This is a genomic window from Arthrobacter sp. YAF34 (genome assembly GCF_052113245.1).
Lineage (GTDB): Bacteria > Actinomycetota > Actinomycetes > Actinomycetales > Micrococcaceae > Arthrobacter.
Map to the genome: position 1 here is coordinate 55674 of NZ_JBFRCV010000001.1, position 115343 is coordinate 171016.

The window sequence follows — 115343 nt, forward strand, 5'->3', positions numbered from 1 at the left end:
GGGAGCGGTGTCCTTCCGTTTCCGCGACGGCAGCCAGGACAACGGCGTGCCCGTCGCCGAGGCCGTCCAGCGGATCGTCGACGCCGTCCGCAACCGGACCAGCTAGGCCTACGGAAGGGCAGCGCGTGCAGGAATCCACAGGGGCCGGGCCGGAGTATCCGGGCGACCACGCCGTGACGGACGACTTCGGCCTGGCCGGGGTCCCGGACGCTTTCCAGCGCCTGTGGACCCCGCACCGGATGGCGTACATCAAGGGAGGCCAGCACCAGTTCAAGGACCCCAACGACTGCCCGTTCTGCGCCGCGCCCGAACGGGGGGATGAGGACTCCCTGATCGTGTACCGGGGACGCACGAGTTATGTGGTGCTGAACCTCTTCCCGTACAACCCGGGCCACTTGCTGATTTGCCCCTACCGGCACATCCCCGACTACACGGATCTCACCGTCGAGGAAACCGCGGAATTCGCTGAACTGACCCAGACCGCCATGCGGGTTCTTCGGAAGGTCGCCAACCCCACCGGCTTCAACCTGGGGATGAACCAGGGTGTCACCGGCGGGGCGGGCATCGCCGGGCACCTGCACCAGCACGTCGTGCCGCGCTGGGGCGGCGACGGGAATTTCTTCCCCATCATTGCCCAGACCAAGGCGGTCACGCAGACCCTCGGCGAGGTCCGCCAGCAGGTGGCCGACGCCTGGCCGCAGGAGATGCCCGTGCAGCACGAGACCGACGGGGAGCCGGATGCTTAACAGGCACGCGCGCGGGTTTTTTACCGCCCTGTTGTCTCCGGTGGCCCGCTGGCTGCTGAGGATCGGCGTTTCCCCGGACGCCGTCACGGTTGTCGGCACGCTCGGCGTGGTGGTCGGCGCGCTCGTGTTCTACCCGCTCGGGCAGCTCTTCTGGGGGACCGTTTTCATCACGGCGTTCATCTTCTCCGACCTCATTGACGGCATCATGGCCCGGATGCAGCACCGCGGCGGACGGTGGGGCAACTTCCTTGACTCCACCCTGGACCGCGTGGCGGACGGCGCCCTGTTTGCCGGCGTCGCCGTCTGGTTCTTCACCGGAGGCGCCAATCCGCCGGTCGCCATCGCCGCCGTCGTCAGCCTGGTCCTGGGCATGGTTGTCTCCTATGCGCGGGCGAAGGCCGAAGCGCTCGGTTTTCATGCCAACGTCGGCATCGCCGAGCGCGCCGAGCGCCTTGTCTCCGTCCTGGTGGTCACGGGACTCACCGGCCTGGGCCTGCCCGCCGTGGTGCTGTTCGCGACGCTGTGCCTGCTCGCAGCCGCGAGCCTGGTGACAGTGATTCAGCGCATCGCGACCGTCCACCGGCAGTCACTGGCGGATCCGGACGGCAGCGCCTCCGAACGGGCCGCCTGAGGGTGCCTCGCGCCGCCCCGGCGGGTGCGTCGAATCGCCGCCGGCGGGCGGGATGCGGCTGCTGTCATCAGAATTCTGCCGTGCCCCGGCCGGGGGCTAGTATTAGCTTTACCGGCCAATGGATCCGGTAATCCGGTGTGTGCGAGACGCGGCATGAACGTGCCGTTCGCGCCCCGGCGAGGTCATCTATCTACCCATAGGGGTTTTTGTGTCTACACCTGATGTAAGCAGCGAAGCCGGCGCGTCCGCGAAGAACGTCACGGGCAGCAACCGCGTCAAGCGCGGCATGGCGGAGATGCTCAAGGGCGGCGTCATCATGGACGTCGTCAACGCCGAGCAGGCCCGCATCGCCGAAGACGCCGGTGCCGTGGCCGTGATGGCGCTGGAACGTGTTCCGGCCGATATCCGCGCCCAGGGCGGCGTGTCCCGTATGTCCGACCCCGACATGATCGACAAGATCATCGCGGCCGTGTCCGTACCCGTCATGGCCAAGGCCCGGATCGGCCACTTCGTCGAGGCGCAGGTCCTGCAGTCCCTCGGCGTCGACTACATCGACGAGTCGGAGGTCCTGACCCCGGCCGACTACACCAACCACATCGACAAGTGGAACTTCACCGTTCCCTTCGTCTGCGGTGCCACGAACCTCGGCGAGGCCCTGCGCCGCATCAACGAGGGCGCGGCGATGATCCGGTCCAAGGGTGAGGCCGGCACCGGCGACGTCTCCAACGCCACCACGCACATGCGCCAGATCCGCGCCGAGATCAAGAAGCTCGCCGGCATGCCCGAGGATGAGCTCTACGTCGCCGCCAAGGAACTGCAGGCCCCGTACGAACTGGTCAAGGAAGTTGCCGCCACCGGCAAGCTCCCCGTGGTGCTGTTCACCGCCGGCGGCATTGCCACCCCGGCCGACGCCGCCATGATGATGCAGCTCGGCGCGGACGGCGTGTTCGTCGGCTCCGGCATCTTCAAGTCCGGCAACCCGGCCCAGCGTGCCGCCGCCGTCGTGAAGGCCACCACCTTCTATGACGACCCGGACGAGATCGCCAAGGCCTCCCGCGGCCTGGGCGAGGCCATGGTCGGCATCAACGTCGACGAGATCCCGCAGCCGCACCGCCTCGCCGAGCGCGGCTGGTAGCGTTCGCGCCTTTGGGGGCCCCGGACGGCGCTGATCCTCTGCGTGCTATTCCCCGCGCCGTGTTGGCAGCTGAGAGGCTGCTCGGGGCGCGGGGCCCCTTTTACGCACGCTGCCGGATCACACCGCCCGTCGCCTTGCGCTCCTGATTGAACGAGTCCGGCCCGTCACCTCTCGAGGTGGCGGGCCGGCGTCGTTTGCGTTCTGAAGGGTTAGTCCAGGCCGCGGCGCTTGAGCAGCGGCTGGAGGTCCGCGTCGCGGCCGCGGAAGGCGCGGAACGACTCCAGCGGGTCCCTGCTGTTCCCCCGGGACAGCAACTGGGCCCGGAAGAAATCGCCGTTGGCGCGGCTGAGGCCGCCGTGTTCCTTGAACCATTCCACGGTGTCAGCGTCCAGGACCTCGCTCCAGATGTAGGAGTAGTACCCTGCGGCGTACCAGCCGCCCGCGAAAATGTGCTGGAAGTAGCCGGTCCGGTAGCGCGGCGGGATCAGGCTGTGGGCGATCCCGGCCGCGGCCAGGGCCTTCGCCTCGAATTCGACGGCGTCGTCCGGGAGGTCGGAGCCGTCCAGGACATGCCAGGCCAGGTCCAGCAGGGCCGCGCCGAGGTATTCGGTGGTGCCGAAGCCTTCGCCCCAGAGCTGCGCGGCGTTCAGCTTGTCCACGGTCTCCTGCGGGAGGGCCTCGCCGGTTGCGTGGTGCCGGGCATAGTTGGTCAGGACCTCGGGCCACATGATCCACATTTCGTTGACCTGCGACGGGTATTCCACGAAGTCCCGCGGCACGTTCGTACCGGAAAACCGCGGGTAGGTGACGGCGGAGAACAGGCCATGGAGGGCATGGCCGAACTCGTGGAACGTGGTGCGGAGTTCGTCCAGCGTCAGCAGGGTGGGCTCGCCGGATGGCGGCTTGGAGATGTTTAGGTTGTTGATCACCACCGGGCGGGTGTTCAGCAGCCCGGACTGCTCCACAAGAGCGTTCATCCAGGCGCCCCCGCGCTTCGTGTCGCGCGTGTAGTAGTCGCCCAGGAACAGGCCGAGGTCCGTGCCGTCGGAATTTTTTACCTCCCAGACGCGCACGTCCGGGTGGTAACCGGCGAGATCCGCGCGTTCATGGAAGGTGATGCCGTACAAAGCGTTCGCCGCGAAGAACACGCCGTCGTTCAGGACCCTGTCCAGCTCGAAATACGGGCGCAGGGCCTGCTCGTCCACGGCGTACCGCTCACGCTTGACCTGGGCCGAATAGTACGCCCAGTCCCAAGCCTCGAGGGGATGCCCGGCGGCCTCGCCCAGCGCCTCGGCCTCGGCATCGGCGTTGCGGACGGCGGCCGGGGCCAGCCGGCTCATCATGGCCTGAACGGCCTGGAAGTCCGGTGCCGTCTGCCGGTCCACGCTGAGCTCAGCAAAATTCGCGAACCCCAGGAGGGCCGCCTTCTCGGCGCGGAGCCGGACCATGTCCTTGACCAGGTCCAGCACGTCGAAGCGCCCGCCGTCGCTGCCGCGTCCGATTGAGGCCTCGTAGAGCCGCCGGCGAACATCCCGGTTCGACAGGACGGCCAGGGCGGGTTGGTTGCTGGGCTGGATCAGGGTGAGCAGGAATTTGCCCTCGTGCCCGGCGGACCGGGCTGCCTCGGCGGCGCTGGCGATGTCGTCGTCAGGCAGGCCGGCGAGGTCGGCGGCGTCGTCCAGCAGGAGGGCCGCGGACTTCATGCCCTCCTTGACGCGCTGGCCGAACTCGGTGCCGAGCCGGGCGAGCTCGGCGTTGACCTCTTTGAGGCGCGCCTGGCCGGCGTCGTCCAGCTGGATACCGGAGGCCCGGAACTCCTTGAGGTATTCCTCCACGAGCCGTGCGGACTCCGCGTCCAGGACCGTGGAGTCCAGGGCGGCGAAGCGTTCGTACAGCCCGCGGTTGAGGTAGACGGCGTCCTGGTGGGCGGAGAAGAGCGGGGAGAGCCGGGTCTCGAGCTCGCGGATGGCATCCGAGGCGTGCGCGGAGACCAGCGTGAAGAACGCGGCGGCCGCACGGTCCAGGAGCCGGCCGGAGCGTTCCATGGCCAGGGCGGTGTTCTCAAACGACGGCGCCTGCGGGTCGGCCACAATCGCCTGGATTTCGGCAAGGTGCTCAGCCAGGCCGGCCTGAACGGCGTCGGCGTAGTGCGCGTCTTCGATCTCCGCGAATGGCGGCAGGCCGTAGGGCAGGGTGCTGGGACTCAGGAGGGGATTGGTCATGGAGTGACTCTTCCACGCAGAACCTGGGTTCTCAATGACCGGCCCCGTGTGTTGTGATGAGGCCCACGTAGGATGGTGCCCAAGAAACCGCCGATGTCCAGGAACCTATGAGGGGAACATGTGGAGACGTTGAACGAACGACGCCGGGCGGTCGCCGTTCCCGGGGCCGTCCTGGCTGTGTTCGAGTTTGGCCCGGAGCCGGGCCCGGGCGTGCCCACCCTACTTCTGGTGCACGGCTACCCGGACGACCACCGCGTGTTCCTTCCGGCCATCCGCGAACTGGCGCGGACCCATCACGTGGTGGCCTATGACACACGGAACGCGGGCGCCTCGGCCGTCAACGACCCGGACGGGGACTATTCGCTGACGACCCTTGTGGACGATGCCTTCGCCGTGCTGGCCGGGACAGGCGCCGGGGCAGTGCATCTGGTGGGCCACGACTGGGGCTCGATCCAGGGCTGGGCTGCGGTGCAGGACCCCAGGGCGCGCGGCCGGATCAGCCGGTACACGAGTATTTCCGGGCCCGATCTGGGGCACTTCTCCCGCTGGGTCCGGGCACGTGCCCGGGACCCGCGGGCTTGGCCGGAGCTGGGCGGGCAGCTGCTGCGCAGCTGGTATATCGGGGCGTTCCTGGTCCCGGTCCTGCCCGAGGCCGCCTGGCGCCTGTTCCTCACCCGCCGGTACGAAAGAACGGCCAAGCGCGACGTCGGCAATGATCCGGTCCGCGGGCTCGCCCTGTACCGGACCAACTTCGGCGGCCGGCGGAAGCCGGCCGCCAGGGCCCGGGTGAACATTCCCGTGCATGTGGTGGTCCCGTTGAAGGATCCGTTCCTCTCGCCGGCCCTGGTGGAGGGGCTGGAGTCGTGGGTGGACGATGTGATCGTCACCAGGGTTGACAGCGGCCACTGGTGGCCGGCCACCCGGCCGGCCGACTTCGCGGCACTCCTGCGGCAGTCGGAGGAAACGCCGTAGGGCGGCGCCATGGCGGGGGCATCCGGGCGGGATCGGGCACCGCGGAGCGGGGTATTCCGCAATGGGATGGAATACGTGACGTGGGGCCGGGGCGCCAAGTCCCTGCTCTACGTCCAGGGCGGCCCGGGGAGTGTTGTGCCGCACGGGGTGCTGGGGGGACTGTTCCGGCGGGAGCTTGATCCCTATCTGGACGCCGGCTACGCCGTCTGGATTGTCACCCGCCGGCGGAATATGCCGGCGTCGCACACCAGCGAGGACATGGCCGACGACTACGCTCACATGATTGCGGAGGAGTTCGGCGGCCGAGTCGATCTGGTGCTGGCCAAGTCCTTCGGCGGGATGATCGGGCAGTGCCTGGCCGCACGCCATCCGGAATCCTTCGGGCGCATCGCCCTGGTGGCCACGGCAGCCGAGCTCAGCCCGTGGGGCAAGGATGTGGATCACCGAATGGCCGCCGCCGTCGCGGCCGGAGACCTAGGCGGCGCCGGGACCGCCCTGATGGAGTACGTCCTCGCGGGGCCGCGGACCCGCTGGCTGCGGGAACTGCTGGGACCCGTGGTCGGCAGGCGCGTGCTGGGCCGCCACGGCTGCCCGGCCGCGGATGTGCTCACAGAAGCCCGGGCCGGGGTGGCTTTGGACGCGCGGGCGGTGCTGCCGCTCATCCGTGGGCCCGTTTTGCTGCTCTGCGGCGGCCGGGACGCGTTTTTCCCTAGGAAGGTCGCGGAGGAGACAGCGGGACTGATTCCGGACTGCACCCTCATTGTCTATGAGCGGCGGGGCCACCTCCGGACGGGATCCAGCAGGCATGTCCCGCGTGATGTCCTGGCCTTTCTCCGGGCCCGATAATGGCATCTTCGAGCCTCCCGGGCCCGGGGAAGGGCTGGAAATCCGGGCGGTGCCCCGACGGTGACGAGGCGATGACGGCGCGGTGACTTGGCGAGTCCCGCAACCCCCGTCCATCCGCTGCCGGGCGACCCGCCGGCTTCCGGCTACCCGGCGTCGAGCCGGAGCGTCATGAAGACGCTGTGGGGGTCCGGCGCGTAGTCGGCAAACGGCGGGCAGGCCGCGAAGCCGTGCCGTTCGTACAGCCGCCGCGCGGGAGCGAAGAACTCCTGGCTCCCTGTCTCCAGGTACAGCCGCCGGTACCCTGTGGTCCGGGCCTCCGCCAGGAGGTGGCGGAGCAGCGCCGAGGCGACGCCCCGCCCGCGCGCCCATTCCGCGGTGCGCATTGACTTGATCTCGCCGTCGCCGGGGGACAGGCGTTTCAGCGCCGCGCAGCCCAACAGCCGGGAGTTCTCCCGGGCTGTCCAGAAGCCGACGTCGGGTCCGGCCAGCGCGGCAGGCTCCAGCGCGTGGACGCTTTCCGGCGGGGAGGTCGCGTACATGTCGGCCAGGTGTCCGGCCAGGAACTGCCGCACATCGTCCCGCTCAGGGGTGTCGCGCCCAATCAGGATCATGCCGCCGGGCGTGTCTGCCAACGGACTCAGCGCGGCCGCCGGGCGGCGTGTTCACGCGCCAGCACCGCGTACGAGTCGTCCGGAGTGCCCGGCGTAAAGCTGCCGTATTTGCGTTCGACGGCGGTGCGGATCAGGAAGTCGGCCAGCGCCGGGTTCTTGGGCAGCAGCGAGCCGTGCAGGTAGCTCGCCACGATGTTGCGGTAGCGGGCGCCCTCCTGGCCGTCGGCGCTGTTGTTGCCGGTGCCCTTCGCCGTGGTTCCGAGCGGCTCGACGCCGGGTCCGAGCGTGGTCTGCCCGCTGTGGTTCTCATAACCCAGGATGTCCCCGAACTCGGGGGAGGAGACGGTGACGTTGCCGATCAGGCGTTCGTCGGTGCCGTGGGTCTCCACATCCAGGACGCCGATGCCGGGAATGACCGAGCCGAGCCGGGTCTTGAAGAACTTCCCGAACAGCTGGTACAGACCGCAGATCACGAGCATCGGGGTCCCGTTTTCGGCCAGTTCCTTCAGCGTGGATTCGCGCGAGAGGAGGTCGTCCTGGATGACGAGCTGTCCGCTGTCCTGTCCGCCGCCGCCGACGATGAGGTCCACGTTGGCCGGGAAGGGGTCGCCGACGTTGTATTCGAGCAGCTCCGGCGTGTAGCCGTGCCAGCGCAGCCGCTGCGCGAGGACCAGGGCGTTGCCCCAGTCGCCGTAGATGTTCATGTCCCGCGGGTAGAGCTGCAGGACCCGGATGGTCCCCTTGCTGGGGGCGGCCGGCTCTTCGGGCGGGAGTTCGTGCCCGAAGGAGAGCTCGTGCGCGGGTTCCGGGGACTGGGGGGTCATGAGACCACCTCTACTGTGGTGATTTTGGATAGCTCGCGGCGGATGGCGAGCATGGCCGTGTAGGTGCAGAAGATCCGCTTCGGCTTGCCCTGGGCGCCGCGGATGAACGCTGCCAGTGCCGGCGCGATCTCCGTGTCGACGGCGCCGATGGCGACGTCGTCGTACTGCAGCCGCAACGCCATGTCGTAGGCGCGGGAGCCCGTGAGCTGGTCCACGCCGCCGTCGCGCAGGGTGTAGAATTCGACGTCCCACAGCCAGGACATGTCCCGTCCGTCGGCGTAGTTGTCGTTGATGGCGATCATCGTGGCGTAGCCGGCCGCCGGGAACGACTTCAGGCCGAGCCGGAACCCGCTGGGGTTCTTGACCAGCACCAGCTCCAGCGGCAGGCCGTCGACCACCAGGCTTTCGCCGCGGCCAAACGCCGGCGCCACCTTGGCCAGCGCCGCGAGCAGCCCGGCCTGGTCAGTGCCCGTGCCGCGGGCGGCCGAGATCGCCCGGGCCAGGGTCAGCGCGGCGGCGGCGTTGAAGATGTTGTAGACGCCGCGGAGCTTCATGGCCGTGGTGACCGTTCCGCCGTCGTACTCAAAATCCGCGTCGTCCACGCCCACGCGGCGCAGCACGACGTCGGCGTGCGGCTTGGCGGGGGCCGGCGGCACGGGGCTGCCCGGGGCGGCGCGCATTTCGTCGTCGTTGGGGAAGGTGCTCAGCAGGGAGTCGTCCAGTCCGAAGTAAAGCACCTCGGGCCCGTCGAGGGTCCCGGCGATCCGGGCGACGCGGGGGTCTTCGCGGTTCAGGACCACGGTCCCGGTGGTCTTGGACGCGATGTGCTGAAGCAGCTCGGCCGTCTTGTCGATCTCGCCGAAACGGTCCAGCTGGTCGCGGAGGACGTTGAGCAGGAGGCTGTACCTCGGCGGGACCTTGTTCACGAAGTGGACGGCATGGGCCTCGTCCAGTTCCAGGATTGCGACGTCGGCATCCAGCCGGCCCCGCCAGTCCACCTCGCCCAGGAGTGCCGCGGCCACGCCGCGGGTGAAGTTGCTGCCGGTGCGGTTTGTGAAGACCTTCAGCCCCTGGCTCTCCAGCAGCTCCACCACCATTTTCGTGGTGGTGGTCTTGCCGTTCGTGCCACTGACGACGGCGACCCCCAGCGGCAGGCTGGACAGTGTCCGCTGCATAAAACCGGGATCGATTTTTTCGACCACTAGCCCGGGAAGGGCCGAGCCTCCGCCCCTGAGCCGGGAGACCCGGCGGACGAGCTTGCCGAGCGGAACGCTGTAGTAAAGCATGCTCTGTAATATATCCCAGCGGAGGCATGGAACCGGGACAGCCGGGCCCGGCGCATGCATCCCGGGCCGGCGCGGCGCATTATGCTGTGGGGATGACCTCCCCCTCTCTTTCCCCTGTTTCCCGCGTGGGAACAGGTCTCCGGATCGGCGTCCTGGCGCTCCAAGGCGATTTCCGGGAGCATCTGCACGCTGTGGAATCCGCCGGCGCCGCCGGCGTCGGAATCCGCCGCCCCGCCGAACTTGACGGCCTGGACGGGCTCATCATCCCCGGCGGCGAATCGACCACGATCGACAAGCTGTCCCGGATCTTCGGGCTCCGCGAACCGCTGCGCGAACGCATCCAGGCGGGCCTGCCCGTCTACGGCTCCTGCGCCGGAATGATCCTGCTGGCGGACGAGATCGCGGACCCGGCGATGGACCTGGCCGGAAACCCGCAGCAGACCTTCGGCGGCCTGGACATCACCGTTCGCCGCAATGCCTTCGGCCGGCAGCGCGAGTCCTTCGAGACGGACCTCGACTTCGGGGGGCTGGACTTCAGCGCCGCCGGCGGTGTGGTGGCCCCGGTCCACGCCGTCTTCATCCGCGGTCCCTGGGTGGAGCGTGTGGGCGACGGCGTCGAGGTCCTCGCCCAGGTGGAACCGTCCAAGGCCGGTCACCCCGAGTCGCTGGACGGGACGGCTAGAATTGTTGCTGTGCGTTCCGGCCAGCTGCTGGCCACCTCCTTCCACCCGGAAGTAACGGGGGAGAAGCGCGTGCATGAACTGTTTATTCGAATGATCAGAGGAGAAGCGTAAAGCATGTCAGGCCACTCCAAATGGGCGACGACCAAGCACAAGAAGGCGATCCTCGATAGCCGGCGGGCCAAGTCCTTCGCCAAGCTGATCAAGAACATCGAAGTCGCCGCGCGCATGGGCGGCCCGGACCTCTCCGGCAACCCGAGCCTGGAACTCGCTGTCACCAAGGCCAAAAAGACCTCGGTGCCCGCTGACAACATCGACCGCGCCATCAAGCGCGGCGCCGGCCTCACCGGCGAGGTCGTTGACTACACCGAGATCATGTACGAGTGCCGCGGCCCGCAGGGTTCGGCGCTCCTGATCGAGTGCCTCACGGACAACAAGAACCGCGCCGCTTCCGAGGTCCGGCTCGCCATCTCCCGCAACGGCGGCACGATCGCGGACCCCGGGTCGGTCAGCTACCTCTTCAGCCGCAAGGGCGTCGTCTCGCTGCCGAAGAACGGCCTGAGTGAGGACGACGTGCTGATGGCCGTCCTGGACGCCGGCGCCGAGGAGGTCAAGGACAACGGGGACAGCTTCGAGATCCACTCCGAGCCCACCGACCTGCAGGCCATCCGTGACGCGCTCAAGGAAGCCGGGATCGAGTACGACACCGACGAGGCCGAGTTCGTGCCCTCGATGCAGGTGCCGCTGGACCTCGACGCCGCCAAGAAGTTCATGAAGCTCGTGGACGCCCTGGAAGAACTCGACGACGTCCAGAACGTTTACAGCAACGCGGACCTCAGCGACGAAGTGCAGGCCGCACTGGAAGCGGAGTGACCCTGTCACCTCGCCGGGACGTTGAGGCCCGGTCTTGACGGCCCCGCCGTGACGCTGCGCGTCCTGGGGGTTGATCCGGGCCTCACCCGTTGCGGCATCGGCGTCGTGGACGTCGAAAAGAACCGCCGAGCCACCATGGTGGCCTTCGGCGTCGTGGGAACTTCACCCGAGGAGAGCCTGGACCAGCGGCTTCTCGTCATTGCCACATCCATCGACGAGTGGCTGGACAAGTACGAGCCGCACGTCCTGGCCGTGGAACGGGTCTTTTCCCAACTCAACGTCAGCACCGTCATGGGGGTGGCGCAGGCTTCCGGGGTGGTCATTGCGGCCGCCGCGCGCCGCGGCATCCCGGTGGCGCTGCACACGCCGTCGGAGGTCAAAGCCGCCGTCACGGGAAGCGGTACCTCCAACAAGGATGCCGTCACCAAGCTGGTGACCAAGATCCTCCGGCTGGACGCGCCGCCGCGCCCCGCCGACGCCGCCGATGCCCTGGCCTTGGCCATCACCCACGCCTGGCGGTCAGGAAGCGGCACTTCCCCCAAGGAGGCAGTGACCACGGGGCCGGGCAGCCAGTCCCTTACCCCGGCCCAGCGGGCGTGGGCCGACGCGGAGGCAAAAGCGCGCCGTGCCCGCTGAATGTCGGCCCCGCTTGCTAACCTATTCGTAGATATGTTCGGATAGCCGGGTTGCTCGCATGTATACGCGCTGCACGTATAAACGCTGCTTGTACAAGCGCCGTCTGTATATGCGCCGCCTGTAAATCCGCTGTCTGTATGTTCGCCGTCGTATTTTTCGCTGTCATCCCAGGAGCCCGGCCTTGATCAGTTTTCTTCGCGGAACCGTTGCGCACGTTGGCCTGTCCTCGGCCGTGATCGACCTCAACGGCGCCGGCATGAGCGTCAACGCCACGCCGCAGACCCTCAGCGGGCTCCGTGTAGGGGACGAGGGGAAGCTGTTCACGTCCCTGATTGTGCGGGAGGACTCCCTGACCCTCTTCGGCTTCGCCAGCGATGACGAGCGGGAAGTGTTCGATGTCCTGCTCAGCGTCAGCGGCGTCGGTCCCCGGCTCGCGCTGGCCGTGCTGGCCGTCCACGAACCGGAAGCCATCCGGGTCGCCGCCCACTCCGGCGACGGCAAGGCCTTCACGAAGGTCCCAGGCATCGGGCCGAAGGTGGCCGGGCGGATCGTGCTGGAACTCGCCGGCAAGCTCGTACCGCACGGCACCGCCGGCGCGGCCGGTGCGGCCGCCCCCCTGGCTTCGGCGGAATCCGTGTGGAAGCCGCAGGTCATCGCGGCGATGACCAGCCTCGGCTGGTCCGAAAAGGATGCCGCCGCCAGCATCGACAAGTCCCTCGCCGATTCCCCCGACCTCGCCGCGAACGGCAATGTGGCGGAGATCCTCCGCGCGACGCTGCGCTGGCTGGGACAGGACGGCGCCCGCGCCGGAAACCGGGTAGGCGCGCGTGGCTGAGCCGTCGATCGTCTCCGGCGGCGAGGAGCCGGAGGAACGCGCCATCGAAGCCGCCCTGCGGCCGAAGAACCTGCACGACTTCGTGGGCCAGCACCGCGTCCGCAAGCAGCTGTCCCTCGTCCTGGAAGCCTCGCGCATGCGCGGCCGCAGCGCGGACCACGTGCTGCTCTCCGGGCCGCCCGGCCTGGGCAAGACCACGCTGTCCATGATCATCGCCGCCGAGATGAACGTCCCGTTGCGGATCAGCAGCGGCCCGGCCATCCAGCACGCGGGCGACCTCGCTGCGATCCTGTCCTCACTCTCCGAGGGTGAGGTTCTGTTCCTTGACGAGATCCACCGCATGTCCCGTCCGGCCGAGGAAATGCTGTACATGGCCATGGAGGATTTCCGCGTCGACATCGTCGTCGGCAAGGGGGCCGGCGCCACGGCCATCCCGCTGGAACTGCCGCCCTTCACCCTGGTCGGCGCCACCACGCGGGCCGGCCTGCTCCCTGGGCCCCTGCGTGACCGCTTCGGTTTCACCGGCCACCTTGAGTTCTACTCCGTCGAGGAGCTGGAACTGGTTTTGCGCCGTTCGGCCGGTCTGCTGGACCTCAAGGTCAACTCGGCAGGCTTCAGCGAGATCGCCGGACGGTCCCGGGGCACGCCACGCATCGCCAACCGGCTCCTGCGCCGGGTCCGGGACTGGGCGCTGGTGCACGGCCTCGAGCAGATCGACGCCCGGGCGGCGTCCGCGGCGCTGGACATGTACGAGGTGGACAAGCGTGGCCTGGACCGGCTGGACCGTGCCGTTCTGGAGGCCCTCATCACAAAGTTCGGCGGGGGACCGGTGGGCCTGTCCACACTTGCGATCGCCGTCGGCGAGGAAACAGAAACCGTGGAAACGGTCGCCGAGCCGTACCTCGTGCGGGAGGGACTGTTGGGCCGGACCCCGCGGGGCCGCATCGCCCTGGCGCCGGCCTGGACGCACCTGGGCTTCGCCGTTCCCGCCGGTGTGTTCGGCCAGGACCCGCTGGAACTGTTCCAGGCCGACGAGCTGGACGACAGTACGCTGAGCTAATCCGGCGGCGGACTCGGTGGCGAAACGGGTCCGGAGCCGGTCCGCAACCGCCGCTAACACTCTTCCTTCAGCTTTTCCCTTTAGACTGGTATGACGCTCGGCACGTTCGGGTTTGTTTCCGTGGGTGGAGAGCAGGTGGCCGCCGGCGGTTGGGGGATGGTCTCGCTGCCAGCTTGCTGTGCAGAGTCCTGCCCGCGCCGCCCGGAGCAAATGGACGTTGCTGAAAAACAGCTATGCAAGTACAGAACGGAACTTTCCCCTTGGATCCAATGACAATTCTCCTGTTCGTGATGCTTGGCGTGTTCGTCTTCATGATGTTCCGCCGCAACAAGAAAACGCAGCAGCAGCAGGCGCAGCTCCAGTCGAAGTTCGGCCCCGGCGTCGAGGTCATGACGAGCTTCGGGCTGTTCGGCCGGATCGTCAACATTGACGAAGCGGAGAACAAGGTCACGCTTGAGCTTTCCCCGGGCAACACGGCCACCGTGCACCGCCAGGCCGTCACCAAAATTGTGGAGCCCGTGGTTGCGGCCGAGGAGCCGACCGTTGTTCCCGACGACGCGTCCTCGCTCACCACGGAAAAGGTGACCGCCGAGAACACGGACAGCGCCGCCGCGCTCAACGACGCGCCCAGCGCTGAAACTCCCGAGGAAACCCTGCGCCGCCTCAACGACGAAGGCAAGAAAGACAGCTAGTCTGCCTAACTGAGCTATCCCGCGAAGCAACGGTTGCGGGCGTSCGCCGGCGGGGGTCCACTGCCCGCGCCGGCGGATCCGCCGTAAATAATAGAAAGATCGACAATGGCACGAACTGCCCCCAAAAAATCAGCCATCAGGATGCTGGTCTGGCTTGGCGTACTCATCGCCGCCATGACGGCTGTCCTGGCGGGCGGCACCCTTGCCGGCCAGGCAAGCTGGGCTCCCAAGCTCGCCCTGGACCTGGAAGGCGGCACCCAGATGATCCTGGCGCCCAAGGTTGAGGGCGGTTCGGGCATCACCGAAGACCAGCTCAACCAGGCCGTGGCGATCATTCGTCAGCGCGTGGACGGCTCCGGCGTCGCGGAAGCGGAAATCAGCACCCAGTCCGGCCGCAACGTCGTGGTCAGCCTCCCGGGAACTCCTGCCAAGGAAACCCGCGCACTGATCCAGGCTTCCGCCGACATGAACTTCCGGCCCGTGCTCCAGACCGGTGCCGGCGCAGCCGTCCCCGTAGCCTCCCGGACCCCGGAGGCCAAGCTGCCCAAGCCGACGGCCGCGCCCGCCAACAGCAGCGACCAGAACTGGATCACCCCCGCGATCTACAAGCAGTTCGAGGCACTCGACTGCGACCACCCGTCCCAGGACAAGCAGAAACGCTCGGACCCCACCAAACCCCTGGTGACCTGTGAACCGGCGTCGGCCAAGTCCCCGGCCATCAAGTACATCCTCGGCCCGGTGGAAGTGAAGGGCTCGAACATCAAGTCGTCCTCGTTCCAGCTGCAGCGCGGCGCCCAGGGCGCGGTGACCAATGAATGGGCCGTCAACATCCAGTTCGACGACGCCGGCACCGCCAAGTTCAAGGACGTCACCCAGCGGCTGTACCAGTTCTACTCCGCCGGCGGCGGACAAACCGGATCGGACCCGCGGGCCCAGTTCGCCATCGTCCTGGATGACCAGGTCATCTCCGCCCCGCGTTCCCTCGCTGTCATCACCGACGGCCGCCCGCAGATCACCGGCGGCTTTACCGAGGAATCCGCGAAGGCGCTCTCCGACCAGCTTCGTTTCGGCGCCCTGCCGATCAGTTTCGAAATCCAGAGCGAACAGCAAATCTCGGCAACGCTCGGCGGGGAACAGCTCCGTATGGGCATGCTCGCCGGCCTGATCGGCCTGCTCCTGGTCGTGGTGTACTCGCTGTTCCAGTACCGGGCCCTTGGCTTCGTGACAGTAGCGTCCCTGGTGATCGCCGGGGTACTGACGTTCCTGGCCATCGCCATCCTCGGCTGGACCGAAAACTACCGGTTGTCCCTCGCCGGGGTCGCGGGCCTGATCGTGGCCATCGGCCAGACGGCCGACTCGTTCATCGTCTACTTCGAACGCATCCGCGATGAGCTCCGCGAAGGCCGCGGCCTAATCTCGGCCGTGGAAAACGGCTGGAAGCGGGCCAAGCGCACCATCCTCGCATCCAAGGCGGTGAACCTCCTGGCCGCCGTGGTGCTGTTCTTCGTGGCCGTCGGCAACGTTCGCGGCTTCGCGTTCACGCTAGGCCTCACCGCAATCGCCGACCTCATCGTTGTGTTCATGTTCACCCACCCGACCCTGCAGCTGCTGGCCCGTACCAAGTTTTTCGGCGAAGGCCACCGGTTCTCGGGTCTGGACCCGAAGCGCCTGGGTGCCGTCCCGCTGTACCGCGGAGCGGGCCGAGTCCGTACCCCGGAAGACAAGCCCGTGGCAGTAGTGCGCGCCAAGAACACCGGCGCCGCCGCGGAGGCCGAGCGCCGCATGACGATCGCAGAACGCCGCCTCGCCGAAAAGCAGGAGCAGGCACAACAGGCGCAGCTCGCCGGTTCCTCCAAGAGCGCGTCCAAGGAGGGCAAGTAAATGGTCAACTTCTCAACGTTCGGCAACGAGCTGTACACGGGCAAGCGCTCGTACGACTTCGTCGGTTACCGGAAGATCTGGTTCCTGGTTGCCGGTATCGCCGTCGCCCTCTCCATCCTGATCCCGATCGCCAAGGGTGGCTTCAACCTCGGTATTGAGTTCCGCGGCGGCTCGGAGTTCACGGTCTCCAACGTCCACAGCACCGAGGCATCCCTCGGCGAGAAGGCCGTCCGGGACGTCGTGGCGGGTGCCGTGCCGCGCGTGGCCAACGTCGCCGGCACCACGATGCGGATCCAGACGGACAAGCTCACCGACGACGAAACGCTGCAGATCAAGGAAGGCCTCACGAAGGCCTACGGCGTGACGGACAACGAAGTGACCTCCACCTTCGTCGGCCCCACCTGGGGTGCCGACGTCACCAAGCAGGCCCTGCTGGGCCTCGCGATCTTTGTGGGGCTGGCCGCCGTGCTGATGGCGCTGTACTTCCGGACCTGGAAGATGTCGCTCTCGGCCCTCGTCGGGATGGCCGTCACGATGTTCATTACCGCCGGCGTCTACGGACTCAGTGACTTCGAAGTCACTCCGTCTGCCATCATCGGCTTCCTCACGGTGCTCAGCTACTCGCTGTACGACACCGTGGTGGTGTTCGACAAGATCCGGGAGAACACCTCGGAGATTCAGGCATCCACCCGGCGCACCTTCGCCGAAGAGGTCAACCTCGCGATCAACCAGACCCTGGTCCGGTCCATCAACACGATGGTGGTGGCCATTCTGCCGGTCGGGGCGATCCTCTTCATCGGTGCCGGTCTGCTCGGCGCCGGAACGTTGCGGGACCTGTCGCTGGCGCTGTTCGTGGGCATCCTCGTCGGCACCGCCGCGACGATCTTCATCGCGGCTCCCCTCTACGCCGCGTTGCGGCAGGGCGAACCCGAGCTGGCCAAACAGGCCAAGCGTGTGGTGCACCGGCGCGCCGAGGCGGCAGCCAAGTCCGCCTCGGCGGCCACGCCCGCCACGGCCTGATAAGACAACCGGCGGGCCGGAGAACGTCGTTTGCGGCGGCCTCCGGCCCGTCGTCGTATTCCGGCCGGTTATCGAAGTATCCTGCTGCGGGAATACACTTGAATAATTAACCGGTCGCGAGAGGTGCTCCATTGGAAGAACGTTCGACGCCGGTGCCGAAGGCACCAGCGGACAAGGGCCAAGGCCAGGGTTCTCAGACTGGCCTGGTGGCTCCCGGACGTCCCGATGTTTCCGTGCCGGTCGACAATTCCGGTGCCCGGCCGACATTCCCGGGCCGGCGTGAACGCACCCGCTCCCGCCTGGCCCGGCTGACGGGGCGGGGTGCCCCCGCGTACTCCCCGATCCTGGAGCCTTTGCTGCGCACCGTGCGGGCCAACAACCCCAAAGAGGACTTCGACCTCATCCAGCGCGCCTTCGTCGTGGCCGAGCGCTGCCACCGGGGACAGAAGCGCAAGAGCGGCGACCCGTACATCACGCACCCGGTGGCGGTAGCCACCATTCTCGCCGAACTCGGTCTCAGCGGCACCACACTGGCCGCGGCCCTGCTGCACGACACGGTCGAAGACACGTCCTACACACTGGCTGACCTGAAGGCCGAGTTCGGTCCGGAAGTGGCCATGCTGGTGGACGGCGTCACCAAGCTGGACAAGGTCAGCTTCGGTGAGGCTGCCCAGTCCGAGACCGTCCGCAAAATGGTCGTGGCCATGGCCAAGGACATCCGGGTCCTGATGATCAAACTCGCCGACCGGCTCCACAACGCCCGCACCTGGCGTTTCGTCTCCGCGGAGTCCTCCGCCCGCAAGGCCAGGGAGACCCTGGAAATCTTCGCGCCGCTGGCCCACCGGCTCGGCATGAACACCATCAAGTGGGAGCTGGAAGACCTTTCGTTCGCCGCCTTGTATCCCAAGGTGTACGAGGAAATCGTGCGGATGGTGGGGGACCGGACCCCGGAGCGCGAGAAGGACCTGGCCGTGATCCGCAACCAGATCACCGAGGACCTGCGCGCGGCGAAGATCAAGGCCACGATCACCGGTCGACCCAAGCACTATTACTCGATCTACCAGAAGATGATCGTCCGCGACAAGGACTTCGACGACATCAACGACCTCATGGGCGTCCGGGTCCTGGTCGACTCGGTCCGGGACTGTTACGCGGCGCTCGGTGCGATGCACTCACGCTGGAACCCCCTGCCCGGGCGGTTCAAGGACTACATCGCCATGCCCAAGTTCAACATGTACCAGTCCCTGCACACCACGGTGATCGGTCCCGGCGGCAAACCGGTGGAAATCCAGATCCGCACGCACGAGATGCACCGGCGGGCCGAATACGGTGTTGCCGCGCACTGGAAGTACAAGGACCAGCCGAACCGGACTGCCGCCGGCCCCGGAAGCCCGCGCGACGGCGACATGGGCTGGCTGCGTTCCCTGGTGGACTGGCAGCAGGAGACGTCTGACCCCGGCGAGTTCCTCGACTCCCTGCGCTTTGAGATCAACGCCCGCGAAGTGTTCGTCTTCACCCCCAAGGGTGAGGTCATGGCGCTCCCGGCCGGCTCCACCCCGGTGGACTTCGCCTATGCCGTGCACACCGAGGTGGGCCACCGGACCATCGGCGCCCGGGTCAACGGCAAGCTCGTTCCGCTCAACAGCGAACTGAACCACGGCGACTGGGTGGAGATCTTCACCTCCAAGGCCGAGGGCGCCGGCCCCAGCCAGGACTGGCAGCACTTCGTCAAGAGCGCACGGGCCCGGAACAAGATCCGGCAATGGTTCAGCAAGGAACGCCGCGAGGAAGCGATTGACCGCGGCAAGGACCTGCTTACCAAGGCGATGCGGAAGCAGAACCTCCCGCTGCAGCGGCTCATGACCCACGACGCGCTGGCCGCGATCGCGGAGGACTTCAAGTACGCCGACATCTCGGGCCTCTACGCCGGCGTGGGCGACGGTCACACCTCCGCGCAGTCCGTCATGGAACGCCTCGTGGAGAGCCTCGGCGGGAACGAACACCCGGACGATGAGCTCGCCGAGGTCTCCATCCCCACCCAGGTCAGCAAGGCCCGCTTCTCCGACTCCGGAGTTGTGGTCCGCGGCGTGGACGACGTCTGGGTAAAACTGGCCCGGTGCTGCACGCCTGTCCCGCCGGACCCGATCCTAGGCTTCGTCACCCGCGGCTCCGGCGTCTCCGTGCACCGGACCGACTGCACCAACGTCAGCGGCCTGATGGACCAGCCGGACAGGATCGTGGAAGTCGACTGGGCGCCCACGCAGTCCAGTGTCTTCCTGGTGGAAATCCAGGTCGAAGCGCTGGACCGCAAATCGCTGCTCTCCGACGTCACGCGGATTCTTTCGGAAAACCACGTCAACATCCTGGCGGCGAGCGTCCACACGTCCACGGACAGGGTGGCGATCTCCAAGTTCGCCTTCGAGATGGGCGACCCCAAGTACCTGAGCCACGTGCTCAGCGCAGTCCGCCGGATCGACGGCGTCTTCGACGTGTACCGCACTACCGGAAACCGCCGCCGCAGCTAGCGCTCCGCCGCGGCATCATCCGGCCGCGGCCTGATGGCGGCCAGCTTCGCCAGCGCCGCGCGCTTGTTGGGGAGGCGCGGGCTGGCGTCGACGGCCAGCCGGAGCAGCCGGAGCCGCACGCCGAGTTCGGGACGGTCCAACAGCGCCCGGAGGGCCGGCACAGCCCGTTCCGCCTCCACGTGGAGGGCGACGTCCAAGGCTGTCCGCAGCGGGCTGGACACCATCAGCCCTCCCATGCTGACGACGTCGAACGGGCCGAGCCGGACTTCGTGGAAGGTGCAGCCGCGCACGGACCTCAGGCTGGAAATGCGCCGGTTGGTGTCCACGAGCAACGCAAGCCGGTCAGGCTCCGCCGCGCAGCCGTAGATCCACGCCGCGGTCATGCGTCCCGCCACTACCCGCTGCCGGATCGCCGGTGCCACCGCCAGGGACGCGGCGCGGGCACGCAACTGCGGACTGGCAGGCACGCCGGGCGGCAGGTAGCCGCGCTGATACAGCTGCGTCAGCACGCCGTCGGCGGCCATCGCCTGCAGCTCCGGCCAGGAGAACAGTGCACCGGGGGAGTAGAGCTCGCAGTGTTCGCGCCCCGGACCCGGCGGCCCCGGCGCGCTGTGGACGGATCTGGGCTGGCCGGATCTGGGCCGGCCGGATCTGGGCTGGCCGGATCTGGGTTGACCGGAACCAGGCTGACCGGAACCGGCGGGGGCCGGAGCGGGCTGTGCCGGGGATACGGTGGGAGCGCGGGGCCTGACTGCCATTCAGCCATCGTTGCCGGTTCCCCGGACATAAAACAGGCCCCGTTCCGGTCATGTGGATAAACCGAAACGGGGCCCGACTGGCTTCCTGGTGCGCCGGCTGCCTAGGAGAGTTCGCTCGCCGACCGCTCGAGCTGCTCCAGCCACGCCTCGCGGGCCTCGAGGGCCTCCCGGGCTGCCGTGATCTTGCGCTCGTCGCCGGCCTTCTCCGCCTTGGCCAGGTCGTCCTTCAGCCCGGCGATGGCGGTTTCGAGCTGGGTCAGGGCGCTGTTGGTGCGTGCCTTGGTCTCCGGGTTGGAGCGCTTCCAGTTCTCGTCCTCGGCCTGGCGGACGGCGTCCTCCACCTTCCGCAGGCCGGCCTCGATGCGGCCCATGTCGGCCCGCGGAACCTTGCCGGCTTCTTCCCAGCGGTCGCGGATGGACTGCAGCGCTTTCTTGGCGGCGTTGAGGTCCTTGATCGGCAGGAGCGCGTTGGCCTCCACCAGCAGGGCTTCCTTCACCACGAGGTTGGCACCGTATTCCTGGTCGATCTCGTCGTTGGCGGCCTGCCGGTTGGTGAAGAACACATCCTGCGCGGCGCGGAAGCGGGCCCACAATGCGTCGTCGTCCTTGCGGCTGGCGCGGGGCGAGGCTTTCCACTCATCCATCAGGCGGCGGTACTCACCGGCGGCGAAACCCCAGTCGGTCGAGGACGAGAGCGCCTCGGCCTCGGTAATCAGCTTTTCCTTGGCGGCCTTGGCAGCCGAGTTGTTGCTGTCCAGCTGGGAGAAGTAGGCGCGGCGGTGACGGTCGAAGACCGTCCGGGCGGCACGGAACCGCTTCCACAGCGCGTCTTCGTTGCTGCGGCCGAGGCGGACGCCGCTCTTCTGCGCGGTCTTCCAGCTCTCAAACAGCTCGTTCATCCGTGCGCTGGAGGTCTTCCACTGGATTTGCGCAGGATCGTGGCCGGCGATTTCCTCGGCCTCGGCCACAATGGCCTCGCGGGCGGCCAGCTCGGCGGCGCGGACGGCATCGTGTTCAGCCTTCTCGGCCTTCTCGAGTTCGCCGATCTGTGTCACCAGTGCATCCAGCCGGGCCTCGGCGGAGAGGTAGTCGCCCACCATGTTCCGTTCGGCGAGCTGTTCGCGCAGGTGTGTCACGGTCTTCTGCATGTCAGTCGTGGGCGCCTTGGAGCTCACGCGCTGTTCCAGCAGGACGATCTGGGCCAGGACGTCCTCGAACTTGCGGGCGAAGTAGCCCAGTGCCTCGTCGGCGCTGACGCCGGGGTACTGGCCGACCGGATATTCCGTGCCGTCAACCGTCAGGAAGACATGGCCGTCACCTTCGACGCGGCCCCAGCGGGCCGCCTCGGCCAGGGAGGCTGCGGAGGAAACTGCCGCGGGGGCGGGAGCCGGTGCCGCTGAGGAGGACTTGGCCTTGGGCCGGGCAGCGAACGCTGCCGGGCTGGGCGCCGCACGCGGTGCCGGTGTCGGGACCGGCGACGGCGCGGGAGCGGCAGGAGCCTCGGCTTCGGCAGCGGGCTCCGCGGCTGTTTCCGCCGGGGTCTTGGCGGCCTCGGCTGCGGGCTGCTCTGCGGCGGGCTCCGCTGGGGCCTCGGCCTCGGCCTCTGCTGCGTCCTCGCCTGCCGTGTCCGGGACTGCCGGTGTCTCGCCGGCCGTGTCTACGGCAGCGCCTGCACCCTCGGCAGTGGTTGCCTCGGCTTCGGTTTCGTTGGCAGCTGCTGTTGCCAATGTTTCGTCGGATTTCTGACTGTCTGTCACCGCTAGAAGTCTTTCGCTTGGAGGGAAATACCGGGACCACGGCCCTGGGGGCTGCGGCTGGTTACTTCAGTGAGAACGAGTCTATCGTGACTGGTTCCGCCGGAGCGCCGTCGGTGGCGTTCGCGCCCGGCTTCAGCCCGGCGGCGGCAATCTTCTTCACCACATCGAGCCCCGTGGTGACCTTGCCCACCACGGTGTAGCCGCCGGCCGCGTCCGCCGGAATGACGGTGTCCTTGTACACAATGAAGAACTGGGTCCCGTTGCCGTTGGCATTGCCGCTGGTCCGGGCCACGGCGATAGTGCCGGCGGGGTACTTGTTGTCCGGCGGCGTGTTTTCCAGCGGACCCCAGGTGTAGGCCGGATCCCCGCTGCCGTTCCCGGTCTTGGACCCGCACTGCAGGACGCCAAAGTCCTTGGCCGTCGTCAGCCGATGGCAGCTAAGGCCCTTGTAGAAGTTCTGGTCGGCGAGGGACTTGAAGACGGCCGCGGCCTGCGGGGCCTTCGTGCCGTCCAGCTCCACGCCCAGCGTGCCGCGGTTCAGCGCCAGATTCCCGGTAAAGGTCTTGCCCCTGGCGGTGTCCGGCTTGGGGATGTTGGCGGCATTGGTGGCGGCGGCCGTCGGCGTGGCGGAGGCGGACGGACTGGTCAGCCCTTCCTGGGCGGCCGCGAACTCTTCCTCGGTCGGGTTCGACGAAAAAACGGTGAGTTGCAGGAGCAGGGCCAGGGCGATCGCCGCTGTTCCGGCGCTGATGGCCACAACGTTGTCCCGCTTGCGGCGCTTGTCCTGGTCCCGGCGCAGGCCGCGCCTGGCCTCCATCTGCTGGACGCGCCGCTTCGCCTCACGTGCGTTGCGTGAACTGGCCGCCAAAGGTCCTCCTGGTTGTAGGCTGCGTGCCCGCAACGGGGCGTTGGCGCCGTCGCGGTCACAGCAGCGAGCTGCCGGCAGCCCCGCCCGGCCGGCCCCGTTGGAAGAAGCAGGCGCCGAACGCATAAACTGACTGCCGCACACAGTTTATGCACGACTGGCCGGTCTGCCGCCTATCTTCGTGACGTTTCGACAGAGAATGCCGCGAGACGTCTGCGCCCGGAGATAGTGCAGACGCAGCGAGTTACCGCAGTAGTAACCAGAGGAGAAAATTTCACCATGGCACGCACAGCCTCCCTGTCAGGATTCCCCGAGTGGCTTCCCGAGGAGCGGCTGGTGGAACTCCATGTGCTGGACACGCTGCGCCGGACGTTCGAGCTCCATGGTTTCTCCTCGATCGAGACCCGCGCCGTGGAAACGGTGGGGCAGCTGCTGCGCAAGGGAGAAATCGACAAAGAGGTCTACGGCCTGAGCCGGCTCCAGGACGATGAGGGGGAGGCAACCGGCAAGGCAGACCCCCACGCCCTGGCCCTGCACTTCGACCTCACCGTGCCCTTCGCCCGCTACGTCGTGGAGAACGCCGGCTATCTGGCGTTCCCGTTCCGCCGCTACCAGATCCAGAAGGTCTGGCGCGGCGAACGTCCCCAGGAGGGACGGGCCCGCGAGTTCACCCAGGCGGACATCGATGTTGTCGGCGACGGCGAATTGCCGTTCCGCTATGACGTGGAAATCGCCCTCGTGATCGCCGAGGCGCTGAACGCCCTGCCCATCCCCGACTTCCTGCTGCGCATCAACAACCGCAAGCTGGCCGAGGGCTTCTACGCGGGCCTCGGGCTGACGGACACCGCGGGCGTTCTCCGCAGCATCGACAAGCTCGAAAAGGTCGGCCCCGCCAAGGTGGCCGAGCTGCTCAAGGAAGAACTCGGCGCCACCGACGAACAGGCGCAGGCCGCCCTCAAGCTCGCGAGCATCCGCACCAAAGACACGTCCTTCGTGGAACAGGTCCGGGCCCTGGGCGTCAGCAACGAACTGCTGGAGGAGGGCCTGAGCGAACTGGAGCAGGTCATTGCGGCCGCGATTCAGCGTGCGCCCGGCCGTGTGGTCGCGGACCTCAGCATCGCCCGGGGGCTCGACTACTACACCGGCACCGTGGTCGAAACCGTGCTGGTGGGCCACGAACAGCTGGGCTCGATCTGCTCCGGCGGACGCTACGACGCCCTGGCCAGCAAGGGCAACCGCAAGTTCCCCGGCGTCGGCCTCTCGATCGGCGTGACCCGCCTGGTGTCACGGATCCTGAGCCAGGACCTGGCCAAGGCCTCCCGCTCGGTTCCGACCGCCGTCCTGGTGACGCTCAACAACGACGACAGCTGGAGTGCGGCGCAGGACGTCGCGGCGCAGCTGCGCAGCCGCGGGATCGCGACGGAGGTGGCCGCCAAGGCCGAGAAGTTCGGCAAGCAGATCAAGTTCGCCGACCGGCGCGGCATTCCGTTTGTCTGGTTCACTGACGACGAGGGCAAGCACCAGGTCAAAGACATCCGCTCAGGCGAGCAGTACGACGCCGACCCGGCCACGTGGACACCCGCCGAGGAGGACCTGCACGTGCGGGTTACCGCCGCGGGCTAGTGCCGCCCGTTATTTCCCTTTGAACGGACTCTCTTGAACGGCCTGTCCGGCCGGGGGAGTCCTGCGCAGCTTCAGGACAAGGAACCGCCCGGCCACCCCGACGGCCAGCACTGCCGCCATGACCAGCATCGACGCCGGCGGCAGGGTCACGGCCAGGACCAGGCAGCCGAGGAAGCCCAGCACGTTCAGCCAGCGCGGCGCATGCCAGGGCCGGCCGGCCAGGGTGAAGGCCGCGGCGTTGGTCACGGCGTAGTAGATCAGCACCCCGAAGCTGGAGAATCCGACAACGGTCATCACGTTGGTGCTCAGCAGCAGGACCACGACGACGGCGGCGACCGCCAGTTCCGCGACGAACGGGACCGTGTGGGTGCCTCCCACCCGGGCCAGCGGGGAGGGCAGGTCGCGCTCCCGGGCCATCGCCAGGGTGGTCCTGCCCACACCGGTGATCAGGGCCAGCAGCGCGCCCAGGCACGCGGCCGCAGCCCCGGCCTGGACGAAGGGCACACCGGCGCTGAACTGTGAGACCGCCACCGCGTCCAGCAGCGGCGCCGTCGAACTCGCGAGCTGCTGAGGGGGCAGGTGCCACTGCAGCAGCAGGGCCAGGCCAAGGTAGACCACGAAGGCGCCGGCCAGCGCGGCCAAAATGGCCCGGGGGATGGTGCGGGTTGGGTCCTTGACTTCCTCGCCGAGGGTGGCGATCCGCGCGTAGCCGGCGAACGCGAAGAACATCAGCCCGGCCGCCGGAAGGACGCCCCAGCCGCCGCCGGCTGCGGTCGCAGGATAGGCCGGCGCCGCCGACACCGCCGGGGCGCCGTCCGGGTGCGGGCCCAGCAGGGACGCCACGGCAACGAAGACGAGCGTGGCCAGCACCACGGCCAGCAGGATCCGGGTCAGCAGCGCGGTGCGGGTAATGCCGAGCAGGTTGACGCCGGTGAGGACCACGACGGCGGCGACCGCCAGCGGCGTGGCGTAGGCCGGCGCCACGTAGTGCCCGAACGTGAGTGCCATCGCCGCGCACGACGCCGTCTTGCCCGTCACGAAGCCCCAGCCCGCCAGGAAACCGGGCCACTCGCCCAGCTGCCGGCGGCCATAGACATACGTCCCGCCGCTGGCGGGGTACCTGGCGGCCAGCTGCGCCGACGCGACGGCGTTGCAGTAAGCAATGACGCCGGCGACCACCACGGCGAGAGCCAGCAGGGGACCGGCCAGGGCGGCGGCGGGGGCAAAAACGACGAACACGCCGGCGCCAAGCATGGAACCGAGCCCGATTGCCGTCGAATCGACAACGCCGAGCCGGCGCTGCAGCCGCTGCTGGCCGGGCGGCTCGCCTGGGCGGGTTCCGTGCTGCCGACTTGCCATGGCGGGAGGGGCCTTTCCAACGGGTAAACTCGAACGGGATCGTTCCTGTAGCGATCCCATTGAACACCACTTTTGAACACGATTTTTTGTGAATACGACTCTTGTTTTCCGCTGAAAGGAATGCTGTGCTGCGCACACATGACCTCGGATCCCTTCGCTCCGAGCACATTGGACAAACCGTAACCCTCGCCGGCTGGGTCGGCCGGCGTCGTGACCACGGTGGTGTCGCATTCGTTGACCTGCGCGACGCGTCCGGCGTCGCCCAGGTGGTGGTCCGCGAGGAAGAGGTCTTCCACGGCCTGCGCAACGAGTACGTGCTGCAGATTGTCGGCACGGTGTCCCAGCGCCCCCAGGGCAACGAGAACCCGGCACTGCCCACCGGCGAGATTGAGGTCATGGCCGAGAAGGTCACCGTCCTCAACACCTCGGACCCGCTGCCGTTCCAGATCGACGAGCACGTTGAAGTGGGCGAGGAAGCCCGGCTGAAGCACCGCTACCTGGACCTGCGCCGCCCCGGCCCCGCCCGCAACATGCGCCTGCGCTCGGAGGCCAACCGGGTGGCCCGCGAGCTGCTCCACCAGGACGGCTACGTGGAGATCGAGACCCCCACGCTGACCCGTTCGACGCCGGAAGGCGCCCGCGACTTCGTGGTCCCGGCACGCCTGGCGCCGGGCTCCTGGTACGCGCTGCCGCAGTCCCCGCAGCTGTTCAAGCAGCTGCTGCAGGTCGGCGGCTTCGAAAAGTACTACCAGATCGCCCGCTGCTACCGCGATGAGGACTTCCGCGCCGACCGCCAGCCGGAATTCACGCAGCTGGACATCGAGGCCAGCTTCGTGGACCAGGACGACATCATCAGTCTCGGCGAGAACATCGTCAAGGCGCTGTGGAAGCTGATCGACGTCGAGATCCCGACGCCGATCCAGCGCATCACCTACCACGACGCCATGGCCCGCTACGGCTCGGACAAGCCGGACCTGCGCTTCGGACTCGAGCTCACCGAGCTGACCGAGTTCTTCAAGGACACCAACTTCGGCGTCTTCAAGGCTCCCTACGTCGGTGCCGTGGTCATGCCCGGCGGCGCCTCCCAGGCCCGCCGCGCCCTCGACGCCTGGCAGGAATGGGCCAAGCAGCGCGGCGCCAAGGGCCTGGCCTACGTCCTCTACAAGGAAGACGGCGAACTCGCCGGCCCCGTCGCCAAGAACCTCACCGACACCGAGCGCGCCGGCCTGGCCGACGCCGTCGGCGCCAAGCCCGGTGACTGCATCTTCTTCGCCGCCGGCGAGAAGACCCCGTCCCGTGCCCTCCTCGGCGCGGCCCGCGTGGAGATCGGCCACCGTACCGGCCTGATCAACCCCTCCGACTGGGCGTTCTGCTGGGTGGTTGACGCGCCGATGTTCGAGCCTGCCGCCGCAGCGGTCGCGTCCGGTGACGTCGCGGTCGGCGCCGGCAAATGGACCGCCGTGCACCACGCCTTCACCTCGCCCAAGCCCGAGTTCATGGACTCGTTCGACCAGGATCCCGAGTCGGCGCTGTCCTATGCCTACGACATCGTCTGCAACGGCAACGAAATCGGCGGCGGCTCGATCCGTATCCACGAGCGCGACGTCCAGGAGCGCGTTTTTGAGCTCATGGGCCTGGACAAGGCAGACGCCCAGACCAAGTTCGGATTCCTCCTGGAGGGCTTCAAGTTCGGCGCCCCTCCGCACGGCGGCATCGCCTTCGGCTGGGACCGGGTTGTCGCCCTGCTGGCCGGCGTGGAGTCCATCCGCGACGTCATCGCGTTCCCGAAGTCCGGCGGCGGCTACGACCCCCTGACCCAGGCCCCTGCCCCCATCACGGCGCAGCAGCGCAAGGAAGCCGGCGTCGATTTCAAGCCCGAGGCCAAGAAGCCTGAAGAGGGCAAGAACTAAGCTGGACGCATCAGCATGAGCAGCAGGGGCTTCCCGGGCAACCGGGGAGCCCCTGCTGCTGTCATGATCAGCCGCATTTTTTCCGGACGGAGAGAACCTCGATGGACCTGATCCCGCACCCCGCAACGGCCGTCGACGTAGATCACAAAGCCATCCCGGCGCTCGAGGCGCTGATGGATAGCGCGTGGCCCGCCGCCGACCGGGAGGAATCCGGCGGCTGGGTCCTGCGGGCCGCGGCCGGCGTGACCCAGCGCGCCAACTCGGTCTGGCCGCGGGATCCCGGCGAGGACCCGCACCGGCTGATCGCTTCGCTCCGGGAGGCGCGGCTTTGGTACCGGAAGCGCCGGCTTCCCGTGATCTTCCAGATCTTTGACGCCCCGCGCTGCGCTGCGCTCAGCGCGCTGCTCGATGCCGAAGGGTTCACCCGGCAGTCGGAAACCCTGGTCTTGGTCCATCAACCCGGGGCGGGGCCCGTCGCGGACTCCGGCGACCCGGACCCCGCCGTGGAAATCTCGGCCGAGCCGTCGGCGGAGTGGCTGGAGCTGTGGTGGAGCGTCGACGGCCGCGGAGGAGCGGCCGAGCTCGCCGTGGCCCGCGGCATCCTGGCAGGGTGCCCGGCCGCGTACGCGCTGATCCGGGACGACGACGGTGTGCCTGCCGCCGTCGCACGGCTCGCGTTGCCCGGCGCCGAGCACGGCGGCACCGGCTGGGGTGGCCTGTACTGCATGGCGACGCGGCAGGATGCCAGGCGGCGTGGCTACGGCGGCCGGATTGTCCGGGCGCTTCTCCGTGAGGGCGAGGCTCGGGGCGTGACGGGGTACTGGCTGCTGGTGCTGGCGTCCAACGCCGGGGCCCGTGAGCTGTACGCACGCGCCGGATTCCGCGAAGCTTGCCGGTACCTCTACCGTCAGGAACGGCCGAAGCGGCACCTGACCGGCTGTTGAAGGTTGTGGCCGTCGACAGAATGGCTCCGGCCCGGCACCTAGGAACTGGCGCCTGATGCGCGTCTCGGGACGCTTCCGGGACGGGCCCGGAGGCTACGGTGCTGGATCCGTCACGAGAATCCGCACCGAGCACAGCTCCGCGGCCGCCCTCTTGAGGACCGCGGCGCGCGGATCCGGGACGTCCAGGAACGCCAGCCGGGGCAGGCCGGCGTAGCGCTTCAGTACCGGCTCGGCGAGTACCTGATCGGCCAGCGTCCGGTCCCCGCCCGGCGCCAGGTATTCGATCCGGTGCTCTGCGAAGATCCTGCCGGCGTGCTCCGCGACCGCTTCCACCAGGGCATCGGCCTGGTTGGCCCGTCGCCGGGCGAAACGCTGCTGGGACCAGCCCCCGGCGGCCGTCCGTGACTGGACGTGGCGCGTGCCGGTCTTGGACGCGAGCACCGCGCCGCCGCGGACTACGGCCACCGAATAGCCGCCGCGGCGGACCAGCACTGCACCGACGGTCCGCGGCTGCCCGGCCAGGGCGGCCAGCCGCGACACCGCGTCGCTGCCGCGCCCGGGCCGGCCGTCGACGGGCCAGGGCGCCTGCAGCAGCGCCGTTGCACCGTCCGCGGCGCTCAGCTGCAATCCGGCGTTGAGCTCATCTTCCCGCAGGGCGCCATGGCTTGCGGCGAAGCGCTCCACCCACCCGGGCAGCCGGGCGCCGGAGACGAAGGCCACACGGGACTCGGGGCTGGGCATGGCGGGCTCTCCGTTGCGGGGGTGAGGGTGTCAGGGCGGACAGGAACTAGAAGTAGCCTATCTATGTGGATGATCTCTTTGGCGCAGGGCGGGACGATGCCGACGGAAGCGACGACGTCGGCGGAAACGGCGACGGCGGCGCCGACCACTCCGGCAGCGCCCGGTCCGCGGCCGGCGAGGCGTCGCCGCGGAGTCCGCTCGCCGTCCGGATGCGGCCGCGCACCCTGGATGACGTGGTGGGCCAGCAGCACCTGCTCGGCCAGGGCTCCCCGCTGCGGCAACTGGCCGCCGGCTCCGACGCGACCGGCCCGGCCGGGCCGAGTTCGGTGATCCTGTGGGGTCCCCCCGGCACCGGCAAGACCACCCTTGCCCACGTGATCGCCAAGGGTCCCGGCCGCAAGTTCGTCGAACTGTCCGCCATCACCGCCGGCGTCAAGGACGTCCGCCGGGTGATGGACCAGGCCCTGACCGCGCGGGATCTGTTCAAGACCACCACCGTCCTGTTCCTCGATGAGATCCACCGCTTCAACAAGGCCCAGCAGGACGCGCTGCTGCCCGGCGTCGAGAACCGCTGGGTGGTCCTCGTGGCGGCCACCACGGAAAACCCCTCGTTCTCCGTGGTGTCCCCGCTGCTGTCCCGCTCCCTGCTGCTGACGCTCAAGCCGCTGACCGACGCCGACGTCGAGGGCCTTCTCCAGCGGGCCGTCACGGATGTCCGCGGTCTGAACGGCAAAGCCGAGCTCAGCCCCGAAGCGCTGGCACACCTTGTCCGGCTCTCCGGCGGTGACGCCCGCCGTGCGCTGACGGCCCTCGAGGCGGCCGCCGGCGTCGCCTTCGGGGACGCGGACGACATTGACGCAACCGACACCGCCGCAGCCGACACCGCCGCAGCCGAGTCAGCCGCCGGCGCTGGAGCGCAGAAGCCCGTCATGATCCAGTTGCGGCACACGGAGCGGGCCCTGGATGTCGCGTCGGTCCGCTACGACCGGGCCGGGGATCAGCACTACGACGTCGCGAGTGCGTTCATCAAGTCGATCCGGGGCTCGGACGTCGACGCCGCGCTCCACTATTTGGCCCGCATGCTCGAGGCCGGGGAGGACCCGCGGTTCGTGGCCCGCCGGATCGTGATCTCCGCAGCCGAGGACGTCGGCATGGCGGACCCGACGGCGCTCCAGACCGCCGTCGCTGCGGCCCAAGCCGTCCAACTGATCGGCATGCCGGAAGGCCGGATCATCCTCGCCGAGGCTGTGGTGCACCTGGCCACCGCGCCGAAGTCCAACGCCGCGTATATGGGAATCAACCAGGCGATCGCCGACGTCCGGGCCGGGCTCGGGAACGGGATCCCGGCCCACCTGCGCGACGCCCACTACCCGGGCTCAAAACAGTTGGGTCATGGCCAGGGTTACAAATACGCCCACGACGCGCCGCACGCCGTCGCCACCCAGCAGTACCCGCCGGACGACCTCGTGGGCCGCAACTACTACGAACCCACTGCCAACGGCGCCGAACGCGACATCTCCACCCGGCTCGAGCGGCTCAGGAAAATCATCCGCGGCACGTGAGCTCCGCCTGATTTTCTGCCCCGATTGCCCCCGACCTGCGGCGGGTCCGCCGCGGTCCCATGGTGCCGGAACCTGCCGTTGACACGCGGGCCAAGAGGTCTAACGTGGAAAGAGAAACTTTGGCCAGCACGGATCTGCTGGCTGTTCGTGCGGCGCAGGGGACAGCGCGGCTCACCCCGCCGGCTCACGTACCCGGACCCCGCAACGGCAGCCGGCTTCGCTTCATCCCAGGTTCTCCAGCGCGAGCATCCCCGCCCCGTCCTCAGGTAGTGTCCCATGACCATCAATTGCGTTACCGCCATGGCAGTCAAGTCCTTCGATGTGCCGGACAGGAAACGGTGCCCGGACAAGGCTGAATTCGATCTGTGCACCGTGAACGACTACTCGGTCGCCAGACTGATCCTCGGCCCGGGCTGGCGGTGGTCTGCGGACACGAAACCGTACGAGCAGACCGACGTTTGCCTGCACCATCATTTGGGCTTTTGCGTTTCGGGTGCGATGGAAGTCGAGACATCCGAAGGGCTGCGCTCCATGATCCACGCCAATGACACCTACGCGATTCCGCCGGGCCACGACGAATGGGTCGTGGGCGAGGAGCCGTTCGTGGCCGTGGAATTCCTGGGCGCGGCGTCATTCGTGCGCAGGGCCGGCCGGGGCGTGCACGCACGCATCTGACGGGGCCGTCCGCCGGATCATGGTAGGCTAGTTCGTTGTCTGGCAAGGCACGGACGCACAATCCATTGAAACTTCTGATTCGATGAGGGTTGCCCTGTGCCCAGTAGCAAAAGGCAGCGGTTGGCCGATGCTCTCCATCGTGGAGGCCAGTAACACTGACACACCGCAGATATTGGAAGGACACAAGTGGCTAACAACACTCGTGCTCGCCGTACCGCACGCCTCTCGCGTGCACTCGGCATTGCTCTGACCCCCAAGGCCGCCAAGTACATGGAGCGCCGCCCGTACGGCCCCGGTGAGCATGGCCGTGCCCGCAAGAAGCAGGACTCCGACTACGCCGTACGTCTGCGCGAAAAGCAGCGTCTGCGCGCCCAGTACGGCATCCGCGAAGCCCAGATGACCCGTGCCTTCGAAGAAGCACGCCGCACCAAGGGCCTGACCGGTGAAAACCTGATCGAACTGCTCGAAATGCGTCTCGACGCCCTCGTGCTGCGTGCCGGCTTCGCCCGCACCATCGCCCAGGCCCGCCAGCTGGTTGTGCACCGCCACATCCTCGTTGACGGCATCCGCGTTGACCGCCCGTCTTTCCGCGTCGGTGAGGGCCAGCTGGTCCACGTTCACAGCCGCAGCGAGACCATGCCTCCGTTCCAGGTTGCAGCAGCCGGCGCTCACCGCGACGTCCTGCCGATGGTTCCGGCCTACCTGGACGTCAAGCTTGACGCCCTGCAGGCCCGCCTGGTGCGCCGCCCCAAGCGTTCCGAGATCCCCGTGACCTGCGAAGAGCAGCTCGTCGTGGAATTCTACGCACGCTAATCAAAGGCAACACCTCCAAAGAAGCCCGTGGCAAGCGCCGCGGGCTTCTTTGTATGTAAGGTACTTGGGGGAGTTCCCCGTAAGCAGGCTCTGCTTGCCGGATTCAACTACCGGCGAAAACCGTCGGAACCCGACGCAACGAGCAGGTATCACCTGCAGTTCAAGGAGATGAGTGTCTATGTCTGGTGGCGATATTGCCGGCCTGATCGCGGCTGGAGTGTTTGCACTGCTGGTCCTGCTGCTCGCCGTGCCGATCCTGAAGCTCGGGGGAGTGTTTGACGAAGTGCGGACCTCCATCCGCTCGATCAGCGACGGCGCCACGCCGCTCATGGACGAAGTGACGGCCACGGTGTCCACCACCAACGAGCAACTGAAGAAGGTCGACGGCATCGCCTCCAACGTCTCGGACGCCTCCGCCAACATTTCGGCACTGTCCTCGCTCATGGCCGCCACCATGGGCTCGCCGCTGATCAAGGTGGCTGCCTTCAGCTACGGCATACGATCCGCTTTCGCCGGCCGCAAAAAGCCCGCCACCGGCCGCCGCAGCCGCTAAGCCCTCCGGGAGAACCTGATCATGAACAGAATCATTTGGATGGGAATCGGCGTCGCAATCGGCGTCATCGCGTTCCGCAAGATCACCGACGCCCAGTCCGCCCTGGGTCCTGAGGGACTCAACCGGGCCGTGGGACGGCTCGCGGACGGCGTGTACGATTTCGCGGACGCCGTCCGGGAAGGCATGGGGGAGCGGGAAGCCGAACTCCGCGCGGCCCTCGGCATCGACACGACCATCGAGGCAGGTGCCGGCGGCATGCTGGCCCGCCGGGATGCAGTCCGGCGCTAGCCGGGAGAGAATTAGTAAGTACGGTGCCCTTCACGGGCGCCGGCATGTCGGCACCTCCCCACAAGAGTCCTGGAATGACAGGGCCGGAGCGGTGCCGGACCTCAGCTTGTTCCGCGCGGTACAGACGCGGGACCCACAACGCAGTGCATATTGAAGGGTAAGAAATCAGCTCATGAAGTCGCAGGAGATCACCAAGCGCTGGATCGACTTTTTCGTCAGCAAGGGACACACCGCCGTGCCCTCCGCCTCCCTGGTCTCCAGCGACCCCTCCCTGCTGTTTACAGTGGCCGGCATGGTCCCGTTCATCCCGTACCTCACCGCCCGTGAAGAGGCCCCTTACCTGCGGGCCACCAGCGTGCAGAAGTGCATCCGCACCGGTGACATCGAGGAAGTCGGCAAGACCGCCCGGCACGGCACCTTCTTCCAGATGTGCGGCAACTTCTCCTTCGGCGACTACTTCAAGGAAGACGCCATCAAGTTCGCGTGGGAGCTCCTCACCACGAGCGTGGACGACGGCGGCTACGGACTGGCGCCTGAGCGGCTCTGGGTCACCGTCTACGAAGAGGACGACGAAGCCAAAGAGCTGTGGTTGAAGAACACCGGGGTCCCCGCCGAACGCATCCAGAGGATGGGCAAGGCGGACAACTACTGGTCCACCGGCCAGCCCGGGCCGGCCGGGCCGTGCTCGGAGATCTACTATGACCGGGGTCCCGCCTACGGCATTGAGGGCGGCCCGCTCGCTGACGAGACCCGTTACATCGAGATCTGGAACCTCGTCTTCATGCAGTACCAGATCGACAACGTCCGGTCCAAGGTGGACTTCGACATCACCGGCGAGCTGCCCAAGAAGAACATCGACACGGGCCTCGGCATGGAACGGCTCGCGATGATCCTGCAGGGCGTCGAGAACATGTATGAGACCGACCAGGTGCGGCCCGTCATCGACAAGGCCGCCGCACTCTCGGGCAGGGAATACACCTCGGCCGAGACGCCCGAGGACCCGCACCACACCGATGATGTGCGCATGCGGGTCGTGGCTGACCACATCCGTTCGGCCCTGATGCTGATCGCCGACGGCGTCACCCCCTCCAACGAGGGCCGCGGCTACGTGCTGCGCCGCCTGATCCGCCGTGCCGTGCGCTCCATGCGCCTGCTCGGCGTCGAAAAAGCGTGCCTGCCGGACCTGCTGCCCGCCTCCCGGGACGCCATGAAGGGCGTCTACCCGATCGTGGAAACCGACTTCGAGCGCATCAGCCGGATCGCCTACGCCGAAGAGAAGGCCTTCCTGCGCACCATCGCCTCCGGCACCGCGCGGCTGGAGGACGCCGTCAAGGAATCCAAGTCCGCCGGCCAGCCGCTCTCCGGCACCGACGCCTTCGCCCTCCACGACACCTACGGCTTCCCGATCGACCTCACGCTGGAAATGGCCGAGGAGGCCGGGCTGAAAGTTGACGAGCCCGAGTTCCGCAAGCTCATGCTCGAACAGCGCCAGCGTGCCCAGGCCGATGCCAAGGGCAAGAAGGGCGCCCACGCCGACCTCAGCGCGTTCCAGGAGCTCCTGGCCCAGGGCGAGACCGTCTTCACCGGTTACACCGAGCTGCAGGGCGAGTCCAAGGTCCGCGGCATCCTGGCCGGGGGCCGGAAGGTCGCACAGGCCTCCACGGGCGAGGAAATCGAACTGGTCCTGGCCGAGACACCGTTCTACGCGGAGGCCGGCGGGCAGGCGGCCGATACCGGGCTCATCACCGGCGACGGCTTCGTCGTCGAGGTCCTGGACGTGCAGCGTCCCGTCAAGGGCCTGAGCGTGCACAAGGCGATTGTCCGCGAAGGCGAAATCGGTGCTGACTCCCTCGTCCAGGCCGCCGTCGACCGCGAACGCCGCCACGCGGCCGAACAGGCGCACACCGGCACGCACATCGTGCACGCGGCCCTGCACCAGATCCTCGGCCCGGAGGCCCTGCAGCGCGGCTCCTTCAACAAGGCCGGCTACCTGCGCTTCGACTTCGCCTGGGGCGAGGGCCTGAGCGCCGCCACCCGGTCCGAGATCGAGGAAGTCTCCAACATCGCCATCCGCAATAACTTCCGGGTGGAGACCAAACTCATGGGGCTCGCCGAGGCCAAGGCCCTCGGCGCCATGGCCCTGTTCGGCGAGAACTACGGCAACGAGGTACGGGTCGTGGAGATCGACGGCGCCTGGTCACGCGAGCTCTGCGGCGGCACCCACGTCGAAAACACCTCGCTGATCGGCAGCCTGTCCCTGCTGGGCGAACAGTCCGTGGGTTCGGGAAACCGCCGCGTCGAAGCCTTCGTGGGCATGGACGCCTTCCGGCACCTCGCCGCGGAGCGCGCCCTGGTCACCGAACTCACCGAAATGCTCAAGGTTCCCTCCGGGCTCCTCTCGGAACGGATCGCCAGCACGCTGACCAAGCTCAAGACCGCGGAAAAGGAGCTTGAGCGCCTGCGCAAGGCCCAGCTGACGGCTGCCGCCGCCCAGCTGGCGGGAACGGCCAAGGATGCCGCCGGCGTGAAAGTCATTGCCCACGACGCCGGCCAGGTCAGCGGCGCGGATGACCTGCGCAGCCTGGCCCTGGACCTGCGGACCCGGCTCGGCTCCGAGGCCGCCGCCGTCGCCGTCGCAGGCGTCAGCAACGACCGTCCTGTGATCCTGATCGCCACCAACGAAGCGGCACGGGCCGCCGGGGTGAAGGCCGGTGCACTGGTCCGCCTGGCGGCCGGTGTGCTCGGCGGCGGAGGCGGCGGCAAGGACGACGTTGCCCAGGGCGGCGGCACGGATGCCGCCAAGGTCGGTGCTGCCCTGAGCGCCGTCGTGGACGCCATTACCCGGCGATAAGCGGATCCTCCATGACTGAAGGTGCTGTATGACTGACGGTGCTGTGGCCGGCGTCTATCCCCGGGGTGTGAAGCTCGGGGTGGACGTCGGCACCGTCCGCGTGGGTGTTGCCCTCAGCGACCCCGACGGAATCCTGGCGACCCCGCTGCGCACGCTGCAGCGGAACGTGAAGAAAAACACTGATGTGCGTATCCTGGCCGCGTTGGCCGCCGAGCTGCACGCGGTAGAGATCTTCGTGGGCCTGCCGCGCACCATGAAGGGTGAAGAGCACGCCTCGGCGCGGATGGCTGCGGACTACGCCCTCCTGCTGGTCCGGTCGTTGCAGGACGCCGGAAGCGACGTGCCGGTGCGTCTGATTGACGAGCGGCTTAGCACAGTGACGGCACACCGCAACTTGCACGAAGCTGGCATGAGCAGCAGGAATCACCGTACAGTAGTTGATCAGGTTGCGGCGGCAGGTATTCTGCAGCATGCGATTGATATGCAAAAGGCCAGGGGAACGGAGGTCGGAAACCGCGTGTACGCGGAGTCTGCGCCGGGGCCGACCGGAGGCGGCGCACAGACCGGCCCGGCAGTACAGACGCACTCTTCAGAAGATGGAAGGCTACAGTGAGCCCGGTCAACAGTGACGACTCCTCCGGTGATGCCCTTAGTGGTGCCGGCCGACCGCTGACGCGCAAAGAGATCCGGGCCCGGGAAAAACTCCTGGCGACGCAGGGACACAGCGTGATCCCGCCGCAGGCATTCGAGACGGGACAGGATGTTCCGACGGCGGACCCCGCCCCCGCCCCGGCACCGGGGCCCGCTGGCAGCGACTTGCCGCAGGCCGCACCGGAACGCCCCGAAACGGCCCCCGAACTCCCCGAGGCTGCCCCGACTGTGCACGAGGACCCCGAGGAAACCGTGCAGGACGTCGCCGCCGCCGACGAGCCGGCCCGCGACGACTTCACCCAGATCATCCCTCGCCACGACGAGCCGGTCCACGACGAGCCGGTCCACCAGGAGCCGGTCCACGACGAGCCGGTCCACCAGGAGCCGGTCCATGATGACTTGGCCCATCAGGAGCCGGTCCACGATGACGCCGTCTACGCGGCGGCAGGCCATCACAGCTATGCAGCCGCTAACCGCGGGGCTGCGCACGGTGCCGCCCCGCACGAGGGCTACGCACTGCACTCCGATGCATTGCATGCTGATGCACTGCACCCCGATGCACTGCACCCCGATGACCAGGCCCACGAACTTTACGAGGACGCCGGGGACCACCACGTCCTGGCGCACCCGGAGGCCGAATACCACGACGAACCCAGCCACGAACTGATGGCCGGAGCCGTCCGCTATGACAAGGGTCCCTCCAAGAAGACCCGGCGCCGCCGCCGCTTCCTGGCCTTGGTGCTGACGCTGACCGTGTTCGTCGTAGCCGTCGCCGTGGGCGCACAGTTCCTCAAGCCCCTCCTGGGCGGGGACAAGCTGGCCGACTATCCGGGCCCGGGTACAGGGGATGTCACCATCACGGTGGAACCCGGAGCGGGACCGAAGTCCGTGGCCACCGAGCTGGAATCCAAGAAGGTGGTGGCCAACGCGGACACGTTCCTCAAGGAATTTGCCGCCTCCGGCGGAGACCTCAGCCCGGGCAGCTTCACGATGCGCCAGGAAATGAAGAACTCCGATGCGGTGGCCATCCTGCTGAACAAGGACAAGGCCAAGGTCATGTACTTTGCGCTCAGCGCCGGGCTCCGGATCAGCGAATCCCTGCAGGCAATTTCGGACGGCACCGGAATCTCGGCTTCCGATCTGAAGGCGCTCAGCGATAAGCCCGCTCAGTTCGGCCTCCCGGCCAAGGCCAAGAACCTTGAGGGCTACCTGGCCCCGGGGGAATACCGGTTCCCGCTAGGGTCTTCCGCCAAGGACATTCTGCAGAAGCTTGTCGGCACCACCCTGGGTGAACTCAAGGCCCAGGGCGTCAGCGACCCCGCGAAGCAATACGACATCGTCACGGTCGCCAGCATCGTCCAGGCAGAGGGCGGCCAGGCCGACTACGGCGATGTGGCCGGCGCGATTTACAACCGCCTCAAGCCCAACAACACCGAGACCAACGGGCTCATCCAGTCCGATGCCACGGTCACCTACGGCCTGGGCATCCACAGTTTCCACATCGACGACGCACAAAAGGCTGACAAGTCGAACCCGTACAACACATACGCCAACAAGGGCCTGCCCGCCGGACCCATCGGTTCGCCCGGCAAGACGGCCATCGATGCCGCCGCCAAGCCCAAGACCAACAGCTACCTCTACTGGGTCACCATCAACCTGGACACCAAGGAGACCAAGTTCTCCAAGACCTTGGCTGAACACCTCGGCTACGTGGAGCAGTACAACGCGTGGTGCGCGGCCAACCCCGGACGCTGCGTATGACGCTGCGGGCTGCCGTGCTCGGGCATCCCATCAGCCATTCGAAGTCGCCAGCGCTGCACCGCGCCGCCTACGCGCACTTGGGCGTGGACATCGCCTACTCCGCGGTCGACGTCACGGAGGCCGCACTGCCGGCATTCATGCAGCAGGTCCGGAACGAGGCGCGCACGGACGGGTCCTGGCGGGGGCTGTCGGTGACCATGCCGCTCAAGTCCGCCATGGTCGCTGAGGTGGACCAGGTCCGTGGGGTGGCCCGCGCGCTCGGGGTCGTCAACACGGTTGCTTTCGAATCCGACGGCAACACTGGTGACCACACCCGGCTGGTCGCGTACAACACGGACGTGGCCGGCATCGTCAACGCACTCCGGCACGCGGGAGCTGGCTCGGCGCCCACTGCGGCGGTCCTCGGCGGGGGCGGAACGGCGGCGGCCGCCGTCGCTGCCCTCAAGGAACTCGGTGCCGTGTCCGCGGACGTGTTCGTCCGCGATGTCAGCCGCGCCGCGGAGGCCCGCGCGGCCTCCGCGGCCGTGGGTTTGCCCGTCCGCGTGTTGCCCCTGGCCGGCGCGGCAGCCGCCGTCGCCGCGGCCGACGTCGTCATCTCCACGCTGCCGCCACGCGCGGCAGACGCCCTTGCCGGGGAACTTGCGAGCGAACTGGCGGTGATGCCTTCAATTGCAATGCCCCCGGATTTCCGCGCGCGAGGGCTGGAGACGCCAACTGTCTGCATCCCGGGCGTGCTCCTGGACGTCGCCTACGATCCCTGGCCCAGCCGGATCGCCGGCGTCTGGCAGGAAGCGGGCGGAACCGTGGTTCCGGGACTTGAAATGCTGCTCTACCAGGCGGTGGAGCAGGTGCGGCTCTTCACCGGACTCGGCGAGGCCCTGCCCGCCGAAGTCATAGATGTGATGTGTGACGCAGTCGGGGCGCCCCGACGGGTGTTCTAAGCTCCCGACATGGCAGGATGGAATGTATGTTGCGTTGGTTGACTGCCGGAGAATCCCATGGCCCGGCACTGGTCGGAATTATCGAAGGCGTGCCCGCCGGTGTGGAACTCACCAGCGACGACATCAGCGAGGCCCTGGCCCGCCGGCGGCTCGGGTATGGCCGCGGCGCCCGCATGAAGTTCGAGCAGGACGTGGTCACGATCCTCGGCGGCGTCCGCCACGGCCTGACCCAGGGCGGCCCCGTCGCCATCCAGGTCGGCAACACCGAGTGGCCGAAGTGGGAACAGATCATGTCCTCCGATCCCGTCGCCCCGGAAATCCTGGCCGACCAGGCCCGGAATGCCCCGCTCACCCGGCCCAGGCCCGGCCACGCCGATTTCACCGGCATGCAGAAATACGGCTTCGACGAGGCCCGCCCGGTCCTGGAGCGCGCCAGCGCCCGCGAGACGGCAACCCGGGTTGCCCTGGGCACGGTCGCCGCAGCGTTCCTCAAACAGCTTGGAATCGAACTCGTCTCGCACACCGTGTCCATCGCAAGTGTCGCCGTGCCGGAAGGCCGGCCCTTGCCGGTACCGGACAACGTCCTGGCCCTCGACGCCGATCCGCTGCGCTGCTTTGACCGCGAAACCTCGGACGCGATGGTGGCTGAGGTCGATGTGGCCCACAAGGAAGGCGAAACGCTCGGCGGGGTCGTCGAGGTGCTCGCCTACGGCCTCCCGCCGGGACTCGGCAGCTACGTCCACTGGGACCGGCGGCTCGACTCGCGCCTGGCCGCGGCCCTCATGGGCATCCAGGCCATCAAGGGCGTTGAGGTTGGCGACGGCTTCCTCACGGCTGCCCGCCGCGGCTCGGCCGCCCACGACGAAATCGTCAAGGATTCGAACGGCAAGATCATCCGCACGTCCAACCGCGCGGGCGGGATCGAGGGCGGCATGAGCATTGGCGATGTCCTGCGGGTCCGGGCCGCCATGAAGCCGATCGCCACGGTGCCGCGCGCCCTCAGGACCGTTGACGTCAGCACCGGGGAGGCCGCCAAGGCACACCACCAGCGCTCTGACGTCTGTGCGGTCCCGGCCGCCGGAGTGGTGGCCGAAGCCATGGTGGCCCTGGTGCTGGCCGAAGCGGTCACGGAAAAATTCGGCGGTGACTCCGTGCAGGAGACCGCACGCAACATCAAGGGTTACCTGGACAATATTCCGGCGTCCCTGGACTCGATCGGCCAGTAGTGCCGGCCGGGAACAACGAAGAGCCCTCCGCGGCGGCGACGCCCGCAGCAAGGCCCGCGACGGCGACGCCCGCGGCGGAGCCCGCCGTCATGCCCGCGGCAGTAGACCTCGGCCCCATCGTCCTGATCGGCCCGATGGCCGTGGGTAAATCGGCGATCGGCCAGCAGCTCGCGCAGCATCTGGGCTGCACTTTCGTGGACACCGACGCCGTCGTGGTGGCACAGCACGGGACAATCGCCGAGATCTTCGCGAGCCGGGGCGAACATGCCTTCCGTGAGATGGAGGCCCGCGCCGTCGCGCAGGCCATCGAAGGGGATCAACGCGGCCACGCCGTCATCTCGCTCGGCGGCGGGGCCGTCCTCGACTCCGGTACACAGCAGCTCTTGGCCCGATGTACCGTGGTGTACCTCGAATGCGACGCCGACACCGTGGCGGAGCGCATCGCCAGGAACTCGGGCCGGCCGCTGCTGGCCGGCGACGCCATGGGCCGGTGGCGGAGCCTGTTCGCCACCCGGCAGCCGGTCTACGAACGGCTCGCGGACCTCGTTCTCGATGTCCGGAGCGGCAGCGTTCCGGAATTGGCCCACCGGCTGGAAGATGCGCTGGGGGAGTATGCCGCGGCGAAAACCGCTGCCGTGCCCGCGCCAGCGGCGACAAAGGAAGTTGAATAGTGAGTACCGAATCAACCGTCATCAAAGTCACCGGGCAGACGCCCGTTGAGAACTACGACGTCGTGGTGGGCCGCGGCCTCCTGGCAAGCCTGCCGGGCCTGCTGGGCGAACGCGTCAAGCGCGTCCTGGTCATCCATCCCCGCGCGCTCCGGCTCACCGGAGACACCGTCCGGGAAGAGCTGGCCGCTGCCGGTTTCACCGCCCTGACCGCGGAGATCCCCGACGCCGAAGAAGGCAAGCACATCGAGGTGGCGTCCTTCTGCTGGCAGGTCCTGGGGCAGAACGATTTCACCCGCTCCGACGCGATCGTCGCCGTCGGCGGCGGCGCGGTGACGGACCTCGCCGGCTTTGTTGCCGCGACGTGGCTGCGCGGGGTCAAAGTCGTGCACATGCCCACGAGCCTACTCGGCATGGTCGACGCCTCAGTGGGCGGCAAGACCGGCATCAACACGGCGGAGGGCAAGAACCTGGTGGGCGCGTTCCACCCGCCCGCGGGCGTCCTCGTGGACCTCGACACGCTGGAAACCCTGCCGAAGAACGAGATCATCTCCGGCATGGCCGAGGTCATCAAGTGCGGCTTCATCGCCGACCCGGCCATCCTCGAGCTGATCGAAAAAGACCCGTCCGCGGTCTCCGATCCCCGCTCCGACGTGCTCCGGGAACTGATCGAACGCGCCATCAGCGTCAAGGCCCGGGTGGTCTCCGAGGACCTGAAAGAGACCGGCCAGCGCGAGATCCTGAACTACGGCCACACCCTGGGGCACGCGATCGAACTCGCCGAGCGTTATTCCTGGCGGCACGGTGCGGCCGTCTCCGTGGGCATGATGTTCGCGGCCGAGCTTGCCCGCAGCGTCGGCCGGCTCAGTGATGCCGACGCCGACAGGCACCGCAGCATCCTTGAAAGCCTGGGGCTGCCCATCACCTACCGCCGTGATCGCTGGCAGGCCCTCCTGGACGGCATGCGCCGGGACAAGAAGTCCCGCGGTGACCTCCTGCGCTTCGTGGTGCTCGACGGCGTCGGCCGTCCCGGCATCCTCGATGTCCCCGACACGTCGCTGCTCTTTGCGGCCTACCAGGAGATTGCCTCCTGATGAACATGGTCAAGGGCGGCACGAGCGAGTGGCCGGACGCGGGATTTCCCGGGGTCCGGATCAACCCGCAGAGCCTCATGCCCCAGATCGTCAACGACGAGGTTGTGGCCGAGGCGTTGGCGGCCTCCACGGACCCCGGGGACCTGATCCTGGTCCGCCTCGTCGAAGGGCACGCGGCCGAAGCCGCCGAGCTCCTCGCCGAGGCCCGCTACAAGGATCCCGATTCGCTGCGGCTGCGCATCTTCGAGGCGGACGTGCTGCGCGTTTCGAACCGCTTCGACCGTGCTGTCGAGGTCTTTCGCCAGCTCCTCGCCGAAACCCAAGGCACCCTGGAGGAGGCGGCCGTCCGCCAGCACCTTGGCCGGTCCTACTTCGCCGGCGGCAACGTGGCTGCCGCCGTCGAGTCCTTCGCAAAGGCCCTGGACCTGCGCGTGGCCGGCGCCGCCGACGCGGCCCTCATCTACGCCTCCGCGGTGGCGCTGCAGCGGGCCCGGGAAGTGCTGGAGCAGCAGTCCTGAGCCCCCGTCAGCGAGCTCTCCGCGGAAACCGGTAGAATAGAACTTGGATTTTTGACAAACACGCGCTGGCGGGCCGATCGGCATGCCGGCCCGGCATATGGCGTCAGGTCGATAGCACCGGCCGAACGAATCAGATAGAAACGAAGAGGATACTGTGGCAACCACGAACGACATCAAGAACGGAACCGTCCTCAAGCTTGAGGGCCAGCTTTGGAACATCATCGAGTTCCAGCACGTCAAGCCCGGCAAGGGCGGCGCGTTCGTGCGCACCAAGATGCGCAACGTGATGTCCGGCAAGGTGGTCGACAAGACCTTCAACGCCGGACTGAAGATCGAGACCGCTACGGTGGACCGCCGCGACTACCAGTACCTGTACCAGGACGGCGCAGACTTCGTCTTCATGGACACCTCGGACTTTGACCAGCTCACCGTCCCGGCCGCCACCGTCGGCGACGCCACCAACTTCATGCTCGAAAACCAGATGGTCAACATCGCCATCCACGAGGGCAACCCGCTCTACATCGAGCTGCCCCCGAGTGTCGTTCTCGAGATCACCTACACGGAGCCGGGCCTGCAGGGCGACCGCTCCTCGGCCGGCACCAAGCCCGCCACCCTCGAAACCGGCTACGAGATCCAGGTGCCGCTCTTCGTGGAGAACAACACCAAGGTCAAGGTCGACACCCGCGACGGCAGCTACCTCGGCCGGGTCAACGACTAGTGAGTGCCCGCGGTAAGGCCCGGAACCGGGCCCTCGATGTCCTCTTTGAAGCCGAGCAGCGCTCGGCCTCGGCCTTCGACGTACTGAAGTCCCGCCGCGAGCAGACAGACCAGATCGTCAACCCGTACACCCTCGAAATCGTCGAGGGCGTGGTGTCGCACCAGGCCGCGATCGACGAATTCCTGGAGACGTATTCGCAGGGCTGGACCCTGGAGCGCATGCCCTCCGTGGACCGCATCATCCTGCGGATCGGCACGTGGGAACTGCTCTACAACGACGACGTCCCGGACGGGGTGGCCGTCAGTGAGGCCGTGGCCCTGGCCAAGACGCTCTCCACGGATGAGTCACCGGCGTTCATCAACGGACTGCTCGGCCGGCTGCAGCAGCTGAAGCCCTCGCTGCTGGCCTGAGCCCGGTCAGCAACCATGTTCCGCACAAGGACCGCCCCCGCCGCACGGCGGAGGCGGTCCTTTTGTGTGGAGTCCGGTTATGCCGGGCTGTGACGCACAACGCCCCGTCCCGGGACGGGTCACGGGTGGCGCTGTGGTAATTTGAAAGAGCAAATAATCCTTTTTTAATTCCGTCCCGTGAGGCGGGGAAAGGGGAGACGAGCCTTGACTTCTGTGCCCTCCGCACCGGATCCGGCGACGGTTGTGCTCACCCGGGTTGTCCTCAACCAGGCTGACATTGACCGTGCGCTTACTCGTATCGCCCATGAAATTCTTGAGGCCAACAAGGGCTCCCAGGACCTGGTCCTGCTGGGCATCCCGCGGCGGGGCTACCCCCTCGCCGTCCGCCTCGCCGCCAAGATCGCCGCCGCGGATCCCAGCGTGGACGCCGCCGCGATCGTCGGCCAGCTCGACGTCACGATGTTCCGCGATGACCTCTCGCACCAGCCCACCCGTCCGCCGTACCCCACCCAGCTGCCGCGCACCGGGATCGACAACAAAGTGGTGGTGCTGATCGACGACGTCCTGTACTCAGGCCGGACCATCCGCGCCGCCCTGGACGCCCTGATCGACCTCGGCCGGCCGCGGATCGTCCGGCTCGCTGTCCTGATTGACCGCGGCCACCGTGAACTGCCGATCCGCGCAGACCATGTGGGGAAGAACCTGCCCACCTCGTCGGCCGAAAAGGTCCGCGTCCGGCTCGAGGAAACGGATTCCGCCGGCGGCGGGGAAACAGGCGGCGTCCCCGTCAATGAAGTGGTCATCGAGGCCACCGCATGAGGCACCTGCTCTCCACCGAAGACCTGAGCCTGCCCAACGCCATCCGCATTCTCGACACCGCCGAGGAAATGGCGGCCGTGGGGGAGCGGGAGGTCAAGAAGCTCCCGGCCCTGCGCGGCCGGACCGTGGTCAACCTCTTCTTCGAGGACTCCACCCGCACCCGGATCTCCTTCGAAGCCGCGGCCAAACGGCTCTCCGCCGACGTCATCAACTTCGCCGCCAAGGGCTCCTCCGTCTCCAAGGGCGAGTCGCTCAAGGACACCGCCCAGACGCTCGCCGCCATGGGCGCCGACGCCGTCGTCATCCGGCACTGGGCCTCCGGCGCCCCGCACCGGCTGGCTGCGACCGACTGGATCGACGCCGCCGTCATCAACGCCGGTGACGGCACCCACGAACACCCCACTCAGGCCCTGCTGGACGCTTTCACCATGCGACGGCACTGGTCCAAACTTGCCGGGACGCCGTCCACGGGGGCCGACCTCAAAGGCATGCGCGTCGCCATCGCCGGGGACGTCCTGCACTCGCGGGTGGCCCGTTCCAACGTCTGGCTGCTGCGCACCCTCGGCGCCGAGGTCACGCTCGTCGCGCCGCCCACCCTGCTGCCCATCGGCGTCGAAACATGGCCCTGCGCCGTCAGCTACGACCTCGACGAGACCCTCGCGAAGGGCGTGGACGCCATGATGATGCTCCGGGTCCAGGGCGAACGGATGAACGCATCCTTTTTCCCCACCACCCGCGAGTACTCACGCCGCTGGGGCTTCGACGACAACCGGCTCCGCGCCCTGGACAGCCTGGGGCTCAAGGACACCATCATCATGCACCCGGGTCCCATGAACCGCGGCCTGGAAATCTCCGCCGCCGCGGCGGACTCACCCCGCTCCACCGTGCTGGCGCAGGTCCGCAACGGTGTCTCCATCCGCATGGCGGCGCTGTACCTGCTGCTGTCCGGGGAGACGCGCGAACCGGCGGCTCCCCCTGCGGCCGTGTTCTCAGCCGCCACCTCCCACGCCGCCCGTCCGAACGCACCCTATTCCCACCAGGAGAGCCACTGATGGCCGAACAGCAGCACCATGCAAGCAACAGCGGCGCCTACCTCATCCGCGGCGCCGCGATCCTGGGCGGAGCAGCCGAGGACCTCCTGATCCGTGACGGCATCATCGCCGCCCGCGGCCCGCAACTGGACGCCGACTCCGCCGCTGCGGCCGGCGCCACGGTGATTGACGCCGCCGGCCTCGTCGCACTCCCCGGCATGGTGGACATCCACACCCACCTGCGCGAACCCGGCCGCGAAGACGCCGAAACCGTGGAAACCGGCACCCGCGCCGCCGCCCTGGGCGGCTACACGGCCGTGCACGCGATGGCCAACAGCACCCCGGTGGCGGACACCGCCGGCGTCGTCGAACAGGTGCTCACCCTGGGCCGCACCGCCGGCTGGGTGGACGTCCGCCCGGTCGGCGCGGTCACCGTCGGCCTGGCGGGGGAGCAGCTCGCCGAACTCGGTGCCATGGCCGACTCCCGTGCACACGTGCGGGTGTTCTCCGACGACGGCATCTGCGTGCACGACCCGGTGCTGATGCGCCGCGCCCTGGAGTACGTCAAGGCGTTCGACGGCGTCGTGGCCCAGCACGCGCAGGAGCCCCGCCTCACCGCCGGCGCCCAGATGAACGAGGGCGAGGTCTCCGCCGTCCTCGGCCTGGCCGGCTGGCCCGCCGTGGCCGAGGAAAGCATCATCGCCCGCGACGTGCTGCTGGCCCAGCACGTCGGGTCCCGCCTGCACGTCTGCCACGTCTCCACGGCCGGTTCCGTGGAAATCATCCGCTGGGCCAAGTCCCGCGGCGTCAACGTGACGGCCGAGGTCACCCCGCACCACCTGTGGCTCACCGACGAGCTCGCCCGCAGCTACGACCCCGTCTACAAGGTCAACCCGCCGCTGCGCACCGACGCCGACGTCCAGGCGCTCCGCGCCGCGCTGGCCGACGGCACGATCGACGTCGTCGGCACCGACCACGCCCCGCACCCGAGCGAGCACAAGGAATGCGAATGGGCCCAGGCGGCCATGGGCATGACCGGCCTGGAAACGGCGCTGTCCGTGGTCCAGCACACCATGATCGAAACCGGCCTGATGGGCTGGGCCGACTTCGCCCGCGTCACGTCCACCGCCCCGGCCGCCATCGGCCGGCTCCAGGACCAGGGCCGGCCGCTCGAAACCGGCGAACCCGCCAACGTCATACTCGTGGACCCGGCTGCGCGCTGGACCGTGGACCCTTCTAAGATGGCAACCATGGGCCGTAACTCTCCGTTTGCCGGCCGGGAGCTTCCCGGCAGGGTGGTGGCGACGTTCTTCAAGGGCCACCCGACGGTTCTCGACGGCAAACTCAACACCCCGTACCGGTGGCCGGCCGACGCCGCGGACGCCGCACCGGCGGGCCGGCCCTGATGGACAGGCTGCTCGTCCTCGGCATTGCCACGGCAGTGCTCCTCGTTGTGGCGTTTGTGCTCCTGGCGCTCGGCTGGCGCAACCGCCTGCGCCGCCAGTCCGACGTCGACCCGCTTCCCGAGGTCCCCGCCGACCTCGGTGCCCCCCTGGCCGCCGCCGACGGCCAGTACGTCGCCTCCACCACCGCCGGTGACTGGCTGGACCGGATCGCCGTGCAGAATCTGGGCCTTCGCACCAACGCCGAGCTCAGCGTGCACCCCGAAGGGGCGCTGTTCGAGCGCGCCGGTGCGGGCCCGGTGTTCATCCCGGCGGGACGCCTCACCGGTGTGCGGCTGGAGAGCGGCATGGCCGGAAAATTCGTGGAAAAGGACGGCCTGCTGGTGCTCAGCTGGATGCTCGGCTCCCGCGAACTGGACACCGGCTTCCGGACCCGGCACGCCGGCGACAAGGCCCTGCTCCTCACCACCCTCCAAGATTTGATCTCCGCAGCCCCTCAGGCAGAAGCCGATAGTGGAAAGTAACGACGTGACGGAATCCCACGCAGTGTCAGAAACAGCAGTGTCAGAAGAAACAGGGATTGAAAATACAGTGACAGCATCCACCCCCGCAGTCCTCGTGCTCGAAGACGGCCGGATATTCCGCGGAACCAGCTATGGCGCCACCGGAACCGCCCTCGGCGAGGCAGTCTTCGCGACCGGCATGACCGGCTACCAGGAGACCATCACCGACCCCTCGTACGCCCGCCAGCTCGTGGTCCAGACCGCGCCGCACATCGGCAACACCGGCGTCAACACCGACGACGCCGAGTCCCGCCGCATCTGGGTGGCCGGCTACATCGTCCGCGACGCCGCCCGCCGGCCCTCGAACTGGCGCTCCGAGCGTTCCCTGGACGACGAACTCGTCGAGCAGGGGATCGTCGGGATCCAGGGAGTGGACACCCGCGCCATCACCCGGCACCTGCGCGAACACAAGACCATGCGCGCCGGAATTTTCTCCGGCGACGCCGCCCGTGCCACGGACAAGGAACTGACCGACGCCGTCCTGGCCAGCGCGCCGATGGAAGGCTCCCGGCTCGCCGAGGAAGTCAGCGTGGACGCCGCCTACACGGTCGAGCCCAAGGACTTCGGCTGGGAAGGCGAGCCGCGGTTCAGCATTGCCGCGATCGATCTGGGCATCAAGCGGATGACCCCCGTCCGGTTCGCCGAGCGCGGCGTCCGGGTGCACGTGCTGCCCGCCACGGCGACCCTCGCCGATGTCCAGGCCGTCAACCCCGACGGCTTCTTCATGTCCAACGGCCCGGGCGACCCCGCCACCGCGGACAACCAGGTGGCGCTGCTGCGCTCCGTACTTGATGAGAAGATCCCGTACTTCGGCATCTGCTTCGGCAACCAGATCCTGGGCCGCGCCCTGGGCTTCGGCACCTACAAGCTGCGCTACGGCCACCGCGGCCTCAACCAGCCGGTCATGGACCGCCGCACTGGCAAGGTCGAAATCACCTCGCAGAACCACGGCTTCGCCGTCGACGCCCCGCTCAACGGCGCCACCCGGGCGCCCGAGGAACGCTACGGCCGCGTCGAGGTCAGCCATGTGAGCCTCAACGACGACGTCGTCGAAGGGCTCGCCTGCCTCGACATCCCGGCGTTCTCTGTGCAGTACCACCCCGAAGCGGCTGCCGGGCCGCATGACGCCGCCTACCTCTTCGACCGCTTCATCGAGCTGATGGCGGATACCAAGACAAACGCAGGAGGCGCGACCGGCGCGGATGCCGACACAAAGACTGCCACCGATTCCAAGACTGAGGACAAGAAGTAATGCCCAAGAGAACCGACCTCAAGAGCGTCATGGTCATCGGGTCCGGCCCGATCGTGATTGGCCAGGCGGCCGAATTCGACTACTCCGGCACCCAGGCGCTGCGCGTCCTCAAGGAGGAGGGCCTGCGGGTCATCCTCGTCAACTCCAACCCGGCCACCATCATGACGGACCCCGAGTTCGCCGACGCCACGTACGTGGAGCCGATCACCCCCGAAGTCGTGGAGAAAATCATCGCGAAGGAACGCCCCGACGCGCTCCTGCCCACCCTGGGCGGCCAGACGGCCCTCAACACGGCCATCGCGCTGGACAAGAACGGCGTCCTGGAGAAGTACAACGTCGAGCTGATCGGCGCCAACATCGCCGCGATCGAGCTGGGCGAGGACCGTGAGAAGTTCAAGGGCGTGGTGGAGCGCTGCGGCGCCGAATCGGCGCGCAGCCACATCATCCACACCATGGACGAGGCCATCGCCGCGGCCGAGGACCTCGGCTACCCGATGGTCGTCCGGCCCTCCTTCACCATGGGCGGCCTCGGCTCCGGCCTGGCCTACGACGAAGGGGACCTTCGCCGGATCGTCGGCCAGGGCCTGCAGTACAGCCCCACATCCGAGGTGCTGCTCGAAGAGAGCATCCTCGGCTGGAAGGAATACGAGCTCGAGATGATGCGAGACAAGAACGACAACGTCGTGGTGGTCTGCTCGATCGAGAACTTCGACCCCGTCGGCGTCCACACTGGCGACTCCATCACGGTCGCCCCCGCCCTGACCCTCACAGACCGCGAATACCAGCGGCTGCGTGACATCTCCATCGCCGTCATCCGTGAGGTCGGCGTCGACACCGGCGGCTGCAACATCCAGTTCGCCGTCGAACCCGACACCGGCCGCGTCGTCGTGATCGAAATGAACCCGCGCGTCTCCCGGTCCTCGGCGCTGGCCTCCAAGGCCACCGGCTTCGCAATCGCCAAGATCGCCACCAAGCTCTCCCTCGGCTACACCCTGGACGAGATCCCCAACGACATCACGCAGAAGACCCCGGCGTCCTTCGAGCCGACCCTGGACTACGTCGTGGTCAAGGTCCCACGGTTCGCGTTCGAGAAGTTCCCGGCGGCAGACCCCACCCTGACCACCACCATGAAGTCGGTGGGCGAGGCCATGGCCATGGGCCGGAACTTCACCGAGGCCCTGCAGAAGGCCCTGCGCTCCCTGGAGCAGAAGGGCTCCCAGCTGGACTTCAGCCACGTCCCGGAATGGGAAGTCGCCGAGCTGATCGAGAAGGCCAAGCGCCCCACCACCGAGCGACTGCACCAGGTCCAGCGCGCCCTGCTCGGCGGCGCCACCGTGGAGCAGCTGTTCGAGGCCACCAAGATCGACCCCTGGTACCTGGACCAGCTCCAGCTGCTCAACGAGATCTCCCAAGAGATCCGCACGTCCAGCGCCCTGACCCACGAGATGCTCCAGCGCGCCAAGCGCCACGGCTTCTCCGACGAACAGATCGGCGCCCTGACGCACAACTCCGAGGCCGTCGTCCGCGGCGTCCGGCAGGCCCTGGGCATCCGCCCCGTCTACAAGACCGTGGACACCTGCGCCGCCGAGTTCGCCGCGTACACCCCGTACCACTACTCCTCCTATGACCAGGAGGACGAGGTCGCGCTGCACGCGAAACCCTCCATCATCATCCTCGGCTCCGGGCCGAACCGGATCGGCCAGGGCATCGAGTTCGACTACTCCTGCGTTCACGCCTCCATGGCGCTGCGCAAGGCCGGCTACGAGACCGTCATGGTCAACTGCAACCCCGAGACCGTCTCCACCGACTACGACGTCTCCACCCGCCTGTACTTCGAACCGCTCACCCTCGAGGACGTCCTCGAGGTCATCGCGGCCGAGGAGCGCACCGGCGGCGTCATGGGCGTGTTCGTCCAGCTCGGCGGCCAGACCCCGCTCAAGCTGGCCCAGCAGCTCGCCGACGCCGGCGTGCCGATCCTGGGCACGTCCCCGGAAGCGATCGACCTCGCCGAACACCGCGGCGCCTTCTCCCAGGTGCTCGACAAGGCCGGGCTCATCTCGCCGAAGAACGGCACCGCCGTGTCTTTCGAGGACGCCAAGAAGATCGCTGACGAGATCGGCTACCCCGTCCTGGTGCGCCCGTCCTACGTCCTGGGCGGCCGCGGCATGGAAATCGTCTACGACGAGTCCAACCTCTCCCGCTACATCGCGAACGCCACGGAAATCACCCCGGAGCACCCGGTCCTGATCGACCGCTTCCTGGAGGACGCCGTCGAGATCGACGTCGACGCCCTGTACGACGGCACGGAGATGTACCTCGGCGGCATCATGGAACACATCGAGGAAGCCGGCATCCACTCCGGCGACTCCGCCTGTGTGCTGCCGCCTATCACGCTCGGGAACAACGTCCTGGAACGGGTCCGCACCGCCACCCTCGCCATCGCCGAAGGCGTGGGGGTCCGCGGCTTGATCAACATCCAGTTCGCCCTCGCCTCCGACGTCCTCTACGTCCTGGAAGCCAACCCGCGCGCCTCCCGCACCGTGCCGTTCGTCTCCAAGGCCACCGGTGTCCAGATGGCGAAGGCCGCGGCCCTGATCGGCACCGGCGTCACCATCAACCAGCTCCGCAGCGCCTACAAGATGCTGCCGGAGACCGGCGACGGCTCCACGCTGCCGCTGGACGCGCCCGTCTCGGTCAAGGAAGCCGTGCTGCCCTTCAGCCGCTTCCGGACCCCCGAGGGCAAGGTCGTGGACTCCCTGCTCGGGCCGGAAATGCGCTCCACCGGCGAGGTCATGGGCATCGACAAGCACTTCGACACCGCCTTCGCCAAGAGCCAGGCCGCCGCGAACAACGCCCTGCCCACGGAAGGCAAGATCTTCGTCTCCGTGGCGAACCGGGACAAGCGCTCGGTCATCATGGGCGTCAAGCGGCTCTCCGACCTCGGCTTCGAGATCGTCTCCACCGGCGGCACGGCCGATGTCCTGCGCCGCAACGGCATCCAGGCCACCCCCGTGCGGAAGGTCGCCGAGGGCTCCAGCGCCGAGGGCGAAGGCACCATCGCCGACCTCATCGTCGCCGGCCAGATCGACATGGTCTTCAACACGCCCTCCGGCGGGGAGGCCCGCAGTGACGGCTATGAACTGCGGGCGGCGGCAACGTCCATCGGCATTCCCTGCATCACCACCGTGGCCGAATTCAACGCCGCGGTGCAGGCCATCGAGGCGTTGCGCACCTACGAATGGTCCGTCACGAGCCTGCAGGAGCACGCCGCGTACCTGAAGGCCCTGCAGGATGCCTGAGGCACGTACCGCGGAACCGGCCGGCCGGGAGTCCTTCGGCTCCCGGCTGGGCCGGGCCATGGCGGACCGCGGTCCGCTGTGCGTCGGGATCGATCCGCACCCGGCCCTGCTGCAGCGCTGGGGCCTGACGGACGACGCCGCCGGGCTGGAACGCTTCTCGCTGACTGTCCTGGAGGCCGTGGCCTCCCTCGCTGCCGCGGTCAAGCCGCAGGTGGCCCTGTACGAGCGGCACGGCTCCGCCGGGATCGCCGTGCTCGAACGCACCCTGGCGGCCGCCGCTGACGCGTCCGTGCTGACCATCGCGGACGCCAAACGCGGCGACATCGGCTCCACGATGGCCGCCTACGCCGACGCCTGGCTGCGGGACGGCTCCGCGCTGGCCGCGGACTCGGTCACGCTGAGCCCGTACCTGGGCTTTGAGTCGCTCCGGCCCGCCCTGGACCTGGCGGCCGAGAGTGGACGCGGCGTGTTCGTGCTCGCACTCACCTCGAACCCGGAAGGCGCTTCCGTCCAGCACGTCGGCGGGGCGGACTCGGTCGCGCGGCGGATCACCGAGGCGGCCGCCGCGGAGAACCGGCGCTACGGCGGTCCGCTCGGTTCCGTGGGCTTGGTGGTGGGCGCCACCGTGGGGTCCGCCCTCACCGCATTGGATCTTGATCTCGCGGCGGTCCGCGGGCCCATCCTGGCCCCCGGCCTGGGCGCCCAAGGGGCCACGGCCGCGGACCTGCGGCGCACGTTCGGTGCGGCGTATCCCCAGGTCCTGGCCACCTCGAGCCGGGACATCCTCGGCGCCGGGCCCAAGGCGGCCGCCCTGCGGGATGCCGCACGGCGCACGCTCGACGAACTCCTCTCAGCCTGACGGAAACGCCCGGGCCGTCCCGGACCGGCTGCCGCCGGTCCGTCCCGGACCGGCTGCCGCCGGTCCGGGACACGAGCCTTCCGGGTTCGCCCGGGAGCGTTCCGGCGCCCGGAGCGGGCTCCCGGTTGCGGCGCCGGCCGCAGTTTTCCATTGATTTCTGCCGCCGCGAGACGGTAGGTTCAGGGCAAGGGCATGAGTGCCCCGTCCGTCCATGCAGGGAGGACTTCCGTGAGTTTGAGACCCCTCACTCCGCAGGAGCGTTCCGACGCCCTCCGCAAGGCCGCTGCCGCAAGGGCCACTAGGGCCGAGGCCAAGGAGCGCCTCAAGACGGGAGAACTGACCATCGCCAAAGTCATCAGTGCCGCCGAAACCGACGACGCCATTGCCCGCATGAGAATCGTGGAACTGCTCGAAGCCCTGCCCGGGATCGGCAGGGTCCGGGCGGCGGCCATCATGGACCAACTCGGCATTGCACAATCGCGGCGGGTCCGGGGCCTGGGAATCCATCAGCGCCGGGCGCTGGTAGATTTTATTGACGACAAATAGTTCGCTCCGCCGAGCTGCCCCACCGCCCAAAGGAATATGTGAGCAAGAAACCGGGACTGACAGTCCTCGCCGGCCCGACGGCTGTTGGCAAAGGCACCGTCTCCACCTACATCCGGGACAACTACCCCGGCGTCTGGCTGTCCGTATCGGCCACCACGCGCCCGCCGCGGCCGGGGGAGCAGGACGGTATCCACTACTTCTTCAAGTCGGCCGAAGAATTCGATTCCCTGGTCAAAAACGGCGACCTGCTCGAATGGGCCGTGGTCCACGGCCGGAACCGCTACGGCACGCTGCGCAGCACGGTGGACGCCGCCATCGCCGAGGGCCGTTCGGTCCTGCTGGAGATTGACCTGCAGGGCGCCCGGCAGGTCAAGGAGGCCGTCCCGGACGCCCAGTTTGTGTTCCTGGCGCCCCCGAGCTGGGACGAAATGGTCCGCCGGCTGGTCGGCCGCGGCACGGAAAGTGCCGAAGAACAGCAGCAGAGGCTGGAAACCGCTAAACTAGAACTTGCCGCTGAACCGGAGTTCGACCACACCGTCATCAATGATGACGTTCGTCGGGCAGCGGACGAGCTTGTTTCACTCATGGGGCTGACCCCGAACCAGCGCTAGGCGCCGGGACGTACCGGCCCGTTAGAATTTGGAGAATTCGTGTCCACGAACCTTGAAGGCATCATCAACCCGCCGATCGACGAGCTGCTGAAGGCCGCCGACTCGAAGTACGGACTGGTGATTTTCGGTGCCAAGCGCGCACGCCAGATCAACGCGTACTACGCCCAGCTTCACGAGGGCCTGTTCGAGTACGTCGGCCCGCTGGTCGACACCAAGCTGAACGAGAAGTCCCTCTCGATCGCCCTGCGCGAAATCAACGAAGGCAAGCTCGTTTCCACGCCGATCGAAGCCGCAGAGTAGTTCCCTTCGCGGGAAGTGCAAAGTAAACAGACTGCCTGCTGACGGAGATCACGTGCGCATAGTCCTCGGAGTCGGGGGAGGGATTGCCGCCTACAAGGTGGCGTCGCTCCTCCGGCTTTTTACTGAAACCGGCCATGACGTCACGGTCATCCCCACCGAGGCGGCCACCCGGTTCGTCGGCGTTGCCACGTGGGAGGCCCTTTCCGGCCACCCGGTCAGCAACAGCGTGTTCGACGCCGTCCACACCGTCAACCATGTCCGCCTCGGGCACGAGGCCGAACTGATCGTCGTGGCTCCGGCCACCGCCGATCTCCTGGCCCGCGCGGCCGCCGGCCAGGCCGATGACCTCCTCACCAACACCCTGCTCATGGCCGGCGACTGTCCCGTGCTCATGGCCCCGGCGATGCACACGGAAATGTGGCAGCACCCGGCCACCCAGGCCAACGTCGAGACCCTGCGCAGCCGGGGCGTCACCGTCCTCGAACCCGCCAGCGGACGGCTGACAGGCGCCGACTCCGGTCCCGGCCGGTTGCCCGACCCCGAAGCGATCTTCACTGCCGCCGTGGCCCTCGCCGGGGCATCCGCCGCCCAGCCAGCCCCGCCCGCGGGCCTGGAGACGGCCCAGACGGACCCGGACCAGACGGACACGGACCGTGCGGACCCTGACCTTGCGGACGCAGACCAGACGGACGCCGGACCCGCCGCCGCCCGGCCCCTGGCCGGGCTCACCGTCACCATCAGTGCCGGCGGGACCCGCGAACCGCTGGACCCTGTGCGGTTCCTCGGCAACCGTTCCTCCGGCAAGCAGGGCGTGGCCCTCGCCGCCGCCGCCCGCAACGCCGGCGCCCGCGTCCGGCTGCTTGCCGCCCACATGGAGGTCCCGGCGCCCGACGGCGTCGAACTCATCCGCGTCGAAACGGCCCTGGAACTGCGGAAGGCCGCGCTGCACGCGGCCGCCGACTCCGACGTCGTCATCATGGCCGCCGCCGTCGCGGACTTCCGCCCCGCGGACGTCTCCGGCACCAAGATCAAGAAGCGCGACGACGTCGCCGACCCCGTGATCAACCTCGTGCGCAACCCCGATATCCTGCGTGAGCTCGTCGAGGTCCGCGAAGCCGCGTCCCGGAATCAGCTGATCGTCGGCTTCGCGGCCGAGACCGGCGATGCCGGCGGCGACGTCCTGGACTATGCCCGGGACAAGCTCCGCAGGAAAGCCTGTGACCTGCTGGTGGTCAACCAGGTGGGCCGGGACAAGGTCTTTGGCGAAGACACCAATTCCGTAGTCATCCTTTCCCGCACCGGCTCCGAACCCCAAGAGGCGTCGGGTTCCAAATCCGACGTCGCGGCTGCGGTGATCGACCGGATCAGCGCCGAGCTGAGCCGGGTTGTCCCGCCCGCATAGGCTCGGCGTAACCAACGTCTCCTTAGCATGGGGACACACGCCGCCGGACGTCCGTTTTCCAACCAGTAAGGTAGTTGAGTGACTTTACCGCTGCACATCCCCGACTTCCACGGGTCCACGCCCGCCGCGCTCCGGCTCTTCACGTCCGAGTCGGTGACTGAAGGCCACCCCGACAAGATCTGCGACCAGATCAGCGACTCGATCCTCGACGCTCTGCTCGCCAAGGACCCGGAGTCCCGGGTGGCCGTGGAGACGCTGGCCACCACCGGCCTGGTGCACGTGGCCGGCGAGGTCACCACCGACGCCTACGTCGAGATCCCGCAGATTGTCCGGGAGACCATCCTGGGCATCGGGTACGATTCGTCGGCCAACGGCTTTGACGGCGCCCGGTGCGGCGTTTCGGTGTCCATCGGCCAGCAGTCCAACGACATCGCCGGCGGCGTCTTCAACTCGCTCGAGGCCCGCGAAGGCCGCCAGGAAGACGACTACGACCTCCAGGGCGCGGGCGACCAGGGCCTCATGTTCGGCTACGCCAGCGACGAGACCCCGTCCTACATGCCCGTGCCGATCTGGCTCGCGCACCGGCTCTCCGAGCGCCTGACCGAGGTCCGCAAGAACGGCGAACTCGCCTACCTGCGCCCGGACGGCAAGACCCAGGTCACGGTGGGCTACGACGGCGACCGCCCGGTCTCGGTCGAGACCGTGGTCATCTCCAGCCAGCACGCCGACGGCGCCAGCCTCGATCAGCTCCGGGCCGACCTCGCCACACACGTGGTGGATCCGGTCATGGCGCTGTCCAACCTGGACACCTCACGGACCCGCAACATCCTGAACCCCGCCGGCGCGTTCGTCATTGGCGGCCCGGTGGGCGACGCCGGCCTCACCGGCCGCAAGATCATCGTCGACACCTACGGCGGTATGGCCCGCCACGGCGGCGGCGCGTTCTCCGGCAAGGACCCGTCCAAGGTGGACCGCTCGGCTGCCTACGCCATGCGCTGGGTCGCCAAGAATGTGGTGGCGGCCGGCCTCGCCAAGCGCGCCGAAATCCAGATCGCCTACGCGATCGGACAGGCCCGCCCGGTGGGAACCTATGTTGAAACGTTCGGCACCGAAACCGTCGACCCGGCGCGGATCAGCGCGGCGATCGCCGAGATCTTCGACCTCCGCCCGCGGGCCATCATCGACGCTCTCGATCTCAAGCGGCCGATCTACGCGAAGACCGCGGCCCACGGGCACTTCGGCCGCGAGGACCCGGACTTCACCTGGGAACGCCTGGACCGGGTGGACGAGCTGAAGGCGTTCTTCAACGCCTAAAGCCCGGGTCCGCACCGGCGTCGTGGGACGTTTGTCAGTGCCTTGTGATCTGCTGTAGCCAGGCCGCCTCCCGGTGGCCTGGCTACACGCTTTTAGGTGCACTGCTTTTAGGTGTTCGGCTTTTCGGGTGCACTGCTTTAGGTGCACCGCATTTGAGTTCCGTCAGTAAGCGGTTGTCGAAACAATTCGGAGAGGAGGTGCCAGCGTGATTCCGCAGCGTGCCGGTAGCGTGGCCGGCGAACCCCAGCAGCTTTCGTTGCTCCAGGGCTTTCCCTCCTCCACCGCACAGGTGTCCGGGCCGGCCCTTGCCGAAAACCTTCCGGTGGCCCGGGTGCTGATTGAATCCTCGCTGCCGCACCTGGACAGGCCGTTTGACTACAGCGTGCCCGCTGGCCTCGACGCCGAAGCCCAGCCCGGCGTCCGGGTCAAGGTCAAGTTCAACGGCCAGGAACTGGCGGGATACCTGCTGGAACGAGCGTCCGCATCCGACGCCGGCCACCCTCTCGTGCCGCTGCACAAAGTGATCTCGCCCGTCCCGGTTCTCACCCCCGCGGTGGCCGACCTTGCCGGCCGGGTCGCCGCGCGCTACGCCGGAACCGTCAGCGATGTCCTGCGCGTTGCCGTGCCGCCGCGCATGGCAAAACTCGAAAAAGAGTTCGCCCCGAGCGGCCGGCTCGACCCGGACCTGTTTGGTCCCGAGCCGTCCGGTACTGAGCCGTCCGGTACTGAGCCGTCCGGTGCTGAGCCGTCCGGTGCTGAGCCGTCCGGTCCTGAGCCGTCCGGACCTGCGACCGCCGCCTCGATTCAGCAGGCCGGGGCGGGCAGCGTGTGGCGTTCGTACCGCAACGGACCGGCCTTCCTCGCCCACCTCGGCGCGGGGGAGTCCCCCCGGGCCGTCCTGAGCGCCCTGCAGGGGTACGGGCCCGGCGGCTGGCCGCGAATGGTCGCGGAGGCAGTGGCCGCGGTACGGCTCTCCGGACGCGGCGCCGTCGTGGTGGTCCCGGACTACCGTGACCTCGACCGCGTGGAGTCTGCGCTTCTGGACGTCCTGCCGGCCGGCGATGTCGCCCGGCTCACCGCGGACGACGGCCAGACCCCGCGTTACCGCAGTTTCCTGCGCCTGCTCAGCGGCGCCGCCGGCGTCGCGGTGGGCACCCGGTCCGCGGCCTACGCACCGGTGCAAAACCTCGGGCTCGTGGTCTGCTGGGACGACGGCGACGACCTCCACATCGAGCAGCGGTCCCCGTACGCGCACTCCCGCGAAGTCCTCCTGCTCCGCGCGGGCCAGGAGGGAGCCGCATGCCTGCTCGCCGCCCACTCGCGCAGCACCGAATCCGAGCGGCTGGTGGCCTCGGGCTGGGCGCGGGCCGTGGAAGCTGAACGGACAGTCGTGCGGCGGACGGTGCCGCGGGTGCTGAACACGGCTGACAGTTTTGAACTCGAACATGACCCGCTGGCCCGCATCGCCCGCCTGCCGGGCGCCGCCTGGCGGGCCGCCAAAGAGGGCCTGGAGCGCGGTCCGGTCTTGGTCCAGGTGGCCCGTGCCGGGTATGCCCCCTCGCTGGTGTGTGAAACGTGCCGGGAACCGGCGCGCTGTGCCGCCTGCAGCGGACCCCTGGCCATTGCCGGTCCGGGCAGCGGCAGCTCCGCCGTGCCGCAGTGCCGCTGGTGCTCGGTGCCGGCCCCGGCGTGGCGCTGCGGCACCTGCAACGGCGTGCGGCTTCGACGCGGCTCCACGGGAGCCCTGCGCACGGCGGAGGAGCTCGGCCGGGCTTTTCCGGGAAAGCCGGTCATCACCTCCTCCGGGGACCAGGTCAAGGCCACCGTGCCGGATTCGAAGGCCCTGGTGGTAGCGACCGTCGGCGCCGAACCGGTGGCCCCCCGGGGGTACGCCGCGGCCCTGCTGCTGGACGGCGACTCGCTGCTGCGCCGCGAAAACCTGAGGGCCGGCGAGGACGCGGTCCGCCGCTGGTTCAACGCTGCCGCCCTGGTGCGGCCGGCAACCGACGGCGGCCTGGTGGTTATTACTGCCGACGACGCAGCCGGGGTCGGGGCACTGCTGCGCTGGGATCCGGCCGGGTACGCCAGCCGGGAACTGGCCCTGCGCCAGGAGCTGGAGCTGCCGCCCGCCGTGCGGGTCGCTTCCGTCACCGGCGGGCGGACCGCCGTCGGCCACTTCACCGAGGCCGTGCAACAGCGGCTGGCCGCGCAGGGAACGGTCCTCCGGACGGCCGGTCCCGCGCCCGTCGTCCTGCCGGCGGCTGCCGGAGCGGGCCGCACTGCGCTGCGGGATTCGGTGGTGCGGGATTCTGCGCCACGGGACGCCGGCGAGGAGGTCCGGACCCTGCTGTTCATTCCCTACGCCCGGGCAGCGGATGTCACGGCCGTCCTGCGGGCCGTCAAGGCGGCAGCGGCGGCCAAGCGCAGTGACGACCCGGTGCAGTTGCGCCTGGACGGTGTCGACGTCCTCTAGGACCGTCCATTGCGCCTCCCGCGTCCCCCTGGGTCCTCCCGCTTCCCCCCGTGCCCTTCCTGACGCCGAGGACACGGAAGCTGGGCCTGCATGCCGGCGGCCATTCGCCACAGGTGGCCGGAATGAGGCGCCGATTGCGGCCATTTGCCGCAAATGGGTGCTCGGCGACTCCGGCCCGGCTAGTTCCGGGTCCCGCGTAGTACCTGCCGCCGAAGTTGCGGAAACCCGGGGACAGCGCATGACGGCGGCCATTCGCCACGGATGGCCGGAATTAGGCTCCGATTGCGGCCATCTGCGGCAACTGAGTGCTCGACGACTCCGCCCCGGCTAGTTCCGGGTCCCGCGTCGTAGTTGCCGCCGAAGATGCGGAACCCGGGGGACGGCGCATGCCGGCGGCCATTCGCCACAGGTGGCCGGAATGAGGCTCCGATTGCGGCCATTTGCGGCAAATGGGTGCTCAGCGACCCCAGGCCCGGTAAGTTCCGTTCCGGCTGCCTCCGGGCCCGGCTAGTTCCCGCGGGGCCGGCCCCGGAGCGCGACGGCCTCCTCGGCGACGGCCACAAGCCGCCGCGCCGACTCGTCCCAGCTGAAGTCGGCGGCCCGTTCCACGGAACGGAGTGAGCGGGCCTTCCACAGGGCCGGGTCCTCGAGTTTGCGCACTGCCTCGGCAAACTCCGACGGCGAGTCCGGATGCACGTAGCTGATCGCGTCTTCGCCGACTTCCCGGAAAATCGGAATGTCGCTGGCGATCACAGGCGTGCCGTGCGACATCGCCTCGACCAGGGGCAGCCCGTAGCCCTCGGCCCGGGAGAGGCTGATCAGGGCGGTGGTGCGGGCCAGGAGGGTCTCGTATTCGGCGTCGGTCACGCCGTTGTGGAAGACGATGTTCGCGCCCAGCGGCGCCAGGGCCTCGAGCTCGGCCCGCCGCTCCGGCGTGATGCGGCTCAACAGGTGCAGGGTCATGTCCGGCAGGTCCGCCATGCCGTGGATCATGGTCTCCACGTTCTTGTACGGCATGAAGGAACCCATGTAGAGCAGCGTCTTGTCGGCCCCGGCCCCGGGGTCGCGCGGGGTGTGGCCATGCTGGGGGGCGTTGCCGACAATTCTGACCGGACGCCGGGTGAGCCGGTACTTCGAGATCAGGGCCGCTGTGGTGGAGCTGATGGTGGCCACGATGTCTGCCCTGTTCAGCAGGAGCCGCTGGGGCCAGAAAGCCTTGTGGTAGAGGCGCCACAGAACCCGGACGGGGGCCGGCAGGAACCCGGGGGGCGTGGGGTGCTCGTAGTAGATGAGGTCGTGCAGGGTCAGGACCAGGGCGTACTTCCGGCCCCAGCTGCCCATGGTCTGCATGGGGCACACCACCACGTCCGCGCCCAGTCTGTTGATCCGAGCGGCCACGAAGAGCTCGGCCGGGGACAACGGACTGTTGATCACGGTGTACGGAACGTCCGGCAGGAGCGCGAGCTGCCGGTGGTCGCTGATCAGCATGGAGACGTCGGCGATCTTGGCGGCCGCCGCGATCAGGCTGGCGCCGTAGCGGCTGATGCCGTCGTGGTGGTCCAGCCGGGTGAAGCGGGCATCGATGAGGATCTTCATGCGGCGTGGTCCTTGAGGAAGCGTCGGATGTAACGGGCAGCGGGCTCAGGGGTTTCGTAGTGGATCAGGTGCCCGACGCCGGGAATGACGTCCAGCGTCCCGTCCGGAAGCCGTGCCGCGAGCTTGTGCTGGTCCGCGAGCACGGCGATCTCGTCCTTCTCTCCCGCGATCAGCAGGACCGGCAGCGTCAGCTGGCCTGCAACCTCCGAGACATTGTTGCCTACCGAGGCCTTGAACGCCTGAAGCAGGCTGTCCCGGTCCGCGAAGGCGGAGAAGTAGGAACTGTGCTGGGCATGCACGAACCGGCGGATGTCCTTGTCCCCGGTCTTGGCCATGGTCACGCTCATCACCCGCACGATCGCCTGGCTGCGCAGGAGCGCCAGCCCCAAACCCTGGGGGAGGCGGGCCGCGGCCTCGTAGTAAAGCACCGCGAGCTTGGTCATCAGGCCTTTGGGTCCCTCGAGGGCCGGCGCCGCGATCGGATTGACCAGGATCAGTTCGGCTACGGCACCCGGGTTGGCCGCCACAAAGTGGCTGGCGACAATCGAACCGAACGAATGTCCCAGCAGGACGGTGTCCGGTCCCAGGCCCAGTGCGGCCATGAAACCGCTGAGGAACCCGCCGTAGGCGGCCACGCTGTGTTCGGTGGCCCCGAAGGCGGCCGAGCCGCCGAAGCCCGGGAGATCCGGCATGATCAGACGCATTTCCGTCAGCTGGTCGGCGACCCGGAGCAGGCCGTGGTGGTCGCCACGGAACCCGTGCACCACCAGGATGGTGCGGGTCTCCGGTGTGACCCGGACGGGTTCGTAGACCCAGTAGGCAATGCGGGTGTCGTCTACGTCGGTGTGCTCTGCCCGGGTGCGGGCGGCTAGTGCGCCGCTGAACAGGGGCGTGCGTGAGGACCCGGTGTCCACTTTTTCCATTGGTTCGAATCCTATGCGACGTTGTCGGGGTGGGAGCCGGTCCGGAAGCCGCGCTCAAGGGCGGCGATCTCCGTCATATCCAGCGGTGAGAGCTCAAAGTCGAACACATCACGGTTTTCCTGGATCCGCGCTGCCGAGCTGGCCTTGGGAATGGCGATGTTGCCCAGCTGCAGGTGCCAACGGAGGATGACCTGCGCCGGCGTACGGTCGTGTTCGGCGGCGAGGGCCAGGATCACCGGGTCCCTCAGGACCTGGCCGCGGCCCAACGGGCTCCACGCCTCGGTGCGGATGCCCAGAAGGTCATGCTTTTCCCGCAGTTCGTCCTGCTGCAGCCAGGGGTGCAGCTCAATCTGGTTGACGGCCGGCACAACCTCCGCCGTCTGCAGGAGCCGGTCAAGATGTTCCGGCTGGAAATTCGAGACGCCGATGGCACGGACTTTCCCTTCGCGATAGAGAGTCTCCAGGGCGCGGTAGGTGTCAGGGAACAGGCCGCGCCGGGCGCAGGGCCAATGGATCAGGTACAGGTCGATGTACTCCAGGCCGAGGTTGGAGATCGAGGTGTCGAACGCCCGCATTGTGGCGTCGTAGCCGTGGTCGTCATTCCACACTTTGGTGGTGATGAAGAGGTCCTGACGGGAAATGTACGGTGCGGTTTCCCCAGGGCCGCCGCCGGTGCCCTCAAACCCGGACAGGGCACCGATGCCCTTGCCGACGCCCGTCTCATTGCCGTACATCGCGGCCGTGTCAAAGTGCCGGTAGCCGGCCTCGAGGGCCGCGGTCACCAGATGGGCGGCGTCGGCCGGAGGGACCTTGTACAGCCCGAACCCCAGCCGGTCGATCAGTACGCCATTGTTCAGGGGCAGCCGGGGGGAGATTCTCATGACACTGACTCTACCCACTGGTGCTCCCGACTGGCGGACCGCGGGTGCCGCCGCCCCCTCCGGCCCGCCTGCCCTGTGGCCGTTCAGTCCAGCAGCTCAGCCCAGCAGCTCAGCCGAGACGCTCAGTCCAGCCCGTCGAACCGGACGAGCCTGCGGGCGCTGGCTTCGTCGAGGATCAGGTCGGTGGCCAGCCCTGCCGCCAGGGCGCCCCTGAGCCCGTTGATCTTGGAGGCGCCGGACACGACACAGATCCGGCGCCGCACCTGGCGAAGCTGGGCGAGGTCCGGGCCGGTGGACCGCTCGTTCAGCGTGATGCCTTCCGAGGACCCGTCGGCGCGGAAGAACACCGTGGCGACGTCCCCCACCACATCGGACGTCGCGAGGATATTCAGGTCGTCTTCATCGAGGTACCCGCCGGCATAGACGTGGCTGGGGTAGTCGGCGTCGACCGATCCGACACCAAAGATCGCGATACTCATCCGGGCCTGCAGGTCCAGGATGCGCTGAACACTGCGCTCATTCCACATGGCCGTCTTGGTCGCGGCGTGGTCGAAGAAGGCCGGCACCGGGAACTGCTCCACCCGTGCACCGTAGGCGCTGCCGAACCGCCGCATGATGTCCGAGGCGTAGGTGATGCCGGTGGTCTGCATGTTCCCGGCGCCGTTGAGCTGGACGATCACGCTGTCGTGCGTGATCTTTCGGGTCAGGTGCCGGCTCACGGCGCTCAGGGTTGAGCCCCAGGCGACGCCGATGATGGCGTTGGAATCCACCAGCGGTCCGATCGTCCTGGCGGCCTGCATGGCTACCCGGTCCAGTGTTTCCGCCTCATTGAGGGTGTCCACCACCGGAACGACGTGGACATCCACCTTGTATTCGGCGCGGATCATGCTCTCAAGTTCGGGTCCGGTGTCCAGGGGGCTGCGGATCTGGATCTGCACCAGACCGGAATCGCGCGCCGCCGACAGCAGTCGCGACACCGTGGATCGGGACGTCCGGAGCTCCCGGGCGATTGCGTCCATGGTCAGGTCCTGGAGGTAATACAGCTGCGCGGCGCGGAGGGCATCGGACTGGCGTGGAGGCGTCATGAAATTTCCCATCTGCACGTTTGTGCATAGTGCTTGACTCCATTTTCCATTACTCCAAAGAATAGTGTTGAACGGCGCCGCGCCATGGGCGTGCCGCACAGAACCAAACCCAAGGGAGCAGTTTTGGGACAGAAGGACTCAGCCCGCACGCCGGCCCACGATCGGGCCTCGGTGCACAAGCTGCGGACCAGGCGGCATGCGCAGGTCTTGATCATCGGCGGTGGAATCAACGGGGTGGGCACCTTCCGCGACCTCGCCTTGCAGGGCGTCGATGTGGCGCTCGTGGAGCGCGGCGACTACTGCCAGGGCGCCAGCGGCGCTTCGTCCCACATGATCCACGGCGGGATCCGGTACCTCGAAAACGGCGAGTTCCGCCTCGTCCAGGAATCCGTGGTCGAACGCAACAGGCTGTTGCGGATTGCACCGCATTACGTGAAGCCGCTGCAGACCACCATCCCCATCTTCAGCACGTTCTCCGGCGTCCTGGCGGCCCCTATGCGCTTCCTGACCCACAAGCAGGGCAAGCACACCGAGCGCGGCGCCTTCCTGATCAAGCTCGGCCTGAGCATGTATGACTTCTTCTCCCGCGACGGCGGCACGGTTCCGCGTCATCAGTTCCGCGGACGCAAGCGTGCACTGGCAGAGCTGCCGCGCCTCCACCCGGGAATCAAGTACGCGGCCACCTACTTCGATGCCTCGGTCCACAACCCTGAGCGGCTCACGCTCGATGTGCTCCAGGACGGCGAGAAGGCCGGCGGGGCGGACAGCCTGTTGGCGCGGGCCAGCAACTATGTCTCGCTTGTTTCGCTGGGGGCCGGCAGCACGGGCGCTCCCGGCGCCGCTTCCGGCACCACCGTCCAGCTCCGCGATGAGCTTTCCGGCGAGGTGTTCGACTTCACCGCCGACATCATTGTGAACACGACGGGCGCCTGGGTCGACCTGACCAACGAGGCCATGGGCGCGGCGTCGTCCTTCATGGGCGGAACCAAGGGTTCGCACATTGTGCTGGACCATCCGGAGCTGCTCGCGGCGTGCAATGGCCGCGAAATCTTTTTCGAGCACACGGACGGCCGGATCGTGCTGATCTACCCGATGGGGGACCGCGTCCTGGTCGGCACCACCGACGTCGACGCCGACATGGCCCAGGATGCCGTCTGCACCGAGGCGGAAATCGACTACTTCTTCGACCTGATCGGCCACGTGTTCCCTGACATCCCGGTGGACCGGGGACAAATTGTCTACACCTTCTCCGGTGTGCGGCCGCTGCCAAAGCACGACGCCACCCAGCCGGGGTTCGTCAGCCGCGACTACAGGATCGAACGCCGCGCGGCGGCCGGCGGGGCGGTCCTGAGCCTGGTCGGCGGCAAGTGGACCACGTTCCGGGCCCTCGCCGAGCACCTGAGCAACGACGTCCTGGCGGAACTCGGGATGGAACGCAAGCTCTCGACGGCGAAGCTCGCCATCGGCGGCGGCGCCGGCTTCCCGGAGAGCGAGGCCGGCGTCCAGCGCTGGATCAAGGCCCACATGTCGGCCGGCCGTGACGCCGCCCGGGTCACGGGTCTGCTGACCCGCTACGGGACGCGAGCCGAAGAGGTCATCCGTTTCCTGGACGGTGGCGACGCCGATGCACCGGACCGGCTGCTGCATTCCACGCGCGAGCTCAGCACCCGGGAACTGGAATTCATGGCGGCACACGAGCAGATAGGGCATCTCGTGGACGTCCTCATCCGCCGCACGTCCCTGGCGTTCCGGGGGCTCGTGACCGGGGAACTGCTGAACGAAGTTGCCGACATTCTTTCCGGCCCGCTCGGTTGGGACGCGGCACGCCGGGCCACGGAGATCAACCACGCACAGGAGGTGCTGAAGCGGTTCCACGGCGTCCGGGTCCACAGCCTGGTCGCCTGATATGACTTGCGTGCCCGGGCAGGGAAGTCCGGGTGCAAGCACTGCGCGGTCCGCCCCGGCGGCCGGCGCAGTGGCTGGCCGGCAGCACCAACATGCTGCCGGCCCCACGGCCCTTCAAACTCGCGAGGGACCGACAACAGAAAATAGAGGAGTCAAAGATGTCTCTTGGAATAGTTTTCCTGTCCGAAGTATTCGGAACCGCAATGCTGACCCTGCTGGGTTGTGGCGTTGTGGCCAACGTTGCACTCAGAGGCACCAAGGGCAACAACGGCGGGTTTCTCATGGTCACCTGGGGGTGGGGCATTGCCGTCTTCTCCGGTGTCTATGTTGCCTCCCAGTCCGGGGCCCACCTGAACCCCGCGGTCACTTTTGGGTTTCTGCTCAACGGCAAGAAGCTGTACGCCCCCGGCGTCCCAGTCGATTTCGCCTCAACCATGACCTACTTCGGCGGTGAACTGCTCGGTGCCTTCCTGGGCGCCGTGGTGATGTGGCTGGCCTACAAGCAGCACTTTGACCTCGAGCAAGAGCCCGCCAGCCAGCTGGCAGTCTTCTCCACCGGCCCGGCCATCCGCTCCAACATGTGGAACCTGATCACCGAGATCATCGGCACCTTTGTCCTCGTCTTCGTCATCCTGACCTTCGGCGGGACGCCTTCCGGACTCGGCCCGCTGGCCGTGGCCCTGCTGGTTGTCGGCATCGGCGCGTCCCTCGGTGGTCCGACGGGCTACGCCATCAATCCGGCCCGTGACCTCGGCCCCCGCATCGCGCACGCCCTGCTCCCGATCAAGGGCAAGGGTTCCTCCGACTGGAGCTACTCCTGGATCCCGGTCGTCGGACCACTGATTGGCGGCGGCCTCGCCGGCATCGTGGCGGCAGTCGTGCCGATCATCGCTCCTGTGATTCCTCACTAACCACCAGTTCAACTGCCACGCCAAACAGACAAGGACGTCAATATGAACCAGTACGTAGTCGCCATCGACCAGGGCACCACGAGCACCCGCGCCATTGTTTTCGACCACAGCGGCAGCATTGTCTCGTCGGGCCAAATGGAGCACGAGCAGATCTTTCCCCAGCCAGGCTGGGTGGAGCACAACCCCGCGGAAATCTGGAACAACACCCGCGAAGTGATCGGCTCCGCCCTGTCCAAGGCGAACCTGACCCGGCACGACATCGCCGCCGTCGGCATCACCAACCAGCGCGAGACGGCGGTGGTGTGGGACAAGACCACAGGCGAGGCGGTTTACAACGCCATCGTGTGGCAGGACACCCGCACCCAGCCGATCGTCGACGAGCTGGCCAAGGACGGGGGCCCGGAACGCTTCAAGCAGAAGGTTGGCCTGCCGCTGGCAACCTACTTCTCCGGCACCAAGATTAAGTGGATCCTGGACAATGTCGAAGGCGCGCGGGCCAAGGCCGAGGCCGGCGACCTCGTCTTCGGCAACACGGACTGTTGGGTGCTCTGGAACCTGACCGGCGGGACCGACGGCGGCGTCCACGTCACCGACGTGACCAACGCCTCCCGGACCATGTTCATGGATTTGGAGACGCTGTCCTGGGACCAGGAGATCTTGGACGCATTCGGCGTCCCGGCCTCCATGATGCCGACCATCAAGTCCTCCTCCGAGGTCTACGGCACGGTGCACACCTCCCAGCTGCTGCGCGAGGTTCCGGTGGCCGGCATCCTGGGCGATCAGCAGGCTGCCACGTTCGGCCAGGCCGCCTTCGATACCGGTGAAGCCAAGAACACGTACGGCACGGGCTGCTTCCTGATCTTCAACACGGGCGAGGAAATCGTCCACTCGAAGAACGGGCTGCTGACCACGGTTGGTTACAAGCTGGGCGACGCGGCACCGCACTACGCACTGGAGGGCTCTATTGCCGTCACCGGTTCGTTGATCCAGTGGCTGCGGGACAACCTCGGCATGATCAGCAGCGCCCCGGAGGTTGAGAGCCTGGCCGCCTCGGTGGAGGACAACGGCGGCGTCTACATTGTGCCGGCGTTCTCCGGCCTGTTCGCGCCGTACTGGCGTTCCGATGCCCGCGGCGCCATTGTGGGCCTCACCCGCTACGTGAACAGGGCCCACATTGCCCGCGCGGCTTTGGAGGCTACCGCCTTCCAGACCCGTGAGGTGCTGGACGCCGTCAACGCCGACTCCGGCGTGCCGCTAACGGAACTGAAGGTCGACGGCGGCATGGTTGCCAACGATGCCCTCATGCAGTTCCAGGCCGACATCCTCGGAGTGCCGGTCATCCGGCCGAAGGTGGTTGAGACGACGGCGCTGGGCGCAGCCTACGCGGCGGGCCTGGCCGTCGGATTCTGGAAGGACCTGAGTGAGTGCTCGGCCAACTGGGCCGAGGACAAGCGCTGGGAGCCCCGGATGGACCAGGGCGAACGGGAACGGCAGATGCGCCTCTGGAAGAAGGCCGTCACAAAGTCCATGGACTGGGTCGACGAGGACGTCAAGTAGCCGGACTCTCCGACCCGCCACCCGGGCGAACCCCTAGGGGACAAAGAAGTGCTCCGGCCAGGCTCCTGGCCGGGGCACTTCTTTCGCCGCTTCAAGCCGCGCCGTGCCGCCCAGGATCTTGGGCGCAGCGGTTGGCGCAGTGGCGCCCGCAGTGCGCCGCCAGGACGTGTCCGCGCGAATCCCGGGGTCGCCCGGGCTGTCGGTTCAGCGCGAACCAGCCCAAGGGGCTAAAGTGGTCCTATGCGCGCTGTGCTCCTGCTTAGTTAGCCGCCCGGCATCCCGACGAGAACTCGAGCCATAAGAGTCCTCGGATTGCCGAGCGGCGGCCCCTCCATGTCGAGGGGCTTTTGTGTGTCCGGGGTCCGTGCCGGGCCGCAGGGTAGCCCGTGCGGCGGGGGCAGCGCGTTAGGACAGCAAGGAGTCCGGGCCGGTCAACCGGCCGTGACGGTGCAGACTTGAAGGTAGACAGGCCTGGCGGCAGGCAGGCCTGAAGGTAGACAGGCTTGACATAACAGGCCGCACAGAACAGAAGAGGCCAGTAGTGAGCGTTCAGCCGGAAACACAGACCGGATCACAAGCAGCCGCGGCGGAGGGGCCCGAGGAAGGCGCCTACAGCTTCGCTGCGATGGAAGCCAAATGGCCGCAGGTCTGGGAAGACCTGAAGGTCTTCACGCCGCTCGACGACGGTTCCAAGGAACGCCGTTACGTGCTGGACATGTTCCCGTACCCGTCCGGTGACCTGCACATGGGGCACGCCGAGGCATTCGCGATGGGCGACGTTGTGTCCCGTTACCTGCGCCAGCAGGGCTACGATGTGCTGCACCCGATCGGCTGGGACTCCTTCGGCCTGCCGGCAGAGAACGCCGCGATCAAGCGCAACGCGCACCCCAGCGAATGGACCTACGCCAACATCGACACCCAGGCGGCGTCGTTCAAGCGCTACGCCATCTCAGCTGACTGGTCCCGCCGGCTGCACACCTCGGACCCGGAGTACTACCGCTGGACGCAGTGGCTGTTCACGCGGTTCTACGAGCGCGGACTGGCCTACCGCAAGAATTCGCCGGTCAACTGGTGCCCGAAGGACCAGACCGTGCTGGCCAACGAACAGGTGGTTAACGGTGCCTGTGAGCGCTGTGGCACCCCGGTGACCAAGAAGTCCCTGAACCAGTGGTACTTCAAGATCACCGACTACGCCGACCGGTTGCTCGATGACATGGACGAACTGCGCGGGCACTGGCCCGAGCGCGTCCTGGCCATGCAGAAGAACTGGATCGGCCGTTCCGAGGGCGCCCACGTCAACTTCGTGATCGAGTCGGCCGGCGGGAAGCCCGCCAAAGAGGTCACCGTCTTCACTACCCGCCCGGACACCCTTTACGGTGCCACGTTCTTCGTCGTCGCCGCCGACGCGCCGCTCGCTGTCGAACTGGTCACCGACGAGCATGCCGCGGCCCTGGACGCCTACCGCGAACAGGTCAAGGCCCTGTCCGAGATCGAGCGCCAGTCCACCGAGCGCGAGAAGACCGGCGTCTTCACCGGCCGCTACGCGACCAACCCGCTCAATGGCGAGAAGCTGCCCGTCTGGGCGGCCGACTATGTCCTGGCCGACTACGGCACGGGCGCCATCATGGCTGTCCCGGCCCACGACCAGCGCGACCTCGACTTCGCCAAGACCTTCGACCTGCCGGTCCGCGCCGTGCTGGACACCGGGGAGGAGGACCCGGCGGTGACGGGCACGGCCACCACCGGCGAAGGCACCCTGATCAATTCCGGCGCCCTGGACGGACTGCCGAAGGCCGAGGCGATCCCGGCTGCCATCGAGATCCTGCGGGAACTCGGCACGGGCGAGAAGTTCGTGAACTTCCGCCTGCGCGACTGGCTGCTGAGTCGGCAGCGGTTCTGGGGCACCCCGATCCCCATCATCCACTGCCCGGCCTGCGGCGAGGTCCCGGTCCCGGACGACCAGCTGCCCGTGCCCCTGCCGGCGGACCTGCGCGGCGAAGACCTGTCCCCGAAGGGCACGTCCCCGCTGGCTGCCGTCGAGGCCTGGGTCAACGTCGAATGCCCCACCTGCCACGGCCCGGCCAAGCGCGACACGGACACCATGGACACCTTCGTGGACTCCTCCTGGTACTTCCTGCGCTTCGTCTCTCCGCAGTACACCGAGGGTCCGTTTGATCCCGCCAAGATCAACGACTGGATGCCGGTGGGCCAGTATGTCGGTGGCGTCGAGCACGCGATCCTGCACCTGCTGTACGCACGCTTCTTCACCAAGGTCATCCACGACCTCGGCCTGATCGACGCCGACGAGCCCTTCCGGGCGCTGCTGAACCAGGGCCAAGTGCTCAACGGCGGCAAGGCCATGAGCAAGTCCTTGGGCAACGGCGTGGACCTCGGGGAGCAGCTGGACAAGTACGGCGTGGACGCCGTACGCCTGACCATGATCTTCGCCTCCCCGCCGGAAGACGACGTCGACTGGGCGGACGTATCGCCGTCGGGCTCCGCGAAGTTCCTCGCCCGTGCCTGGCGGCTCGGCCAGGACGTCACGAGCGAACCCGGCGTCGACGTCGCCACCGGTGACCGGGCCCTGCGGACCGTTACCCACCGCACCATCGCGGACGCGCAGGCCCTGCTGGAGCACAACAAGTTCAACGTCGTGGTGGCGAAGTTGATGGAGCTGGTCAACGCGACCCGCAAAACCATTGACGCAGCAGGCGGCGCCGGCGGTGCGGACCCCGCGGTCCGCGAAGCCGTCGAAGCCGTCGCCGTCATCCTGAGCCTCTTCGCGCCGTACACCGCCGAGGACCTGTGGAACGTCCTGGGACACCCGGCATCGGTAGCTAACGCCGGCTGGCCCACACATGACGACGCGCTGCTCGTGGAGGACACGGTCACCGCCATCGTTCAGGTGCAGGGCAAGGTGCGTGACCGCCTGGAAGTCTCTCCGGACATTTCCGAAGACGAACTGCGCGAACTGGCGCTGGCCTCGGAAAACGTTCAGCGTGCCCTGGACGGCCGGGACCTCCGCACGGTCATTGTGCGGGCGCCTAAACTGGTCAACATCGTCCCGGCTTAGCCGGACGTACCAGCCTGAACACCGGCCGCCGGCGCAATGCCGGCGGTCGGTGTCCACCACGTCACCGGCGCGGATTCCCTGGCCGGACGTTCCGTCCATGCGCCCCAACCCCAGGAGGCCCCTCGTGCCAGACCGCGAACCGCCAGGCTGGCCCTGGCTGCGCGAGCGGCTCGTCCGTCTGCGGCAGGGCTCCCAGCCCGGGGTTGGCACGGAGCCGGTGCCCGCCGCCGTGCAGGTCGCCGTGGTCACGGACTCCGCGGCGGCGCTACCCGCCGATTGGGTCACGGAATTCAGCGCCGACGGCCGCCTTACTGTGGTCCCGATGCCCGTCATGGTGGGCACCGAAATCTACGGAGAGGGCGAGGACGACATCGCTGAGACGATCGCCGTCGCCCTCGCCAGCGGCAAGCCCGTCAAGACCTCGCGACCGTCACCCGGGCAGTTTGAACACGCCTACCGGGCCGCCGGCGAGCGTGGCTTCCAGTCCGTGGTCTCGATTCACATTTCCGGCGCGCTCTCCGGGACAGCCGACGCGGCACGGCTGGCAGCCGAACGCGTCGGCATCCCGGTGGAGGTCCTGGACTCGCGGACGGTCGGCATGGCCCAGGGGATGGGTGTACAGGGCGCCGTTGTCGCGGCGGCCGACGGCAGGACCGCGGCCGAGGTAAGGGCTTTCGCCGAGGACCGGCTGGACCGCACCAAGGTGTACTTCTACGTTCCGAGCCTGGAGCAGTTGCGCCGGGGCGGCAGGATTGGGGCGGCCGCCTCACTGTGGGGGACCATGTTCTCCATTAAGCCCATCCTTGCCGTTGAGGCCGGCAGGATCATCCCGCTGGAAAAGGTCCGGTCCGCGGCGAAGGCGATCGCGCGGCTCGAAGAAATCGTTGCCGCCGATGCCTCCGCCCGACCTCCCGGCCAGGCGCGGCTGGCCGTGCACCACTTCGGAAACCCCACCGAGGCCCACGAGCTTGCCCGGCGTCTGGCCGTAGCGGTGCCGGCGTGCCCGCCAGCGCAGATTACCGCCCTCCCGGCGGTTCTGGCGGCCCACGCGGGGCTCGGCGTGCTGGCGGTGATCGTGGGGGAGGGCAGTACCCCCGGAAGCCCCGACGGCGCCACGACCGTCCGCGGATAACCGGCGGCCACGACGCTGAAGGACGGCCGTGCCCCGCGCGGGCGAACGCGGCCTCCTACCCCCGAAGTCCTCCCTGAGGGGCAAGGGCTGGCCGGGATCGTGCACGGGCGGTACAGTCACTGCACTGAACACCACCGTACGGAGGCCGCCATGTCAATGCAGGTACACCACGTAGCCCAACTGGACCGCGACGTTGCGGAAGAGGTGACTAAATGGCTGAAGTACCTCAAAGGCCAAGTGACCAGCGTCCAGTTCCTGACAACCACCGTGCCGGATCCCAAAGACCCGGGCAAATGGCGGGTGCAGTACGAGGCCTACATCACGTACCAGCAGTGAAGCCAGGCCGGTAGCCGCGGCTTACGGGGTTGGCCCTGCGGTGGGCGGCGACGTCGGCTGCGAGGTCGGCAGGGATGTTGGCTGAGGGGCCGTCAGGGACGTCGGAGTCGGCGACTGAGAGAGCGGCGGGGCTGGCGGCTGGGACGTCGGAGGGGCTGGCGGCTGGGACGTCGGCGGGAGGGACGGCTGCAGGGACGGCTGGCCCGGCCGGATCGTGTAACTGGGCTGCGGGCCCGAGCCGTTGACCCACAGGGCCGCGGATACCCTGCGGGCGTTCCCGGGTTCCACCCACCAGAGCACCTGGACGTTGCAATGGTAAACAACCGTGACATTGGCGACCGCGCCCGCCGGCGGAACGGAGTGGATGGACGTGGCGGCAGTCTTGGTAGTCCAAATGAAGTTCTGGTCCGCTCTCATCCCTGCCGTACCATCAACCGTGACGTGCGCTATGCCGTACAGGCCGTATTGGGGGCAGAAGCTGTCGTCAACGGAAAAATTGACGACTTGGGTTGAGGTTGCTTGCGCAGCGTCTGGCAGCGCATCTGCCACCGCGGAAGGGGCGAACAGCAGAGCGCCGCCAAGGGCCATGACAGCCGCTGGCCCAATCAAGCTCTTCATTGCACACCAGCTTTCGACGCCTGAGGCCACATGCAGGATGGACGCATCAAGGCGATCAGGATTGCCCCCAGCCGGCAAAGTCTTCTCGATTGGTTCCAGACGTTACCACCGGTCCCTGAAGGGCAACAGCGTAGGGACTACTTGCCCCGCGCCGCGAAAATACGTGGCTTACGCAGGTATTTCCACATACGAATGGTTCGGGATATCGACGCTGTCCGGGGCTGCCTAGAGTCGTTCCCATGTCACGCCGGAATCCGGGAATTGCATCCGCCTTGGGAGCCAGGGTTGCCCGGGAACGCCTCGCGAGGACGCTTGGGGGTGCCGCGGATGCTGGAGGGTCCGAGGAGGCCGTTTATGCGGACGACGCCGGCCGGGACGAGGGACGCGCCCTGGGCCTGCTTGAGTTGGATGCGCCGGCACCCGGGTCCGGGAGGCCCGGGCCGCCGGCGGCTGACCTCCGCGCGGACAGCAGGTTCCTTTCCGGCGACCCGGGACACGACCCTGGACCATTGACCGGCCGCCGGAGGGGCGGACGGGCGGTGCTCTCCGCGCGGGTGCGTTACCGGACCGGGGTGCGGGCGGCGGTATTGCTGGGGATCCTCGCGGTGGTGCTGGGCGGCTGCTTCTGGTGGCAGGCCGGCGCCGGCGGCGCCCAGGGGGTCCCGCTCAGCGAAGCGGCGCCTGCCACGGCCGGGGCCCCTGGGCCGGAGCCCCTGCCGGAAGAAGCCGCCAGCGGCGGGCCACCGGGCGAACTCGCCAGCGACGCGCCGGGACGCATCACAGTCCATGTCGCTGGTGCGGTGGCCAGGCCGGGTGTTGTTGAGTTGCCTGCGGGCAGCCGGGTCCACGAGGCGATCAAGGCGGCCGGCGGGGCCACGGATGGGGCGGAGCCGAACAGGCTCAACCTAGCCGCCGTGCTCGAGGATGGTCAGAAGGTCCTCGTGCCGGCCCGCGGCGATCCGGAGCCCGCCGGACCGCCCGGCGGCGGAGGCGCCGCTCCGTCGGGTGCGGGCACCGGGGGCACCAATCCGGGCGGCGGTGGGGGAAAGATCAACCTCAACACCGCCGGCGTCGAGGAACTAGGGACACTTCCGCGCGTCGGACCGGTCCTGGCCCAGCGGATCGTGGAATGGCGCCAGCAGCACGGGCGGTTCAAGACCGTGCAGGAGCTTGATGCAGTCGACGGCATCGGGCCTAAGTTGCTCGAGACCCTCATGCCGCTGGTGGGTGTCTGACATGGCCCATTCCGGAGCTGATCGTGCGGTGAGTGCTGAGAGCGCAGACAGTGATGAGAGCGCGGAGAGCGCACGGCAGGGTGACCTGGCGGGACGCAGCGTGGGCGGGATGGGCCGCTCCCGGGCCGGGGACGGCCGGCGGCGCCGCTGGCAGCGCTATGTCGATACAGCGGCTCTTGCCCCGGTGCGGGCGGAGTACGGCGGCCAGGCGGCCGCCGCCCGGGCTCACGAACCCGTCGGGGCCGTGCCGGAAGTCCGCAGCCCGCAGCCGGGCGGCTTCACGCCGGGTCGCAGGGTGCACGGTCCCTCGGGTTCAGCCGCGCGTCCCGGCGACCCCTTCGCCGGCCGCCTCAGCGCCCACCTCGCCCGCCAATTGCGGTCCAGGACCGCGACCGGTGGGGCCTCGCGCCGGAGCCTGACGGAGCGGAAGCGGCGGACAGATCTTCGCCTGGCGCTGCCGGCCCTCATGGTCTGGGGCACCGCAGTTGCCGGGAACTGGTGGCCCCCGGCAGCACTGGCCGTTCTCTGCGCCGGCATGGCGACGGCCGCCGGAATCCTGCTGGTCCCGGCGGGACGGAAAAAGGCGAAGCGGAATGGCGCGAAGCGGGTCAAGGCGCGTCGGATTCAGCCGGGATGGATCCATACGGTGCGGATCCAGCCGGGCCGGATCAGGAAAATGCCGACTAGAGCAATGGCGGTGAGAACAATGCCGGTGGGAACAATGCCGGTGGGAACAATGCCAACGACAACAACGCCGACCAGCTCAACGCCGGCCAAGCCAGGGCGCGGAGGTGTCCGGCGGCCAAGCGCCGGCCGGGGGACCGTCCGGCATGACCCCCGTCCAGAGCAGGCCGCCCGGCGCAGCTTCTGCGCCACCCTGGCGCTGGCCCTGCTGCTCTCCGTCGCGGCGGGAGCGCATGCCGCCGTCGATGCGTCCCGGCGGAGCGACGGCGCGATCGCCGCCGCGGTGGCTGCCCGTGCCGCCGTGGTCGCGGAACTGGACGTTGCCGGCGCCCCGCGGCGGCTCCGAACGCCCGGGGCCGGCCGCTTGGCGGACCGTTGGGCAGTTCCGGTGACGTTGAAGGCGATGGTCTTCGAGGGCCACCGGACCGTCGGCGAGGCCCGGCTCGTCGTCATGGGTGGTAGGGCCTGGGAGAACGCCGCTGCCGGCCAGCGCCTGCGAGTGACGGGCAGGCTTCGGCCCGCCGCGCCGGGGGAGCCGGACGCAGGAATCCTCTCAGCCTCGTCCGATCCAACGGTGTTGCGGGGGCCGGCGCCGTGGCAGCAGGGCCCGGGTGAGCTGCGCAGGCACTTCACAACTGCCGCGGCCAAGTTCGGGAGCGACGCCGGCGGGCTCCTGCCCGGAATGGTGACCGGCGACACGAGCACCCTGGACACGGATTTGGAGGGCGCCATGCGGACGGTCGGGATGACGCACCTGACCGCCGTCAGCGGCGCGAACTGCAGCCTGATCCTGGGTACCCTGTTGCTTGCCGCCCGCACGCTGCGGCTCCCGCGCACGGCAGCAGCCGTTGCCAGTCTCGCGGGGCTCGGGCTGTTTGTCCTGATGGTGGCGCCGGACCCCAGCGTGCTGCGCGCCGCACTCATGGGCGGCATCGGCCTCACTTCCGTGGCGTTTGGGCGGGCAGCGCGGGGGCTTCCCCTGCTATGCGTTGCCGTTATTGGCCTGTTGCTGGCTCAGCCGGATCTGGCCGCAAGCTTTGGCTTCCTGCTTTCAGTCCTGGCCACGCTGGGAATTGTGGTTAGCGGGCGCCGCATTATGGACTGGCTGCCGCCGGTGGTGCCGCGCTGGGCTGCTGCCGGGGTTGGCGTCCCACTCTCAGCCCAGCTTTTCTGCGCTCCGGCCATCGTCATCCTGCAACCCCAGCTCGGTGTGTTCACCCTGCCCGCCAACATGGCCGCTGCCGTACTCGTGGCGCCCGTGACGCTCCTGGGCACGGCCGGGGCGGCCCTCCTCCCTGCGGTCCCCGGTGCCGCGGAGGCCTTGATGGCCGCAGCTGCCGTTTTTGCCGGCGGCGTGGCGGGGACCGCCCGCTTCTTTGCGAGCCTGCCGGGCGCCGCCCTGCCGTGGCCGGAGGGGGCCTTCGGCGCTGCAACCATGGGCATGCTTTCCGCGTGCATGCTCGCAGCGGTGTGGCTTGCCCTGCACCCGGCCGCGGTGGTCAGGGCGGCCCTGGCGGCGCACGCGAGGATCGTTGCCGTGCTCGAGGCCAGCTCCCGCGTCACTGCGGACCATGATGCGCGGCCGGCGCCCCTGCAGGCCGTCCGGCGCGGCTTGGAGCACCGGTCCGGGCGTGGGACGCTTAGAGTTCGCAACGTAATTCCCGGAAGGAACCACGAGTGGCTGCTGCCCAGACCCAACGGCCCAGGACCTCGTCGTCGACGAGCGCCACCTGGCGCGATGTGAAACCCGCCGCCGTCGTGCTGGTGGGCGGCCCGGAGGACTACTTGGGCGCACGTGCCATGGACCGTATCAGGGCGCAGGTGCGCGAGGCGGCTCCCGACGTCGAAGTTACCCGGCTCAACGCCGGCAGCTACACCGCCGGGTCCCTGGCCATGAACGTCAGCCCGTCGCTGTTTGGCGAACAGAAGCTCATCGAGGTCGACGGGGCCGAAGCGATGAACGATGCATTCCTCGCCGACGCACTGAAATATGTGGCGCAGCCGGAACCGGACGCTGTGCTGGTGCTCAGGCATGGCGGGGGAGTCCGCGGCAAGAAGCTGCTGGACGCGATCAAGGCAGGCGGCTGGCCCGTTGTTGACTGCCAGCCGCTGAAGAAGGACGCCGAGAAGATCGCGTTCGTCACGTCAGAGTTCAAGTCCGCCTCCCGGCGGATCGATCCCGACGCCGTGCACGCCCTGGTCAATGCGGTCGGCGCGCACCTGGCGGAACTGGCGGCCGCCTGCAGCCAGCTGATCGCTGACGCCACCACGGGCGTGGATGCCGCCATGGTGGACAGATACTACGGGGGCCGGGTCGAGGCCACTGCTTTCAAGGTCGCTGATGCCGCCATGGCGGGGAACGGCCCCCTCGCCCTCTCCACACTCCGCCACGCTCTCGCCACCGGTGCGGACCCTGTGCCGATCGTCGCGGCGCTGGCTTCCAAGCTCCGTTCGCTGGCCAAGGTGGCCGGGGCGCAAGGGTCGTCCTCGCAGATCGCCAAACAACTGGGTATGCAGCCGTGGCTCGTGGAACAGGCCCAGCGGGAGGTCCGGCGCTGGACGCCCGAGGGGCTGGTCCGCTCCATCCAGGTCACGGCCGAGGCTGACGCCCAGGTCAAGGGCCTGTCCCGGGACCCCGTCTACGCCGTCGAACACGCTGTCACAGTGATTGCCACGTCGGTCCGCGGTTCCTGACCCCAGCGGGTTCAAGCCCACGCGGATCCCCAAGTCGGGGTTCCAGACCCACACGGGTCGAGACGCACTGTTACCGGCTCCAGGGTTCTTGACGCCCGGGGCCGGCCGCCGGGTTCGCCGGCGTGGCTCCCCGGTTAACTGGATGTGGCCGGCACCCAACGGGTGCCGGCCACAATCATCAGTTCAGGTGAACTGGAAAACCTTAGAGTGCGTTGACCTTCTTGGAGATCGCGGACTTGCGGTTTGCAGCGTTGTTCTTGTGAAGAACGCCCTTGCTGACAGCCTTGTCCAGCTTACGGCTGGCAGCAAGCAGAGCAGCAGATGCGGCATCCTTGTCGGTGGACTCAACGGCGGTGTTGACGGCGCGGATGGCAGTCTTCAGCTCGGACTTGACTGCGTTGTTGCGCAGGCGAGCCTTTTCGTTCGTCAGGATGCGCTTCTTCTGGGACTTGATATTAGCCACGTGTGAACTCTCTTTTTCAATGCGGAAAATGGTCTAGAGGGCTTTCAGATTGGCCATTGACTGAGCGGCGTGGGGATACCTATGGCGACCAACCATCTGTGGCCGTCGACCTGCACGGACACACAGCTGTCAATAATAGCAGAGATGGGCCCGGGTGGACGAGTGCGGCGAGTCGCGCCCGTGCCCGGCACGTGGCCGGTCAGCTCCAGCCGTGGCGCTCCCGCAGGGCCGAGGCAATGTGGCTAAAGCGGCCGGCGTCCAGGATGGCTCCTTCACGCCGGATGTCCTTCGCGTTGATCTGCAGGACCCGGTCCAGTTTGGCTTCACTCGGCCGCCACTGGCGGTCCCAGGGGCCCGTGCCGATGTCGACGTAATCGTCCGCCCGGCGGGAATCGCCGTCGTGGTCCTTGCTGGTCAGCATCAACCCAAGGAGGTACTTGCCGCTGGTCCCCACCAGCAGCACCGGACGGTCCTTGCCCTGGGAATAGTCCTCTTCATAGGGCACCCAGGTCCAGACGATTTCACCCGGCTCGGGCAGGCCGTTCGGCGCGGGGGCGTAGCGCACGGCGGCCCGCCCACGGAAGTCACCGGGATACGTCCCGGTCAGCCCGGCAGCCGGGGTTCCACCTGGCGCGCGGGTCGGAGACCCGGGGCGGGAGGTGGCCGGCCGCCGCTTCCCCGTCGGCTTCGCAGCGGGCTTCGCCGCCGGTCTGCGGGGAGCGCCCGGAGCGGGGCCGCCGAGTTTGTCCAAGAAGCGCAGCGCGTCGCGGACAGCGCTGCCGATCGAGCGTAAGTTCCAAGCCATGGGGAAACCCTACCGGCAACCCGCGGCAGCCTCCGCGGCTGCCCGCCGCTGCCCACCGGAGCGTTCCCCTGGTAGTGCGGTGGCAGGCGGCCGCAGCCGGGGCGGCCGTGACGGCCCCGCCGCGCCCCGAAAGTCGAGCGGGCAATCCATGGCACCAAACAGGGCCCGCAACGGAAGCCGGGATGCACTCCCACACCCCCGGACGTGGGAGACTATAGGAACGACAAGGGCGCCACGTCGCAGGATGGGAAACCAGCATCCGCGCCGATCCGTGGAAGAGCCGACAGTAATGCCAACAGTTAGGACCCTGCGTGTCTCCCATGGCCCGCACCGCCCCGGTGCCCGCCGCAACAGATCCGGCCATCATCCGGAACTTCTGCATCATTGCGCACATTGACCACGGCAAGTCCACACTGGCCGACCGGATGCTCCAGTACACCGGCGTCGTCCAGTCCCGGGACATGAAGGCCCAGTACCTGGACCGCATGGACATTGAGCGTGAACGCGGCATCACCATCAAATCCCAGGCCGTCCGCATGCCGTGGGAACTCGACGGCACCAGCTACGCGCTGAATATGATCGATACTCCCGGGCACGTTGACTTCACGTATGAGGTCTCCCGCTCGCTCGCGGCCTGCGAAGGCGCGATCCTGCTCGTGGACGCGGCCCAGGGCATCGAGGCCCAGACCCTCGCCAACCTCTACCTGGCGATGGAAAACAACCTCACGATCATCCCGGTCCTGAACAAGATCGACCTCCCGGCAGCCCAGCCCGAGAAGTACGCGGCGGAACTGGCCAACCTGATCGGCGGCGACCCCGACGACGTGCTCCGCGTCTCCGGCAAGACGGGCATGGGCGTCGAGGCCCTGCTGGACAAGATCGTCCGCGACCTGCCGGCACCCGTGGGTGACCCGGAGGCCCCGGCCCGTGCCATGATCTTCGACTCGGTCTATGACACCTACCGCGGTGTGGTCACCTACGTCCGCGTGGTCGACGGAATGCTGCACCCGCGCGAACGCATCCAGATGATGTCGACCCGCGCGACCCACGAACTCCTCGAGATCGGCGTGAGCTCCCCGGAACCCACCCCGTCCAAGGGCCTCGGCGTCGGTGAAGTGGGCTACCTCATCACCGGTGTGAAGGACGTCCGCCTGTCCAAGGTTGGCGACACGGTCACGAATCTTGCCAAACCCGCCACCGATTCCCTGCCCGGCTATGCCGATGCCAAACCGATGGTCTTCTCCGGCCTCTATCCGCTGGACGGCACGGACTATCCGGTGCTCCGCGATGCGCTGGAGAAGCTGATGCTCAACGATGCCGCCCTGGTGTACGAGCCCGAAACGTCCGCGGCCCTGGGCTTCGGCTTCCGGGTGGGATTCCTGGGCCTGCTGCACCTGGAAATCACCCGGGAGCGGCTCGAACGCGAATACAAGCTGGACCTGATTTCCACCGCCCCCAACGTGGAATACGAGGTGACGCTGGAGGACAAGAAGATCGTCCACGTCACGAACCCCAGCGAATACCCCACCGGCAAGATCGCCGAAGTCCGGGAGCCGATGGTGTCCGCCACCATCCTCGCACCGAATGAGTTCGTCGGCGCCATCATGGAGCTGTGCCAGAGCCGGCGCGGTGTCATGGGCGGCATGGACTACCTCTCCGAGGACCGCGTGGAAATCCGTTACCGCCTGCCCCTGGCCGAGATCGTCTTCGACTTCTTCGACATCCTCAAGTCCAAGACCCGCGGCTACGGATCGCTGGACTGGAAGGCCGACGGCGAACAGGTCGCCGACCTGGTAAAGGTGGACATCATGCTCCAGGGCGAACAGGTGGATGCTTTCTCCGCCATCACGCACCGCGACAAGGCCTACGCCTACGGTGTGATGATGACCGGCAAGCTGCGCGAACTCATTCCGCGGCAGCAGTTCGAGGTCCCCATCCAGGCCGCCATCGGCTCCAGGATCATCGCCCGCGAAAGCATCCGCGCCATCCGCAAGGACGTCCTTGCCAAGTGCTACGGCGGTGACATCACGCGAAAGCGCAAGCTGCTGGAAAAGCAGAAGGAAGGCAAGAAGCGCATGAAGATGGTGGGCCGCGTCGAGGTCCCGCAGGAAGCCTTCATCGCCGCCCTCACCACGGACGAATCCAAGGACAAGGCCAAGAAGTAGCAGTGCTGAACATGATTGTTGCGGCAGCGCCGGCAGGCCGGGCCAATGCCTAGCGTTCTCCCGCTGGGCGACCCGGCGCCGCCGGACGGACTCCTGCCCGCCCAGGCGGCCGAGGGCGCGGATCAGCGCGCCTTCGGACTTTATATGCACATTCCGTTCTGCGCGGTCCGCTGCGGGTACTGCGACTTCAACACCTACACCGCCACCGAGCTCGGCGGCGGTGCCTCCCAGGATGCCTACGCCGCCACCGCGATCGCGGAGGTCGAGTTCGCCGCCCGCGTCCTGAAGGATTCAGGGTTGCCGGCCCGTCCGCTTAGCACGGTCTTCTTCGGCGGCGGGACGCCCACGCTGCTCCCGGCGGAGGACCTGGCGCGCATTCTCACGGCTTCAATCGGTGCCTGGGGCCTGCAGCCCGGCGCCGAGGTGACCACGGAGGCCAACCCGGATTCGGTCACCCCCGAGTCCCTGCGGCTGCTCGCCGACGCCGGGTTCACCCGGGTCTCGTTCGGGATGCAGTCGGCCGTACCGCACGTCCTGAAGGTCCTCGACCGCACCCACACGCCCAGCCGCGTGCCCGAGGTGGTGCGGTGGGCGCGCGATGCTGGCCTCGCGGTCAGCCTGGACCTGATCTACGGCACGCCGGGGGAGTCGCTGGAGGACTGGCGCTATTCGCTCGAGACCGCCCTGTCCTACGCGCCCGATCACATCAGCGCATACGCGCTGATTGTTGAGGAGGGCACCAAACTTGCCGCGCAAATCCGCCGCGGCGAAGTGCCGGGAATCGACGACGACGACCACGCCGCCAAGTATGAACTCGCCGACGAACTGATTTCCGCGGCCGGGCTCGCCTGGTACGAGGTCAGCAACTGGTCCCGCACCCCGGACCAGGCATGCCGGCACAACCTCGCCTATTGGCGCGGGGATGACTGGTGGGGCATCGGGCCCGGGGCGCACTCGCACGTCGGGGGCGTGCGCTGGTGGAACGTCAAGCACCCCACCGCCTACGCCAACCGCCTCGGCGCCGGCGCATCGCCCGCCGCCGGACGCGAAACCCTGGACGCCGAGACCCGCAACGTGGAGCGGGTCATGCTCGAGGCCCGCCTGAACTCCGGGCTCGAGATCCCGAGCCTCGGCGGCCTGGGAGACACGGGCCGGCATGCCGTCGCTGGCCTGATCGCCGACGGCCTGGTGGACCCCGCCGCCGCTTTCAACGGCCGGCTGGTCCTCACGCTCAAAGGCCGGCTGCTGGCCGACGCCGTGGTCCGCAGGATCCTGCCGGACTAGGCCCGCAAGCCTCCGTCCCGGGTGTCGCACAGGCTGCCGCACCGGATGAGGACATACAAAGAGCCGGCCGCTGGACCCTGACGGGCAGCGGCCGGCTCTAGTGTTTGGAAACGGGTGTTGGAAGCCGGTTGTAGAGCCCGGCCTATTTGATCCAGCGCAGGTTGAACTCGTAACGGTGCGGCTGGCCCCGGTTGACGTGAATGCCCGCCGCCACCGAGAAGCAGGTCACGGCGATCCAGATCACGGTGGCAAGGACCGCAAAGAGGTTGCCCACCACGGGAATGAAGACCAGAAGATTGGCGAGCAACGCGGCGAGGGTCGGCGGCAGCGTGAAATTGAGGGCTTCCTTGGACTCCTGCGCCGTGAACGGCCCGCGGTCCTTGAAGATCAAATAGATCAGCAACGAGGGCACGCAGCCCAGAATGCCGCCGAAGTGCGCCAGCGTGGCCCACTGCCGGTCTTCGCTGGCCGTGAGCGGCAGCGCATTTGCCGGAACGCCATGGTACGGGGGCTGGTCGTGGCCAGCCTTGTTGTCCGTGTGTTCGCGTGCGTTATCTGCCAACGTGTAGTCCTTCGGATTGCGGTGATGCGTTGCTGCCGGGGTGATGCCTGGAATAGCTGGGACCGCGCTGGGAGCGCAGTCACCGATTCAAGAATACTTGCTCGGGCGCCTTAACGGAGATCAGAGGCCGGCGTCGGCAGCCTACGGCACGGTGAGGAAGTCAATGACCTCTTCCACCCGGCCCAGCAGGGACGGCTCCAAATCCGCGTAGCTGCGCACAGCCCCCAGGAGTTTCTGCCAGCCAAGACCGATGTCCTCCTTCGTGGAGTGAGGCCACCCGAAAGTCGTCAGGATACCGGTCTTCCAGTCCACGCCGCGGGGGATCACGGGCCAGCGCTCGATCCCGAGAACCGCGGGCCGGATGGCCTGCCACACGTCGACGTAGGGGTGGCCCACAATCAGCACGTTGCCGGCGGCGCCGGGCGAGGCCATCACGGCGTCGGCGATCCGGGACTCCTTGGAGTCGGGCACCAGGTGGTCAACGAGAATGCCGAGACGGCGCCCCGGACCAGGCCGGAACTCCGCCACGGCGGCAGTCAGGTCATCAATGCCGTGAAGGGGTTCGACGACGATGCCCTCCACCCGGAGGTCATCGCCCCAGACTTTCTCGACGAGCTCGGCGTCGTGCTTGCCTTCCACCCAGATCCGGCTGGCCTTCGCCACCTGGGCGCGCTGTCCCGCGACCTGCACCGAGCCCGACGCCGTACGGCCGGCTCCTGCGGCAGGCGCCGCCTTCTTCGGGGCCGGGGGCATCAGCCGGATCGGCTGGCCCTCCAGGAGGAAGCCGAAGCCGAGCCGGAAGGACCGGGATTTGCCCCGCCGGTCCTCCAGCGCCACCACGTGCATGCCGCCGGATTTCTCGACCCGGGTCACGGCGCCCACCCAGCCGGACTGGACCTCCTCGAGGACCATTCCGCGTTCCACCGGGACTTCCGGCAACTGCGTCTTGGCGGGGGCGGATAGGTCCTGGGGTCCCCAGTTCTGGTACGACATCTCTACACGCTTACTTTGCACTCGGATTGAACGGTGGGCAATTGAACGGTGGGCAATTGCACGGTGGGCAGTGGAACACTCCGCGGGCCGGAACCGGGGCCGCTTGTGCCGGACCGCGTGGGGCGGAACAGCAGCAGCTGCGCCGGTCTCGACGCCGACGTGACGGGAAACTCGATCCCGCGGGCCACGCCTGGAGCGAATCCAATGCTAACAACGCGGCGACTCATATTAGACTGGTTAGCACTTAGGCATGTCGAGTGCTAACCCCTGACGAGCCGCGGACCGCCCTTGCACTACTTGTGGACGCGATTCGGAGACGGCGGGCGGCACCGGCGGCGGGACAGTCGATTGGAGGTGGAGCGTGAGCGAACCGCGCAAACTCGAAGTGCTGCGGGCGATCGTGGAGGACTACGTCCATTCCCGCGAGCCCGTTGGTTCCAAAGCACTCGTTGAACGGCACCATCTCGGCGTCTCCAGTGCCACGATCCGCAACGACATGGCGGCGCTGGAAGACGAAGGGCTCATCACCGCACCGCACACGAGTGCAGGCAGGATCCCCACGGACAAGGGCTACCGGCTCTTCGTCGACCAGATCTCGGCGGTCAAGCCACTTTCCCCGGCGGAACGGCGTGCCATTCAGGCGCTGCTGGAAGGGTCCCAGGACCTCGACGACGTCCTGGACCGGACCGTGCGGCTCCTTTCCCAGCTGACCAACCAGGTCGCCGTCGTGCAGTATCCGCTGCTCAGCCGCGCCAAGGTGCGGCACATCGAGTTCGTGCTGCTGGCGCCGCGCAAGGTGCTGATGGTGCTGATAGCGGATACCGGCAAGGTGGAGCAGCGCGTGATCGACGTCGGGCAGGACCTTCCCGACGACGCCGTGGCTGAGCTGCGCACCCGCTTCCTGGCAAGCCTCTCCGGAACACCGCTGAGCCTTCTGCCGCAACTGCTGCCCGCCGTCGTGGCCAGCGAACCGCCGGCGCGCCGCGGAGCAGCCCAGGCCCTGGCCCGCGGCCTGGAGGCCCTGGCCACCAGCAGCCGCGAAGAGCGCATGGTCATGGCCGGCACTGCCAACCTGGCCCGCTCCAACGTGGACTTCCCGCTCAGCATCGGCCCGGTCCTGGAGGCGCTGGAGGAGCAGGTGGTGATGCTTCGCCTGCTCAGCGAAATGGCGGAAGACCCGCGCGGCGTCACCGTCAGCATCGGCCGCGAAAACCCGTACGACGGGCTCGCCGAGGCTTCCGTGGTGGCCACCGCCTACGGGCCGGACGCCACGGCCAAGGTCGGCGTGCTTGGGCCTACCCGGATGGATTACCCCACCACCATGGCCGCCGTCCGCGCGGTGGCCCGCTACCTTTCGAGGATCCTGGGGCCCTGACCGGCCCCAAACATCACGCGACGTCTTGCCCACAGGCAGTACAACAAGGAAGAGATACACACTTTGACCAGCCACTATGACGTTCTTGGAGTCTCCCGCGATGCAACGGGGGAGGAGATCAAGAAGGCCTACCGGAAACTGGCCCGGACCCTGCACCCGGACGTGAACCCGGGGGAGGATGCCTCGGACCGGTTCAAGGCCGTCACCCACGCCTACGAGGTCCTCTCCGATCCGCAGAAGCGCCGGGTCTATGACACCACCGGCAATGAGAACGGCACCGACAACGGTTTCGGCGGCGGCAGCTACTCGGGCCAGGGCTTCGCCTTCCAGGACATCTTCGAGACCTTCTTCGGCGCCGGCGGTGGCCAGGGCGGCCCGGCATCCCGGGTCCGCCGCGGCCAGGACGCGCTCATCAGCGTCCGGATCGATCTCCGCGACGCCGTTTTCGGCGTGAACAAGAAGCTCGAGGTGGACACGGCAGTCGTCTGCCCCACCTGCGAGGGATCGTGCTGCCGCGAGGGCAGCCACCCGGTCCGCTGCGACATCTGTGGCGGCAGCGGCCAGGTCCAGCGTGCCGTGCGCTCGATCCTCGGCCAGGTCATGACGTCGGCCCCCTGCGGATCCTGCGAGGGTTTCGGTACCGTTATCAAGGACCCATGCAACGAGTGCAGCGGCCAGGGCCGGATCCGCAGCCGCCGCTCCCTGACCGTCAAGGTCCCGGCCGGCGTCGCCACCGGCACCCGCATCCAGCTGTCCGGCCAGGGCGAGGCCGGCCCCGCCGGCGGCCCCGCCGGTGATCTGTACGTGGAGATCAGGGTCAACAATGATCCCACCTACGTCCGCGACGGCGACGACCTCCACGCCAGCCTCAACATCCCCATGACGGCCGCAGCGCTCGGCACCGAAATATCCTTGGAGACCTTCGACGGCGAGCAGGAGATCGACGTCAAGGCCGGGACCCAGTCAGGCGAGATCATCACCCTGCGCGGCCTCGGTGTCACGCACCTGCGCGGCCACGGCCGCGGCGACCTGAAGGTGCACCTGCAGGTGGAAACGCCGGTCAAGCTCGATCACGTCCAGGAAGACCTTCTCCGTCAGCTGGCCAAGCACCGCGGCGAACACTTCACGGCGGGAAAGCTTGCCGCCAGCGGCGGTGTCTTCGCCAAACTGCGGGACCGGCTCGGTAACCTGTAGCGGTGAGTAACCCGGTCTTCTTCACCGCCCCTGGCACCCTGGAGTCGCAGGTCCCCGGCTCGGTCTTTGTCCTCGAGGGCGCGGAGGCCCGGCACGCCGTCACCGTCAAGCGGCTCGCCGTCGGGGAGTCCGTGGACATCGCAGACGGCGCCGGCAAGCGCCTGACCGGTACGGTGACCGCCGTCGCGCCGGGCGAGTTGACAGTCGAGTGCGGGGGCATGGCGGACGAGCCGCAGCCCGGCATCCGGCTGGTCCTGGTCCAGGCCCTCGCCAAGGGCGACCGCGACGAGCTTGCGGCCGAAACGGCGACCGAACTGGGCATCGACGCTGTCATTCCGTGGCAGGCGGAGCGGTCCATCGTGCGGTGGAAGGCCGAACGGGCCGCGAAGGCGCACGCCAAGTGGCAATCGGTGGTCACAGCGGCCGCCAAGCAGGCCCGGCGCGCGTGGATCCCGGAGGTCCGCGCCGCCGTCGACAGTACGGGGCTGCAGGCGGCCGTCGCGGCCGCCGACCTGGCGGTCATTCTGCACGAAGATGCCGTCCGGCCGCTGCGGCACGTGCTCGAGTCGTGGCTGGAAACGTCCGCGCCCGACGCCAGAGCCCGTGAAGTGCTGCTGATTGTGGGCCCGGAAGGCGGCATCAGTCCGCGCGAGGTGACCCGGCTGTGCGACGCCGGGGCGGTCACGGCACTCCTGGGGCACCATGTGCTGCGCTCGTCCACCGCGGGACCCGCCGCCACCGTGCTGGCCAGCGACATCCTTGGCCGCTGGTAGCCCGCCGGAGGCGGTCTGACTAGACGCCGGCACGCATGCGGCCGGGCTGGCTGGCCGGGACCGCTTGACCGGAATTACTTGACTGTGAAGCCGCGGGTGTCGAGGAACAGTTCCTTCGCGCTGTCGGCCGGGTCCACCTGGGACACCCGGACCTCGTACCTGCCCGGGCCGAGGTTTGCGGACAGCGTGAACAACCCGGGCTGCGCGGCATCACCCGAAGCAACGGTGTTGCCGTTGAGATAGGCCGTCTTGGCGTTGTCGCCGTCGACTTTAAGGATCTCCCAGCGAAGTTTTCCGCCCTGAACGGTGCTGCGGCCGTTGATCTTGACCGTCCCGTCGGACACTGAATCGCCCTCCTGCGGATCGATGATCCACACCGGCGCCACGAGCCCTGCGCTGCGTGAGGTCGGCGCGCCCAGACGGACGTGGTTGAACGCGACGTAGTCCGTATGGCCGTCGACCAGTATGACGACCTGGACCTGTTGTCCGGAATCGATCAGGCCGGCGCTGGCGGCGGCAGCCGTCGCCGTGTACACCAGCTGCTGAATGGCGCGCTCGGCCATCGCCGCATCGACGTTGCTGTTGAAGGCATCGGCGGAGACGTCAACGGTGATGACGTTCGTGCCGGAAATCGACGTCGCCAGCTTCTTCGGGTTCTGCCAGGGCGTGAAGAAATCCGGGTCCAGCGGCTGCTGGGACATCATGACCCGCAGGGCGCGGGTGACGGGGTTGTCTTGATCGGGAACGTCCCGGAACTCGCGGTAGAGGAACGCGTTGTCGTTGCTCCGGCCGATCCAATACACGGGGGCCTTGTTCGACGCCTGGGCTGTCTCGAGCGGGGCGCTGGTGGTGGGGACGCCCGACGCCGGGACAGGAATGAGTTCCGAGGGGCTGCTGGAGTTCGTGATGCCGCCCTCCGGCGTCGCCACGCAGCCGGACAGGACGAGGGCGGCGGGCAGCACGAGCATCAGCGCGGTACGGCGAAAGCGCCCCGCTGCCGCCTGTTGTACTCCACGCTGCCTGATGCTGCTGTCCCTTCGTGTACCGCCTCCGCGGGCCGCGGTGGCTGATTCGTTTACGGGCGGCAAGGGCCGCCGGTGGCCGCCCACACCGCACCTTCCGGGATGCTGGAAAGGTGCCCGCGGGGGAGCCGATTTCCAGCATTGCATACCGGTGCAGCGCGACAGCCGCGTTTTGGCCCGGGCGGCGGAACTGCAACGGGAACGATATGAGGCCGATACAAAGTTGATACCTAATCGGGCCTGATCACCTGCTGTGCGAGCAGCCCGAGGAGGTGCCGGCTCCAGGGTGCGTGGCCGCGGTTCAGGACGGTCTGCCAAGGCGCGGACTTTGTCAGTGGCCGTGACACGCCCCGGTGCCCAACTAGCTAGCAGCAGGGGCCGTTTTGAGGGCCCAAAACGGCCCCTGCTGCGACCTAGTTGGGGCGAGCCTGCCTAGGCTTCGCCGCCGCCGACCGCTGGCGAGGCCTGATAGCCGGCGAACAGGTTCTCGCGGGCGTAGTCGAGGTAATGCTCGAGGAACGGATCGTCCGCACCTGGCACGATTCCGGCTGCAAACGCCTTCACCAGCCAGTCCACCTGATACGGAATCGTCTGCGCATATGTTCCAACAGGCTCATAGCCCAGGTCGAGGGAGGCTTGCGTGCTCAGGACCAGCGGGGGCCGGAAATCCCAAGGGTGGTCGCCCAGGCCGGCAGGGGCTGTGTCATCCAGCAGCACCTCCTGCCATTCGTGGCCGAGGTGCTGGGCGATTGCCCCCGCGATCTGACGCGCGTTCGGTGCATCCGGATCGGCGCTGTTGAGGATCCGCGAGCCGGGCGCGGCGGCCACCGTTTCCACAAGGGCGGCGGTGTTGACGGCCGCCGTCGTGTGGTCCCCGCCCTTCCCCGCATGGGCTAGAAACACTGACGGCCGCCGGTCGAGAATCCGTTTGACGAACATCCATTCCCGGGGGCGCGCAGCCCCTTCCCCGTGCACCTTCGACGGCCGAACCACCGTCACCGGATGGCCGCTGTCCAGCAGGGCGTTCTCTGCGGCCACTTTGTTGGCGCCGTAGCCCAGCGGGGAATCGTAATTCCCCGTACCGGGCTTCATGGTGGGGTTGCCCTCGACAACGGGGGCGTCAAAGCGCGGCGGGACCACGGAATTGACGTGGTTGCCGGCGGCATCAACATAGACAGCCTTGCTCGACAGCATGACGGCCGACGTGACAGCACTCAGATGAGGAAGAAGCTGCTCGGCGTCGGCCTCGGTGTAACACGCAGCATCGACGAGGAGATCCGCGCCCGCGCCAATGACCCCTGCCAGGGCAGCCGCGTCACGACGTTCCGCCGCTATGAAACGCGCCCCGGCGGCGGCCAGGTCTGCCGGCATCTTCCGCTCGGTCCGGCCGGTCATGTCCACCGCCCAGCCGGAGCTGATGAGGCGCCACGCAATGGCGCGCCCGAGAACACCTGTTCCTCCAAGAATCACGGCCCGTTTCATCGTCCGACTCTAACCGACGGGAAGGACGTGCGTACCTGTACAAGGACGTCGGTGTACCGGCCGTGGGCGAGGTTCAGTCGGAGGGCATCGTCGGGGCTGAGCCAGCGTATTTCCGAGTGCTCGTCCGTGGCCAGATGCGCAGGAACTCCTGACCACGTGTCCAGGACCCAGCCTGAGAGTGCCAACCCGTCGGGTGAGTTCTCGTTGTCCCGGACCGTAAAAGTGGGAGCGGTCGTCGGTGGGATGACGTGGACGGCGACTTCCTCCAGAAGCTCCCTGGCGAGCGCTTCACCGGCTGTTTCGCCGTCCTCGATGTGACCACCAGGAAAGTCCCACGTGTCCGGGTACCACTTCGCCGACGCGACGCGGCGGCACATCAGCACGCCCAGCGGCCCGACGAGAACACCGACAGCAACGCGGTGGGTCAACCGGACCGCCTCGCGAGGATGAATGCTTGCGCGTGCGCCTCGACCGACCGCGGCTCCCGCGTCAGCTGGGCGGCGATGGTGAAGCCTTGGCGGGTGAGGAGTTTGGCAACATCAGCGGGATCGTGCAGCCAGGCGGTGAGAACCACGTCATGTCCATAGGCGCGGTCCATTGTTCGTTGACCGATCCCGGCCTGAAAGCCCAGCAGGACGTGACCGCCGTGACGGGTCACCCGGGCCAGGTCCGTGACAATATCCGGCAGGTGTTCCGGCGGGGTATGGATCACGGAGTACCAGGCGAGCACGCCCCGAAAGCTTCGGCTGGCGTATGGGAGGGCGGCCAGGTCGCCGGTCTTGAAGTGACACTGAGGATGGGAATTCCGGGCTTGGGCAATCATGGCCTCGGACAAGTCCACCCCTTCGATATCGGACAGTCCCAAGGATTCGAGGTGGGAAATCATCCGGCCCGTTCCGCAGCCGGCATCCAGGATGCCGCCGTCGGCTGTCCCGGCGCACAAAGCATCGGCGAACTGCCGAATCATTGCCAGATCCAGCGAAGACTCGAAGGAGGTGTCGGGAAGGGCCCGCGCATACGAGGCCGCCACCGTGTTGTAAGCAGCGCGTACGGAACCAGCAGCACTCTCCTGAATCATGTTGACAGCGGAACCTCTCCGGGTCAGGTATTCGTTATGGCGGCGAGCTGGATCGGGTTCTTTTGTCCGTCCCAGGTGCCTGTCAGGACGAGCCTTTCGAGGAGTTCAAGGTTCGTCGGCTGCAGTTCGGCTTGGTGGAGGATTGCCATGACCGGAAGCCTAACCGCGCCCGCATCACGTCGGACTCCGCCACGCGCCGGTCCGGAGGTGCGCCCGCCTGGGTCTCGCCTGTGGGCTTTCGGTGACGGCGCGGATGGCGGTCACGAACTTTCAGAGGTCGGCAATGGCCTGCTCAATCTGATATTTCGAGACCCGGGCGAGTGATGGGGTGTCGACATAGTATGGATAGGCGATGAGACCAATCGAGTCAGTATGGTCCCGGGTTGCAGGTCCGTATGAATCCAAACCGGGGGCCCGTCCGGCTCGGTTATTTGGCGTGGTGCCAGGCGATACTGTTCGCCGCGGAAAAGACCAGGGAATCCCGCCACCGTCCACGAATAAGTTTGTCGGCCGTCCGAGTTCCGACGTGGACCATCCCGATCTTCTCCAGCACCCTCGCCGAGGCTGTGTTTTCAGGTCTGCAGGTGGCAGTAATCTCCCGGAGTTTAAGGCATTCTTTGCCGAAACGGAGGAGAGAGGCCGCGGCTTCCGTGGCATATCCCTGCCCCCAGTGATCACGATCAATCACGTACCCGAGGTCGCCCCGGCCGTGATCCACCGAGAGTCCGACCGAACCAAAGGGGTCGCCATTGGCGAAAGTGACGGCGAGGGTGAAGTTTGTCCGGACCGCGTCGCCTTGGGCCGCCACGCACATTTCGAGAAATTGCTTTGTGTCGGCGGCCGAATTCGGTCCCCAGTCCACGTATTCGGCGATTCTCACATCAGCGGCAAATGCATGTACCGCCGCGAAGTCATCCACGGTGTACTCGCGGAGCAGGAGACGCTCAGTCTGCAATTCCATGCCCCCATCATGCCTTGGATCAGAACCCGAGAATGTTCAACTCCCCGGCAGACCGGAACCCCAACCGCGCGTAGAAATCCCGTGACTCGGCGGAGGGCGAAAGAATCATCCGTACGGCTTTGACGCTCTGCGAGAACTGAATTGAGGCCTCAACGAGCCGCCCGCCGATGCCGGCGTTCCGGAATGCCGGCAGCACGTAGACGTTTCCCAGATAGACCCACCGTGAATCGGCCGTCCCTGGCTTGGGCATACGCTCGAAAATCATAAGATTGAGCATCCCCACGAGTTCGCCGTCGTTGTCCGCCACAAAGAACTTGCGCGGATTGGCGTCCATCCAGTCCGTAAAGACGGTGTCGAAGGCCGGATCTTCCTCGTGGGCAGGCTGCTGTTCCGCTGCCCACGTGGCTCTCAGTGCCGCCAGGCCGGGCACATCACTAGGTCGGCTTTCGCGAATGGTGATCATGGAATCACCCTACGTCCGCGGTGTGACCACGTTCTGACGGAGAACGGCCATTGGAATGCTTGGGTTTCGTCGCCGCCAGGGCGGCCTCGTCCTGCTGACGGAGACCACATTGATACTTTTGGTCGATCTTGACGATTATCGGGCGCCGAATGAGAGTTGAGCCGGAGGTGCACACTATGCCCACGGAACAGAATCTGCTCACCGAAATTCTTGCGGCCCTGCCCGGCATCGACGCAAGCGGCCTCAGCTTCGAAACGGACGGTGGCTTGCCGTCGGTGTTTCCGGTTTCCGAGCTCGCCAGCAGCGCTCTCGCCGCGGCCGCTCTCAGCGCGGCACGATTCGTCGGATCCGGACGGGTGACCGTGAATCGCAAGCTCGCGTCGGCCTGGTTCGCCAGATCGATTTACCCGCTGGGCTGGACCCTGCCTTCGCCTTGGGACCCGATAGCCGGCGACTACCCAACGCGGGACGGATGGATCCGGCTCCATACCAACGCTCCACACCACCGAGCGGCTGCGCTCTCGGTCCTCGACGCCGGCAACTCTCCCGATCGTGTCGTGGTCGGGGCCGCGGTTCTAACGTGGGACGGTGACGAACTCGAATCGGCAATCATCGCCGCCGGGGGCTGCGCTGCCGTCATGCGGACGCCCGACGAGTGGCGCAGCAGCCCGCAAGGCCTCGCTGTGGCGACGGAACCGCTCATCGCATGGCGTGATCTCGGACCCGGCCCGGACCGTGGGCAGTCGGGCACGGCGGGCCGACCTCTTGCCGGGGTGCGGGTCCTCGATCTGACTCGAGTCCTTGCCGGGCCGGTCGCGACACGCTTCCTCGCCCTGCTCGGCGCGGACGTCCTCCGAATCGACCCGCCCGGCTGGGACGAGAGCATCATTCCCGAAGTCACGCTCGGCAAACGCACCACCCGGCTGGACCTCGCCCTGAGCGTCGACCGCGCATCGTTCACAGAACTGCTCGCGGCCACGGACGTTATGGTCCACGGCTACCGGCCAGCCGCGCTCGAGCGGCTCGGCTTCGGCGACCACGACCGTCAGCTGATTCGCCCCGGCCTCATCGACATCTCCCTCGACGCGTACGGCTGGAGCGGACCACTCGCCGGTCGCCGCGGCTTCGACAGTCTCGTCCAAATGAGCACCGGCATCGCCCACGCCGGCATGGTCGACACCGGCGCGGACCGTCCCGTTCCCCTCCCGGTCCAGGCGCTGGACCATGCCACCGGATACCTCCTTTCGGCAGCGACCCTCAGCGCGCTCACCCACCGGCGCGACACCAGTACTGGCCGCTCGGCCCGGCTCTCCCTCGCCCGGACGGCCCACCTCCTCATGCCCTACCGCGGCGAAGGGAACCACAGCCCGTTTCCCGTCCTGACCGGGGACGACTTTGAGGCCCAACAGGAAGCCACGAGCTGGGGGCCCGCAAAACGGCTGCGCCAACCGGTCCGCATCGAAGGCATCGAACTGCACGCCGGCCCGGCGCGTGATCTCGGTCTCGACGAGCCGCAATGGCACCGCCGGGGCCAGACCGGCGTCGGGCGCGCCGCGCTGGCGTAAGATGGAAGCACCCGTTGACCCGGGCCGCGGACGGTGCGAACCGCCGCCGGCACGGATCCCCGGGACCGACCATATTCATACTGGAGGGGACCAGAGGCCCGCGGGCCAACACCATGACTGAAGCAGCGAACGGCAAGGCCCGGTTCAGCGCCGGAGAGCGCACCGCAGGGGAATTCCCCCACTCCCTACCAGGGTTGCGGACGGAGGTGGTCTTGTTCGACGACTCAGAGCAGATGGTCCAGTCGCTGGGCAGCCATGACGAAGCCTTAAGGTTCATCGAAAACCAGTTCCCCGCCGTCGATTTCCACGTCCGGGGAAACGAGCTCGCGATCAGCGGCCCCGCGGCCGACGTGCCGCGCATCATGCGCCTGCTCAACGAGATCCGAGGGCTGGTGGCCAGGGGAACCGTCATCACCCCGGCCGTCCTGCAGCAGCTCATCTCCCTGCTGCGCAGCCAGTCACTGCAGAACCCGGTGGAAGTGCTGACCACCAACATCCTCTCCACCCGCGGCAAGACCATCCGCGCCAAGACGTTGAACCAGAAGAACTATGTGGACGCGATCGACGCCAACACGGTGATCTTCGGGATCGGGCCGGCCGGTACCGGCAAGACCTACCTTGCGATGGCCAAGGCCGTCCAGGCCCTGCAGCAGAAGGAAGTCAGCCGCATCATCCTGACCCGACCTGCCGTCGAAGCGGGGGAGCGGCTGGGCTTCCTGCCGGGAACCCTGAGCGACAAGATCGACCCGTACCTGCGGCCCCTGTACGACGCCCTACACGACATGATGGACCCTGAGTCCATTCCGCGGCTCATGGCCGCGGGCACCATCGAAGTCGCCCCGCTGGCCTACATGCGCGGCCGCACGCTCAACGACGCCTTCATCATCCTCGACGAGGCGCAGAACACGACGCCCGAACAGATGAAGATGTTCCTGACCCGTCTGGGCTTCGGCTCCAAGATGGTGGTCACCGGTGACATCACGCAGGTGGATCTTCCCTTCGGCACCCGCTCGGGACTGCGGATCGTCGAGGAAATCCTGCAGGGCATCGAAGACGTCAACTTCTCGGTCCTGGACGCCTCCGACGTCGTCCGCCACCGCCTGGTGGGCGACATCGTCAATGCCTACAGCATCTGGGACGAAGTGCAGAGGAACCGGGTCAAGCACTCCGTTGCCCGGGAAACGCGGGGAGAACGCGCATGAGCATTGAGGTCAACAACGAATCCGGCGCAGCGGTTGACGAGTCCGAGCTCGTGGCCCTCTCGCGGTTCATCTTCGAGCGCCTCTACATCCACCCGCAGGCGGAACTGTCCATCCTGCTGGTGGACGAGCCGGCCATGGAAAAGCTCCACATCGAACTGATGGATGAGCCCGGCTCCACCGATGTCCTGTCCGTCCCCATGGACGAACTGACGCCGGGCACGCCGGACAAGCCGACACCGCAGGGCATGCTCGGCGATATCGCCATCTGCCCCCAGGTGGCCGAGGTCCAGGCCAGGAACGCGGGCCACTCCACCCAGGACGAGATGCTGCTTCTCACCACGCACGGCATCTTGCACCTGCTCGGGTATGACCACGCCGAGCCGGAGGAGAAGGAAGAGATGTTCGGCCTGCAGCGCGAACTCCTGACCGCCTTCACCGGCAAAGCGGCCCCGTCAGAGACGATTCAGTGACCCCACTGGTCCTTGCCGGCATGGCGCTGGTGTTTCTCAGCTTTGCCGCGGTCCTGACCGCTGCCGAGTCAGCGTTTAACTTCCTGCCCCGGCACGATGCCGAACAGGCGGTCCTGCACAGCAGGGGCACCTCGCTCAAACGCATCCTCGCCCACCCCGTGGGGCACATGCGCGCCCTCCGGTTCTGGCGGATCTGGTTCGAGATGGCCTCCGCCGTCGCCGTCACCGTCCTGCTGCACAGCATGCTGGACAACGTCTGGCTCGCCGGACTGTTCGCCACCATCATCATGGCCGTGGTGGGTTTCGTGATCGTCGGGGTGTCCCCGCGGCAGCTTGGCCGTGTCCACTCCGCCGCGATGGTTCGGTTCAGCGCCCCGATCGTCCGGTTCCTCTACGCGGTGCTTGGCCCGATCCCGGGCTGGCTCGTGCGGCTCGGCAGCGCCGTGGCCCCCGGCGCGCCGGCGGACAACGAGGCGTTCTTCAGCGAAGAGGAATTCCGCGAACTCGTGGACCGTGCCACCGAGTCCGACGTGATCGAGGACAATGAGGCCGAGCTCATCCAGTCGGTCTTCGACTTCGGGGACACCCTGGTCCGCTCCGTCATGGTGCCGCGCACGGACATCCTCACCATCGACTCCGGCTCCAGCCTGCGGCGCGCGATGTCGCTGTTCCTGCGCTCCGGCTACTCGCGGATCCCGGTCATCGGCGAAAACACGGACCAGATCCTGGGCATCGTCTACCTCAAAGACGTCGCCGCGGTGCTCCACAACCTCGCCCCGGATCAGGAACCGCCGCTGGTGGACGAACTCGCCCGCGAGGTCCGGTACGTGCCGGATTCGAAGCCCGTCAGTGATCTGCTGCGCGAACTCCAGAAAGAATCCACGCACGTTGCCATCGTGATCGATGAATACGGCGGAACGGCGGGCCTGGTCACGCTTGAGGACCTCATTGAGGAAATCGTCGGGGAGATCGTGGACGAATACGACACCGAAGACGCCGAGGCCGTGGCGCTTGGTGACGGAAGCTACCGGGTCAGCGCCCGCATGAGCATCGACGACCTCGGAGAACTCTTTGACCTGGAGCTCGACGACGACGAAGTGGACACCGTGGGCGGCCTGCTCGCCAAGGCCCTCGGCCGGGTGCCGATCGTCGGCAGCACTGTCGAGGTCCACGGGCTGTCCCTCCGCGCCGACCGGCTCGAGGGCCGGCGGAACCGCGTCAGCCACATCATTGCGGCCGCCGTAGCAAAAGAAGAAACTGACCTTGAAGACCTTCTCGACGAGGCCGCACCAATCCAACAGGGAGTCCTACGTGAGCAAGCAGAATAAGTCCGACGGCGAAGCAGCCCACGGCGGCTACCGCGCCGGGTTCTCGGTGCTGGTCGGGCGCCCCAACGCCGGCAAGTCGACCCTCACCAATGCCCTGGTCGGCCAAAAAGTCGCGATCACCTCTGCCAAGCCGCAGACCACACGCCACACCATCCGCGGCATCGTGCACCGCGACGACGCCCAGCTGATCCTCGTCGACACCCCCGGCCTGCACCGCCCCCGCACCCTGTTGGGGAAGCGGCTGAATGAACTCGTCGCCGACACCCTCGCCGAGGTTGATGCGATCGGCTTCTGCCTGCCGGCCAACGAGAAGATCGGCCCGGGGGACAAGTTCATCGCCGCCCAGCTCGCCGCCGTCGGCAATAAGCCCATCATTGCGATCGTGACCAAGGCCGACACCGTGGACCGCCAGGCCCTCACCGAGCAGCTGCTCGCCGTCGCCGCCCTGGGCCGCGAAGTCCTCGGCGAGGAGGGCTGGAAGGACATTGTCCCTGTCTCCGCCACCGACGGCTTCCAGGTCGACACCGTGGCCGACGTGCTGATCAGCCACATGCCGGCGTCGCCGCCGCTGTACCCGGACGGGCACCTGACTGACGAGCCCGAGGCCGTGATGATCGCCGAACTCATCCGGGAAGCTGCCCTCGAGGGCGTCCGCGACGAATTGCCGCACTCCCTGGCCGTCGTCGTCGATGAAATCGTGCCGCGGGAAGGCCGGCCCGAGGACCGGCCGTTCCTGGACGTGCGCGTCAACCTGTACGTGGAGCGCCCTTCTCAGAAGGCCATCATCATCGGCAAGGGCGGCGCCCGACTCCGCGAGGTGGGGACCACCGCGCGCAAGGCGATTGAGGCGCTGCTCGGTGCCCGGATCTACCTCGACCTGCACGTCAAGGTGGCCAAGGACTGGCAGCGCGACCCGAAGCAGCTCGTCAAACTCGGTTTCTGAGCCTGGCAACGTCCGTGGCCCCGAGGAGGACTCCTAGTGGGCCGCCGGCGCCGGCCGCCACTCCCAAAACCGCCTCATCGGCGTTTTCTCAGATTCGGACACTAAAATGGGCAAACTCCCGTTCGTGAAGGAAGGCTCAACAAGTGGTTCGACCCCGTGACAACCGTGCCGACGGAACCGCCCCGCCGGTTCGGTCGGCAGCCGCTGCCCGGCATACGGCTGATAGCTCAGTCGGTCCGGCCCGGCATCTCGGTGCTGCCCACCGGATCCCCACCTGGCTGAAAGTCACCACTGGAGTCATCGCCGTCCTCCTCGTCGGGGTGATCGCTTTCGGCGCCTACTGGGCCATCCGGCTCCAAGGCAACATCACGAAGGCTCCGCTGAGCGCCGGCACCGGCAAAACAGAGACCGGCGTGGATAATTCGACTGACCGGTTGCAGATCCTGATCCTCGGCTCGGACACCCGCGACGGGAAGAACTCCCAGTACGGCAGCAGCAACGACTCCACCGGTTACGGGCACTCGGATGTCATGATGCTCATGGACATCTCCGCGGACAACAAGCGGGTCAATGTCATCAGTTTCCCGCGCGACCTGCTGGTCGACATCCCCCAGTGCACTGATCCCAAGAGCCACAAGGTCTACCCCGCCCAGAGCGGCGTCATGATCAACTCGGCGATGTCCGAGGCCGGCATCGGCTGCGCCGTGGACACCGTCAACAAGCTCACCGGCCTCGAGGTTGACCACTTCATGATGGCCGACTTCAACGCCGTCAAAGAACTTTCCAACGCCGTCGGTGGCGTGCAGGTGTGCGTCAGCGACGCCGTCTACGACCCCGACTCGAAGCTGAGGCTGCCGAAGGGCACGTCGACCGTTCAGGGCGAGCAGGCCCTGTCGTTCGTTCGCACCCGGCACGCCTTCGGCGACGGAGGCGACCTCGGCCGGATCAAGGCGCAGCAGGGCTTCCTGTCGTCCCTGACCCGGAAAATCAAGGACGACGGCACCCTCACCAACCCGGGCCGGATGCTCGGCATCGCCGATGCGATCACCAAGAACCTGACCATCGACGACGGCCTGGCCTCCGTGCCGACGCTGCTGACCGTGGCCAACCGGCTCAAGAACATCGACGTCAGCAAGGTCGCCTTCGTCGCCACACCGACCGTGCCGGCTGAATCCGACCCCAACCGGCTGCAGCTGGCCGAGCCGGCTGCTTCCCAGCTGTTCGCCGCCATGCGCAACGACGTCGACCTGACGGACCCGACCGCCAAGCCGACGGCGAAACCGTCCGCGACGCCAAGCGCCACGCCGACGCCGAGCGTCCCCGCAACGGCCTACGACAAGACCCTGCAGCCCGTCACGGTGGCCAACGGCTCAGGCGTGCCGGCCCGGACCCAGGCGATCATGCAGGCCATCAAGGGCGCAGGCTTCACCCAGGTGGGGCAACTAACGGCTCAGCCTGTCGACAAGACAGCTGTCTATTACGGTGCGGAGTACGCTGACGTGGCCGCGGACGTCGCGGCCCTCGTCGGGGTTGCGCCGGACCGGGTGTTCCCGGCCGCCGGTGTTACCGGGGTTCAGGTCTACCTGGGCAGCGACTTCGCCAACGGGAAGCCGACCGCCGCCGCCACGCCGCAGCTGCCCAAGGACATCGTCAACCAGACGGCCGGGGACACGGTCTGCCAGAAGGCCAACCCGGAGCTGATCACCCACTGACCGGCCGTCCGTCCTGGAAGAGCGTGGTCCCGGTCAGTTCGGCCAGCCGGTCGGTGAGCCGGTCCTGGAACTCAGGGTCGGTGACTTCCGGTGCGGGCGTCCGCGGCCGGCGGTGGTGCCAGTACTTGCCGGAGACCAGCGCCGCGGGGTCGTCGCTGACCGCCAGCCAGCTCTGCGTGTCGTAGCCCATGGCCAAGTCGTCCGGCGCCCCGGCGCCGCCCATCTTGGTCGGTACCCAGCCGGGATCAACGGAGTTGCTGAGCACGTCCGCCCAGTGGCGGGCGACTGAGGCAGCGAGGGCGGAAACCTGGAGTTTGCTCTCGGAGTAGGCGGCGGCGGCATTCCAGCGCCGTTCGGTCCAGTCGATGTCGCGCAGGTCCCCGACGGCCCCAAGGTGCATGCCACTGCTGAGATAGATGAGGCGGCCGGGACGCTTGACCAGTGCCGTGAGCAGGTACGGGGCGAGCACGTTGACCGCCAGGGTGCGGGAATGTCCCTCCGGCGTCGAGATGCGCCCCGGCGAGACGTAGACGCCGGCATTGTGAATGATGGCGTCCATCGTCCCGCGGCCGTTGACCTGCTCGGCGAGGTCCCGGGTTTCGGCGGCGCTGCCGAGGTCACCAATCACGATGCCGGCGGCTTGCCGGGCAAAGTCTCCGAGGGCCGCCGCCCGGTCCCTGGAGCGGGCATGCAGCAGGACCTCATGACCTTCGCTCACCAGCCGCCCGGCGCAGGCGCGGCCGAGACCGTCGGTGGAACCGGTGATGAAAATGCGGGCCATGTTGATGGTCCTCTCCGTGGTCTCGTGCCGGTTCGCGGAAGGCGGCCCAGCCGCCTGCCGCGAACCGGCCCATCGGGCGCCTGGGTCACCAGATGCTGACGCGCTCCTGCGGGGGCATCCACATGCCGTCCTGCTCCGTGACACCGAAGGCGTCGTGGAAGGCGGCGAGGTTTTTGGCAATCGCGTTCGTGCGGAACTCGTTCGGGGAGTGCGGGTCCGTGGCGAGGCGGCGGATGGCCTCCTCGCTGCGCATGACCTGCCGCCAGCCCGCGGCCCAGGACGCGAAGAACCGCTGGAAGCCCGTCATGCCGTCGAGCACCGGAGGCTCCTGACCCTCAAGGCTGATGAGGTAGGCCTTGTAGGCAATGGTGAGTCCGCCGAGGTCGCCGATGTTCTCGCCAAGGGTGAGCTTGCCGTTGACGGTGTGGCCCGGGGCGGCCGTGGGGGAGAGCACGTCGAACTGCGCCACGAGCCGGGAGGTCAGGGCCTCAAAGGCGGCGCGGTCCTCCTCGGTCCACCAGTTCCGGAGCAGTCCGTTCCCGTCGTACTGCGAGCCCTGGTCATCGAAGCCGTGCCCGATCTCATGGCCGATGATGGCGCCGATGCCGCCGTAGTTGACGGCGTCGTCGGCGTCGGCGGTGAAGAACGGGGGCTGCAGGATGGCGGCCGGGAACACGATCTCATTCAGCAGCGGGTGGTAGTAGGCGTTGACCGTCTGCGGGGTCATGAGCCACTTCTGGCGGTCCACAGGCTTGCCGACCTCGTCGAGGTGGCGGTCGACGTCGGCGCTGTGGCCGCGCTCCACGTTCCCCAGCAGGTCGGCGGGATCGATCTCCACGGCGGAGTAGTCGATCCACTTGTCCGGGTAGCCGATCTTGGCCTGGAAGGAGTCGAGTTTCTTGAGGGCCTCCAGCTTCGTGGCCTCGCTCATCCAGTCCAGCCCCGTGATGGAGTCCCGGTATGCCGCGATCAGGTTGGCTACGAGGGACTGCATGCGTGCCTTGTTGCCTTCCGGAAAATGTTCGGCCACGTAGATCTGGCCGACGGCCTCACCGAGGGCGGCCTCGACCACCGCCACGCCGCGCTTCCAGCGGTCCTTGATCCGCGGGGTACCGCTCAGCGTGGTGCCGTAGAACGCGAAGTTCGCGTCCACGAACGCCGACGACAGGTACGGCGCGGCCGAACTGACCACGCGCATGGCGAGCCATTCCTGCCACGTCGCCAGCGGTTCGGTCTCGAGCAAGGAGGCCGCGCCGGAGAAGAAATCCGGGGTGCTCATCACCAGCTCGGCACGTTTCTCCGGCACGATGCCGGCGGCGTCGAACCAGTCGGCCAGCAGCGGGAACAGCTCCGCGGCCTGCCCGGCAGACTTCAGGTTGTAGGTCTTTTGCGGATTCCGCAGTGTCACGTTGTCCCAGTGGTGCGAGGCCAGCGCCGTTTCCAGCGTCACCACCCGTGCGGCCGCGCCCTCCGCGTCGGCCACGTCCGCCAGGCCCAGCATGGTCTGGACGTGTTCGCGGTAGGCCTGGACCATCGGCGCGAACTTCTCTTCTCGGTAATACGATTCATCCGGCAGGCCAAGGCCGCCCTGGCCGGTGTACAGCAGGATCCGGTCCGGGTTTCCAGCATCCGGGGCGGGGTAAATGTAGAACAGCCCCGACACGTCCGCGCGGAACAGGCGTCCGGCCAGGGCGACGAGTTCGGCCACCGACGTCGTGGCGAACAATTCCGCGAGCCGTGACCGGAGCGGCTCCAGGCCCTTCGCTTCCACCGCAGCCTCATCCATGAAGCTGTTGTAGAGGTCCCCGATCTTCCGTTCGATGCCGGTGGCCTCGGTGCCGCGGGCGGCGGCCCGCTCGATAATTTCCTTCACGGCGAGCTCCGAAGCGTCGCGCAGCGCAGTAAACGTGCCCTCCAGCGGCCGGTCGTCCGGAATGACCGTGTGCTTGAGCCAGCCGCCGTTCACGTGCTGGTACAGGTCATCTTGCGGACGGACGCTGGCGTCAATGGTGGACTGATCGATCCCCGAAAGCGGCACGGATGCTCCTTTGAGAGGCAGTCCGGCACCGGAGCGTGTGCCGGTGCACGGTCTGCATAGTGGACGTTGCGGTGGTACGGCTCCTTCATCTTACGCACCCGTGTTACTGTGAAAAGGTGCGCGCAGAACTGCTTCTTCTTAGCTGCCGCGGCGAGGCCTCAGACGCGACCTAGCGCAAGGCCCACCCTCGCTGCGGAGTTTGTGTTGCCCGGCCACCCTTTCACCAAGAATCACAGAAAAGGCCCCGATAGTAATGCGAAACGCACAGAAGCCCTCAGGAATGCCGGTCCACCGCTACATCCCGTTCCAGGACCAGATCACGGTTGAACTGCCGGACCGCACCTGGCCGGACAAGGTCATCACCAAGGCCCCGCGCTGGTGCGCAGTGGACCTGCGGGACGGCAACCAGGCCCTGATCGATCCCATGAGCCCGGCCCGCAAGCTGAAGATGTTCGACCTGCTGGTCCGGATGGGCTACAAGGAGATCGAGGTCGGCTTCCCCTCCGCGTCGCAGACGGATTTCGACTTCGTCCGGCAGCTGATCGAGGGCAACCACATCCCCGACGACGTGACGATCCAGGTGCTGACCCAGGCCCGGGAACACCTGATCGAGCGGACCTACGAGTCCCTGGTCGGCGCCAAGCAGGCAATCGTTCACCTCTACAACTCCACGTCCGTGCTGCAGCGCCGGGTGGTCTTCAACCAGGACGAAGACGGCATCCTGGACATCGCCCTCCAGGGTGCCCGGCTGTGCAAGAAGTATGAGGAAACTCTCGCCGATACCCACATCACGTACGAATACTCGCCCGAGTCCTTCACCGGGACCGAGCTGGAGTACGCCATCCGCGTCTGCAACGCGATCGCCGACGTCTTCGAGGCCTCGGCCGACCGGCAGGTCATCATCAACCTGCCCGCCACGGTGGAAATGGCCACGCCGAACGTCTACGCCGATTCCATCGAGTGGATGAGCCGGAACCTGCACCCGCGGGAGGGCATCATCCTCTCCCTGCACCCGCACAACGACCGCGGCACCGGCGTCGCCGCCGCCGAGCTGGGCTACCTGGCCGGCGCGGACCGGATCGAGGGCTGCCTGTTCGGCAACGGCGAGCGGACCGGCAACGTGGACCTGGTGACCTTGGGCCTGAACATGTTCGTCCAGGGCATCGACCCCATGATCGACTTCTCCAACATCGACGAAATCCGCCGCACGGTGGAGTACTGCAACCAGCTCCCGGTCGCCGAGCGCGTCCCGTACGGCGGGGACCTCGTCTTCACCGCGTTCTCCGGCTCGCACCAGGACGCCATCAAAAAGGGCCTGGAAGCCCTCGAGAAGGACGCCGCCGCCGCCGGCAAGGACGTCGCCGACTACACCTGGCAGGTTCCGTACCTGCCGGTCGATCCGAAGGATCTCGGCCGCAGCTACGAGGCCGTCATCCGGGTCAACTCGCAGTCCGGCAAGGGCGGCGTCGCGTACCTGCTGAAGAACGAGCACAACCTGGACCTGCCGCGCCGCGCCCAGATCGAATTCTCCGGCGTCATCCAGAAGCAGACCGACACCGTGGGCGGCGAGGTCAGCGGCGCCCAGCTTTGGCAGGTCTTCCAGGACGAATACCTGCCGTCCGCGGCCGCCGACGCCCAGTGGGGGCGCTACGCGCTCGGGGCGATTGGCACTGAAACTGACGAGGCCGGGGCGATGACCCTGACCGCGTCGCTCAAGATCGACGGCACCCAGGTCCGCCGCACCGGCACCGGCAACGGCCCCATCGCGGCCCTGCTGAGCATCCTGCGCGAGGACGGTGTCGATGTCCGCGTGCTGGACTACACCGAGCACGCCCTGTCCGAAGGCGGGAGCGCCCTGGCTGCCGCCTACGTCGAATGCGCCGTGGGCGAGCGTGTGCTGTGGGGTGTCGGGATCGACGCGAACACCATCACGGCGTCGCTCAAGGCCGTCATCTCGGCCGTGAACCGGGCCATCCGGGACGCCCGCGCCTGATCATCCCCGTGACACAGTCACACCGCCGAGGCACAACACGCTGCGCCGCCGGATCCTTTCGGCGGCGCAGTTTTTTGCCCACCGACGGTTTGCCCACCGGCGGTTTGCCCACCGACGGTTTGCCCACCGACGGTTTGCCCACCGACGGTTTACCCCCGGCGGCGTTGCCCATACCGTGTTTCCGCAAAGAGAGTGCGAAGATTAACTGTGGTCCAACAATCCTTCGCAGCGCGCGCGTACCGCGATGACGCCGTCGTACTGCGCACCCATAAGCTGGGCGAGGCCGACCGGATCATCACCCTTCTGACCAAGCACCACGGCCAGGTCCGTGCCGTGGCGAAAGGCGTCCGACGCACCAGCAGCCGGTTCGGCGCCAGGCTGGAACCGTTCATGGTGGCCGATCTGCAGCTGATTTCCGGGCGCACGCTGGACGTTGTCACCCAAGCAGTGGCCAAGGGCGCCTATGGGGGGAACATCGCCGCGGACTACGGCCGGTACACCGTGGCGGCCGCCATGACCGAGACGGCGGAGAAGCTCACCGACGTCGACGGCGAGGCTGGCACGGCACAGTACAACCTGCTGGTCGGCGCGCTGGCGTCGCTGAGCCGGGGCGACCACGCGCCCGAGCTCATCCTGGATTCCTACCTGCTGCGCGCCCTCGCCACCGGCGGCTGGGCGCCCAGTTTCACCGACTGCTCCCGGTGCGGAGCACCCGGCCCGCACACCGCGTTCTCCGCGCCGCTTGGCGGCATGGTCTGCCACGAGTGCCGGCCGCCGGGGTCACCGGCACCGGCCGCGGAAACGGTGTTGCTGATGGGGGCCTTGCTTACCGGGAACTGGACGACGGCGGATGCCTCGGCGTCCGTACACCGGCGGGAAGCGGCCGGCCTCGTGGCCAGCTACCTCCAGTGGCACCTGGAACGAGTCCTGAAATCCCTCAAACATGTGGAGCGAACGTAGAAGTGGCACTCGGAAGAAGCTTGGGAAGGAACCTGGAGAAAAGCCAGGCGAAGCAGGCCAGCGTACGGCGGCGGACCACACCGGTGGTGGCCCCGTACCCGCATCCGTCCGGCGCTGTTCCGCCCGCCATTCCCGCCGAGTTCATTCCGCGGCACGTGGCGATCGTCATGGACGGCAACGGCCGCTGGGCGAACCAGCGCGGCCTGCCCCGGATCGAGGGACACAAGGCAGGAGAGCCAGCGCTGCTGGACGTCATGGCCGGAGCGATCGAGCTCGGGATCGAGCACGTCAGCGTCTACGCCTTCTCCACCGAGAACTGGCGCCGGTCCCCGGAGGAGGTGCGGTTCCTTATGGGCTTCAACAAGGACGTGCTGCGCCGGCAGCGGAACCAGCTCGATGACTGGGGCGTCCGCATCCGTTGGTCCGGGCGGCGCCCGAAACTGTGGGGCTCGGTCATCCGCGAACTCGAGGAGGCCGAGGACTACACCCGGGGTAACAGCACCTGCACCCTGAACATGTGCGTGAACTACGGCGGACGCGCAGAGATCGCCGACGCCGTCGCCGCGATCGCGGAGGAGGTGGCCCAGGGCCGGCTCAAGCCGGGTGCCATCACCGAGCGGACCATCCAGAAGTTCCTGGACGAGCCGGACCTGCCGGACGTGGACCTGTTCCTGCGCAGCTCCGGTGAACAGCGGCTGTCCAACTTCATGCTGTGGCAGTCTGCCTACGCCGAGTTCGTGTTCATGGACACCCTGTGGCCGGACGTGGACCGGCGGACGCTGTGGGACGCGGTGGAGATCTACGCCCAGCGGGACCGCCGGTACGGGGGAGCGGTGGACGCCGCTCCGGCCGCTCAATCGACCACGTAAGCCGCGATCCACCGGGAGAGCCGGGCATAGGCGTCCGCGCGGACGCGCGGCGCGGAGAGGAAGACGTCGTGCAGGGCGCCGTCAATCCGCTCCAGCGTGACGGTGCGGCCCAGGCTGAGGGCGCGCAGTGCGATCGTGTTCACGTCCAGGACCGCGTCCGTGCGGCGCATCGATTCCTTCCAGAACATCCCGTTGGCGCTCGCCCCCGAAATCAGCACGAGAATGGGCGCGTCGATGTTCAGCCCGCGGGCCACCCTGGACTGGCCGCTGAGCACGGCGCTGAGCCAGCCGGCGCGGACCGGAAATGCGTGCGGTGGACGGTAGGCGTCATCCAGCGCCCATTCGCCTTCCGCAGCGTTGCTGATGCTGCGCCAGTAGAAAGCCCGCTCCGGCAGCCGGATTACCGACTCGGGCCAGAACCGGGCGAAGGGCTCCACCATGGTCCGCGCGGCGCGGCGGAGGGCCGGACTGCCATGGACCTCCAGCCACGGGCTGTCCAGGACCAGTTGGGACGCCACCCCCGGGTGCCGGTCGGCCCACAGCGCCGCGATCAGTCCGCCGGTGGAGTGGCCCATGAGCGTCAGCCGCGGAGCCCTGCCGTCCTGCCGGAGCGAGCCGATCATGCCGATCGCCGCGGTGATTTCGGCGTCGTAGTTGTCCAGGTCTGCAACGTAGCCGCCGTGGGTGCCCGGCCGCAGGCTGCGGCCGTGGTTGTGCATGTCCAGGGCGAAAAACTCGAATCCCTTGCCGGTCCAGAACTCCGCGAGTTCCTCGTTGAAGAAGTAGTCACTCCAGCCATGCAGGAAGAGCACGGCCCGGTCCGGCAGCGCGGTTCCTGCCCCGGCGGCCGTGGCGTCCTGCCCGGCGGCAGCTTCCTCGGGCCGCTTCCGGGCCTCCACGAGGGCTTGGGGCGTGTGACGGACCAGGGTAGCCGTGCGCAGCACGCCGTCCGGTCCGGCCGCCTCGAAGGCGCACGCCTGGAAATCGTCCCCCAGGATGTCGGTCTGCCACTGCATCGACATTCCTCCCATGCTGCTGACTACGTGCTGGCTACGTTGCCGAGGCCGCGGCGCGGCCCGCTGATCGTCCGGAGAAGAGGCACCCGCCCAGGAACGTCCCTTCGAGTGCCCGGTAGCCGTGGATCCCGCCGCCGCCAAACCCGGCAGCTTCACCTGCGGCGAACAACCCGGGCACTGGCTGCCCGGCGGCATCCAGGACCCGGGACTGCAGATCCGTGTGGAGGCCGCCGAGGCTCTTGCGCGTCAGGACAGACAGCCTGACGGCAAGGAGGGGGCCGTGGCGCGGATCCAGCAGCCGGTGCGGTGGCGCCACCCGCATGATCTTGTCCGTGGCGAAACGGCGGGCGGCCCGGATGGCGGCCAGTTGCGGATCTTTACCCAGCCCACTGGAAAACTGCCGGTCACGGGAGCGGACCAGCGTTTCCAGGGCCGCAGGGTCAATGAGTTGTCCGCCCGTCAGGTCGTTCATTTTCCCGGCCAGCCGCAGGGGAGACTCGGCCTGCAGGAAGTCGACGCCCCGGTCCAGGAACCGTTGCAGCGGCGTGTCCCTGCCCGGCTTCAGCCTCGACGCCAGCAGCCGGGCATCCTTGCCGGTCAGATCCGGATTCTGCTCCGATCCTGACAGCGCGAATTCCTTCAGGGCGATTGTCCGGTTGAGGACGAACCAGGAGTGGGCATGTCCCGTGGCCAGGATGTGCCGCAGGGCGCCGAGGGAGTCGAAGCCCGGAAACAGGGGAGCGGGAAGCGGCCGCCCCGTCGCATCCAGCCACAGCGCCGACGGCCCGGGCAGGATCCGAATGCCGTGCCGGGGCCAGACCGGGGCGTGGTTGTGGATGCCCTCCGGGTAGTGCCACATCCGGTCGCCGTTAACGAGCCTGCCCCCAGCGCGGCTGACGGCAGGCAGGAAGTCCCCGTCCACGGAAGCGGGCACGCCGCTCAACATGGTCGCCGGCGCCCCGCCTCCAGGCCACTGCTCGCGCACCGAAGCGTGGTTGCCGCCGATCCCTCCGGTCGTCACCACAACGGCCGCGGCCGTAGCCTCGAAGCCGCCGGCGGTCCGCCGGGAGGATTCTTCGCCCCGTCCGGCCCCGCTGGGCTCCAGCCGTTCGCCGCGCACCCCGGAAACCCGTCCCGAGGTCTTGATGAGCTCGGTGGCGCGGTGCCGGAAGTGGAAGGTCACCCGTCCGGCGGCAACGCCCTCGTGGAGTTTGGCGAGGAAGGGCGCCACCAGGGCAGGTCCCGTGCCCCAGGCGACGTGGAAGCGCGGGACCGTGTTGCCGTGCCCGTCCGGGCCGTAGCCGCCGCGTTCGGCCCACTGCACCAGAGGGAACATCCGCACTCCCAGGGAGGCGAGCCAAGCCCGTTTCTCCCCGGAGGCGAAGTGCACGTACGCTGCCGCCCACTCCTTCGCCAACGCGTCCTCGGGACGGTCGAATCCGGCGGACGCATGCCAGTCGGCGAGGGCCAGCTCCTCGGTGTCCCGCACGCCGAGCCGCCGCTGTTCGGGGGAATTGACCAGAAAGAGGCCGCCGAATGACCAGTGGGCCTGGCCGCCGACGGACGCCTCCGGCTCCTGATCCAGCAGGGCCACCCGCCGGCCGGCGGCATAGGCTTGGGACGCCGCCACGAGGCCTGCCAGTCCCGCGCCGATCACCACGACATCGGCCTCAATTCCGCGGGCCCGCGCCACGCGTCCGCCCGTCCCGACACCGTCATTGCTGGTCATGGCTTCATGCTAACTCGCGCCGGCGCAGTTCTGCCGCTGCGCCCGTGGCGCGCGGCGCCGCAGTGGCGGCTGCAGTCTCGGCTGCAGTCACGACCGGCAGTCACACCCGAGTCACACCCCGGTACGCGTGGGTGCTGGTTTGGTCTGGGCGGCCCGAACCGGAAAACTAGAGGCATGCGCGTATATCCCACCTTCTTCCGGCTGGCCTTCTCATGGATGGACGCCGAACGCGCCCACAAGATCGGGTTCCGGGCGATCCGCCTGGCCCACAGCTGCGGGGCAGGGCGGGTCCTGCAGAAGTTCACCGCCCCCGCGGCGAACCTGCAGACCCAGGCGTTCGGCCTGACTTTCCCCTCGCCGTTCGGCCTCGCGGCCGGCTTCGACAAGGAAGGCCACGGCATCGAGGCGCTGACCGAACTCGGCTTCGGCCACGTGGAAGTCGGCACCATCACCGGCCAGGCCCAGCCAGGCAACCCGGCGCCACGGTTGTTCCGCCTCGTCGAAGACCGTGCCGTGATCAACCGGATGGGTTTCAACAACGATGGTGCCGCGGCCGTCGCCCCGCGGCTGAAGTCCGCCCGGGCCGCCCTGCAGCGCCAGCATCCCGGCGTGCGGCCCATCATCGGGGTGAATATCGGCAAGAGCAAGGTGGTGGGACTGGAAGACGCGGTCTCGGATTACCTGATCAGCGCGCGCAGCCTCGCCCCGGCGGCCGACTATCTGGTAGTCAACGTCAGCTCCCCCAACACACCCGGCCTCCGGCTGCTGCAGGACGTGGAGACCCTGCGCCCGCTGCTGACCGCCGTGGGCGAGGAAGCGGACAACGCCGCCGGTCGCCACGTTCCACTCCTGGTAAAGATCGCGCCCGACCTCAGCGATGAGGACATCGACGACGTCGCCCGCCTGGCGCTGGACCTGAAACTGGACGGCATCATCGCCACCAACACCACCATCGCCCGCACCGGGCTGTCCTCCAGCCCGGACACGGTCGCGGCGTGCGGGCCCGGCGGCCTCTCGGGGGCCCCGCTCAAGCAACGGTCCCTGGAGGTCCTGGCCCGGCTCAGGAACGTCACGGGCGGCGCGCTGACCCTTGTCTCCGTCGGTGGCGTTGAGACCGCGCAGGACGTCCAGGCCCGGCTGGAGGCCGGCGCTACCCTCGTCCAGGGCTACACGGCCTTCCTTTACGAAGGGCCGTTCTGGGCCGCCCGCATCAACCGGCTGCTCGCCAAGCACCCGAGCCGGCGCTGAATCCCGAACGGCCCGGAAGCGCCTACAACGAAGCCCCGGCAGATAACTGCCGGGGCTTCGCTGGTAAAGAATCCTAGGGGCGAACGATCAGGCGGGGAACTCGCCGCGGCTGACCTGTGGCTTGGGCAGGCGCAGTCGGCGGAACTGCAGGGAACGCATGGAGCCGTACCAGACGGTGCCGCGCTCCACTTCGCCGAATTTTTCGCCGAGGCGCTTCTTGAGCTTGCGGGAGAGAATGAAGACGTCCACGAAGACAGCCAGGAACATGACCCAGAAGGCACCGAGAACGTAGATCATCTGCGCGCTGGATGCCGGCACCAGCAGGGAGATCACAACGAACAACAGCGCGCCGAACATCAGGTACTCACCCAGGCTGAATCGGGCATCGACGTAGTCCCGGGCGAAACGCTTCTGCGGACCCTTGTCCCGGACCGGCAGGAACCTCTCGTCACCGCTGTCCAAGGCCTGCCGCGTCTTGAGGCGCTGTTCCGTGACGGCGGCGCGCTCGGCAGCCTTCGAAGCCTTGCGGTCCTCGGGCACGAGCGGCCGCTTGCGGGCCGCCTCCTGGGCGCTGCGCTTGGGCGTCGGGGCGCCCTTGCCGGTCACGGCGCCCCGGGCTGCTGCCTCGGCCACCTGCTGGTCAACTACGTTCTGCGCCGCTGGCGCTTCCTTTTTACGTCCAAACACCCCTAAAGAATACCCCGCAGATACAGGCGCGAGACCCAGCCCACACGGCGCCGTCCCCGCCATGATGCTGTTTGTGGTGATCCGGCACACGGGTAGTGTTTTGGCCATGACTTCTTCAACCGCGGGGAACCCGCAGACCACCATGGACCACACCGGCGCCATCGATGCCGAAGCCCTCCGCCAGGCGGTGGCCGAATCGTTCGATCAAACGATCAGCCAACTGACGGACCTTGTCGCCATCCCGGGCATCGCATGGCCCAGCTTTGACCCGGCCCCGCTGAACCGAAGCGCCGACGCCGTCGCCGGCCTCGTGCGAGCCAGCGGCTTCGACGACGTCCGGGTCCTGCGCTGCGACAAGGAGGACGGGACGCCCGGCGGGCCCGCCGTCGTCGCCCGCCGCCCGGCCGCCGAGGGCAAGCCCACGGTGCTGCTCTATGCCCACCACGACGTCCAGCCCACTGGCGACCTCGCCCTCTGGGAAACCGACCCGTTCACCGCCGTCGAACGCGACGGGCGGCTTTTTGGCCGCGGCGCCGCGGACGACAAAGCCGGAATCCTTGCCCACATCGCCGCGTACTCCGCGGTGACGCGGGTGCTCGGGGACCAACTGGGCCTGGGGGTGACGTTCTTCTTCGAGGGCGAGGAAGAGGCCGGCTCGCCGACGTTCCGGTCCTTCCTCGAGACCCACCGCGAGCTGCTGCGCGCGGACGTTATTGTCGTGGCCGACTCCAGCAACTGGAAGGTCGGCGTCCCGGCCCTGACCACCAGCCTGCGCGGCCTGGTGGATGGCACCATCGAGGTCAAGGTCTTGGACCACGCGGTGCACTCGGGCATGTTCGGCGGACCCGTGCTCGACGCGCCGACGCTGCTGGCCCGCCTCATTGCGACCCTCCACGACGATCAGGGCAGCGTCGCTATCGAGGGCCTGGTGAGCCGGGACGACGCCGCCGTGGACCTCACCGAGGAGGAATACCGGGCGGACGCCTCCGTGCTCGACGGCGTGCAGCTCGCCGGAACCGGGAGCATTGCCTCACGCATGTGGACCAAGCCCGCACTGTCGATCATCGGCTTTGACGCCCCGGCCGTGGACGTCGCCTCCAACACCCTGCTTCCGCGCGCCCGGGCCAAGTTCAGCCTGCGCCTGGCCCCCGGGCAGGATCCGGAGGCCGCCATGGAGGCGGTCCGCAAGCACGTCGAGGACAACGCGCCGTTCGGCGCGCAGGTGGTGTTCACGCCGGGGGAGAGCGGCAATTCCTTCCTGACCGACACCACCTCCAAAGCCGCGGCCGCCGCCATGTGGGCCCTCGGCGAGGCCTGGGGCGTGCCGGCCGTGGAAATGGGGATCGGCGGCTCCATCCCATTCATCGCGGACCTGACCGACCTCTACCCGGACGTCCAGATCCTGGTGACCGGGGTCGAAGATCCCGACTCCCGCGCGCACAGCGCCAACGAATCCCTGCACCTTGGCGACTTCCGGAACGCGATCGTCGCCGAGGCCCTGCTGCTGGCTCGCCTGAATGCAGAAGGCGCGGCCTAACCTGGCGCACGCCCGGCCGCTCCCGGGGAACATCCAGCCGCTTCCGACGGTTACGTCAGAAGTTAGAGCTACAGGGCTGCGCGACGTAGCATGTAGCTATAGCCCATACCGTTTAAGTAGGGGCGGGCACCGTGGAAGCGGAGCCGCCACCACCGTTGCAAGAAGGTAGGCCATGAGCACTACAACGAATGAAAACAGCGCCGACGCCACGGCCACCGAGGCCGGCGAGCTGGCCACGCACGAGGTCATGCTGACCGACGTCGCGGCCGGCAAGGTCCGCAGCCTCCTCGAACAGGAAGGCCGCACCGATCTGCGCCTCCGCGTTGCCGTGCAGCCCGGCGGTTGCTCCGGACTGATCTACCAGCTCTACTTCGACGAGCGGCTGCTCGACGGAGACGCTGTGCGCGACTACGACGGCGTGGAAGTGGTCGTCGACAAGATGAGCGTCCCGTACCTCAGCGGCGCCAGCATCGACTTCGAAGACACCATCTCCAAGCAGGGATTTACAATCGACAATCCTAACGCCGGCGGCTCCTGCGCCTGCGGAGATTCTTTCCACTAATTCCTTCCACTAAGGCCGGGCATATTGCCCGGCCTTAGTGCCGCCAGGCCTCAACGATCGGGACACTCAAAAAGCTCCCGACGCACGGGGCGGACATGTGGGCGAAAACTCCCGGGGAGCGGTAAGCTCTACACCGAGTAGTAAAACTTTTCGTTTGTCCTGCCCGTAATTCGCGGGACAACAGCAACAAGTAGGAAGGGCCGTCTGTGAGTTCGCAGAACCGAACCGGCAGCCGACGCAAACAGATCACTACGATCACTGGCTTGGCACTAGCCGGCGCGTTGGCTTTGACTGGATGTTCACCAGAGGTAGAGAAGGGCTGGTTGCCCACCGAGCGTGGCACCACCAGTAATACTGGCCTCATCATGGACCTCTGGGTCAACTCATGGATTGCCGCGCTGGTCGTCGGCATCATCACCTGGGGCTTGATGATCTGGTGCATCGTCGCTTACCGCCGCCGCAAGGGCACGGTGGGCTTCCCCCGCCAGAACAGCTTCAACCTTCCCCTGGAAGTGTTCTACCTGACGGTGCCGCTGTTCATGGTCCTGGTGTTCTTCTACTTCACCGACCGCGACCAGCAGCAGATCGATGACCGCTCCAAGCCCGCCGACGTCGTCGTCGACGTCCGCGGCAAGCAGTGGGCCTGGGACTTCAACTACAAGAAGGGCGCCGTCGTTACCGAGGACGTCCACGAGACTGGCGTCCAGGCCCACCTGACCGGTAACAACGTGGACAAGGAAAAACTGCCCACCCTGTACCTGCCGGTCAACAAGTCGGTTGACTTCGAGCTCAATTCCCGCGACGTCATCCACTCCTTCTGGGTGCCTGCCTTCCTGCAGAAGCGGGACATGATCCCCGGCAAGACCAACTACATCCGGTTGACTCCTACCAAGGAGGGAACCTACGACGGCAAGTGCGCCGAACTTTGTGGCGAGTACCACTCCGAAATGCTGTTCCGCGTCAAGGTTGTCTCCGACTCGGAGTTCCAGGCGCACATGAACCAGTTGCGCCAGGACGGAAACACCGGCCTGCTCGGTGACGAGTACGACCGCAACCCGGCCCCGACCGAATCCAAGTAAGGGGATCGAAGTGGCAACTTACACTCAATCCGCCGGGGTCCTCGAGGCTCCCGTAGTACCCAGGTCCAAGGGGCGCATCGTCGTCAACTGGATCACCTCGACCGACCACAAGACGATCGGGTACATGTACCTGATCGCGTCGTTCATCTTCTTCTGCTTCGGCGGCATCATGGCGCTGCTGATCCGTGCCGAGCTCTTCGAGCCGGGCATGCAGATCCTGCAGACCAAAGAGCAGTACAACCAGCTCTTCACCATGCACGGCACCGTGATGCTCCTGATGTTCGCGACCCCGCTGTTCGCCGGCTTCACCAACGTCATCATGCCGCTGCAGATCGGTGCGC

The 115343-nt window shown here is 67.7% G+C and carries 104 protein-coding genes (2 of these 104 cut by a window edge); 74 read left to right on the plus strand and 30 right to left on the minus strand.

Annotated elements, in window-relative coordinates:
• From thrS to pdxS, 4 genes are all read left to right on the plus strand, one after another.
• Positions 1–106 carry the 3' end of a threonine--tRNA ligase gene (gene thrS / locus AB4Y72_RS00285; protein WP_441424180.1) on the plus strand. The gene continues 1904 nt to the left of window position 1, outside the view, so the window shows 106 of its 2010 coding nt (coding positions 1905–2010); the start codon falls outside the window, past its left edge; its stop codon occupies positions 104–106.
• A 19-nt stretch (positions 107–125) separates the two neighbouring features.
• Positions 126–746 (plus strand): HIT family protein, encoded by a 621-nt coding sequence (locus AB4Y72_RS00290; protein WP_441424181.1) that lies wholly within the window; start codon positions 126–128, stop codon positions 744–746.
• The gene (gene pgsA / locus AB4Y72_RS00295; protein WP_441424182.1) at positions 739–1377 is read left to right on the plus strand and encodes a phosphatidylinositol phosphate synthase; all 639 of its coding nucleotides are present in this window, start codon (positions 739–741) and stop codon (positions 1375–1377) included. Before AB4Y72_RS00290 ends, pgsA begins: the two co-directional genes overlap by 8 nt.
• 208 nt (positions 1378–1585) lie before the next feature.
• Positions 1586–2512, plus strand: coding sequence for a pyridoxal 5'-phosphate synthase lyase subunit PdxS (gene pdxS / locus AB4Y72_RS00300; protein WP_441424183.1), 927 nt, complete (start codon positions 1586–1588; stop codon positions 2510–2512).
• Positions 2513–2721: 209 nt separating this feature from the next.
• Here pdxS and AB4Y72_RS00305 read toward each other — a convergent pair whose 3' ends face one another.
• Positions 2722–4734 carry a M3 family metallopeptidase gene (locus AB4Y72_RS00305; protein WP_441424184.1) on the minus strand — a complete coding sequence of 671 codons (2013 nt, stop codon included), beginning with the start codon at positions 4732–4734 and terminating at the stop codon, positions 2722–2724.
• Between the two features lie 120 nt (positions 4735–4854).
• On the opposite strand from AB4Y72_RS00305, the gene AB4Y72_RS00310 reads away from it, so the two are divergent.
• Entirely contained in the window at positions 4855–5706 is an 852-nt protein-coding gene (locus AB4Y72_RS00310; RefSeq protein WP_441424185.1) for an alpha/beta fold hydrolase, read from the plus strand.
• A 66-nt stretch (positions 5707–5772) separates the two neighbouring features.
• Entirely contained in the window at positions 5773–6552 is a 780-nt protein-coding gene (locus AB4Y72_RS00315) for an alpha/beta fold hydrolase (RefSeq protein WP_441424186.1), read from the plus strand.
• 143 nt (positions 6553–6695) lie between these two features.
• Here the strand turns inward: AB4Y72_RS00315 and AB4Y72_RS00320 are convergent, their stop codons facing one another.
• Genes AB4Y72_RS00320 through AB4Y72_RS00330 form a run of 3 tightly spaced genes read right to left on the minus strand, consistent with a single transcriptional unit; the run spans position 6696 to position 9273 of the window.
• On the minus strand, positions 6696–7163 hold the full coding sequence (locus tag AB4Y72_RS00320; protein WP_441424187.1) for a GNAT family N-acetyltransferase: 468 nt from the start codon (positions 7161–7163) through the stop codon (positions 6696–6698).
• A gap of 26 nt (positions 7164–7189) precedes the next feature.
• Positions 7190–7987, minus strand: a complete 798-nt coding sequence (locus AB4Y72_RS00325) for a type 1 glutamine amidotransferase (protein ID WP_441424188.1) — start codon at positions 7985–7987, stop codon at positions 7190–7192.
• Positions 7984–9273 carry a MurT ligase domain-containing protein gene (locus AB4Y72_RS00330; RefSeq protein WP_441424189.1) on the minus strand — a complete coding sequence of 430 codons (1290 nt, stop codon included), beginning with the start codon at positions 9271–9273 and terminating at the stop codon, positions 7984–7986. Before AB4Y72_RS00330 ends, AB4Y72_RS00325 begins: the two co-directional genes overlap by 4 nt.
• Before the next feature lie 92 nt (positions 9274–9365).
• Here AB4Y72_RS00330 and pdxT point away from each other — a divergent pair, with 92 nt between their 5' ends.
• The 9 genes from pdxT to AB4Y72_RS00375 all read left to right on the plus strand — a co-directional run bounded on the left by pdxT (position 9366) and on the right by AB4Y72_RS00375 (position 19475).
• Complete coding sequence (gene pdxT / locus AB4Y72_RS00335) at positions 9366–10067, plus strand: pyridoxal 5'-phosphate synthase glutaminase subunit PdxT (protein ID WP_441424190.1); 702 nt, start codon at positions 9366–9368, stop codon at positions 10065–10067.
• A gap of 3 nt (positions 10068–10070) precedes the next feature.
• Positions 10071–10826, plus strand: a complete 756-nt coding sequence (locus AB4Y72_RS00340) for a YebC/PmpR family DNA-binding transcriptional regulator (RefSeq protein ID WP_018773179.1) — start codon at positions 10071–10073, stop codon at positions 10824–10826.
• Positions 10827–10874: 48 nt separating this feature from the next.
• Positions 10875–11462, plus strand: coding sequence for a crossover junction endodeoxyribonuclease RuvC (ruvC, locus tag AB4Y72_RS00345; RefSeq protein ID WP_441424191.1), 588 nt, complete (start codon positions 10875–10877; stop codon positions 11460–11462).
• A 181-nt stretch (positions 11463–11643) separates the two neighbouring features.
• Positions 11644–12297 (plus strand): Holliday junction branch migration protein RuvA, encoded by a 654-nt coding sequence (gene ruvA / locus AB4Y72_RS00350; RefSeq protein ID WP_441424192.1) that lies wholly within the window; start codon positions 11644–11646, stop codon positions 12295–12297.
• On the plus strand, positions 12290–13357 hold the full coding sequence (ruvB, locus tag AB4Y72_RS00355; protein ID WP_441424193.1) for a Holliday junction branch migration DNA helicase RuvB: 1068 nt from the start codon (positions 12290–12292) through the stop codon (positions 13355–13357). The genes ruvA and ruvB overlap by 8 nt, the downstream gene beginning before the upstream one ends.
• Positions 13358–13626: 269 nt before the next feature.
• Positions 13627–14049: a preprotein translocase subunit YajC gene (gene yajC / locus AB4Y72_RS00360; protein ID WP_441424194.1), complete on the plus strand. Its 423-nt coding sequence runs from the start codon at positions 13627–13629 to the stop codon at positions 14047–14049.
• 105 nt (positions 14050–14154) lie between these two features.
• Positions 14155–15930 carry a protein translocase subunit SecD gene (gene secD / locus AB4Y72_RS00365; RefSeq protein WP_441424195.1) on the plus strand — a complete coding sequence of 592 codons (1776 nt, stop codon included), beginning with the start codon at positions 14155–14157 and terminating at the stop codon, positions 15928–15930.
• Positions 15931–16950: a protein translocase subunit SecF gene (gene secF / locus AB4Y72_RS00370; protein ID WP_441424196.1), complete on the plus strand. Its 1020-nt coding sequence runs from the start codon at positions 15931–15933 to the stop codon at positions 16948–16950.
• A gap of 206 nt (positions 16951–17156) precedes the next feature.
• Positions 17157–19475, plus strand: a complete 2319-nt coding sequence (locus AB4Y72_RS00375) for a RelA/SpoT family protein (protein WP_441424197.1) — start codon at positions 17157–17159, stop codon at positions 19473–19475.
• Here AB4Y72_RS00375 and AB4Y72_RS00380 read toward each other — a convergent pair.
• The 3 genes from AB4Y72_RS00380 to AB4Y72_RS00390 all read right to left on the minus strand — a co-directional run bounded on the left by AB4Y72_RS00380 (position 19472) and on the right by AB4Y72_RS00390 (position 22858).
• A complete protein-coding gene (locus AB4Y72_RS00380) occupies positions 19472–19999 on the minus strand; it encodes a type IV toxin-antitoxin system AbiEi family antitoxin (protein ID WP_441424198.1) in 528 nt (175 codons plus the stop codon). The genes AB4Y72_RS00375 and AB4Y72_RS00380 overlap by 4 nt on opposite strands.
• Positions 20000–20334: 335 nt before the next feature.
• The gene (locus AB4Y72_RS00385; protein ID WP_441424199.1) at positions 20335–21990 is read right to left on the minus strand and encodes a DUF349 domain-containing protein; all 1656 of its coding nucleotides are present in this window, start codon (positions 21988–21990) and stop codon (positions 20335–20337) included.
• Positions 21991–22051: 61 nt separating this feature from the next.
• On the minus strand, positions 22052–22858 hold the full coding sequence (locus tag AB4Y72_RS00390) for a peptidylprolyl isomerase (RefSeq protein WP_441424200.1): 807 nt from the start codon (positions 22856–22858) through the stop codon (positions 22052–22054).
• A gap of 276 nt (positions 22859–23134) precedes the next feature.
• On the opposite strand from AB4Y72_RS00390, the gene hisS reads away from it, so the two are divergent.
• Complete coding sequence (gene hisS, locus AB4Y72_RS00395) at positions 23135–24478, plus strand: histidine--tRNA ligase (RefSeq protein ID WP_441424201.1); 1344 nt, start codon at positions 23135–23137, stop codon at positions 24476–24478.
• Positions 24479–24487: 9 nt separating this feature from the next.
• On the opposite strand, the gene AB4Y72_RS00400 is transcribed toward hisS, so the two are convergent.
• Entirely contained in the window at positions 24488–25837 is a 1350-nt protein-coding gene (locus tag AB4Y72_RS00400; RefSeq protein WP_441424202.1) for an APC family permease, read from the minus strand.
• Positions 25838–25962: 125 nt separating this feature from the next.
• Between AB4Y72_RS00400 and aspS the strand changes: the two genes are divergently transcribed.
• Both aspS and AB4Y72_RS00410 read left to right on the plus strand, forming a co-directional pair.
• The gene (gene aspS / locus AB4Y72_RS00405) at positions 25963–27747 is read left to right on the plus strand and encodes an aspartate--tRNA ligase (protein WP_441424203.1); all 1785 of its coding nucleotides are present in this window, start codon (positions 25963–25965) and stop codon (positions 27745–27747) included.
• 101 nt (positions 27748–27848) lie between these two features.
• Complete coding sequence (locus AB4Y72_RS00410) at positions 27849–28691, plus strand: GNAT family N-acetyltransferase (RefSeq protein ID WP_441424204.1); 843 nt, start codon at positions 27849–27851, stop codon at positions 28689–28691.
• Positions 28692–28784: 93 nt separating this feature from the next.
• On the opposite strand, the gene AB4Y72_RS00415 is transcribed toward AB4Y72_RS00410, so the two are convergent.
• Entirely contained in the window at positions 28785–29432 is a 648-nt protein-coding gene (locus AB4Y72_RS00415) for an acVLRF1 family peptidyl-tRNA hydrolase (protein WP_441424205.1), read from the minus strand.
• Between the two features lie 65 nt (positions 29433–29497).
• On the opposite strand from AB4Y72_RS00415, the gene AB4Y72_RS00420 reads away from it, so the two are divergent.
• The 28 genes from AB4Y72_RS00420 (at position 29498) to AB4Y72_RS00555 (ending at position 60033) form a co-directional block, all read left to right on the plus strand.
• Positions 29498–30994 carry a replication-associated recombination protein A gene (locus AB4Y72_RS00420; RefSeq protein ID WP_441424206.1) on the plus strand — a complete coding sequence of 499 codons (1497 nt, stop codon included), beginning with the start codon at positions 29498–29500 and terminating at the stop codon, positions 30992–30994.
• A gap of 276 nt (positions 30995–31270) precedes the next feature.
• On the plus strand, positions 31271–31669 hold the full coding sequence (locus tag AB4Y72_RS00425; protein WP_441424207.1) for a cupin: 399 nt from the start codon (positions 31271–31273) through the stop codon (positions 31667–31669).
• A gap of 186 nt (positions 31670–31855) precedes the next feature.
• Positions 31856–32482, plus strand: coding sequence for a 30S ribosomal protein S4 (rpsD, locus tag AB4Y72_RS00430; protein WP_091251848.1), 627 nt, complete (start codon positions 31856–31858; stop codon positions 32480–32482).
• Positions 32483–32660: 178 nt separating this feature from the next.
• Positions 32661–33035: a DUF948 domain-containing protein gene (locus AB4Y72_RS00435; RefSeq protein ID WP_441424570.1), complete on the plus strand. Its 375-nt coding sequence runs from the start codon at positions 32661–32663 to the stop codon at positions 33033–33035.
• 21 nt (positions 33036–33056) lie between these two features.
• Positions 33057–33323, plus strand: a complete 267-nt coding sequence (locus AB4Y72_RS00440) for a DUF6167 family protein (protein ID WP_441424208.1) — start codon at positions 33057–33059, stop codon at positions 33321–33323.
• A gap of 172 nt (positions 33324–33495) precedes the next feature.
• Positions 33496–36174, plus strand: a complete 2679-nt coding sequence (gene alaS, locus AB4Y72_RS00445) for an alanine--tRNA ligase (RefSeq protein WP_441424209.1) — start codon at positions 33496–33498, stop codon at positions 36172–36174.
• Between the two features lie 28 nt (positions 36175–36202).
• Positions 36203–36787, plus strand: coding sequence for a Holliday junction resolvase RuvX (gene ruvX, locus AB4Y72_RS00450; RefSeq protein ID WP_441424210.1), 585 nt, complete (start codon positions 36203–36205; stop codon positions 36785–36787).
• Complete coding sequence (gene mltG, locus AB4Y72_RS00455; protein WP_441424211.1) at positions 36784–38586, plus strand: endolytic transglycosylase MltG; 1803 nt, start codon at positions 36784–36786, stop codon at positions 38584–38586. Before ruvX ends, mltG begins: the two co-directional genes overlap by 4 nt.
• On the plus strand, positions 38583–39527 hold the full coding sequence (locus AB4Y72_RS00460; RefSeq protein ID WP_441424212.1) for a shikimate dehydrogenase: 945 nt from the start codon (positions 38583–38585) through the stop codon (positions 39525–39527). The genes mltG and AB4Y72_RS00460 overlap by 4 nt, the downstream gene beginning before the upstream one ends.
• Before the next feature lie 26 nt (positions 39528–39553).
• Positions 39554–40753, plus strand: coding sequence for a chorismate synthase (aroC, locus tag AB4Y72_RS00465; RefSeq protein ID WP_441424213.1), 1200 nt, complete (start codon positions 39554–39556; stop codon positions 40751–40753).
• Positions 40754–40842: 89 nt separating this feature from the next.
• Positions 40843–41424 carry a shikimate kinase gene (locus AB4Y72_RS00470; RefSeq protein ID WP_441424214.1) on the plus strand — a complete coding sequence of 194 codons (582 nt, stop codon included), beginning with the start codon at positions 40843–40845 and terminating at the stop codon, positions 41422–41424.
• Entirely contained in the window at positions 41424–42515 is a 1092-nt protein-coding gene (gene aroB / locus AB4Y72_RS00475; RefSeq protein ID WP_441424215.1) for a 3-dehydroquinate synthase, read from the plus strand. Before AB4Y72_RS00470 ends, aroB begins: the two co-directional genes overlap by 1 nt.
• Entirely contained in the window at positions 42515–43033 is a 519-nt protein-coding gene (locus tag AB4Y72_RS00480) for a tetratricopeptide repeat protein (RefSeq protein WP_441424216.1), read from the plus strand. The genes aroB and AB4Y72_RS00480 overlap by 1 nt, the downstream gene beginning before the upstream one ends.
• Before the next feature lie 154 nt (positions 43034–43187).
• Positions 43188–43751, plus strand: a complete 564-nt coding sequence (efp, locus tag AB4Y72_RS00485; RefSeq protein WP_056739180.1) for an elongation factor P — start codon at positions 43188–43190, stop codon at positions 43749–43751.
• Complete coding sequence (nusB, locus tag AB4Y72_RS00490) at positions 43751–44161, plus strand: transcription antitermination factor NusB (protein WP_441424217.1); 411 nt, start codon at positions 43751–43753, stop codon at positions 44159–44161. Before efp ends, nusB begins: the two co-directional genes overlap by 1 nt.
• A 204-nt stretch (positions 44162–44365) precedes the next feature.
• On the plus strand, positions 44366–44980 hold the full coding sequence (gene pyrR, locus AB4Y72_RS00495) for a bifunctional pyr operon transcriptional regulator/uracil phosphoribosyltransferase PyrR (protein WP_441424218.1): 615 nt from the start codon (positions 44366–44368) through the stop codon (positions 44978–44980).
• A complete protein-coding gene (locus AB4Y72_RS00500; protein WP_441424219.1) occupies positions 44977–46032 on the plus strand; it encodes an aspartate carbamoyltransferase catalytic subunit in 1056 nt (351 codons plus the stop codon). Before pyrR ends, AB4Y72_RS00500 begins: the two co-directional genes overlap by 4 nt.
• Positions 46032–47417 (plus strand): dihydroorotase, encoded by a 1386-nt coding sequence (locus tag AB4Y72_RS00505; protein ID WP_441424220.1) that lies wholly within the window; start codon positions 46032–46034, stop codon positions 47415–47417. Before AB4Y72_RS00500 ends, AB4Y72_RS00505 begins: the two co-directional genes overlap by 1 nt.
• Positions 47417–47938, plus strand: coding sequence for a PH-like domain-containing protein (locus AB4Y72_RS00510; protein WP_441424221.1), 522 nt, complete (start codon positions 47417–47419; stop codon positions 47936–47938). Before AB4Y72_RS00505 ends, AB4Y72_RS00510 begins: the two co-directional genes overlap by 1 nt.
• Positions 47939–47975: 37 nt before the next feature.
• The gene (gene carA, locus AB4Y72_RS00515; RefSeq protein ID WP_441424222.1) at positions 47976–49229 is read left to right on the plus strand and encodes a glutamine-hydrolyzing carbamoyl-phosphate synthase small subunit; all 1254 of its coding nucleotides are present in this window, start codon (positions 47976–47978) and stop codon (positions 49227–49229) included.
• Positions 49229–52528 (plus strand): carbamoyl-phosphate synthase large subunit, encoded by a 3300-nt coding sequence (carB, locus tag AB4Y72_RS00520; protein WP_441424223.1) that lies wholly within the window; start codon positions 49229–49231, stop codon positions 52526–52528. Before carA ends, carB begins: the two co-directional genes overlap by 1 nt.
• A complete protein-coding gene (gene pyrF, locus AB4Y72_RS00525) occupies positions 52521–53387 on the plus strand; it encodes an orotidine-5'-phosphate decarboxylase (RefSeq protein WP_441424224.1) in 867 nt (288 codons plus the stop codon). Before carB ends, pyrF begins: the two co-directional genes overlap by 8 nt.
• 228 nt (positions 53388–53615) lie before the next feature.
• Positions 53616–53933 (plus strand): integration host factor, actinobacterial type, encoded by a 318-nt coding sequence (mihF, locus tag AB4Y72_RS00530; RefSeq protein WP_175558520.1) that lies wholly within the window; start codon positions 53616–53618, stop codon positions 53931–53933.
• Positions 53934–53971: 38 nt separating this feature from the next.
• Positions 53972–54544 carry a guanylate kinase gene (gene gmk / locus AB4Y72_RS00535; RefSeq protein WP_441424225.1) on the plus strand — a complete coding sequence of 191 codons (573 nt, stop codon included), beginning with the start codon at positions 53972–53974 and terminating at the stop codon, positions 54542–54544.
• A 39-nt stretch (positions 54545–54583) separates the two neighbouring features.
• Complete coding sequence (rpoZ, locus tag AB4Y72_RS00540) at positions 54584–54844, plus strand: DNA-directed RNA polymerase subunit omega (protein WP_090581074.1); 261 nt, start codon at positions 54584–54586, stop codon at positions 54842–54844.
• A gap of 52 nt (positions 54845–54896) precedes the next feature.
• Complete coding sequence (locus AB4Y72_RS00545; protein ID WP_441424226.1) at positions 54897–56246, plus strand: bifunctional phosphopantothenoylcysteine decarboxylase/phosphopantothenate synthase; 1350 nt, start codon at positions 54897–54899, stop codon at positions 56244–56246.
• 78 nt (positions 56247–56324) lie between these two features.
• Positions 56325–57560 (plus strand): methionine adenosyltransferase, encoded by a 1236-nt coding sequence (gene metK / locus AB4Y72_RS00550; protein ID WP_441424227.1) that lies wholly within the window; start codon positions 56325–56327, stop codon positions 57558–57560.
• Positions 57561–57765: 205 nt separating this feature from the next.
• Positions 57766–60033 (plus strand): primosomal protein N', encoded by a 2268-nt coding sequence (locus AB4Y72_RS00555; RefSeq protein WP_441424228.1) that lies wholly within the window; start codon positions 57766–57768, stop codon positions 60031–60033.
• 507 nt (positions 60034–60540) lie between these two features.
• Here the strand turns inward: AB4Y72_RS00555 and AB4Y72_RS00560 are convergent.
• From AB4Y72_RS00560 to AB4Y72_RS00575, 4 genes are all read right to left on the minus strand, one after another.
• Entirely contained in the window at positions 60541–61629 is a 1089-nt protein-coding gene (locus AB4Y72_RS00560) for a glycosyltransferase family 4 protein (RefSeq protein ID WP_441424229.1), read from the minus strand.
• Entirely contained in the window at positions 61626–62552 is a 927-nt protein-coding gene (locus AB4Y72_RS00565; RefSeq protein ID WP_441424230.1) for an alpha/beta fold hydrolase, read from the minus strand. The genes AB4Y72_RS00560 and AB4Y72_RS00565 overlap by 4 nt, the downstream gene beginning before the upstream one ends.
• 11 nt (positions 62553–62563) lie before the next feature.
• Positions 62564–63433 (minus strand): aldo/keto reductase, encoded by an 870-nt coding sequence (locus AB4Y72_RS00570; RefSeq protein ID WP_441424231.1) that lies wholly within the window; start codon positions 63431–63433, stop codon positions 62564–62566.
• Positions 63434–63555: 122 nt separating this feature from the next.
• Positions 63556–64518, minus strand: coding sequence for a sugar-binding transcriptional regulator (locus tag AB4Y72_RS00575; RefSeq protein WP_441424232.1), 963 nt, complete (start codon positions 64516–64518; stop codon positions 63556–63558).
• An 84-nt stretch (positions 64519–64602) separates the two neighbouring features.
• On the opposite strand from AB4Y72_RS00575, the gene AB4Y72_RS00580 reads away from it, so the two are divergent.
• The 6 genes from AB4Y72_RS00580 to AB4Y72_RS00605 all read left to right on the plus strand — a co-directional run bounded on the left by AB4Y72_RS00580 (position 64603) and on the right by AB4Y72_RS00605 (position 73432).
• Positions 64603–66423 carry a glycerol-3-phosphate dehydrogenase/oxidase gene (locus AB4Y72_RS00580; protein ID WP_441424233.1) on the plus strand — a complete coding sequence of 607 codons (1821 nt, stop codon included), beginning with the start codon at positions 64603–64605 and terminating at the stop codon, positions 66421–66423.
• 158 nt (positions 66424–66581) lie between these two features.
• Positions 66582–67334 carry an MIP/aquaporin family protein gene (locus tag AB4Y72_RS00585; RefSeq protein WP_441424234.1) on the plus strand — a complete coding sequence of 251 codons (753 nt, stop codon included), beginning with the start codon at positions 66582–66584 and terminating at the stop codon, positions 67332–67334.
• 42 nt (positions 67335–67376) lie between these two features.
• The gene (gene glpK / locus AB4Y72_RS00590) at positions 67377–68891 is read left to right on the plus strand and encodes a glycerol kinase GlpK (protein WP_441424235.1); all 1515 of its coding nucleotides are present in this window, start codon (positions 67377–67379) and stop codon (positions 68889–68891) included.
• A 541-nt stretch (positions 68892–69432) separates the two neighbouring features.
• Positions 69433–71964 carry a leucine--tRNA ligase gene (leuS, locus tag AB4Y72_RS00595; RefSeq protein WP_441424236.1) on the plus strand — a complete coding sequence of 844 codons (2532 nt, stop codon included), beginning with the start codon at positions 69433–69435 and terminating at the stop codon, positions 71962–71964.
• Between the two features lie 124 nt (positions 71965–72088).
• Positions 72089–73096, plus strand: coding sequence for a DegV family protein (locus AB4Y72_RS00600; RefSeq protein WP_441424237.1), 1008 nt, complete (start codon positions 72089–72091; stop codon positions 73094–73096).
• A gap of 150 nt (positions 73097–73246) precedes the next feature.
• Positions 73247–73432: a hypothetical protein gene (locus tag AB4Y72_RS00605; protein ID WP_441424238.1), complete on the plus strand. Its 186-nt coding sequence runs from the start codon at positions 73247–73249 to the stop codon at positions 73430–73432.
• A gap of 21 nt (positions 73433–73453) precedes the next feature.
• Here AB4Y72_RS00605 and AB4Y72_RS00610 read toward each other — a convergent pair whose 3' ends face one another.
• Positions 73454–74050: a hypothetical protein gene (locus tag AB4Y72_RS00610; RefSeq protein ID WP_441424239.1), complete on the minus strand. Its 597-nt coding sequence runs from the start codon at positions 74048–74050 to the stop codon at positions 73454–73456.
• 239 nt (positions 74051–74289) lie between these two features.
• Here AB4Y72_RS00610 and AB4Y72_RS00615 point away from each other — a divergent pair, with 239 nt between their 5' ends.
• From AB4Y72_RS00615 to holA, 3 genes are all read left to right on the plus strand, one after another.
• Positions 74290–75285: a helix-hairpin-helix domain-containing protein gene (locus AB4Y72_RS00615; protein WP_441424240.1), complete on the plus strand. Its 996-nt coding sequence runs from the start codon at positions 74290–74292 to the stop codon at positions 75283–75285.
• 736 nt (positions 75286–76021) lie between these two features.
• A complete protein-coding gene (locus AB4Y72_RS00620; RefSeq protein ID WP_441424241.1) occupies positions 76022–77713 on the plus strand; it encodes a ComEC/Rec2 family competence protein in 1692 nt (563 codons plus the stop codon).
• A complete protein-coding gene (gene holA, locus AB4Y72_RS00625) occupies positions 77647–78663 on the plus strand; it encodes a DNA polymerase III subunit delta (RefSeq protein ID WP_441424242.1) in 1017 nt (338 codons plus the stop codon). The genes AB4Y72_RS00620 and holA overlap by 67 nt, the downstream gene beginning before the upstream one ends.
• Positions 78664–78865: 202 nt before the next feature.
• Here holA and rpsT read toward each other — a convergent pair whose 3' ends face one another.
• Positions 78866–79126: a 30S ribosomal protein S20 gene (rpsT, locus tag AB4Y72_RS00630; protein ID WP_120950174.1), complete on the minus strand. Its 261-nt coding sequence runs from the start codon at positions 79124–79126 to the stop codon at positions 78866–78868.
• Between the two features lie 199 nt (positions 79127–79325).
• Positions 79326–79931 carry a type II toxin-antitoxin system PemK/MazF family toxin gene (locus AB4Y72_RS00635; RefSeq protein ID WP_441424243.1) on the minus strand — a complete coding sequence of 202 codons (606 nt, stop codon included), beginning with the start codon at positions 79929–79931 and terminating at the stop codon, positions 79326–79328.
• A gap of 311 nt (positions 79932–80242) precedes the next feature.
• On the opposite strand from AB4Y72_RS00635, the gene lepA reads away from it, so the two are divergent.
• Both lepA and hemW read left to right on the plus strand, forming a co-directional pair.
• Complete coding sequence (gene lepA, locus AB4Y72_RS00640) at positions 80243–82096, plus strand: translation elongation factor 4 (RefSeq protein ID WP_441424244.1); 1854 nt, start codon at positions 80243–80245, stop codon at positions 82094–82096.
• 45 nt (positions 82097–82141) lie between these two features.
• A complete protein-coding gene (gene hemW / locus AB4Y72_RS00645) occupies positions 82142–83380 on the plus strand; it encodes a radical SAM family heme chaperone HemW (protein WP_441424245.1) in 1239 nt (412 codons plus the stop codon).
• 142 nt (positions 83381–83522) lie between these two features.
• On the opposite strand, the gene AB4Y72_RS00650 is transcribed toward hemW, so the two are convergent.
• Together AB4Y72_RS00650 and AB4Y72_RS00655 are read right to left on the minus strand one after the other, a co-directional pair.
• Positions 83523–83942: a DUF4870 domain-containing protein gene (locus AB4Y72_RS00650; RefSeq protein ID WP_441424246.1), complete on the minus strand. Its 420-nt coding sequence runs from the start codon at positions 83940–83942 to the stop codon at positions 83523–83525.
• A gap of 141 nt (positions 83943–84083) precedes the next feature.
• Positions 84084–84935: a DUF3097 domain-containing protein gene (locus AB4Y72_RS00655; RefSeq protein ID WP_441424247.1), complete on the minus strand. Its 852-nt coding sequence runs from the start codon at positions 84933–84935 to the stop codon at positions 84084–84086.
• A gap of 361 nt (positions 84936–85296) precedes the next feature.
• Here AB4Y72_RS00655 and hrcA point away from each other — a divergent pair, with 361 nt between their 5' ends.
• The 3 genes from hrcA (at position 85297) to AB4Y72_RS00670 (ending at position 88277) form a co-directional block, all read left to right on the plus strand.
• Positions 85297–86310: a heat-inducible transcriptional repressor HrcA gene (gene hrcA / locus AB4Y72_RS00660; protein ID WP_441424248.1), complete on the plus strand. Its 1014-nt coding sequence runs from the start codon at positions 85297–85299 to the stop codon at positions 86308–86310.
• Positions 86311–86373: 63 nt separating this feature from the next.
• Positions 86374–87504 (plus strand): molecular chaperone DnaJ, encoded by a 1131-nt coding sequence (gene dnaJ / locus AB4Y72_RS00665; protein ID WP_441424249.1) that lies wholly within the window; start codon positions 86374–86376, stop codon positions 87502–87504.
• 2 nt (positions 87505–87506) lie between these two features.
• Positions 87507–88277: a 16S rRNA (uracil(1498)-N(3))-methyltransferase gene (locus AB4Y72_RS00670; protein WP_441424250.1), complete on the plus strand. Its 771-nt coding sequence runs from the start codon at positions 87507–87509 to the stop codon at positions 88275–88277.
• A 74-nt stretch (positions 88278–88351) separates the two neighbouring features.
• On the opposite strand, the gene AB4Y72_RS00675 is transcribed toward AB4Y72_RS00670, so the two are convergent.
• The 7 genes from AB4Y72_RS00675 to AB4Y72_RS00705 all read right to left on the minus strand — a co-directional run bounded on the left by AB4Y72_RS00675 (position 88352) and on the right by AB4Y72_RS00705 (position 93283).
• The gene (locus AB4Y72_RS00675; RefSeq protein WP_441424251.1) at positions 88352–89245 is read right to left on the minus strand and encodes a GerMN domain-containing protein; all 894 of its coding nucleotides are present in this window, start codon (positions 89243–89245) and stop codon (positions 88352–88354) included.
• A 486-nt stretch (positions 89246–89731) separates the two neighbouring features.
• Positions 89732–90781, minus strand: a complete 1050-nt coding sequence (locus AB4Y72_RS00680; protein WP_441424252.1) for an NAD-dependent epimerase/dehydratase family protein — start codon at positions 90779–90781, stop codon at positions 89732–89734.
• Complete coding sequence (locus AB4Y72_RS00685; RefSeq protein ID WP_441424253.1) at positions 90778–91209, minus strand: NUDIX domain-containing protein; 432 nt, start codon at positions 91207–91209, stop codon at positions 90778–90780. Before AB4Y72_RS00685 ends, AB4Y72_RS00680 begins: the two co-directional genes overlap by 4 nt.
• Positions 91206–91859 (minus strand): class I SAM-dependent methyltransferase, encoded by a 654-nt coding sequence (locus AB4Y72_RS00690; protein WP_441424254.1) that lies wholly within the window; start codon positions 91857–91859, stop codon positions 91206–91208. Before AB4Y72_RS00690 ends, AB4Y72_RS00685 begins: the two co-directional genes overlap by 4 nt.
• 23 nt (positions 91860–91882) lie before the next feature.
• Positions 91883–92008: a hypothetical protein gene (locus AB4Y72_RS00695; protein WP_441424255.1), complete on the minus strand. Its 126-nt coding sequence runs from the start codon at positions 92006–92008 to the stop codon at positions 91883–91885.
• A 278-nt stretch (positions 92009–92286) separates the two neighbouring features.
• Positions 92287–92820: a GNAT family N-acetyltransferase gene (locus AB4Y72_RS00700; RefSeq protein WP_441424256.1), complete on the minus strand. Its 534-nt coding sequence runs from the start codon at positions 92818–92820 to the stop codon at positions 92287–92289.
• A 19-nt stretch (positions 92821–92839) separates the two neighbouring features.
• A complete protein-coding gene (locus tag AB4Y72_RS00705) occupies positions 92840–93283 on the minus strand; it encodes a GNAT family N-acetyltransferase (protein ID WP_441424257.1) in 444 nt (147 codons plus the stop codon).
• 176 nt (positions 93284–93459) lie between these two features.
• On the opposite strand from AB4Y72_RS00705, the gene AB4Y72_RS00710 reads away from it, so the two are divergent.
• The 6 genes from AB4Y72_RS00710 (at position 93460) to AB4Y72_RS00735 (ending at position 100503) form a co-directional block, all read left to right on the plus strand.
• Positions 93460–94848, plus strand: a complete 1389-nt coding sequence (locus AB4Y72_RS00710; RefSeq protein ID WP_441424258.1) for a CoA transferase — start codon at positions 93460–93462, stop codon at positions 94846–94848.
• Between the two features lie 113 nt (positions 94849–94961).
• The gene (locus tag AB4Y72_RS00715; RefSeq protein ID WP_441424259.1) at positions 94962–96050 is read left to right on the plus strand and encodes a PhoH family protein; all 1089 of its coding nucleotides are present in this window, start codon (positions 94962–94964) and stop codon (positions 96048–96050) included.
• Positions 96047–96520 (plus strand): rRNA maturation RNase YbeY, encoded by a 474-nt coding sequence (gene ybeY, locus AB4Y72_RS00720; protein WP_441424260.1) that lies wholly within the window; start codon positions 96047–96049, stop codon positions 96518–96520. The genes AB4Y72_RS00715 and ybeY overlap by 4 nt, the downstream gene beginning before the upstream one ends.
• The gene (locus AB4Y72_RS00725; RefSeq protein ID WP_441424261.1) at positions 96517–97848 is read left to right on the plus strand and encodes a hemolysin family protein; all 1332 of its coding nucleotides are present in this window, start codon (positions 96517–96519) and stop codon (positions 97846–97848) included. The genes ybeY and AB4Y72_RS00725 overlap by 4 nt, the downstream gene beginning before the upstream one ends.
• Positions 97832–98791, plus strand: a complete 960-nt coding sequence (era, locus tag AB4Y72_RS00730) for a GTPase Era (protein WP_441424262.1) — start codon at positions 97832–97834, stop codon at positions 98789–98791. The genes AB4Y72_RS00725 and era overlap by 17 nt, the downstream gene beginning before the upstream one ends.
• Before the next feature lie 143 nt (positions 98792–98934).
• On the plus strand, positions 98935–100503 hold the full coding sequence (locus tag AB4Y72_RS00735; RefSeq protein WP_441424263.1) for an LCP family protein: 1569 nt from the start codon (positions 98935–98937) through the stop codon (positions 100501–100503).
• Here the strand turns inward: AB4Y72_RS00735 and AB4Y72_RS00740 are convergent.
• Together AB4Y72_RS00740 and AB4Y72_RS00745 are read right to left on the minus strand one after the other, a co-directional pair.
• Positions 100493–101284 (minus strand): SDR family NAD(P)-dependent oxidoreductase, encoded by a 792-nt coding sequence (locus AB4Y72_RS00740; RefSeq protein WP_441424264.1) that lies wholly within the window; start codon positions 101282–101284, stop codon positions 100493–100495. The genes AB4Y72_RS00735 and AB4Y72_RS00740 overlap by 11 nt on opposite strands.
• 85 nt (positions 101285–101369) lie before the next feature.
• Positions 101370–103322, minus strand: a complete 1953-nt coding sequence (locus tag AB4Y72_RS00745) for a M13 family metallopeptidase (protein WP_441424265.1) — start codon at positions 103320–103322, stop codon at positions 101370–101372.
• Between the two features lie 253 nt (positions 103323–103575).
• Between AB4Y72_RS00745 and leuA the strand changes: the two genes are divergently transcribed.
• The 3 genes from leuA (at position 103576) to AB4Y72_RS00760 (ending at position 107144) form a co-directional block, all read left to right on the plus strand.
• Positions 103576–105315: a 2-isopropylmalate synthase gene (gene leuA / locus AB4Y72_RS00750; RefSeq protein WP_441424266.1), complete on the plus strand. Its 1740-nt coding sequence runs from the start codon at positions 103576–103578 to the stop codon at positions 105313–105315.
• A gap of 207 nt (positions 105316–105522) precedes the next feature.
• Complete coding sequence (gene recO, locus AB4Y72_RS00755; protein ID WP_441424267.1) at positions 105523–106275, plus strand: DNA repair protein RecO; 753 nt, start codon at positions 105523–105525, stop codon at positions 106273–106275.
• 20 nt (positions 106276–106295) lie between these two features.
• Positions 106296–107144 carry an isoprenyl transferase gene (locus tag AB4Y72_RS00760; protein ID WP_441424268.1) on the plus strand — a complete coding sequence of 283 codons (849 nt, stop codon included), beginning with the start codon at positions 106296–106298 and terminating at the stop codon, positions 107142–107144.
• On the opposite strand, the gene AB4Y72_RS00765 is transcribed toward AB4Y72_RS00760, so the two are convergent.
• The gene (locus AB4Y72_RS00765; RefSeq protein ID WP_441424269.1) at positions 107129–108160 is read right to left on the minus strand and encodes an alpha/beta hydrolase; all 1032 of its coding nucleotides are present in this window, start codon (positions 108158–108160) and stop codon (positions 107129–107131) included. The two genes, AB4Y72_RS00760 and AB4Y72_RS00765, sit on opposite strands and share 16 nt — an antisense overlap.
• Positions 108161–108194: 34 nt before the next feature.
• Positions 108195–109889 carry an FAD-binding dehydrogenase gene (locus AB4Y72_RS00770; RefSeq protein ID WP_441424270.1) on the minus strand — a complete coding sequence of 565 codons (1695 nt, stop codon included), beginning with the start codon at positions 109887–109889 and terminating at the stop codon, positions 108195–108197.
• A gap of 174 nt (positions 109890–110063) precedes the next feature.
• Here AB4Y72_RS00770 and AB4Y72_RS00775 point away from each other — a divergent pair, with 174 nt between their 5' ends.
• Positions 110064–111137 (plus strand): quinone-dependent dihydroorotate dehydrogenase, encoded by a 1074-nt coding sequence (locus AB4Y72_RS00775; RefSeq protein WP_441424271.1) that lies wholly within the window; start codon positions 110064–110066, stop codon positions 111135–111137.
• A gap of 87 nt (positions 111138–111224) precedes the next feature.
• Here AB4Y72_RS00775 and AB4Y72_RS00780 read toward each other — a convergent pair whose 3' ends face one another.
• Complete coding sequence (locus AB4Y72_RS00780; protein ID WP_441424272.1) at positions 111225–111824, minus strand: DUF3043 domain-containing protein; 600 nt, start codon at positions 111822–111824, stop codon at positions 111225–111227.
• Between the two features lie 106 nt (positions 111825–111930).
• Here AB4Y72_RS00780 and AB4Y72_RS00785 point away from each other — a divergent pair, with 106 nt between their 5' ends.
• The 4 genes from AB4Y72_RS00785 to ctaD all read left to right on the plus strand — a co-directional run.
• Complete coding sequence (locus tag AB4Y72_RS00785) at positions 111931–113361, plus strand: dipeptidase (protein ID WP_441424273.1); 1431 nt, start codon at positions 111931–111933, stop codon at positions 113359–113361.
• Positions 113362–113533: 172 nt separating this feature from the next.
• Positions 113534–113923 carry a HesB/IscA family protein gene (locus tag AB4Y72_RS00790; RefSeq protein WP_390202642.1) on the plus strand — a complete coding sequence of 130 codons (390 nt, stop codon included), beginning with the start codon at positions 113534–113536 and terminating at the stop codon, positions 113921–113923.
• A 206-nt stretch (positions 113924–114129) separates the two neighbouring features.
• Entirely contained in the window at positions 114130–115002 is an 873-nt protein-coding gene (gene ctaC / locus AB4Y72_RS00795) for an aa3-type cytochrome oxidase subunit II (RefSeq protein WP_441424274.1), read from the plus strand.
• A 10-nt stretch (positions 115003–115012) separates the two neighbouring features.
• Positions 115013–115343, plus strand: the 5' end (the start) of a protein-coding gene (ctaD, locus tag AB4Y72_RS00800) for an aa3-type cytochrome oxidase subunit I (protein WP_441424275.1). It continues 1391 nt past the right edge of the window; the window shows 331 of its 1722 coding nt (coding positions 1–331); it begins with the start codon at positions 115013–115015; the stop codon falls past the right edge of the window.

Excerpts from the sequence above, each read along its gene's own strand:
- pgsA (WP_441424182.1), top strand. The coding sequence starts at position 739 with ATGCTTAACAGGCACGCGCGCGGGTTTTTTACCGCCCTGTTGTCTCCG.
- AB4Y72_RS00305 (WP_441424184.1), bottom strand. The coding sequence starts at position 4,734 with ATGACCAATCCCCTCCTGAGTCCCAGCACCCTGCCCTACGGCCTGCCG.
- AB4Y72_RS00315 (WP_441424186.1), top strand. The coding sequence starts at position 5,773 with ATGGAATACGTGACGTGGGGCCGGGGCGCCAAGTCCCTGCTCTACGTC.
- AB4Y72_RS00320 (WP_441424187.1), bottom strand. The coding sequence starts at position 7,163 with ATGATCCTGATTGGGCGCGACACCCCTGAGCGGGACGATGTGCGGCAG.
- AB4Y72_RS00325 (WP_441424188.1), bottom strand. The coding sequence starts at position 7,987 with ATGACCCCCCAGTCCCCGGAACCCGCGCACGAGCTCTCCTTCGGGCAC.
- AB4Y72_RS00330 (WP_441424189.1), bottom strand. The coding sequence starts at position 9,273 with ATGCTTTACTACAGCGTTCCGCTCGGCAAGCTCGTCCGCCGGGTCTCC.
- pdxT (WP_441424190.1), top strand. The coding sequence starts at position 9,366 with ATGACCTCCCCCTCTCTTTCCCCTGTTTCCCGCGTGGGAACAGGTCTC.
- AB4Y72_RS00340 (WP_018773179.1), top strand. The coding sequence starts at position 10,071 with ATGTCAGGCCACTCCAAATGGGCGACGACCAAGCACAAGAAGGCGATC.
- yajC (WP_441424194.1), top strand. The coding sequence starts at position 13,627 with ATGACAATTCTCCTGTTCGTGATGCTTGGCGTGTTCGTCTTCATGATG.
- secD (WP_441424195.1), top strand. The coding sequence starts at position 14,155 with ATGGCACGAACTGCCCCCAAAAAATCAGCCATCAGGATGCTGGTCTGG.
- secF (WP_441424196.1), top strand. The coding sequence starts at position 15,931 with ATGGTCAACTTCTCAACGTTCGGCAACGAGCTGTACACGGGCAAGCGC.
- AB4Y72_RS00380 (WP_441424198.1), bottom strand. The coding sequence starts at position 19,999 with ATGGCCGCCGACGGCGTGCTGACGCAGCTGTATCAGCGCGGCTACCTG.
- hisS (WP_441424201.1), top strand. The coding sequence starts at position 23,135 with ATGGCACGCACAGCCTCCCTGTCAGGATTCCCCGAGTGGCTTCCCGAG.
- AB4Y72_RS00400 (WP_441424202.1), bottom strand. The coding sequence starts at position 25,837 with ATGGCAAGTCGGCAGCACGGAACCCGCCCAGGCGAGCCGCCCGGCCAG.
- AB4Y72_RS00410 (WP_441424204.1), top strand. The coding sequence starts at position 27,849 with ATGGACCTGATCCCGCACCCCGCAACGGCCGTCGACGTAGATCACAAA.
- AB4Y72_RS00415 (WP_441424205.1), bottom strand. The coding sequence starts at position 29,432 with ATGCCCAGCCCCGAGTCCCGTGTGGCCTTCGTCTCCGGCGCCCGGCTG.
- AB4Y72_RS00425 (WP_441424207.1), top strand. The coding sequence starts at position 31,271 with ATGACCATCAATTGCGTTACCGCCATGGCAGTCAAGTCCTTCGATGTG.
- AB4Y72_RS00435 (WP_441424570.1), top strand. The coding sequence starts at position 32,661 with ATGTCTGGTGGCGATATTGCCGGCCTGATCGCGGCTGGAGTGTTTGCA.
- AB4Y72_RS00440 (WP_441424208.1), top strand. The coding sequence starts at position 33,057 with ATGAACAGAATCATTTGGATGGGAATCGGCGTCGCAATCGGCGTCATC.
- alaS (WP_441424209.1), top strand. The coding sequence starts at position 33,496 with ATGAAGTCGCAGGAGATCACCAAGCGCTGGATCGACTTTTTCGTCAGC.
- ruvX (WP_441424210.1), top strand. The coding sequence starts at position 36,203 with ATGACTGACGGTGCTGTGGCCGGCGTCTATCCCCGGGGTGTGAAGCTC.
- AB4Y72_RS00460 (WP_441424212.1), top strand. The coding sequence starts at position 38,583 with ATGACGCTGCGGGCTGCCGTGCTCGGGCATCCCATCAGCCATTCGAAG.
- aroC (WP_441424213.1), top strand. The coding sequence starts at position 39,554 with ATGTTGCGTTGGTTGACTGCCGGAGAATCCCATGGCCCGGCACTGGTC.
- AB4Y72_RS00470 (WP_441424214.1), top strand. The coding sequence starts at position 40,843 with ATGCCCGCGGCAGTAGACCTCGGCCCCATCGTCCTGATCGGCCCGATG.
- AB4Y72_RS00480 (WP_441424216.1), top strand. The coding sequence starts at position 42,515 with ATGAACATGGTCAAGGGCGGCACGAGCGAGTGGCCGGACGCGGGATTT.
- AB4Y72_RS00500 (WP_441424219.1), top strand. The coding sequence starts at position 44,977 with ATGAGGCACCTGCTCTCCACCGAAGACCTGAGCCTGCCCAACGCCATC.
- AB4Y72_RS00505 (WP_441424220.1), top strand. The coding sequence starts at position 46,032 with ATGGCCGAACAGCAGCACCATGCAAGCAACAGCGGCGCCTACCTCATC.
- AB4Y72_RS00510 (WP_441424221.1), top strand. The coding sequence starts at position 47,417 with ATGGACAGGCTGCTCGTCCTCGGCATTGCCACGGCAGTGCTCCTCGTT.
- carB (WP_441424223.1), top strand. The coding sequence starts at position 49,229 with ATGCCCAAGAGAACCGACCTCAAGAGCGTCATGGTCATCGGGTCCGGC.
- pyrF (WP_441424224.1), top strand. The coding sequence starts at position 52,521 with ATGCCTGAGGCACGTACCGCGGAACCGGCCGGCCGGGAGTCCTTCGGC.
- AB4Y72_RS00560 (WP_441424229.1), bottom strand. The coding sequence starts at position 61,629 with ATGAAGATCCTCATCGATGCCCGCTTCACCCGGCTGGACCACCACGAC.
- AB4Y72_RS00565 (WP_441424230.1), bottom strand. The coding sequence starts at position 62,552 with ATGGAAAAAGTGGACACCGGGTCCTCACGCACGCCCCTGTTCAGCGGC.
- AB4Y72_RS00570 (WP_441424231.1), bottom strand. The coding sequence starts at position 63,433 with ATGAGAATCTCCCCCCGGCTGCCCCTGAACAATGGCGTACTGATCGAC.
- AB4Y72_RS00575 (WP_441424232.1), bottom strand. The coding sequence starts at position 64,518 with ATGACGCCTCCACGCCAGTCCGATGCCCTCCGCGCCGCGCAGCTGTAT.
- AB4Y72_RS00580 (WP_441424233.1), top strand. The coding sequence starts at position 64,603 with ATGGGCGTGCCGCACAGAACCAAACCCAAGGGAGCAGTTTTGGGACAG.
- AB4Y72_RS00585 (WP_441424234.1), top strand. The coding sequence starts at position 66,582 with ATGTCTCTTGGAATAGTTTTCCTGTCCGAAGTATTCGGAACCGCAATG.
- glpK (WP_441424235.1), top strand. The coding sequence starts at position 67,377 with ATGAACCAGTACGTAGTCGCCATCGACCAGGGCACCACGAGCACCCGC.
- AB4Y72_RS00605 (WP_441424238.1), top strand. The coding sequence starts at position 73,247 with ATGTCAATGCAGGTACACCACGTAGCCCAACTGGACCGCGACGTTGCG.
- AB4Y72_RS00610 (WP_441424239.1), bottom strand. The coding sequence starts at position 74,050 with ATGAAGAGCTTGATTGGGCCAGCGGCTGTCATGGCCCTTGGCGGCGCT.
- AB4Y72_RS00615 (WP_441424240.1), top strand. The coding sequence starts at position 74,290 with ATGTCACGCCGGAATCCGGGAATTGCATCCGCCTTGGGAGCCAGGGTT.
- AB4Y72_RS00620 (WP_441424241.1), top strand. The coding sequence starts at position 76,022 with ATGCCAACGACAACAACGCCGACCAGCTCAACGCCGGCCAAGCCAGGG.
- AB4Y72_RS00635 (WP_441424243.1), bottom strand. The coding sequence starts at position 79,931 with ATGGCTTGGAACTTACGCTCGATCGGCAGCGCTGTCCGCGACGCGCTG.
- hemW (WP_441424245.1), top strand. The coding sequence starts at position 82,142 with ATGCCTAGCGTTCTCCCGCTGGGCGACCCGGCGCCGCCGGACGGACTC.
- AB4Y72_RS00655 (WP_441424247.1), bottom strand. The coding sequence starts at position 84,935 with ATGTCGTACCAGAACTGGGGACCCCAGGACCTATCCGCCCCCGCCAAG.
- AB4Y72_RS00675 (WP_441424251.1), bottom strand. The coding sequence starts at position 89,245 with ATGCTCGTGCTGCCCGCCGCCCTCGTCCTGTCCGGCTGCGTGGCGACG.
- AB4Y72_RS00680 (WP_441424252.1), bottom strand. The coding sequence starts at position 90,781 with ATGAAACGGGCCGTGATTCTTGGAGGAACAGGTGTTCTCGGGCGCGCC.
- AB4Y72_RS00690 (WP_441424254.1), bottom strand. The coding sequence starts at position 91,859 with ATGATTCAGGAGAGTGCTGCTGGTTCCGTACGCGCTGCTTACAACACG.
- AB4Y72_RS00695 (WP_441424255.1), bottom strand. The coding sequence starts at position 92,008 with ATGGCAATCCTCCACCAAGCCGAACTGCAGCCGACGAACCTTGAACTC.
- AB4Y72_RS00700 (WP_441424256.1), bottom strand. The coding sequence starts at position 92,820 with ATGGAATTGCAGACTGAGCGTCTCCTGCTCCGCGAGTACACCGTGGAT.
- AB4Y72_RS00705 (WP_441424257.1), bottom strand. The coding sequence starts at position 93,283 with ATGATCACCATTCGCGAAAGCCGACCTAGTGATGTGCCCGGCCTGGCG.
- AB4Y72_RS00710 (WP_441424258.1), top strand. The coding sequence starts at position 93,460 with ATGCCCACGGAACAGAATCTGCTCACCGAAATTCTTGCGGCCCTGCCC.
- AB4Y72_RS00715 (WP_441424259.1), top strand. The coding sequence starts at position 94,962 with ATGACTGAAGCAGCGAACGGCAAGGCCCGGTTCAGCGCCGGAGAGCGC.
- ybeY (WP_441424260.1), top strand. The coding sequence starts at position 96,047 with ATGAGCATTGAGGTCAACAACGAATCCGGCGCAGCGGTTGACGAGTCC.
- AB4Y72_RS00740 (WP_441424264.1), bottom strand. The coding sequence starts at position 101,284 with ATGGCCCGCATTTTCATCACCGGTTCCACCGACGGTCTCGGCCGCGCC.
- leuA (WP_441424266.1), top strand. The coding sequence starts at position 103,576 with ATGCGAAACGCACAGAAGCCCTCAGGAATGCCGGTCCACCGCTACATC.
- AB4Y72_RS00765 (WP_441424269.1), bottom strand. The coding sequence starts at position 108,160 with ATGCAGTGGCAGACCGACATCCTGGGGGACGATTTCCAGGCGTGCGCC.
- AB4Y72_RS00770 (WP_441424270.1), bottom strand. The coding sequence starts at position 109,889 with ATGACCAGCAATGACGGTGTCGGGACGGGCGGACGCGTGGCGCGGGCC.
- AB4Y72_RS00775 (WP_441424271.1), top strand. The coding sequence starts at position 110,064 with ATGCGCGTATATCCCACCTTCTTCCGGCTGGCCTTCTCATGGATGGAC.
- AB4Y72_RS00785 (WP_441424273.1), top strand. The coding sequence starts at position 111,931 with ATGACTTCTTCAACCGCGGGGAACCCGCAGACCACCATGGACCACACC.
- AB4Y72_RS00790 (WP_390202642.1), top strand. The coding sequence starts at position 113,534 with ATGAGCACTACAACGAATGAAAACAGCGCCGACGCCACGGCCACCGAG.